This is a genomic window from Pseudomonas sp. WS 5027 (assembly GCF_012985695.1).
Taxonomy (GTDB): Bacteria; Pseudomonadota; Gammaproteobacteria; order Pseudomonadales; family Pseudomonadaceae; genus Aquipseudomonas; species Aquipseudomonas hygromyciniae.
In genome coordinates, this window is the sequence record NZ_JAAQWU010000018.1 from 1 (window position 1) to 112,195 (window position 112,195).

At 60.2% G+C, this 112,195-nt stretch carries 106 protein-coding genes and 7 pseudogenes (1 of these 113 cut by a window edge); 57 read left to right on the forward strand and 56 right to left on the reverse strand.

The window, feature by feature from the left end:
* Window positions 1–184: 184 nt before the first annotated feature.
* From HBO09_RS20620 to arcD (HBO09_RS20640), 5 genes are all read right to left on the reverse strand, one after another.
* Window positions 185–544, reverse strand: a complete 360-nt coding sequence (locus HBO09_RS20620; protein WP_169998888.1) for a DUF5064 family protein — start codon at window positions 542–544, stop codon at window positions 185–187.
* Between the two features lie 61 nt (window positions 545–605).
* A complete protein-coding gene (arcC, locus tag HBO09_RS20625) occupies window positions 606–1,535 on the reverse strand; it encodes a carbamate kinase (RefSeq protein WP_029296314.1) in 930 nt (309 codons plus the stop codon).
* 167 nt (window positions 1,536–1,702) lie between these two features.
* A complete protein-coding gene (locus HBO09_RS20630; RefSeq protein WP_010169901.1) occupies window positions 1,703–2,713 on the reverse strand; it encodes an ornithine carbamoyltransferase in 1,011 nt (336 codons plus the stop codon).
* An 11-nt stretch (window positions 2,714–2,724) separates the two neighbouring features.
* Window positions 2,725–3,981 (reverse strand): arginine deiminase, encoded by a 1,257-nt coding sequence (gene arcA, locus HBO09_RS20635; RefSeq protein ID WP_169998890.1) that lies wholly within the window; start codon window positions 3,979–3,981, stop codon window positions 2,725–2,727.
* A 34-nt stretch (window positions 3,982–4,015) separates the two neighbouring features.
* The gene (gene arcD / locus HBO09_RS20640) at window positions 4,016–5,443 is read right to left on the reverse strand and encodes an arginine-ornithine antiporter (protein ID WP_169998892.1); all 1,428 of its coding nucleotides are present in this window, start codon (window positions 5,441–5,443) and stop codon (window positions 4,016–4,018) included.
* A gap of 447 nt (window positions 5,444–5,890) precedes the next feature.
* Here arcD (HBO09_RS20640) and arcD (HBO09_RS20645) point away from each other — a divergent pair, with 447 nt between their 5' ends.
* A complete protein-coding gene (arcD, locus tag HBO09_RS20645; RefSeq protein ID WP_169998894.1) occupies window positions 5,891–7,318 on the forward strand; it encodes an arginine-ornithine antiporter in 1,428 nt (475 codons plus the stop codon).
* A gap of 160 nt (window positions 7,319–7,478) precedes the next feature.
* Here the strand turns inward: arcD (HBO09_RS20645) and HBO09_RS20650 are convergent, their stop codons facing one another.
* The 7 genes from HBO09_RS20650 to HBO09_RS20680 all read right to left on the reverse strand — a co-directional run bounded on the left by HBO09_RS20650 (window position 7,479) and on the right by HBO09_RS20680 (window position 13,113).
* Window positions 7,479–8,825, reverse strand: a complete 1,347-nt coding sequence (locus HBO09_RS20650; RefSeq protein WP_169998896.1) for a CoA transferase — start codon at window positions 8,823–8,825, stop codon at window positions 7,479–7,481.
* 40 nt (window positions 8,826–8,865) lie between these two features.
* Entirely contained in the window at window positions 8,866–10,209 is a 1,344-nt protein-coding gene (locus HBO09_RS20655; RefSeq protein ID WP_169998898.1) for a HAMP domain-containing sensor histidine kinase, read from the reverse strand.
* 64 nt (window positions 10,210–10,273) lie between these two features.
* Complete coding sequence (locus HBO09_RS20660; RefSeq protein WP_029296329.1) at window positions 10,274–10,735, reverse strand: LTXXQ domain protein; 462 nt, start codon at window positions 10,733–10,735, stop codon at window positions 10,274–10,276.
* A gap of 281 nt (window positions 10,736–11,016) precedes the next feature.
* Window positions 11,017–11,694: a response regulator transcription factor gene (locus HBO09_RS20665; protein ID WP_169998900.1), complete on the reverse strand. Its 678-nt coding sequence runs from the start codon at window positions 11,692–11,694 to the stop codon at window positions 11,017–11,019.
* A gap of 7 nt (window positions 11,695–11,701) precedes the next feature.
* Window positions 11,702–12,109, reverse strand: coding sequence for a translation initiation factor 2 (locus HBO09_RS20670; RefSeq protein WP_070995318.1), 408 nt, complete (start codon window positions 12,107–12,109; stop codon window positions 11,702–11,704).
* A 106-nt stretch (window positions 12,110–12,215) separates the two neighbouring features.
* The gene (locus HBO09_RS20675) at window positions 12,216–12,515 is read right to left on the reverse strand and encodes a YciI family protein (RefSeq protein ID WP_169906744.1); all 300 of its coding nucleotides are present in this window, start codon (window positions 12,513–12,515) and stop codon (window positions 12,216–12,218) included.
* 1 nt (window position 12,516) lies between these two features.
* Window positions 12,517–13,113 carry a septation protein A gene (locus HBO09_RS20680; RefSeq protein WP_169998902.1) on the reverse strand — a complete coding sequence of 199 codons (597 nt, stop codon included), beginning with the start codon at window positions 13,111–13,113 and terminating at the stop codon, window positions 12,517–12,519.
* A gap of 87 nt (window positions 13,114–13,200) precedes the next feature.
* Between HBO09_RS20680 and HBO09_RS20685 the strand changes: the two genes are divergently transcribed.
* The 8 genes from HBO09_RS20685 to arfB all read left to right on the forward strand — a co-directional run bounded on the left by HBO09_RS20685 (window position 13,201) and on the right by arfB (window position 20,593).
* Window positions 13,201–14,064, forward strand: coding sequence for a PHP domain-containing protein (locus HBO09_RS20685; protein ID WP_169998904.1), 864 nt, complete (start codon window positions 13,201–13,203; stop codon window positions 14,062–14,064).
* 13 nt (window positions 14,065–14,077) lie between these two features.
* Window positions 14,078–14,707 (forward strand): L-threonylcarbamoyladenylate synthase, encoded by a 630-nt coding sequence (locus HBO09_RS20690; protein ID WP_169998906.1) that lies wholly within the window; start codon window positions 14,078–14,080, stop codon window positions 14,705–14,707.
* Window positions 14,708–14,827: 120 nt separating this feature from the next.
* Window positions 14,828–15,526, forward strand: a complete 699-nt coding sequence (locus HBO09_RS20695) for a ScpA family protein (protein WP_169851199.1) — start codon at window positions 14,828–14,830, stop codon at window positions 15,524–15,526.
* Between the two features lie 12 nt (window positions 15,527–15,538).
* Window positions 15,539–16,465, forward strand: coding sequence for an SMC-Scp complex subunit ScpB (scpB, locus tag HBO09_RS20700; RefSeq protein ID WP_169998908.1), 927 nt, complete (start codon window positions 15,539–15,541; stop codon window positions 16,463–16,465).
* A gap of 37 nt (window positions 16,466–16,502) precedes the next feature.
* A complete protein-coding gene (locus HBO09_RS20705; protein WP_169998910.1) occupies window positions 16,503–16,694 on the forward strand; it encodes a DUF1289 domain-containing protein in 192 nt (63 codons plus the stop codon).
* A gap of 143 nt (window positions 16,695–16,837) precedes the next feature.
* Window positions 16,838–18,076, forward strand: a complete 1,239-nt coding sequence (gene rluB / locus HBO09_RS20710; RefSeq protein ID WP_169998913.1) for a 23S rRNA pseudouridine(2605) synthase RluB — start codon at window positions 16,838–16,840, stop codon at window positions 18,074–18,076.
* 609 nt (window positions 18,077–18,685) lie between these two features.
* Complete coding sequence (locus HBO09_RS20715) at window positions 18,686–20,107, forward strand: amino acid permease (protein ID WP_169998916.1); 1,422 nt, start codon at window positions 18,686–18,688, stop codon at window positions 20,105–20,107.
* Window positions 20,108–20,179: 72 nt separating this feature from the next.
* On the forward strand, window positions 20,180–20,593 hold the full coding sequence (gene arfB / locus HBO09_RS20720) for an alternative ribosome rescue aminoacyl-tRNA hydrolase ArfB (protein WP_029296355.1): 414 nt from the start codon (window positions 20,180–20,182) through the stop codon (window positions 20,591–20,593).
* Here the strand turns inward: arfB and HBO09_RS20725 are convergent.
* The 5 genes from HBO09_RS20725 to HBO09_RS20740 form a co-directional block, all read right to left on the reverse strand.
* Window positions 20,590–21,789, reverse strand: coding sequence for an MFS transporter (locus HBO09_RS20725; RefSeq protein WP_169998918.1), 1,200 nt, complete (start codon window positions 21,787–21,789; stop codon window positions 20,590–20,592). The two genes, arfB and HBO09_RS20725, sit on opposite strands and share 4 nt — an antisense overlap.
* 119 nt (window positions 21,790–21,908) lie before the next feature.
* Window positions 21,909–22,091 (reverse strand): hypothetical protein, encoded by a 183-nt coding sequence (locus HBO09_RS20730; RefSeq protein ID WP_169998920.1) that lies wholly within the window; start codon window positions 22,089–22,091, stop codon window positions 21,909–21,911.
* Between the two features lie 74 nt (window positions 22,092–22,165).
* Window positions 22,166–22,294: a hypothetical protein gene (locus HBO09_RS29020; RefSeq protein ID WP_262381292.1), complete on the reverse strand. Its 129-nt coding sequence runs from the start codon at window positions 22,292–22,294 to the stop codon at window positions 22,166–22,168.
* 151 nt (window positions 22,295–22,445) lie between these two features.
* Entirely contained in the window at window positions 22,446–23,036 is a 591-nt protein-coding gene (locus HBO09_RS20735; RefSeq protein ID WP_169998922.1) for a phosphohydrolase, read from the reverse strand.
* Window positions 23,037–23,064: 28 nt separating this feature from the next.
* Window positions 23,065–23,376 (reverse strand): DUF962 domain-containing protein, encoded by a 312-nt coding sequence (locus tag HBO09_RS20740; RefSeq protein ID WP_169998924.1) that lies wholly within the window; start codon window positions 23,374–23,376, stop codon window positions 23,065–23,067.
* A 172-nt stretch (window positions 23,377–23,548) separates the two neighbouring features.
* On the opposite strand from HBO09_RS20740, the gene HBO09_RS20745 reads away from it, so the two are divergent.
* On the forward strand, window positions 23,549–24,610 hold the full coding sequence (locus HBO09_RS20745; protein ID WP_169998926.1) for an AraC family transcriptional regulator: 1,062 nt from the start codon (window positions 23,549–23,551) through the stop codon (window positions 24,608–24,610).
* On the opposite strand, the gene HBO09_RS20750 is transcribed toward HBO09_RS20745, so the two are convergent.
* The 6 genes from HBO09_RS20750 to HBO09_RS20775 all read right to left on the reverse strand — a co-directional run bounded on the left by HBO09_RS20750 (window position 24,567) and on the right by HBO09_RS20775 (window position 31,822).
* Window positions 24,567–26,021 carry a TrkH family potassium uptake protein gene (locus HBO09_RS20750; protein WP_169998928.1) on the reverse strand — a complete coding sequence of 485 codons (1,455 nt, stop codon included), beginning with the start codon at window positions 26,019–26,021 and terminating at the stop codon, window positions 24,567–24,569. The two genes, HBO09_RS20745 and HBO09_RS20750, sit on opposite strands and share 44 nt — an antisense overlap.
* Before the next feature lie 185 nt (window positions 26,022–26,206).
* Window positions 26,207–27,541 (reverse strand): imelysin family protein, encoded by a 1,335-nt coding sequence (locus HBO09_RS20755; protein WP_169998930.1) that lies wholly within the window; start codon window positions 27,539–27,541, stop codon window positions 26,207–26,209.
* Window positions 27,542–27,811: 270 nt separating this feature from the next.
* Window positions 27,812–29,863 carry a GGDEF domain-containing phosphodiesterase gene (locus HBO09_RS20760; protein WP_169998932.1) on the reverse strand — a complete coding sequence of 684 codons (2,052 nt, stop codon included), beginning with the start codon at window positions 29,861–29,863 and terminating at the stop codon, window positions 27,812–27,814.
* Window positions 29,864–30,098: 235 nt separating this feature from the next.
* A complete protein-coding gene (locus HBO09_RS20765; RefSeq protein ID WP_262381293.1) occupies window positions 30,099–30,311 on the reverse strand; it encodes a hypothetical protein in 213 nt (70 codons plus the stop codon).
* A 136-nt stretch (window positions 30,312–30,447) separates the two neighbouring features.
* Window positions 30,448–31,044: a Fe-Mn family superoxide dismutase gene (locus HBO09_RS20770; RefSeq protein WP_003212997.1), complete on the reverse strand. Its 597-nt coding sequence runs from the start codon at window positions 31,042–31,044 to the stop codon at window positions 30,448–30,450.
* Window positions 31,045–31,222: 178 nt separating this feature from the next.
* Entirely contained in the window at window positions 31,223–31,822 is a 600-nt protein-coding gene (locus HBO09_RS20775; RefSeq protein ID WP_169998936.1) for a LysE/ArgO family amino acid transporter, read from the reverse strand.
* A gap of 95 nt (window positions 31,823–31,917) precedes the next feature.
* Between HBO09_RS20775 and HBO09_RS20780 the strand changes: the two genes are divergently transcribed.
* From HBO09_RS20780 to HBO09_RS20820, 9 genes are all read left to right on the forward strand, one after another.
* Complete coding sequence (locus HBO09_RS20780; RefSeq protein WP_169998939.1) at window positions 31,918–32,811, forward strand: LysR family transcriptional regulator ArgP; 894 nt, start codon at window positions 31,918–31,920, stop codon at window positions 32,809–32,811.
* Window positions 32,812–32,863: 52 nt separating this feature from the next.
* The gene (locus HBO09_RS20785) at window positions 32,864–33,862 is read left to right on the forward strand and encodes an NAD(P)-dependent oxidoreductase (protein WP_169998941.1); all 999 of its coding nucleotides are present in this window, start codon (window positions 32,864–32,866) and stop codon (window positions 33,860–33,862) included.
* A gap of 112 nt (window positions 33,863–33,974) precedes the next feature.
* A complete protein-coding gene (locus HBO09_RS20790; protein ID WP_169998944.1) occupies window positions 33,975–34,817 on the forward strand; it encodes an ATPase in 843 nt (280 codons plus the stop codon).
* A gap of 289 nt (window positions 34,818–35,106) precedes the next feature.
* Window positions 35,107–36,366 (forward strand): AGE family epimerase/isomerase, encoded by a 1,260-nt coding sequence (locus HBO09_RS20795; RefSeq protein WP_169998947.1) that lies wholly within the window; start codon window positions 35,107–35,109, stop codon window positions 36,364–36,366.
* Between the two features lie 106 nt (window positions 36,367–36,472).
* Window positions 36,473–37,759 carry an ABC transporter substrate-binding protein gene (locus HBO09_RS20800; protein ID WP_169998951.1) on the forward strand — a complete coding sequence of 429 codons (1,287 nt, stop codon included), beginning with the start codon at window positions 36,473–36,475 and terminating at the stop codon, window positions 37,757–37,759.
* Window positions 37,760–37,928: 169 nt separating this feature from the next.
* Window positions 37,929–38,837: a sugar ABC transporter permease gene (locus HBO09_RS20805; protein ID WP_029296391.1), complete on the forward strand. Its 909-nt coding sequence runs from the start codon at window positions 37,929–37,931 to the stop codon at window positions 38,835–38,837.
* Entirely contained in the window at window positions 38,830–39,672 is an 843-nt protein-coding gene (locus HBO09_RS20810) for a carbohydrate ABC transporter permease (protein WP_169998954.1), read from the forward strand. Before HBO09_RS20805 ends, HBO09_RS20810 begins: the two co-directional genes overlap by 8 nt.
* Before the next feature lie 2 nt (window positions 39,673–39,674).
* Entirely contained in the window at window positions 39,675–40,832 is a 1,158-nt protein-coding gene (ugpC, locus tag HBO09_RS20815) for a sn-glycerol-3-phosphate ABC transporter ATP-binding protein UgpC (protein ID WP_169998956.1), read from the forward strand.
* 180 nt (window positions 40,833–41,012) lie between these two features.
* Window positions 41,013–42,359, forward strand: coding sequence for a carbohydrate porin (locus HBO09_RS20820; RefSeq protein WP_169998958.1), 1,347 nt, complete (start codon window positions 41,013–41,015; stop codon window positions 42,357–42,359).
* An 85-nt stretch (window positions 42,360–42,444) separates the two neighbouring features.
* Here the strand turns inward: HBO09_RS20820 and HBO09_RS29025 are convergent.
* Window positions 42,445–42,555, reverse strand: a pseudogene (locus HBO09_RS29025) (outer membrane lipoprotein carrier protein LolA); the annotation flags it as partial.
* A 33-nt stretch (window positions 42,556–42,588) separates the two neighbouring features.
* On the opposite strand from HBO09_RS29025, the gene HBO09_RS20825 reads away from it, so the two are divergent.
* Window positions 42,589–43,434, forward strand: coding sequence for a D-hexose-6-phosphate mutarotase (locus HBO09_RS20825; RefSeq protein ID WP_169998961.1), 846 nt, complete (start codon window positions 42,589–42,591; stop codon window positions 43,432–43,434).
* 123 nt (window positions 43,435–43,557) lie between these two features.
* Here the strand turns inward: HBO09_RS20825 and HBO09_RS20830 are convergent, their stop codons facing one another.
* A complete protein-coding gene (locus HBO09_RS20830; protein WP_169851198.1) occupies window positions 43,558–44,418 on the reverse strand; it encodes a MurR/RpiR family transcriptional regulator in 861 nt (286 codons plus the stop codon).
* Window positions 44,419–44,637: 219 nt separating this feature from the next.
* On the opposite strand from HBO09_RS20830, the gene zwf reads away from it, so the two are divergent.
* From zwf to HBO09_RS20845, 3 genes are read left to right on the forward strand one after another with little or no spacing between them, the layout of a single operon-like run.
* Entirely contained in the window at window positions 44,638–46,104 is a 1,467-nt protein-coding gene (zwf, locus tag HBO09_RS20835; RefSeq protein ID WP_169998964.1) for a glucose-6-phosphate dehydrogenase, read from the forward strand.
* Window positions 46,091–46,804, forward strand: coding sequence for a 6-phosphogluconolactonase (gene pgl, locus HBO09_RS20840; protein WP_169998967.1), 714 nt, complete (start codon window positions 46,091–46,093; stop codon window positions 46,802–46,804). Before zwf ends, pgl begins: the two co-directional genes overlap by 14 nt.
* Before the next feature lie 17 nt (window positions 46,805–46,821).
* A complete protein-coding gene (locus HBO09_RS20845) occupies window positions 46,822–47,487 on the forward strand; it encodes a bifunctional 4-hydroxy-2-oxoglutarate aldolase/2-dehydro-3-deoxy-phosphogluconate aldolase (RefSeq protein ID WP_169998970.1) in 666 nt (221 codons plus the stop codon).
* 204 nt (window positions 47,488–47,691) lie between these two features.
* Here HBO09_RS20845 and HBO09_RS20850 read toward each other — a convergent pair whose 3' ends face one another.
* On the reverse strand, window positions 47,692–48,864 hold the full coding sequence (locus HBO09_RS20850) for an aminotransferase class V-fold PLP-dependent enzyme (RefSeq protein WP_169998972.1): 1,173 nt from the start codon (window positions 48,862–48,864) through the stop codon (window positions 47,692–47,694).
* 12 nt (window positions 48,865–48,876) lie between these two features.
* The gene (locus HBO09_RS20855) at window positions 48,877–49,113 is read right to left on the reverse strand and encodes a DUF3820 family protein (protein WP_008056784.1); all 237 of its coding nucleotides are present in this window, start codon (window positions 49,111–49,113) and stop codon (window positions 48,877–48,879) included.
* 28 nt (window positions 49,114–49,141) lie between these two features.
* Between HBO09_RS20855 and HBO09_RS20860 the strand changes: the two genes are divergently transcribed.
* Window positions 49,142–49,327 carry a hypothetical protein gene (locus tag HBO09_RS20860; protein WP_169998975.1) on the forward strand — a complete coding sequence of 62 codons (186 nt, stop codon included), beginning with the start codon at window positions 49,142–49,144 and terminating at the stop codon, window positions 49,325–49,327.
* The gene (locus HBO09_RS20865) at window positions 49,320–49,787 is read left to right on the forward strand and encodes a PA2169 family four-helix-bundle protein (protein ID WP_169998976.1); all 468 of its coding nucleotides are present in this window, start codon (window positions 49,320–49,322) and stop codon (window positions 49,785–49,787) included. Before HBO09_RS20860 ends, HBO09_RS20865 begins: the two co-directional genes overlap by 8 nt.
* A gap of 137 nt (window positions 49,788–49,924) precedes the next feature.
* On the opposite strand, the gene HBO09_RS20870 is transcribed toward HBO09_RS20865, so the two are convergent.
* Together HBO09_RS20870 and HBO09_RS20875 are read right to left on the reverse strand one after the other, a co-directional pair.
* Window positions 49,925–50,395: a MaoC family dehydratase gene (locus tag HBO09_RS20870; protein WP_169998979.1), complete on the reverse strand. Its 471-nt coding sequence runs from the start codon at window positions 50,393–50,395 to the stop codon at window positions 49,925–49,927.
* Window positions 50,396–50,463: 68 nt separating this feature from the next.
* A complete protein-coding gene (locus HBO09_RS20875; RefSeq protein WP_169998981.1) occupies window positions 50,464–51,408 on the reverse strand; it encodes an alpha/beta hydrolase in 945 nt (314 codons plus the stop codon).
* 210 nt (window positions 51,409–51,618) lie between these two features.
* On the opposite strand from HBO09_RS20875, the gene fadD2 reads away from it, so the two are divergent.
* Both fadD2 and fadD1 read left to right on the forward strand, forming a co-directional pair.
* On the forward strand, window positions 51,619–53,307 hold the full coding sequence (fadD2, locus tag HBO09_RS20880) for a long-chain-fatty-acid--CoA ligase FadD2 (protein ID WP_169998984.1): 1,689 nt from the start codon (window positions 51,619–51,621) through the stop codon (window positions 53,305–53,307).
* 384 nt (window positions 53,308–53,691) lie between these two features.
* Window positions 53,692–55,383 (forward strand): long-chain-fatty-acid--CoA ligase FadD1, encoded by a 1,692-nt coding sequence (gene fadD1, locus HBO09_RS20885; protein WP_169998987.1) that lies wholly within the window; start codon window positions 53,692–53,694, stop codon window positions 55,381–55,383.
* Between the two features lie 102 nt (window positions 55,384–55,485).
* Here fadD1 and HBO09_RS20890 read toward each other — a convergent pair whose 3' ends face one another.
* On the reverse strand, window positions 55,486–55,863 hold the full coding sequence (locus tag HBO09_RS20890) for a hypothetical protein (protein ID WP_169998990.1): 378 nt from the start codon (window positions 55,861–55,863) through the stop codon (window positions 55,486–55,488).
* 199 nt (window positions 55,864–56,062) lie between these two features.
* On the opposite strand from HBO09_RS20890, the gene HBO09_RS20895 reads away from it, so the two are divergent.
* The 3 genes from HBO09_RS20895 to def all read left to right on the forward strand — a co-directional run bounded on the left by HBO09_RS20895 (window position 56,063) and on the right by def (window position 57,926).
* Complete coding sequence (locus HBO09_RS20895; protein ID WP_169998993.1) at window positions 56,063–56,254, forward strand: CsbD family protein; 192 nt, start codon at window positions 56,063–56,065, stop codon at window positions 56,252–56,254.
* Window positions 56,255–56,429: 175 nt separating this feature from the next.
* Window positions 56,430–57,383, forward strand: coding sequence for a YihY/virulence factor BrkB family protein (locus tag HBO09_RS20900; RefSeq protein ID WP_169998995.1), 954 nt, complete (start codon window positions 56,430–56,432; stop codon window positions 57,381–57,383).
* Between the two features lie 3 nt (window positions 57,384–57,386).
* Window positions 57,387–57,926 (forward strand): peptide deformylase, encoded by a 540-nt coding sequence (def, locus tag HBO09_RS20905; RefSeq protein ID WP_169998998.1) that lies wholly within the window; start codon window positions 57,387–57,389, stop codon window positions 57,924–57,926.
* On the opposite strand, the gene HBO09_RS20910 is transcribed toward def, so the two are convergent.
* Window positions 57,923–58,339: a GNAT family N-acetyltransferase gene (locus HBO09_RS20910; protein ID WP_169999001.1), complete on the reverse strand. Its 417-nt coding sequence runs from the start codon at window positions 58,337–58,339 to the stop codon at window positions 57,923–57,925. The two genes, def and HBO09_RS20910, sit on opposite strands and share 4 nt — an antisense overlap.
* 807 nt (window positions 58,340–59,146) lie before the next feature.
* Here HBO09_RS20910 and HBO09_RS20915 point away from each other — a divergent pair.
* Window positions 59,147–60,466 (forward strand): PAS domain-containing methyl-accepting chemotaxis protein, encoded by a 1,320-nt coding sequence (locus HBO09_RS20915; protein ID WP_169999004.1) that lies wholly within the window; start codon window positions 59,147–59,149, stop codon window positions 60,464–60,466.
* A 52-nt stretch (window positions 60,467–60,518) separates the two neighbouring features.
* On the opposite strand, the gene HBO09_RS20920 is transcribed toward HBO09_RS20915, so the two are convergent.
* The 4 genes and pseudogenes from HBO09_RS20920 to HBO09_RS20935 all read right to left on the reverse strand — a co-directional run bounded on the left by HBO09_RS20920 (window position 60,519) and on the right by HBO09_RS20935 (window position 63,114).
* On the reverse strand, window positions 60,519–61,019 hold the full coding sequence (locus HBO09_RS20920) for a hypothetical protein (RefSeq protein ID WP_169999007.1): 501 nt from the start codon (window positions 61,017–61,019) through the stop codon (window positions 60,519–60,521).
* A 204-nt stretch (window positions 61,020–61,223) separates the two neighbouring features.
* Window positions 61,224–61,322, reverse strand: a pseudogene (locus HBO09_RS20925) (NAD(P)-dependent oxidoreductase); the annotation flags it as partial.
* A gap of 10 nt (window positions 61,323–61,332) precedes the next feature.
* Window positions 61,333–61,965 carry a glutathione S-transferase gene (locus HBO09_RS20930; protein WP_169999010.1) on the reverse strand — a complete coding sequence of 211 codons (633 nt, stop codon included), beginning with the start codon at window positions 61,963–61,965 and terminating at the stop codon, window positions 61,333–61,335.
* Window positions 61,966–62,082: 117 nt separating this feature from the next.
* Window positions 62,083–63,114: a LacI family DNA-binding transcriptional regulator gene (locus HBO09_RS20935; RefSeq protein ID WP_169999043.1), complete on the reverse strand. Its 1,032-nt coding sequence runs from the start codon at window positions 63,112–63,114 to the stop codon at window positions 62,083–62,085.
* Between the two features lie 213 nt (window positions 63,115–63,327).
* Between HBO09_RS20935 and HBO09_RS20940 the strand changes: the two genes are divergently transcribed.
* Window positions 63,328–63,861: a gluconokinase gene (locus HBO09_RS20940; protein ID WP_169999013.1), complete on the forward strand. Its 534-nt coding sequence runs from the start codon at window positions 63,328–63,330 to the stop codon at window positions 63,859–63,861.
* A gap of 84 nt (window positions 63,862–63,945) precedes the next feature.
* Window positions 63,946–65,298 carry a GntP family permease gene (locus HBO09_RS20945; RefSeq protein ID WP_169999016.1) on the forward strand — a complete coding sequence of 451 codons (1,353 nt, stop codon included), beginning with the start codon at window positions 63,946–63,948 and terminating at the stop codon, window positions 65,296–65,298.
* 58 nt (window positions 65,299–65,356) lie between these two features.
* Here the strand turns inward: HBO09_RS20945 and alaC are convergent, their stop codons facing one another.
* Window positions 65,357–66,568: an alanine transaminase gene (gene alaC / locus HBO09_RS20950; protein WP_029296464.1), complete on the reverse strand. Its 1,212-nt coding sequence runs from the start codon at window positions 66,566–66,568 to the stop codon at window positions 65,357–65,359.
* A 195-nt stretch (window positions 66,569–66,763) separates the two neighbouring features.
* Here alaC and HBO09_RS20955 point away from each other — a divergent pair, with 195 nt between their 5' ends.
* Window positions 66,764–67,243: a GyrI-like domain-containing protein gene (locus HBO09_RS20955; protein ID WP_169999019.1), complete on the forward strand. Its 480-nt coding sequence runs from the start codon at window positions 66,764–66,766 to the stop codon at window positions 67,241–67,243.
* 40 nt (window positions 67,244–67,283) lie between these two features.
* On the opposite strand, the gene HBO09_RS20960 is transcribed toward HBO09_RS20955, so the two are convergent.
* The 3 genes from HBO09_RS20960 to HBO09_RS20970 all read right to left on the reverse strand — a co-directional run bounded on the left by HBO09_RS20960 (window position 67,284) and on the right by HBO09_RS20970 (window position 69,772).
* Window positions 67,284–68,504 (reverse strand): hypothetical protein, encoded by a 1,221-nt coding sequence (locus HBO09_RS20960; protein WP_169999022.1) that lies wholly within the window; start codon window positions 68,502–68,504, stop codon window positions 67,284–67,286.
* Between the two features lie 156 nt (window positions 68,505–68,660).
* A complete protein-coding gene (locus tag HBO09_RS20965; RefSeq protein ID WP_169999025.1) occupies window positions 68,661–69,266 on the reverse strand; it encodes a pyridoxamine 5'-phosphate oxidase family protein in 606 nt (201 codons plus the stop codon).
* Window positions 69,267–69,286: 20 nt separating this feature from the next.
* Window positions 69,287–69,772, reverse strand: coding sequence for a GNAT family N-acetyltransferase (locus tag HBO09_RS20970; RefSeq protein ID WP_169999027.1), 486 nt, complete (start codon window positions 69,770–69,772; stop codon window positions 69,287–69,289).
* 177 nt (window positions 69,773–69,949) lie between these two features.
* Between HBO09_RS20970 and HBO09_RS20975 the strand changes: the two are divergent.
* From HBO09_RS20975 to HBO09_RS20985, 4 genes and pseudogenes are all read left to right on the forward strand, one after another.
* Window positions 69,950–70,072 (forward strand): annotated as a pseudogene (locus HBO09_RS20975) (DUF4440 domain-containing protein); the annotation flags it as partial.
* Window positions 70,073–70,174: 102 nt separating this feature from the next.
* Window positions 70,175–70,243 (forward strand): annotated as a pseudogene (locus HBO09_RS29030) (YciI family protein); the annotation flags it as partial.
* Window positions 70,244–70,274: 31 nt separating this feature from the next.
* A complete protein-coding gene (locus tag HBO09_RS20980; protein WP_169999030.1) occupies window positions 70,275–70,751 on the forward strand; it encodes an SRPBCC family protein in 477 nt (158 codons plus the stop codon).
* Window positions 70,748–70,963: a hypothetical protein gene (locus tag HBO09_RS20985; protein ID WP_169998886.1), complete on the forward strand. Its 216-nt coding sequence runs from the start codon at window positions 70,748–70,750 to the stop codon at window positions 70,961–70,963. The genes HBO09_RS20980 and HBO09_RS20985 overlap by 4 nt, the downstream gene beginning before the upstream one ends.
* 64 nt (window positions 70,964–71,027) lie before the next feature.
* Here HBO09_RS20985 and HBO09_RS20990 read toward each other — a convergent pair whose 3' ends face one another.
* On the reverse strand, window positions 71,028–71,882 hold the full coding sequence (locus HBO09_RS20990) for a LysR family transcriptional regulator (protein WP_169999033.1): 855 nt from the start codon (window positions 71,880–71,882) through the stop codon (window positions 71,028–71,030).
* 90 nt (window positions 71,883–71,972) lie between these two features.
* On the opposite strand from HBO09_RS20990, the gene HBO09_RS20995 reads away from it, so the two are divergent.
* The gene (locus HBO09_RS20995) at window positions 71,973–72,419 is read left to right on the forward strand and encodes a multidrug/biocide efflux PACE transporter (protein ID WP_169999035.1); all 447 of its coding nucleotides are present in this window, start codon (window positions 71,973–71,975) and stop codon (window positions 72,417–72,419) included.
* Between the two features lie 82 nt (window positions 72,420–72,501).
* Here HBO09_RS20995 and HBO09_RS21000 read toward each other — a convergent pair whose 3' ends face one another.
* Window positions 72,502–73,419 (reverse strand): LysR family transcriptional regulator, encoded by a 918-nt coding sequence (locus HBO09_RS21000; RefSeq protein ID WP_169999038.1) that lies wholly within the window; start codon window positions 73,417–73,419, stop codon window positions 72,502–72,504.
* 118 nt (window positions 73,420–73,537) lie between these two features.
* On the opposite strand from HBO09_RS21000, the pseudogene HBO09_RS21005 reads away from it, so the two are divergent.
* The 3 genes and pseudogenes from HBO09_RS21005 to HBO09_RS21015 all read left to right on the forward strand — a co-directional run.
* Window positions 73,538–74,293: pseudogene (locus HBO09_RS21005) on the forward strand (5-oxoprolinase subunit PxpA); the annotation flags it as partial.
* Window positions 74,294–74,420: 127 nt separating this feature from the next.
* A complete protein-coding gene (locus HBO09_RS21010) occupies window positions 74,421–75,299 on the forward strand; it encodes an allophanate hydrolase subunit 1 (RefSeq protein ID WP_169999504.1) in 879 nt (292 codons plus the stop codon).
* Window positions 75,296–76,267, forward strand: a complete 972-nt coding sequence (locus HBO09_RS21015) for a biotin-dependent carboxyltransferase family protein (RefSeq protein ID WP_169999503.1) — start codon at window positions 75,296–75,298, stop codon at window positions 76,265–76,267. Before HBO09_RS21010 ends, HBO09_RS21015 begins: the two co-directional genes overlap by 4 nt.
* A 317-nt stretch (window positions 76,268–76,584) precedes the next feature.
* On the opposite strand, the gene HBO09_RS21020 is transcribed toward HBO09_RS21015, so the two are convergent.
* Window positions 76,585–78,201, reverse strand: a complete 1,617-nt coding sequence (locus tag HBO09_RS21020) for an inorganic phosphate transporter (protein ID WP_169999502.1) — start codon at window positions 78,199–78,201, stop codon at window positions 76,585–76,587.
* A 230-nt stretch (window positions 78,202–78,431) separates the two neighbouring features.
* The gene (locus HBO09_RS21025) at window positions 78,432–79,454 is read right to left on the reverse strand and encodes a transporter (RefSeq protein WP_169999501.1); all 1,023 of its coding nucleotides are present in this window, start codon (window positions 79,452–79,454) and stop codon (window positions 78,432–78,434) included.
* 235 nt (window positions 79,455–79,689) lie between these two features.
* Here HBO09_RS21025 and HBO09_RS21030 point away from each other — a divergent pair, with 235 nt between their 5' ends.
* Complete coding sequence (locus tag HBO09_RS21030; protein WP_169999500.1) at window positions 79,690–81,318, forward strand: methyl-accepting chemotaxis protein; 1,629 nt, start codon at window positions 79,690–79,692, stop codon at window positions 81,316–81,318.
* 51 nt (window positions 81,319–81,369) lie between these two features.
* Here the strand turns inward: HBO09_RS21030 and HBO09_RS21035 are convergent, their stop codons facing one another.
* Entirely contained in the window at window positions 81,370–81,675 is a 306-nt protein-coding gene (locus HBO09_RS21035) for a PepSY domain-containing protein (protein WP_169999499.1), read from the reverse strand.
* A 151-nt stretch (window positions 81,676–81,826) separates the two neighbouring features.
* On the opposite strand from HBO09_RS21035, the gene HBO09_RS21040 reads away from it, so the two are divergent.
* Window positions 81,827–82,708, forward strand: a complete 882-nt coding sequence (locus HBO09_RS21040; protein ID WP_169999498.1) for a sterol desaturase family protein — start codon at window positions 81,827–81,829, stop codon at window positions 82,706–82,708.
* A gap of 57 nt (window positions 82,709–82,765) precedes the next feature.
* On the opposite strand, the gene HBO09_RS21045 is transcribed toward HBO09_RS21040, so the two are convergent.
* Window positions 82,766–83,443, reverse strand: a complete 678-nt coding sequence (locus tag HBO09_RS21045; RefSeq protein WP_169999497.1) for an AraC family transcriptional regulator — start codon at window positions 83,441–83,443, stop codon at window positions 82,766–82,768.
* The gene (locus tag HBO09_RS21050) at window positions 83,444–84,571 is read right to left on the reverse strand and encodes a glycerophosphodiester phosphodiesterase (RefSeq protein ID WP_169999496.1); all 1,128 of its coding nucleotides are present in this window, start codon (window positions 84,569–84,571) and stop codon (window positions 83,444–83,446) included.
* A 244-nt stretch (window positions 84,572–84,815) separates the two neighbouring features.
* On the opposite strand from HBO09_RS21050, the gene HBO09_RS21055 reads away from it, so the two are divergent.
* Window positions 84,816–85,139 carry a DUF2025 family protein gene (locus HBO09_RS21055; RefSeq protein ID WP_076962912.1) on the forward strand — a complete coding sequence of 108 codons (324 nt, stop codon included), beginning with the start codon at window positions 84,816–84,818 and terminating at the stop codon, window positions 85,137–85,139.
* Between the two features lie 54 nt (window positions 85,140–85,193).
* On the opposite strand, the gene HBO09_RS21060 is transcribed toward HBO09_RS21055, so the two are convergent.
* The 3 genes from HBO09_RS21060 to HBO09_RS21070 all read right to left on the reverse strand — a co-directional run bounded on the left by HBO09_RS21060 (window position 85,194) and on the right by HBO09_RS21070 (window position 88,552).
* The gene (locus HBO09_RS21060) at window positions 85,194–86,513 is read right to left on the reverse strand and encodes a PAS domain-containing methyl-accepting chemotaxis protein (protein ID WP_169999495.1); all 1,320 of its coding nucleotides are present in this window, start codon (window positions 86,511–86,513) and stop codon (window positions 85,194–85,196) included.
* 163 nt (window positions 86,514–86,676) lie between these two features.
* A complete protein-coding gene (locus HBO09_RS21065; RefSeq protein WP_169999494.1) occupies window positions 86,677–87,735 on the reverse strand; it encodes a diguanylate cyclase in 1,059 nt (352 codons plus the stop codon).
* A gap of 193 nt (window positions 87,736–87,928) precedes the next feature.
* Window positions 87,929–88,552, reverse strand: coding sequence for a TetR/AcrR family transcriptional regulator (locus HBO09_RS21070; RefSeq protein WP_169999493.1), 624 nt, complete (start codon window positions 88,550–88,552; stop codon window positions 87,929–87,931).
* Window positions 88,553–88,684: 132 nt separating this feature from the next.
* On the opposite strand from HBO09_RS21070, the gene HBO09_RS21075 reads away from it, so the two are divergent.
* Both HBO09_RS21075 and HBO09_RS21080 read left to right on the forward strand, forming a co-directional pair.
* A complete protein-coding gene (locus HBO09_RS21075; RefSeq protein WP_169999492.1) occupies window positions 88,685–89,740 on the forward strand; it encodes an MBL fold metallo-hydrolase in 1,056 nt (351 codons plus the stop codon).
* 231 nt (window positions 89,741–89,971) lie between these two features.
* Window positions 89,972–90,610, forward strand: coding sequence for an amidase family protein (locus tag HBO09_RS21080; protein ID WP_169999491.1), 639 nt, complete (start codon window positions 89,972–89,974; stop codon window positions 90,608–90,610).
* Between the two features lie 22 nt (window positions 90,611–90,632).
* Here the strand turns inward: HBO09_RS21080 and HBO09_RS21085 are convergent, their stop codons facing one another.
* The 6 genes and pseudogenes from HBO09_RS21085 to HBO09_RS21110 form a co-directional block, all read right to left on the reverse strand.
* On the reverse strand, window positions 90,633–91,007 hold the full coding sequence (locus tag HBO09_RS21085; protein WP_169999490.1) for a helix-turn-helix transcriptional regulator: 375 nt from the start codon (window positions 91,005–91,007) through the stop codon (window positions 90,633–90,635).
* A 124-nt stretch (window positions 91,008–91,131) separates the two neighbouring features.
* Entirely contained in the window at window positions 91,132–92,082 is a 951-nt protein-coding gene (locus HBO09_RS21090; protein WP_169999489.1) for a hypothetical protein, read from the reverse strand.
* A gap of 118 nt (window positions 92,083–92,200) precedes the next feature.
* Window positions 92,201–92,854, reverse strand: a complete 654-nt coding sequence (locus HBO09_RS21095; protein WP_169999488.1) for an HAD-IB family hydrolase — start codon at window positions 92,852–92,854, stop codon at window positions 92,201–92,203.
* Window positions 92,855–92,918: 64 nt separating this feature from the next.
* A pseudogene (locus tag HBO09_RS21100) lies at window positions 92,919–93,017 on the reverse strand (HNH endonuclease); the annotation flags it as partial.
* Window positions 93,018–93,107: 90 nt separating this feature from the next.
* On the reverse strand, window positions 93,108–94,358 hold the full coding sequence (locus tag HBO09_RS21105; RefSeq protein WP_038442666.1) for a ribonucleotide-diphosphate reductase subunit beta: 1,251 nt from the start codon (window positions 94,356–94,358) through the stop codon (window positions 93,108–93,110).
* A gap of 496 nt (window positions 94,359–94,854) precedes the next feature.
* A complete protein-coding gene (locus HBO09_RS21110; RefSeq protein ID WP_092237663.1) occupies window positions 94,855–95,124 on the reverse strand; it encodes a DUF2790 domain-containing protein in 270 nt (89 codons plus the stop codon).
* Between the two features lie 393 nt (window positions 95,125–95,517).
* Between HBO09_RS21110 and acs the strand changes: the two genes are divergently transcribed.
* From acs to HBO09_RS21145, 8 genes and pseudogenes are all read left to right on the forward strand, one after another.
* Window positions 95,518–97,473 carry an acetate--CoA ligase gene (gene acs, locus HBO09_RS21115; RefSeq protein WP_029294430.1) on the forward strand — a complete coding sequence of 652 codons (1,956 nt, stop codon included), beginning with the start codon at window positions 95,518–95,520 and terminating at the stop codon, window positions 97,471–97,473.
* A 606-nt stretch (window positions 97,474–98,079) separates the two neighbouring features.
* Window positions 98,080–98,865 (forward strand): ABC transporter substrate-binding protein, encoded by a 786-nt coding sequence (locus tag HBO09_RS21120; RefSeq protein WP_169999248.1) that lies wholly within the window; start codon window positions 98,080–98,082, stop codon window positions 98,863–98,865.
* Window positions 98,866–98,956: 91 nt separating this feature from the next.
* The gene (locus tag HBO09_RS21125) at window positions 98,957–99,646 is read left to right on the forward strand and encodes an ABC transporter permease (RefSeq protein ID WP_029294434.1); all 690 of its coding nucleotides are present in this window, start codon (window positions 98,957–98,959) and stop codon (window positions 99,644–99,646) included.
* Window positions 99,643–100,341 carry an ABC transporter permease gene (locus tag HBO09_RS21130; RefSeq protein WP_029294436.1) on the forward strand — a complete coding sequence of 233 codons (699 nt, stop codon included), beginning with the start codon at window positions 99,643–99,645 and terminating at the stop codon, window positions 100,339–100,341. Before HBO09_RS21125 ends, HBO09_RS21130 begins: the two co-directional genes overlap by 4 nt.
* Before the next feature lies 1 nt (window position 100,342).
* Complete coding sequence (locus tag HBO09_RS21135; RefSeq protein ID WP_169999247.1) at window positions 100,343–101,455, forward strand: succinylglutamate desuccinylase/aspartoacylase family protein; 1,113 nt, start codon at window positions 100,343–100,345, stop codon at window positions 101,453–101,455.
* A 27-nt stretch (window positions 101,456–101,482) separates the two neighbouring features.
* A complete protein-coding gene (locus HBO09_RS21140; protein WP_169999246.1) occupies window positions 101,483–102,247 on the forward strand; it encodes an ATP-binding cassette domain-containing protein in 765 nt (254 codons plus the stop codon).
* A gap of 9 nt (window positions 102,248–102,256) precedes the next feature.
* Window positions 102,257–102,367, forward strand: a pseudogene (locus tag HBO09_RS29035) (outer membrane lipoprotein carrier protein LolA); the annotation flags it as partial.
* Window positions 102,368–102,464: 97 nt separating this feature from the next.
* Window positions 102,465–103,445 carry a GlxA family transcriptional regulator gene (locus tag HBO09_RS21145; RefSeq protein WP_169999245.1) on the forward strand — a complete coding sequence of 327 codons (981 nt, stop codon included), beginning with the start codon at window positions 102,465–102,467 and terminating at the stop codon, window positions 103,443–103,445.
* 67 nt (window positions 103,446–103,512) lie between these two features.
* Here the strand turns inward: HBO09_RS21145 and HBO09_RS21150 are convergent, their stop codons facing one another.
* Window positions 103,513–109,425, reverse strand: a complete 5,913-nt coding sequence (locus HBO09_RS21150) for a DUF6543 domain-containing protein (protein WP_169999244.1) — start codon at window positions 109,423–109,425, stop codon at window positions 103,513–103,515.
* A gap of 312 nt (window positions 109,426–109,737) precedes the next feature.
* On the opposite strand from HBO09_RS21150, the gene HBO09_RS21155 reads away from it, so the two are divergent.
* Window positions 109,738–110,958: an aspartate aminotransferase family protein gene (locus tag HBO09_RS21155; protein ID WP_169999243.1), complete on the forward strand. Its 1,221-nt coding sequence runs from the start codon at window positions 109,738–109,740 to the stop codon at window positions 110,956–110,958.
* Window positions 110,959–111,186: 228 nt separating this feature from the next.
* A protein-coding gene (gene aruF / locus HBO09_RS21160; RefSeq protein ID WP_169999242.1) for an arginine/ornithine succinyltransferase subunit alpha crosses the window boundary here: on the forward strand, window positions 111,187–112,195 show its 5' portion. It continues 11 nt past the right edge of the window; the window shows 1,009 of its 1,020 coding nt (coding positions 1–1,009); the start codon lies at window positions 111,187–111,189; its stop codon lies off the right edge, out of view.

The following is a 112,195-nucleotide window of genomic DNA, read 5'->3' on the forward strand; positions in this document are numbered from 1 at the left end:
CTGCGGTGTATCTGGTACAACGCATTCGGCTTATTGGGGCTGCTTCGCAGCCCAGCGCGGGGCAAGCCCGCTCGCCACAACTGCGCTATCTGCCTGGATTTAGGCGTTGCGGCAAAGTTGTGTAGATCCCTGTCGCAGGCAAGCCAGCTCCCACATTTGATCGGTTTTGGCCGTGGAGTCGAGGTTATTCCAGATGCTCTGGCTTGATCGGGTCGCCAGGTTTTACATCCAGTTGATCGCGTACATCCTTAAACATTGCGTCGTAGTACTTGTGCATGGTCACAACGCTGGCAGTTGCGGGCAGGCCATGATCGTGGGCAATCCGCGTGGCATGGCGGGCGAAATCGAAGGCTAGGTCCTTGGCTAGGAAAAAGGATTCATTGACGGGCTTGTCTTCAATCGTGCCGTGCATCTTGAAGAGCATTCCCTTGCCTTCCTTTGGGTCCTGGCTGACTTCGTAGTCGATGCACAGGTCGTAGCTGTGATCCTGGGCATTGAGCGCGTGGCGTTCGACATGCAAGTGACCGGGTTCAAAAATGGCCATAGGCGTCTCTCCTTAACAAGGCATTGGAGAAGGGCGGCTGCAACAACCGCCCGGGGTGTATTTATAAGTAGGTGATGCCAGGTTTTGCCGTGCTGATACGGGTGCCGGCGGTGCCCTGGACAATGGCTTCGATGTCCGAGAGTGAACCGATCACTGCGGTTTTGCCAGTGTTGCGGGCGAACTCGCAAGCGGCCTGGACCTTGGGGCCCATGGAGCCGGCAGCGAAGCCGAGTTTTTCCATGTCGTCGGGGTGCGCCTGGCCGATGGCTTTTTGCGTCGGTTTGCCGAAGTCGATAAACGCCGCATTGACGTCGGTGGCGATTACCAGCAAGTCGGCTTCCAGTTGCTGGGCCAGCAGCGAGGAACACAGGTCTTTATCGATCACAGCTTCAATGCCCTTGAGCTTGCCGTTCTCGTCATACATGGTCGGGATACCGCCGCCGCCGGCGCAGATCACGATGCTGCTCTTTTCCAGCAGCCACTTGATCGGGCGGATTTCAAAGATGCGTTTGGGCCGTGGGCTGGCCACTACCCGGCGATATTTGTCGCCATCGGGGGCAATCGCCCAGCCTTTTTCGGCGGCCAGTTTTTCGGCTTCGGCCTTGGAGTAGACCGGGCCGATCGGCTTGGTCGGGTTCTGGAAGGCCGGGTCCTTGGCGTCCACTTCGACCTGGGTCAGCAGGGTGGCGAAAGGCACTTCAAAGTCCAGCAGGTTGCCCAGTTCCTGTTCGATGATGTAGCCGATCATGCCTTCGGTTTCGGCGCCCAGCACGTCCAGCGGGTAGGGGGAAACCTGGGTGTAGGCGGCGGCTTGCAGCGACAGCAGGCCGACTTGCGGCCCATTACCGTGGGCGATCACCAGCTCATTACCGGGATGAATCTTGGCAATCTGTTCGGTGGCGACCCGGATATTGGCGCGTTGGTTGTCCGCAGTCATGGGTTCACCACGGCGGAGCAGGGCGTTACCGCCCAGTGCAACGACGATACGCATAATGCAATCCTTCTAGAATTCGGCCTTGTGAACACAGGACAAAATGTAGGAGCGGTTTTGCTCGCGAAAGCGGTGTATCGGCGAAAGATGCAGCGACTGACGCGCCGCCTTCGCGAGCAAGCCCGCTCCCACATTGACTGTGTTTCGACAGTGGGAGCGGTGTTGGTTTAGATATCCGCCAACGCCGACACCAGAATCGCCTTGATGGTGTGCATACGGTTTTCCGCCTGCTCAAAGGCGATGTTGGCCGGGGACTCAAACACCTCTTCGGTCACTTCCACACCGTTGGCCAGGTTCGGATAACGCGCGGCGATGTCCTTGCCGACCTTGGTTTCACTGTTGTGGAACGCCGGCAGGCAGTGCATGAATTTCACCCGAGGGTTGCCCGAGGCCTTCATCATCTTGGCGTTGACCTGGTACGGCAGCAGTTGCTCGATGCGCTCGTCCCACGCTTCCACCGGCTCGCCCATGGACACCCAGATATCGGTGTGGATGAAGTCGACGCCTTTCACCGCCTCTTTCGGGTCTTCGGTGATGGTGATGCGCGCGCCACTTTCCTCGGCGAACTCCTGGCATTGCTTGATGAAGTCAGCATGTGGCCACAGGGCTTTCGGCGCGCCGATGCGCACGTCCATGCCCAGCTTTGCGCCGATCATCAGCAGTGAGTTGCCCATGTTGTAACGGGCGTCGCCCAGGTAGGCGTAGCTGATGTCATGCAGCGGCTTGTCGCTGTGCTCGCGCATGGTCAGGGTGTCGGCGATCATTTGGGTCGGGTGGAATTCAGCGGTCAGGCCGTTGAACACCGGGACACCGGCGAACTTGGCCAGCTCTTCGACGATTTCCTGTTCAAAGCCACGGTACTCAATGGCATCGAACATGCGGCCCAGGACGCGGGCGGTGTCTTTCATGCTTTCCTTGTGGCCGATCTGCGACGACACCGGGTCGATGTAGGTGACGTGGGCACCCTGATCGTGGGCCGCGACTTCGAACGCGCAACGAGTGCGGGTCGAGGTTTTTTCGAAGATCAGCGCGATATTTTTGCCCTTCAGGTGCGGACGCTCGGTGCCGGTGTATTTGGCGCGCTTGAGATCGCGGGACAGGTCCAGCAGGTAGTGCAGTTCGCGGGTGGTGTGATGCATCAGCGACAGCAGGCTGCGGTTGCGCATGTTGAAAGCCATGATGGATCTCCTTAGTAGTCGATAGGGTCGCGGATGATCGGGCAGGTCATGCAGTGGCCGCCGCCACGCCCGCGCCCAAGTTCGCCGGCGCTGATGGTGATGACTTCCACACCGGCCTTGCGCAGCAGGGTGTTGGTGTAGGTGTTACGGTCATAGCCGATCACCACGCCAGGCTCCACGGCCACCACGTTGTTGCCGTCGTCCCACTGTTCGCGTTCGGCGGCGAAGCTGTTGCCGCCGGTCTCTACTACGCGCAGGGCCTTGAGGTTGAGCGCGGCGGCCACGGTATCGAGGAAGTTGGTTTTCTCCCGTTGGATATCGATGCCGTGGGGCTTGCTTTCATCCGGACGCAGGGTGAAGGGCACGATCTGACTCACCACTTCAGGGAAGATGGTCACCAGGTCGCGGTCGCAGAAGCTGAACACGGTGTCCAGGTGCATCGCCGCGCGGGATTTCGGCAGGCCGGCCACGATCACCTTTTCCACGGCCTTGTTCTTGAACAGGTTGCGCGCCAGTTGGCCGATGGCCTGGTGGGACGAGCGCTCGCCCATGCCGATCAAGACCACGCCGTTGCCAATCGGCATCACGTCGCCGCCTTCCAGGGTGGCAGCACCGTGTTGCAGGTCAGGGTCGCCGTACCAGATCTGGAAGTCGGCGTTGGTGAACTCAGGGTGGAATTTGTAGATGGCGCTCGCCAGCAGGGTTTCCTGACGTCGCGCTGGCCAGTACATCGGGTTGAGCGTCACGCCACCGTAGATCCAGCAGGTGGTGTCGCGGGTGAACTGGGTGTTGGGCAGCGGCGGCAGAATGAAGCTTGAGTGGCCGAGGAAGTCGCGGAACATCTCGATGGTTTTGCCACCAAAGCTGCTCGGCAGGTCATCGGCCGACACGCCACCGATCAGGAACTCGGCGATCTTGCGCGGCTCCAGGCTGCGCAGCCAGGAGCCGACTTCATCGGCCAGGCCCAGGCCAACCGTATCGGCAGTGATCTTGCGCTCCAGGATCCAGTCCAGCGCTTCAGGGATGGCGACAATGTCGGTCAGCAGGTTGTGCATTTCCAGCACATCGATATCGCGCTCGCGCATCTTGGTGACGAAGTCGAAATGGTCACGCTTGGCCTGGGCAACCCAGAGCACGTCATCGAACAGCAGTTCGTCGCAATTATTGGGGGTCAGCCGCTGATGGGCCAGACCTGGGGAACACACCATGACTTTGCGCAGTTTGCCGGCTTCGGAATGTACGCCGTACTTAACTTTTTCCGTGGTCATTACAGATCCTCCAGTGAACAAAAAGATTCAGGTGTTACAGGGTCAGGAAGCCGTCGTAGAGCCCATAGGCCGCCACCAGGGCGCCAATGACCACTGCGGCGAAAATCAGCTTCTCGACGTTGGTAAAAATCGGTTTGCCCAGTTCACGCTTGGCCTTGGCGAACAGGATCGCGCCAGGGGCGTAGAGCAGGGCGGACAACAGCAGGTACTTGGTGCCACCGGCATACAGCAGCCAGACCGCGTAGATCAGGGCGATCGCGCCGATGAACAGGTCTTTCTTGCGCTCGGCCAGGGCCGCCTCGTAGGTCTCACCGCGTACCGCCAGCAACAGTGCGTAGGCCGCCGACCACAGGTAAGGCACCAGGATCATCGAGGTGGCGAGGTAGATCAGCGACAGGTAGGTACTGGCGGAGAACAGGGTGATGACCAGGAAGATCTGCACCATGGCGTTGGTCAGCCACAGGGCGTTGACCGGCACATGGTTGGCGTTTTCCTTACGCAGGAACTCCGGCATGGTGTGGTCTTTGGCAGCGGCGAACATGATCTCTGCACACAGCAGCACCCACGACAGCAGCGCGCCGAGCAGGGAGATGATCAAGCCGACGCTGATCAGCACTGCGCCCCAATGGCCGACCACATGCTCAAGCACGGCCGCCATCGACGGGTTCTGCAGCTTGGCCAGTTCCGGTTGAGTCATGATCCCCAGGGACAGAACGTTCACCAGCATCAGGAACAGCAGCACGGTGATAAAGCCGATGACGGTGGCCTTGCCCACATCCGAGCGCTTTTCGGCACGGGACGAGAAGATGCTCGCGCCTTCAATACCGATAAATACCCAGACGGTGACCAGCATCATGTTGCGCACCTGGTTCATCACGCTGCCCAGGTCGGGGTTTTTCAGGCCCCAGATATCAGCGGTGAAGATGTCCAGCTTGAACGCGAACACTGCGATCAACACAAACAGCACCAGCGGCACGACTTTGGCGACCGTGGTGACCAGGTTGATGAACGCTGCTTCCTTGATCCCGCGCAGCACCAGGAAATGCACGGCCCACAACAGCACCGACGCGCCAATCACCGCTGCCGGGGTGTTGCCTTCGCCGAAGATGGGGAAGAAATAACCGAGGGTGCTGAACAGCAGCACGAAGTAGCCGACGTTGCCCAGCCAGGCACTGATCCAGTAACCCCAGGCCGACGAGAAACCCATGTAGTCGCCAAAACCGGCCTTGGCGTAGGCGTATACACCGCCGTCCAGGTCGGGTTTGCGGTTGGCCAGGGTCTGGAATACAAAGGCCAGGGTCAACATACCGACGGCTGTGATAACCCAACCAATCAATACCGCACCGACATCGGCGCTGGCGGCCATGTTTTGCGGCAACGAGAAGATCCCGCCGCCAATCATTGAGCCCACAACAAGAGCCACAAGGGCGCCTAATCGAAGTTTTCCGGGAGATTCAGACATTGTGTGACTCCAATGCAGGAGAAGAGAGATCACAGAATAAAACTGTGCGCTATTCAAACAACTGACTCAGATCACTTCATTGGCACATTCCATTGTGAATTAAAGACTTATGAGTAAATGCTACGGGCGTATAATTACTCGGATAAGCGCATTCCAGAGCTTCTGTCCGTTTGGATAATGCGATATGCGCAAGATGTGGGTGTTTGAAGCTAGCCCTTTTTCACAGATGTGCAAACTTTTTCAAAAGGCTTTGCCAAATACCCCTAAAAGATAAAAGACAAGTGGTATTTAAATTATAAATTTGCCTAAACTCGACTAATTGAAATGTCATTAAGTTATGAGGCGAGCAGTTTTATTCGCTATAGCTAATAAACGTTGCATCTTTTCGATAAATTAGCCGAGTGCACGGTTGTTAGCTCGAAGACGGTTTTATCTGCAGGAGTTTCTATGTCGCAACCGGCACAAAAGCTGCGCCTCAGTGCCCTGGTGGCGTTGGTGGTGGGCTCGATGATTGGCGGCGGGATCTTCTCGTTGCCACAGAACATGGCGGCGCGGGCTGAGGTGGGAGCGATCCTGATCGGTTGGGGCATCACCGCCATTGGTATGTTGACCCTGGCCTTTGTGTTCCAGACCCTGGCCAACCGCAAGCCCAACCTGGACTCGGGTGTGTATGCCTATGCCAAGGCCGGTTTTGGCGACTACATGGGCTTCTCGTCGGCCTGGGGTTACTGGATCAGCGCCTGGATGGGCAATGTCGGCTACTTCGTGTTGCTGTTCAGCACCCTGGGCTACTTTTTTCCGGTGTTCGGCCAGGGCAACACGCCCGTGGCGATCGGCTGCGCGTCGCTGCTGCTGTGGGCCGTGCATTTTCTGGTGATGCGCGGCATCAAGGAGGCGGCGTTTATCAACCAGGTCACGACCGTGGCCAAGATCGTGCCGCTGCTGATGTTTATCGTGATCGCCGCCGTGGCGTTCAAGGCAGACATCTTTACCCGGGATATCTGGGGCCTGGGCAACCCGCAATTCGGTGGGGTGATGGACCAGGTGCGCAATATGATGCTGGTCACGGTGTTTGTGTTTATTGGCATCGAAGGCGCCAGTGTGTACTCGGCACGTGCAGAAAAACGCTCAGACGTGGGGCGCGCCACGGTGATTGGGTTTGTCGGAGTTTTGGCCCTGCTGGTGCTGGTCAACGTGTTGTCTCTGGGGATCATGAGCCAACCCGACCTGGCCAACTTGCAGAACCCGTCATTGGCGGGCGTGCTAGAGCATATCGTCGGTCCCTGGGGCGCGATGTTGATCAGCATCGGCCTGGCGGTGTCGTTGCTGGGGGCGTTGTTGTCATGGGCCCTGCTGTGCGCCGAGATTCTCTATGCCACCGCCCATGACAAGACCATGCCGGCCTTCCTGAAAAAGGAAAATGCCAACCGTGTGCCGGTCAATGCGTTGTGGCTGACCAATGTGATGATCCAGTTGTTCCTGGTGATCACGCTGTTTTCCGCCAGCACTTACACCACGCTGATCTACTTGGCCTCGTCGATGATTCTCGTGCCGTATTTATGGTCGGCGGCCTATGCGGTGCTGCTGTGCGGGCGCGGGGAAACCTATGAGGGCGCCCAAGGCGAGCGGCTCAAAGACCTGCTGGTGGGCGTGATTGCCCTGGGGTATGCGGTCTGGTTGCTGTACGCCGGTGGCTTGAAATACCTGCTGCTGTCGGCGCTGCTGTATGCGCCGGGGGTGATTCTGTTTGCCCAGGCCAAGCGCGAGCAGGGCCAGCCGCTGTTTACCTTGTTGGAAAAGGGGATTTTCAGTTGCGTGATCGCCGGGGCGAGCTTGGCGGCGTATGGGTTGTATAGCGGCGTGCTGAGCCTGTGAGCATGACGGTTGAATGATTGTGCAGGTGAGGGCCTCATCGCGGCATCGGTATCTACACAATTTAAACCCGGGCAGATAGGGCTGTTGTGGCAAGCCCGCTCGCCACGGGGGACTTCGTCAGTTTCTGAAAGTTGTGTAGATACCTATGCTCATCGCAAGGTCACCACTGTGCCCGATGCGCACCCAATTCCCCAGCCGGCAAGTCCCACTGCAGCGGTGTCCCGGTAATAGTGAGCGGTGCCAGCAAACGATGTGCCGGCCCCCAGGCCGTCTGTTCCACCAGCAACCCCTGATCAGCGGGCTGTTCTTCACGCAATGCGGGCTGCTTGCCTTGTCCCGCTTCGACCAACAATTTCGCCGTACGCGCCAGCGACAGCCGTGCCGACGCGCCGTGCCCGCTGCTTAAGCGCTGGGCGAAGGCCTGTATCGCACTGGCGGCCATCAGGTAGCCGGTGGCATGGTCCAGTGCCTGTACCGGCAGCGGCACGGGTTGATCCATTTGTTTGCACTGCATGCCGGCGTGGGCGATGCCGCTGCTCATCTGCACCAGGCTGTCGAAGCCCCGGCGATTGCGCCACGGGCCGCTCCAGCCGTAGGCGTTGAGGCTGACGTCGATCAGGCCCGGAGCAATCTGCCGCAGTGCGGTTGCGTGGTAACCCAGTTGTTCCAACGCATCTGCCCGATAACCGTGAAGCAGAATGTCGGCATCCCTGAGCAGGTTTTCAAATAACTTCCGGTCGGTGGCGTTTTTTAGGTCAAGGCGTGCGCAGCGCTTACCCAGGGTCATTTCCGGTACGACCCCGGGTTCGTTCCAGTCAGGGGCGTCGATGCGCAATACGTCGGCGCCCAGGCCGGCGAGAAAACGACTGGCCACGGGGCCGGCCAGGACGCGGGTCAGGTCCAGGACCTTGACCCCCGCCAGCGGGCGCGCAACGTTGCCGAGCCAGTGGGTTTTACCGGCCGCGTCGAAGCGCTCCCGCGCAACCAGAGGTTCCTGATTGACCGCCAACCCTTGGGGATGAACCTGCCATTGCTGCCAGGTACGCATCTGCGCCGCACAGCCGGCTTCGTCGACAATCGCTTGCTCAAGCTCGCCAGCGTTCCACCGGGCGACCTTGAGCGCCATCGCCGTTCGCTGTGTCGCCTGTCCGAGGACGCGCTCGGCGGCTGCGCGATGGTGTGGGGCGTTGGTGTGCAGGCGAATCCAGCCATCGGCGCAGGCGTAGTCGCCGGCAATCGGGTCCCACAACGGCGGAACGCTCCAGCCCAGTGGGCGCAGGGAGTTGGAGAACCAGAACGAGGCCAGGCGCCGGTCGACGCTGACGGCGGGCAAGCGCGCGGTCTGTTGTTCAAGCAGGCGGGCCACCGCCTGACTCGCCGCACCCATGCTGGCGCAGGCCAACTCGGTGACGGCGAAGGCCGACGGCAGAGCACCGGCCTCTGTGGTCGCCAGCGGTGCGGGCGGTAGATCGAGTGCAAGTTGGATCGATGTGAGCAGATCAGTCATCAGGGGCCCTCCTTAACAGAAGAGCCATCATAGAAGATCTTCAGGGTTGTCCAGCAATCCCCGGTTGCAAGGGCAAATCCAGGGTGGCGATAAAACCGCCCTCGGGGTGGTTGGCCAGGCTCAGGCTGGCGCCGTGACGCTCGGCGGCGCGTCGGGCGATGGCCAGGCCCAGGCCGTGACCTTGGGTGGTTTGCCCGGGGGCACGGTAAAACGGCTCGCCCAGTTTTTGCAGGCACTCGACATCCACGCCCGGGCCGTGGTCGCGCACGCTGATCACAATGCGCTCACCCTCACGCTGGGCGCGCATTTCAATCGGCTGGGTGGGCGGGTTGAAGCGCTGGGCATTGCGCAACAGGTTATCCAGCGCCCGTTCGATCATATGGGGCCAGCCCTTGAGTGTTAGCGCCGGGTCGGCGTGAAGCTGGACCTGCTGGTCCGGAGCGCTGAGCTGGGCGTCCTTTTGCAGGGTACTGAGCAGTCTATTGAGGTCGATGTCTTCGGCGCTGGCGTTGTCGGCGTCGACCCGCGCCAGTACCAGAATCTCGCTGATCAAGGCTTCGAGGCGATCACATTCCAGGGCCAGGCGCGGCCAGAGCTTTTCCCGTGCTTCGGGGGTGGCCCGTTCCGCCAGGGCCAGGGCGATCCGCAGGCGGGCCAGGGGCGAGCGCAGTTCGTGGGAGACATCGCGCAGCAGTTGTCGCTGGCTGCCGATCAGGCTTTGCAGGCGCGCGCCCATGCGATTGAAGTCGGTGGCCAGCACGCCAAACTCATCGCGTCGGTCGGCCAGGCGCGCCAGGCTGTTTTGCTGGTAGGTGGTTTGCCCCAGATCATGCACGGCACCGCGCAGGCGGCTCAGGGGACGGGTGATCGACAGGGTCACCAGCAGGCTGAACAGGGTCAGCACCACCAACGCAATCGCCAGGGCACTCAATGGCCAGAGCAGGCTGCTGCGGTGCCAGGCATCCAGCTCCGGCAGGGCGATGCGGTAGATCAGTAGGTAGGTATCACCGGTCTTCTCGCTGGTGTATTCGGCCGTCAGGCGACGCCAGGGCAGCCGGCCCTCGTGGCTGTCATGCTGTCGCGCTTCGAAGGCGGCGGCACGGCGCGGGAAGGTGCCACGTACCACCGGGTCACCGCTTTCGTTGAGCACTTGCACATCCACGTGGTACTGGCGCTTGCGCTGTTGCAACAGGTCCTGGGCCGCATCCTCGCCTTGGGTTTCGTAGCGCTGGGTCCATTCCTCGGCCAGGTTGGTGAGGCCGGGGTGACGGCTGAGAATCCAAGCATCCTGGTTGAGCATATGCCCAAGCAGGATCGACAGCCCGGCAACCAGGGCGATGGCCAGCCAAAAACTGGCAAGGATGCGCCAGAAGAGTGAACGCACAGGAAACCCTCAAACAGGAAAAGCCCAGTGGCGCGGGCCACTGGGCTGGGAGATTGCTAACGCATTATTGCGCTTTTTGCGGTTGTTGCGCTTTCCAGGCCTGGAACTGCTGCCACTCGGCCTGACGCTCGGCGCGTTTCTTCGCCATTTCGTCGAATTTCTTCTGCTGGTCAGGCTTGAGCAGGGCGCGGATATCCGCCTGGGTTTTCTGCTTGGCGGCGGCCATCTCGTCGTTCATGGCTTTCTGCTCAGCGGCCGGGAGTTTGTCCAGGTACTTTTTGACCAGTTGTTGGCGGCCTTCACGTTGCTCGCCCATCAACTTGCCGATCTGCTGGCGCTGTTCGCGGGTCAGGTCCAGTTGGCTGAAAGGGCCGCCTTTGCCGCGCATGCCGTGTTCACCGCCGTGGCCCGGGCCGCCCATCATGTGGCCTTCTGGGCCGCCCATCGGGCCTGGGCCTTCTGGCATGGCCATGGCAACGGTAGGCAGGGCAGCAGCGAACATCAGAGCGATAAGGGTCTTGCGCATGGTGTTTCTCCTTGTCTCGGTTCCGGTGAGTCCGGATGTGAGTAGATTACGAGGATCAAGGTCAGCGGCGGTCAGGCGAGGGTAAAGCTTGGGTAAAGACGGGTTGGGCGGGGGCTTACAAAGCTTGGGGGCTGGCTTGTAGGCGCCGGCGTGTCGGGGCGTCGCATCGCTGCGAGGGCGCTAGTTAGAATGCCGCTGGGTGTCAGATACCCAGCATCATCGTTAACGACCATCGCAGGCAAGCCAGCTCCTACAAGGGGCCGCGCGCGGCTCCAGGTTTATCAGGGGGTGTAGTAGTAGCCACGGCTGCGCAGGGCGACGATCCGCGGGCGGCCGTCGGCATGCGGGCCGATTTTCTTGCGCAGGTTGCTGACGTGCATGTCCAGGCTGCGGTCATACAGGGTCAGCTTGCGGCCCAGGGCGATCTGCGCCAGTTCCTGCTTGTCCAGTGGCTCGCCTGGCTGGCGCAGCAAGGCTTCCAGCAGACGGCTTTCGGACAGGGTGAGGGTCAGTTCCTGATTATCGATGATCACCACGCCACGCACCGGGCTGAAGCACAGGTCACCCAATTCCAGTTGGGTCGACACCGCCGTCGGATGGCTGCGGCGCAACACCGCCCGCAGGCGGGCGGTGAGTTCGCGGGGGTCGCAAGGCTTGGCCAGGTAATCATCGGCGCCCAGTTCCAGGCCGAGGATCCGGTCCAGGGGCTCGCCCCGTGCCGAGAGCATCAGTACCGGCAATTCCGGATGGTCGGCGCGCAGTTGCTTGAGCAGTTCCAGGCCGCTGCCATCGGGCAGCATCACGTCCAGCACCACGGCCGCCGGCGCTGCCTCGGCCAGGGCCTTGCGGGCGCTCACGCCGTCATGGCAAGCGCGCACCTGGAAACCTTCCTGGCTCAACCAACTGGTCAGCAGCTCACAGAGCTCCTGGTCATCATCTATCAGTAACAGCTCGCTCATGACTCACTCAATTTAGCCATTGTCGACGGCGCCGATGCCCGCCACTGGCGAAGATACCGCACAGCAGGGCAACCAGCGCAACTCCTGCGCCAATCACGAACCATTGCTGCTGGTCGGTGAGCCAGCGGGGCAGGGTGCTGCCTTGTGCGTCCTTGAGTTGCTGGGCCAGGCGCTGGTTCTCCTGGCGCAAGCGGCTCAATTGCGCACTCTCGCGGGCGGCATCGGCAGTTTGCAATTGTTTGCTCAGTTCTTCGCGCAGGCGTTCGCTTTCTTTCAAGCGTTGCTGCAACTCGGTGATCTGGCTGCCGGCACTCAAGGACAGGGGCGTGGAGCTGCCGGTATTCGAGGTTTCTTCAGCCTGGGCCGTAGCCCCGATCGTTAACACTGCCAACAGACACAACTGACTTAAGCGCATCGGAACTCCTGATTCCACACGAATATTCAGAACGTTGTCGGCAGGTTACCGAGAATAATGAGCGATTAGGCGTTTGCCGAACCCAATAGGTTCAGCACCGCTCGGATCAAGGCAGGACTTGCTTGAATGGTTTGATCACGACATCGGCATACACACCGGCCGCTACATACGGATCGGCCTTGGCCCAGGCCTGGGCATCGGCCAGGGAAGCGAACTCGGCCACAATCAGGCTGCCGGTGAAGCCGGCTTCTCCCGGGTCATTGCTATCGACTGCCGGGTGTGGGCCAGCGAGCACGATGCGCCCTTCGGCCTGCAGCACCTTGAGGCGCTCCACGTGGGCCGGGCGCACGGAAAGGCGTTTTTCCAGGGAGTTGGCGACGTCGGTGGCAATGATGGCGTAGAGCATGTCAGTCCTCGGTTTTTGGCGTGGTGGGGTCGGTGTCATGCAGGTGGCGCGACAGGTAGATGCCCTGGGCTACCAGGAACACTACGGTCATGCCCAGGCTGCCGAACACCTTGAAGTCGACCCAGTAGCTCTGGAAGGTAAAGGCCACGAACAGGTTGGCCGCGCCACAGAACAGGAAAAACAGGATCCAGGCGATGTTCAGGCGGGTCCAGATTGGCTCCGGCAGGCTCAAGGCATGGCCCATGATCCGCTTGATCAACAGGCGATCGCCAATGAAGTGGCTGCCGATAAAGGCCAGGGCGAACAGCCAGTTGACCACCGGGGCTTTCCATTTAAGGAAGGTTTCGCTGTGGAAGGCCAGGGTCAGGCCGCCAAAGACCAGGCAGGCGACCAGGGTCAGCCATTGGCTTTTTTCCAGTTTGCGCTGGGAGATGAAGATTGCGCCGTAGACCACCAGGGAGCTGATGATCAGCACCGCCGTAGCGCTGTAGATACCGCCGAACGACAGCTCATGGCCGCCGATATCGAAGACCCGTGGGTCGGTTTTGAAGACGATGAAAAACAGCAACAGCGGGATGAAGTCGATGAATTGTTTCACAGTAAGAGCCAGAAGCTGGATGTGGCGGCATAATAACAAACATCCTTGGTTGCGATAGCGCCAGCTGACTTGAGGTTACACACTCCCGTGAATGTTGATTTGCACTGCCATAGCACGGCCTCCGACGGCGCCCTGGCGCCTGCGGTACTGGTTGCGCGTGCGTTTGAAAAAGGCGTGCGAGTACTGTCGCTGACCGACCATGACACCCTTGAAGGCCTGGACGAGGCGCGTAGTGCCGCCACGGCGCTGGGGATGCACCTGGTCAATGGCGTCGAACTGTCCTGCACCTGGGGCGGCGCGACCATTCATGTATTGGGCTACGGTTTCGACGTCACGGCCCCGCCATTGGTGGCGGCCATCGCCAGTTTGCACGATGGCCGCTGGCTGCGGTCCGAAGAAATAAGCCGCAAGCTAGCCCTCAAGGGCATGCCCAACGCCCTTGAGGGCGCTCGTGCCATCCAGCAGGAGCTGGGCGACAGCGGCAACGCGCCGGCCCGTCCGCACTTTGCCGACTGGATGGTGCGCGCAGGTTACGTCAAGGATCGCGCCGAAGCGTTCCGCAAATGGCTGGGCGCCGGCAAGCTGGGGGACGTCAAGTTGCACTGGCCGACCCTCGAAGACACCGTGGCCACCCTGCGCGCTTCGGGTGCCTGGGTCAGCCTGGCGCATCCCTGGCACTACGATTTCACCCGCAGTAAACGCCGCAAGCTGATAGGCGACTATATTCAAGCGGGTGGCCACGCCATCGAAGTGGTCAATGGGCATCAACCCGCCGAACAGGTTGGCAGCCTGGCGATTCTTGCCCGTGAATTTGGGCTGCTGGTCAGCGCCGGCAGTGATTTCCATGGCCCAGGCGGCTGGTCGGAGATCGGCGAATACCGCCCGGTCCCGGAAGACTTGCCGCTCCTGTCGGGGCGATTCAAGCATGACCCCATTACCGCCACTGTCTGAACAGGTAGAGAACGTGAGTCAATTTTTCCAGATTCACCCGGAAAATCCGCAAGCACGGCTGATCAAGCAGGCTGTGGAGATCATTCGCGCCGGTGGCGTGGTGATCTACCCAACGGATTCCTCTTACGCTATTGGTTGCCAGATCGGCGACAAGAATGCGGTAGAGCGCGTAAGACGCCTGCGCGAGCTGGATAAAAACCACAACTTTGCGCTGATCTGTAGCGACCTGTCGCAACTGGGTCTGTTCGCCAAGGTCGATACCGGCACCTTCCGCCTGCTCAAGGCCCATACTCCGGGGCCCTACACGTTTATTCTGAATGCTACCCGCGAGGTGCCGCGCCTGCTGCTGCACCCGAAGAAGCGCACCATCGGCCTGCGTGTGCCGGAGCACCCCATTGCCCTGGCGCTGCTGGCCGAGCTGGGTGAGCCGCTGATGAGCGTGTCGCTGATCATGCCCGGCGAGACTGAGCCGCTGGAAGATCCCTATGAAATGCGCCAACTCCTGGAAAAACACGTAGACCTGATCATCGACGGCGGGTACGGCGGCAACAAGGCGTCCACCGTGATCAACCTGGCCGACGGCGAGCCGGAGGTGATCCGCGTAGGCTGTGGCGATCCGGCACCGTTCATGGTCGAGGCCTGAATGTCGGCCGTGGAAACCGTCGACAGCCAGGCCGGCGCCCAGCAGGAGCTGCCCTTTGCCATGGTCTACGGCCAGGCGGTCATGGAAATGCCCCTGGACCTGTATATCCCGCCGGATGCCCTGGAAGTCTTCCTTGAGGCCTTCGAAGGCCCGCTGGACTTGCTGCTGTACCTGATCCGCAAACAGAACATCAATATCCTCGATATCCCGGTGGCGGAAATCACTCGCCAGTACATGGGCTATGTCGAGTTGATGCAGTCGGTGCGCCTGGAACTGGCCGCCGAATACCTGGTGATGGCCGCGATGCTGGCCGAGATCAAGTCACGCATGCTGCTGCCACGCTCGGAGACGATCGAGGCCGAAGAGGACGATCCGCGCGCCGAACTGATCCGCCGCCTGCAGGAGTACGAGCGCTTCAAGGCTGCCGCCGAAGGCATTGACGGTTTGAGCCGCGTGGGCCGTGACGTGGTGGTACCCAAGCTCGATGCGCCGGAAGCCCGGGCGCGCAAATTGTTGCCAGATGTGAGTCTGGAAGAGTTGCTGATGTCCATGGCCGAGGTGCTGCGCCGTGGCGATATGTTTGAAAGCCACCAGGTCAGCCGCGAAGCCTTGTCTACCCGCGAGCGCATGAGTGATGTGCTCGAGCGCCTCAAGGGCGGAGGGTTCGTGCCGTTTGTCGAGCTGTTTACCGCCGAAGAGGGGCGCTTGGGCGTGGTGGTGACCTTTATGGCGATCCTCGAACTGGTCAAGGAGTCTTTGGTCGAGCTGGTGCAGAATGAGCCTTTTGCTGCTATCCACGTGCGGGCGCGAGCCGAATAAAGAGCTGAATCGATGAATCTGACTGAACCTCGCGAACTGGCACCGCTGTTGGAAGCCTTCCTCTTGGCCTCGGGCAAGCCGCAATCACTGGAGCGCCTGTTCGAACTGTTTGAAGAGGCCGAGCGCCCGGAGCCGCCGGTATTCAAGAAGGCCCTGGAAATCCTGCGCAAATCCTGTGAAGGCCGGGCCTTTGAGTTGCGGGAAGTGGCCTCGGGCTACCGCCTGCAAATCCGCGAAAAGTTTTCGCCGTGGGTCGGGCGCCTGTGGGAAGAGCGCCCGCAACGCTACTCCCGGGCGATGCTGGAGACCATGGCGCTGATTGCCTATCGCCAGCCCATCACCCGTGGCGAGATCGAAGACGTGCGCGGCGTGGCGGTCAACAGTCATATCGTCAAGACGCTGCTGGAGCGCGAGTGGATCCGCATCGTCGGTTACCGCGACGTGCCGGGCAAACCGGCGATGTTTGCGACCACCAAGGTGTTTCTCGATCACTTCAACCTAAAGAACCTCGACGACCTGCCGCCACTGGCCGAACTGCGGGAAATCGAGGCAGAACCGGTGCTCGATTTCGACGATGCGCCAGTGCCGGCCGGCTTGCAGGAGCTGGCCGATGCCAGCGCCGAGCCGGAAGAGCCCAAGGATGAGACCAGTTTCCACACGCTGCTGCTGGAGCTGGACGATATGGAACAGGGGATCAAGACCGATTTTGATGATTTGCTGCGTGATGGGGCGGTGGAGCCCGAAACGCCGGTGAGCGTTGAAACGGCGCCTGCGGTCGAACCTGAGCCTGAGGAAGACATCCTGGGCGTGGCTGCGGCCCGTGAAAAACTGCTGGCCGCTGTCGCGGCCCTTGAACAACCCGAATTGAGCGAAGAAGAAGCCGAGGCCCGGGCACTGGCCGAAGCCATCGAAAACGAACGCCGCGAATTCGAAGACTGACAGCTCCCACAGAAAAGCCCTGTGCAGTGAGGTAGTGATGAGTTCCACCAAAGACCCCTGTATCAGCCTCTGCAAATTCAGCGACGATATCTGCGTCGGCTGCGGGCGCAGCAAGCGTGAGATCCGGGCCTGGAAGAAGCTCGACAAGGTCGACAAGCGCGCGGTGCTGGCCGAAGCCGGGCTACGGCTGCTCGCCCTGGGTGCCACCGGTCGGCGGAAAAGCAAATGAGCCGGTATATATCGACTAGTCTCTGATGCGCAATACGCGCCATGAGCGTATGATTCGCGACCCTTTGGCGATGCGTTCGCCCAAGACCCCAGTTTCAATACCTTCAGGCCACGCCTGAATCGACACACCGGGAGGTGCTTAAGATGAAAGACCAAGACCAGAACGACAGCCAGGAAATCGGCCCAGCAGGCGAGAAACTGCAGAAAGTCCTCGCCCGTATCGGCGTTGGCTCGCGCCGCGACGTGGAAGCCTGGATCACCCAGAAGCGCATCAAGGTCAATGGCGTCGAGGCCACCTTGGGCCAGCGCGTCGACCTGCATGACGCGATCACCATTGATGGCAAGGTCATCAAGCGTGAAGAGGCCGCCGAATCGGTGCGCCGCGTGATCATGTACAACAAGCCTGACGGCGAGATCTGCACCCGTGACGATCCGGAAGGCCGTCCAACTGTCTTCGACAAGATGCCCAAGCCTAAAGAAGGCCGTTGGATCAACATCGGTCGCCTGGACATCAACACCACCGGCTTGCTGATGTTCACCACCGACGGTGAATTGGCCAACCGCCTGATGCACCCGTCCTACGAGATGGACCGCGAATACGCCGTGCGTGTACGTGGTGAAGTCGATGACGAGATGATCGAGCGCCTCAAGGCTGGCGTCGTGCTGGAAGACGGCCCGGCCAAGTTCACTGACATCAAGCAGGCTCCAGGTGGCGAAGGCTTCAACCACTGGTACCACTGCGTGGTGATGGAAGGGCGTAACCGTGAAGTACGTCGCCTGTGGGAATCCCAGGGCCTGGTGGTCAGCCGCCTGAAACGCGTACGTTTTGGCCCGGTGTTCCTCAACTCGGACCTGCCGATGGGTCGCTGGCGCGAAATGAGCCAGTACGAAGTCGACATCCTTAGCGCTGAAGTGGGCCTGACGCCTGTGGCCATGCCGCAGATGAACGCCAAGAGCAAAGACAAGCTGGAGCGCATGCAGCGTAAATCGTCGCGCCCTGTGGCACGCACCGAGCGCGTTGCCCGCACTCTGCGCCCGGCGCTGGATGCACCGGCCACTGGCGGTCGCATTTCCCGTCAGCCGCAGATCGAGGGCGATCGTCGCCCATCGGCTCCGGCCCGTCAGGATGGCGAGCGTGCACCGCGCGCGCCGCGTCCAGCCGGTCGTGGCGAAGCGCCAACAGGTGGCCGCAGCAACCGTGGCGAAACGGGCCGTGGTGCGCCGCAGACCGATCGTCCGGCCGAAGGGGCCAAGCGCCCAGCCAAGCCCGCGCCGAAAAAGCGCCCAGGACTCAAACTGGTGGCTGACGAGCCTTCGGGCAAGCGCCGCGGTGCACCGGCCGGTTCCGGCCAGCGCCCGGGCTTCGGTCGCAAGAAGCCTTAAGGGCTGCGACAAGTTTTAAGCTGCGAGCGGTAAGAGAAAGCGCCAACCTGCGGGTTGGCGTTTTTTTTGCGCCGGATTTTGTGTAGGAGCGAGCTTGCTCGCGAAAAAACCAGAGCTGTCACGGTTATCCAGGATGAACGCGGTGCTTGGGCGTTTCTCGCGAGTAAGCTCGCTCCTACAGATGATGCCAAGCCCGGTCGTCAGGAATGTCTTCCGCACTGTAACAATTATTTTACGGATGGCCTGAGCCTACGCCGGTCTTGGTCTCGTGGCTCTTTATCTGTAAAGAAAACTTTCCGATCGGTCAACAATCTCCCTGGTAAGGCTCCCTAACCAATCGAGCGGTGTACAATGCGCCGCGTTTTACTGTGACCCCCCTTGCGTACCCACGCAAAAGGCCTTCAAGGCTGGCTGCCTTGTTAACTCCGCCTGGCCATAAGCCGGACGGGTTCGATTTCGTCACAGATAAAAACAAACAGGTGACGCATGACCGTAAGAAAGACGCTGAACTCCTGGTGCCTGCGCTGGGGTTTGATCGGCGCTGCTTGAGTCGGTTTCAAAGCAGCATCGTGTAATCAACATCATCAAACCTTGCGTGAGACCCTTTTCATGAGTGCAAACAACTCGCCTTCAGGTGAACTGAAGCGCGGCCTGAAAAATCGTCATATCCAATTGATCGCCCTCGGTGGCGCGATCGGTACCGGCCTGTTCCTGGGCTCGGCGGGGGTGCTGAAGTCAGCCGGCCCGTCGATGATCCTCGGCTATGCCATCTGCGGTTTCATTGCCTTTATGATCATGCGCCAGTTGGGCGAAATGATCGTCGAAGAGCCAGTGGCCGGTTCCTTCAGCCATTTTGCCCACAAGTACTGGGGCGGTTTCGCAGGCTTCTTGTCGGGCTGGAACTGCTGGATCCTCTACATTCTGGTGGGCATGTCGGAGCTGACGGCCGTCGGCAAGTACGTGCACTACTGGTGGCCGGAGATTCCGACCTGGGTCTCGGCGGCGGCGTTTTTTGTGCTGATCAATGTGATCAACCTGGCCAACGTCAAAGTGTTTGGCGAGGCCGAGTTCTGGTTTGCAATTATCAAGGTGGTGGCGATTGTCGGCATGATTGCCCTGGGCAGCTACTTGCTGGTCAGCGGCACCGGCGGGCCACAGGCTTCGGTGACCAACCTGTGGGAACACGGCGGGTTCTTCCCCCATGGCGTTGGCGGCCTGGTGATGGCTATGGCGATTATCATGTTCTCGTTTGGCGGCCTGGAAATGCTCGGTTTTACCGCCGCTGAAGCGGACCAGCCACGGACCGTAATCCCCAAGGCGATCAATCAGGTGATCTACCGCATCCTGATTTTCTACATCGGCGCCCTGGTGGTGCTGTTGTCGCTGACGCCATGGGACAGCCTGCTGGTGACCTTGAACGCTTCCGGCGATGCCTATAGCGGCAGCCCGTTCGTGCAGGTGTTCTCGATGCTGGGCAGCAACACTGCCGCGCATATCCTCAACTTTGTGGTGTTGACGGCGGCGCTGTCGGTGTACAACAGCGGCACCTACTGCAACAGCCGCATGCTGCTGGGCATGGCCGAACAAGGCGACGCCCCGGCGGTGTTGGCGAAGATCGACAAGCGCGGCGTGCCCGTGCGTTCGATCCTGGCCTCGGCGGCAGTCACCCTGGTGGCGGTGTTGATGAACTACTGGATCCCGCAGCACGCCCTGGAGCTGCTGATGTCCCTGGTGGTGGCCACGTTGGTGATCAACTGGGCGATGATCAGCTTCTCGCACTTCAAGTTCCGCCAACATATGAACCGCACCGGCCAGGTGCCGCTGTTCAAGGCGCTGTGGTACCCCTACGGCAACTATGTGTGCCTGGCGTTCGTGGTGTTTATCCTGGGGATCATGCTGCTGATTCCGGGGATTCAGATCTCGGTGTACGCGATTCCGGTCTGGGTGGCGTTTATGTGGGTGTGCTACGTGCTCAAGAACAAGCGCAAGGCGCTGGCAGACTTGAGTGCGGTATCCTCGCTGAACAACTAGCCCAAAACTGTAGGATCTGTGGGGACGCTTAGTCCTCGCCAGATCCTGCAAGTGCTCACGGACCCGCTTTCCATGTTGGTGATCTCCAGTAACGTGCACCTGCCCGATGCCGAAATCGAGTTGACGGCCATCCGCGCCCAGGGCGCCGGCGGGCAGAACGTCAATAAGGTCTCCAGCGCCGTGCACTTGCGCTTCGATATCGGCGCTTCGTCGTTGCCGCCGTTCTACAAGGAGCGCTTGCTGGCACTGCGCGACAGCCGCATCACCAGCGAAGGCGTGCTGATCCTCAAGGCCCAGCAATACCGGACCCAGGAACAGAACCGCGCCGACGCCCTCGAGCGCCTGGTGGAGTTGATCCTCAGCGCGACCAAAGTCGAGAAAAAACGCCGCCCGACCAAACCCACCCTGGGCTCGAAAAAGCGTCGCCTGGAATCCAAGACCAAGCGCGGCAGCATCAAGGCCGGGCGTGGCAAAGTGGATTTCTAGCCGGCGTTACGTTCGTTGCGGTATTTGGGGGCCTGGCGATACAGGTACAGGCTCAACAGCAGCCCGGCGAAGGCCGCCAACGCGGCAAACAGAAAGATCGAAGCAAAGCCGAACCCCGCTGCAATCGCCCCGGCCAGTGGCCCGGTGATACCCAATGACAAGTCGATAAACAGCGAATAGGCACCCACCGCCGCGCCACGGCTGGAGGCGGGCACCAGGTTGACTGCCTCGACGCCCAGCGCCGGAAACACCAGGGAAAACCCAAAACCACTCAGGGCCGCGCCCGCCAGGGCCAGTTCGGCATTCGGCGCCAGCCACAACAGCAGCAGGCCAAGGGTTTCCACCGACAGACAGGCGATCGCCACGCGAAACCCGCCGATGCGGTTGATCAGGTTACCGAACAGCAACCGCGCGCCGATAAAGCTGGCCCCGAACAGGCTCAGGCATAGCACCGCGTTATCCCAGTTCTGGGTCGCGTAATACAGGGTAATAAAAGTGGCGATGGTGCCAAAGCCGATGGAGCCCAGGGCCAGCCCGCAGCCGTGGGGCAGTACGCGGCCCAGCACATGCATGAAGGGCAAGCGTTCGCCGACTACGATGGGCGCCGCGACTTTCGGCCAGGCCAGCAGCAGGCCCAGCACCGCCAGGGCAATGATGCTTGCGCCCATGCTCCACAGCCCGAACCGGCTGACCAGCAGCACCCCCAGCGGTGCGCCAATCGCCAGGGCGCCGTAGCTGGCGATACCGTTCCAGGAGATGACCTTGGCGGTGTTCACCGCACCGACCCGACCGATCCCCCAGCCAATGGAACCCGATCCCACCAGGCTTTCGGCACTGCCCAGGACCAGCCGGCCAATCAGCAGGCTGGCCAGGCTCAGGGCCGGCAGATGGGTCAGGGCGGCGGATGCCAGCATGAACACCCCACTCAAGCCGCAGCCGGCCAGGCCATACATCACCGCGCGCTTGCTGCCGCGGTTATCGATGATGCGCCCGGCGTAGGGCCGGCTCAGCAGGGTGGCCAGGTACTGCACGCTGATCACCAGGCCCGCGATCACCGCGCCAAAGCCCAGGTCGCTGTGGACATAGCCCGGTAATACGGCCAGGGGAATGCCGATATTCAGATAGCCGATAAAGGTGAACAGCACGATGGAAACGACTTGCAGCGTGACCGCCATGGGGCGCTGGGTATCTGGCATGGGGAAGGTCCACTGTCGCGGCAGGAAAAGATAGGCTGCTTATGATACCGATGCTTTGCGCTGCGCAGGGCATAAAACCTTTGGCGGCTGAACGACCGCCATCGCCGGCAAGCGGGTTCCTACAGTGGCGCGGGGTTGAGCATGCGTGTGGTCACCAGCGCGGCCAGGGCGTTTTCCTGGGTGCCGAAGCGCTTGAGCAGCAGCGCTTGTTTTTCCGGGCTGAGGCGGCTCCACACATCGACCATTTGCAGGGCGGCGCCGAGTAACGCTTCATCGGGGGAATGCTTGGGAGTGTCGGGCATGTTGCGTGTCTCTTGATTCAGGCGGTGTGGAAAGCGCGCAATGTCACGCTTTCCACACGGTCTGGGTACTGCGGTCAGTCGTCGCTATCGCTGTCGACCGGTGTTGCCTGTGCCGGTGCTGGCTTGTCGCTGCCGGCCTGTTGCGGGGTTGGCTGCTCGGTCTCGTGCAGGCTTGGGAAGGGGAGATTGGGAATCTCGTGCATCGTCGTCGCTCCTCGCAAGGTCTGTTGTGGGATTGCAGATGTACCGCGCTTTTCACAAAGCCTGGGCAGGATACAGCACTGCAAATGACAAAAAGACTTTTATCTCACCCAATGCACGAACCTTTCGCCCCAAGACGCAAGTGACAAGAGGTCACACGCTGGCCTGGCGCTCCATGGCGGCCTTGTAGATCGAGTTTTTGGGTTGGGCAAAGACCCGGGCCAGCATGGGTTCGAAAAAGCTCAGGGGTAGGGTGGCGTAGGCCGGATCGAAGGCGGCCGCGTCGTACAGCGCGCAGAACTCAATGGTTTGCTCATACTGCGGGTGTTCACCAAATTGCTCGCGCAGGTGGCGATCCATGCCCAGGTGATGAAAGAAATAGTAGCCCTGGAAAATCCCGTGTTTTTCCACCATCCACAGGTTCTGCGGGCTGACGAACGGTTTGAGGATGGCGGCAGCAATGTCTGGATGGTTGTAGGAGCCCAGGGTGTCGCCGATGTCATGCAGCAGCGCGCAGACCACATATTCTTCATCGCGGCCATCGTGCCAGGCGCGGCTGGCGGTCTGCAGGGAATGGGTCAGGCGGTCCACCGGGAAACCGCCGAAGTCACCTTCCAGCAGCCGTAGGTGCGCGAGGATCCGCCCGGGCAACTGGCGGGCATAGGCACTGAAGTCGGCGGCGATGATGGCCCAGTCTTCCTGGGTGCCGTCTTGCATATGGGTGAAGCGGGCCTGCTGGCTCATCGGTGTGTCTCTTATTGTTTTGGGGGGATTAGAACGGCACCTTGCCCAGGATCATGTCGCGGTACATCACGAAATCTCCCAGCAGGCTGTAGAACGGATGCTGGAACGTCGCCGGACGGTTCTTTTCAAAGAAAAAGTGCCCGACCCAGGCAAAGCTGTAGCCGGCCACCGGCAGTACCCACAGTAGCCACCAGGCACCCTTGCCGATGGCGAACGCGAGAATAAAAATCACCAGGCTGGTGCCGATAAAGTGCAGGCGCCGGCAGGTGCTGTTGCCGTGTTCATTCAGGTAATACGGATAGAACTCGGCGAAGCTATTGAATTGTCTGACATTTTCCATGTTGGCCGGCCCTCTGGTTTTTGTTGTGCCCGACGGATGTTCGGCGGGGAGCTTATTTGAGTCTAGAGTCATCACTGGCAAGGGCCAGTGACAATAGACGCCACTTTAGTATCCTTGGGTTCCTGGCTGCGGTTTCAGCCGTGCCGTCATAGAACGCGTGCAAGAAAACGCCATGAACGAACGAACGACTTCTGCAAGCTGGGCGATGGGGATAGTCAAGGCGCTGGAGCTTGAGGGCCTGGATTGCCGTGCCCTGTTCAAACAGCTGGGCCTGGATTACAGCGCCCTGGATGACCCCGACGCGCGTTTCCCCCAGGACTCCATGACGCGGCTCTGGCAGCGTGCGGTGGAGGTTTCGGGCAATCCGGCCATCGGCCTGAATATGGGCAAGGTGGTGCGCCCGGCGTCGTTCCATGTGGCCGGCTATGCCTTGATGTCCAGCAGCACCCTGGCCGAAGGCTTTACCCGGCTGGTGCGTTACCAGCGGATCATTGCCGAAAGCGCTGACTTGAGCTTTCGCCTGTTGCCCGAAGGCTATGCGCTGATCCTTACGGTACACGGCGACCATCTGCCGCCTACCCGGCAAAGCGCCGAGGCTTCGCTGGCCTGTGCCCTGGCGCTGTGCGGCTGGCTGACCGGGCGCACGCTGCAACCGCGCAAAGTGTTGGTGCAAGGCGCGCAGCCAGCCGACCTGGAACCCTATCGGCAGGCCTTTCATGCGCCGTTGGTGTTCAACGCGCCGTATGACGCGTTGATCTTCGAGCGGGCGGACATGGAAGCACCGCTGCCCACTGCCAATGAAGCGATGGCGCTGCTGCACGATCGGTTTGCCGGGGAATACCTGGCGCGGTTTTCCGAGAGCCGGGTGACCCACAAGGCTCGCCAGGTGCTCTGCCGGTTGTTGCCCCAGGGCGAGCCCAAGCGTGAGGTGGTCGCGCAGACGTTGCACCTGTCCCAGCGCACGCTGCAGCGGCGCTTGCAGGAGGAGGGCACCAGCTTCCAGACCCTGCTCGACGACACCCGTCGCGAACTGGCCGAGCAGTACCTGGCGCAGCCGAGCATGACCTTGCTGGAAATCGCCTACTTGCTGGGGTTCGCCGATCCGAGCAACTTTTTCCGCGCGTTTCGCCGCTGGTTCGATGTCACGCCCGGCGAATACCGGGCGCGGTTGCTGGAAACTTCGGCCAGTGTCAGTGCCGCCAGAACGCCGGAATACACAGCACAAACACCGTAATGATCTCCAGCCGGCCCAGCAGCATGCCCAGGGACAGGATCCATTTGGCGGCGTCCGGCAGCGTGGCGAAGTTACCGGCCGGGCCGATGGTTTCGCCCAGCCCCGGGCCTACGCCGGAGACGGTGCTGGCGGCGCCGGTCAAGGCGGTCATCCAATCCACGCCCAGCAACGAGAGGGCCAGGGCGATCATGCAGATGGTGATGGCAAAGAAGAACGAGAACGTCAGGATCGACCGCACGATTTCTTCGTCCAGGCGGTGGCCGTTGTATTTCTGTTTGATCACCGCTCTTGGGTGAATCAGTTGGTTCAAGTTGGCCTTGAGCAGGATATAGGCGACCTGGAAGCGGAAGATCTTGATCCCGCCAGCGGTGGAACCCGAGCAACCGCCGACAAATCCCAGGTAGAAGAACAGCATCAGCGAGAAATTGCCCCACAGGCTGTAGTCGCCCAGTGCGAAACCGGTGGTGGTCACCACGGACGTGACGTTCAGCGCCACATGGCGCAGCGCATCCAGCCAGTGCAGGTTGGTGGTCCACCAGTACCAGGTGCCTAGCACGATCCAGGTCACCAACAGCATCCCCAACAGGCCCTGTACCTGCTGGTCCTTGATCAGCGCCTTGCGGTTGCCGCGCAAGGTCGCGACATACAAGGCAAACGGCAGGCTGCCCATGATCATCACGACTATCGCGACCCAATGCACTGCGGGCTGTTTCCAGTGCGCCAACGACTCGTCGGAGGTGGAGAAACCGCCGGTGGAAATGGCCGACATCGCGTGGTTGATCGAGTCGAACAGGCCCATGCCAGCCCACCAGAAGCCCAGGGTGCCGAGGATGGTGATGCCGACATAGGCCGCCACGATCAGGCGCGCCACCATATGCGAGCGCGGCATGACCTTCTCGGAGCGGTCCGAGGATTCGGTCTGGAACAGGCGCATGCCACCGATGCGCAGCAACGGCAGGATCGCCACCGCCATGCCGATAAAACCGATACCGCCGAGCCAGTGCAGCATCGAGCGCCACATCAGGATGCCCGGTGACATGGTGTCCAGCCCACTGAGCACGGTGGCGCCGGTGGCGGTGATGCCGGACATGCTTTCAAAGAACGAGTCGGTATAGCTGATGTGTTGGGTCAGCAAGAACGGCAGCGCGGCAAAGATACACACCACCACCCAACTGCTGACGGTCAGCAGGTACATGTCCCTGGGGCGCAGTTGGACTTGTTCCGGGCGACCGGGAATCACCAGGGCCAGGCCAGCGATAAAGGTGATCATGCTTGCCCAGAGAAAGGACGGCAGGTCGCTGGTACGGTCGAAAAACATCAGGGTGGCCATGGGCACGACCATGGCGACCGCGAGGGTAATCAGGAAGATGCCGATGATGAAACCAATGATTCGCAGGGTCGGCATTGCCATCAATTGCGCTCGGGTGACAGTTGGAGGCGCCATTCTACCTACGGCGCAGGGCTTGTAAACCGGGGGTATGGATCTGATGTGGGGCCTGGCTTGTGTGGGAGCTGGCAAGCCAGCTCCCACATGGGTTTTGTTGGGGTTAATACAAAAAAGGCGACCCGAAGGCCGCCTCATTCAAACCGCGCGGATCAGAACTCGTGATCAGCGGTATCCGGGTTCAGGTCACCGATGCCCAGCTTGCCAGCTGCTTGCTCGATCGAACCAGTCTGCTTGACCAGGGCGGCGATGGCGTCGCGCACGATCTGGTTGCCCGCGGTGTTGCCGGCGGCGATCAGTTGGTCGTAGTGCTCACCCTTGTTGGCGTGGTCGACAATGACCTGGATCTTCGCTTCGGTAGCAGCCAGGTCGGCCTTGAGGGCTTCATCGGCAGCCGGATCAACCTTGGCCACCAGGGACGACAGGCTGGCGCCGGTCAGCTTGGTGCCATCGGTGCGGGTGTACTCGCCCAGGTAGACGTTGCGGATGCCCTTGGCGTCGTAGAAGTGCGAGTAGTGTGTGTTGTCGCTGAAGCAGTCGTGCTCGTCTTCCGGCGAGTTGGCTTCCAGGGACACTTTCATCCGCTCGCCCGCCAGCTCACCCAGGGACAGGCTGCCCATGCCGAACAGCATCTTGCGCAGGCCGTCGGTGCCAGGTTCCGCTTGCAGGGTGGCGCGGTAGTTGTCTTCGACGTTGGGTTTCCAGTTGCCGACCATTTCTTCGAGGTCGCTGACCAGCAGTTGGGTCACGGCACGCAGGTAAGTGCGGCGACGCTCGTTATGGCCGCCGGTGGCGCCTTCGCCTTGCAGGTAGTCCGACGCTGGACGGTTGCCGGCGCCAGGGCCGGTGCCGTTCAAGTCCTGGCCCCACAGCAGGAATTCGATGGCGTGGTAGCCGGTGGCGACGTTGGCTTCGGAGCCGCCCAGCTCATTGAGGCTGGCGAGTTTCTCCGGGGTGATTTCCTTGACGTCGATCTTGTCTTCGCCGACCTGGATCTGGGTGTTGGCGATGATATTGGCGGTGGCGCCCGGGTTACCGAGGGCGTGTTCGTAGGATTTGTCGACATAGTCGATCAGGCCTTCGTCCAGCGGCCAGGCGTTCACCTGACCTTCCCAGTCATCAATGATGGTGTTGCCAAAACGGAACACTTCACTCTGCAGGTACGGTACGCGTGCGGCGATCCAGGCGGTACGTGCAGCCTTCAGGGTTTCGTCGTTGGGGTTGGCAAGGAAGGTATCGATGGCGGTCTGCAGGGTTTTTGCAGTGGACTCGGCGTCGCTGTACACCGCATACACGATGTCTGCGTAGTGCGCGACGACCGCCTTGGCGGCCGCCTCGTCAACCTGGCCGGCAGCCGCTGGAGCGGTAGTGCTGACAGCTGGCGTTGGCGCCTGGGGGGCGGCGGCCTTGTCTTTGCCCTCGCCGCAGCCGGCGAGAGAAATAGCGATGGCCAGCAGACTGGCGGTGGCCAGGGGCATACGAATCATGGCGAACATCCTGCTTCGGTAGTTGATCGGGGCGCAATGCAGCGCGCAAAACTGCGACATAATGCGAAAGATTTGCATTTTCTGTAAAGGGTTAACGCAGTAAAAAATTAACATTCGCGCCCCGGCCGCCCAAGGCTTTGCCCTCGATGCATAGGTATCTACACAACTTTCAGAAATTGACCAACTTCCCTGTGGCGAGCGCTATCTACTTGGATTTATGCGTTGCGGCAAAATTGTGTGATACGGCTGCCCGGGGTGGCCAGCATGGCGCTATAAGATCGCCGCGTTGTTGCGCTCGGCCTGTTTGAGATAGGCCGCCAGCTCACGGGCCGGCAGGGGTTTGCTGTAGTGATAGCCCTGACCCTCGTGGCAGCCTTCGCTGATGATGTAGGCCTCTTGCTCGGGCGTCTCCACGCCTTCGGCGATAACCTGCATGCCCAGGCTTTTGCCCAGTTGGATGATCGCCCGCACGATGGTGGCATCGTCATCGTCGTCCAGCAGATCCTGGACAAAGCTCTTGTCGATCTTGATTTTGTCCAAGGGCAGGCTTTTCAGGTAACTCAGCGACGAGTAGCCGGTACCGAAGTCGTCAATGGCAATCAGCGCGCCGGAGCGGCGCAAGCTCAGCAAGTGCTGGGCGGCGGTGCTGATGTCTTCCATCAGGCCGGTCTCGGTCACTTCCAGCTCGAGGCTGCGCGGCGGCAGGCGATAGATCTGCAACAGGTTGTTGACCACCCGTGGCAGCTCGGCGTGGTGCAGTTGCACCGTGGACAGATTGACCGCCATGCGCAGCTCGGTAAAACCCTGGTCATGCCATTCGCGCAATTGCCGGCAGGCCTGGTCCAGTACCCACTCGCCAATGGGGATGATGGTGCCGTTCTGTTCCGCCAACGGGATAAACAGGTCGGGAGGTACCAGGCCGTGTTCCGGATGTTGCCAGCGAATCAGCGCCTCGACGCCGACCACGCGATGATCCACATAGCTGATCTGCGGTTGGTACACCAAATGAAACTGGTCGCGGCCCAGGGCTTCGCGCAGGTCTTTCTCCAGCTCGCGGCGCCGGCGCATCTCGCTGTCGACGCTGGCGATATAGAACTGGTAGCGATTGCGCGAGCGGCTCTTGGCCAGGGTCATGGTCTGCTCGGCCTTTTGCAGCAGCTTCTCGGTGCTGTCGCCGTCTTCGGGAAACAAGGTGATACCGATGGTGGCGCGCAGGCGGATCTGCTCATGGTCGAGGGCGAACTCCGCTTCCAGGTCATCGAGGATGCTTTGTGCCAGCTCGGCGGCTTCGTAGGGTTGCTCGATATCGGCCTGGACCAGGGCGAACTGGTCGCCACCCAGGCGGGCGAGGGCGCCGAGGCGCCCACTGTGGGCGCGCAGGCGGTCGGCCAGGGCCAGCAGCAATTGGTCGCCGGCCTGGTAGGTGTATTGCTCGTTGACGCTCTTGAAGTCATCCAGCCCCACGCACAACACCGCGACCCGGCGTTGACGGCGGCCGGCGTCGATGAGGATCTTGTCCAGTTGCTCCTGCAGCTTCTGGCGGTTGGGCAGGCCGGTGAGGAAGTCGTACTGGGCCATGCGCAGCAAGCTGTTTTCTGCTTCATGACGCAGGTGAGTGTTGCGCTCGATAGAGGCCAGCAACTGATTGGCGGTGTTGATCCACAGCCCCAGTTCATTTTTCTCGTGGCCCTTGAGCTGGGGGATCTTGTGTTCGCTGGGCCGGTCGGGGTTGATCGAACTGAGGTGGCTGATGATTCGCGACAGGGGCTTGGTCAGCAGCCAGTGATAGACCAGGTACAACACCAGACCCATGGCCAGGGCGCGCAGCACCCCAGAGATAAAGATGATCACCGAATTGACGATAAAACCCTGGCCATAAGTGGCCGTGTCGAGGGTGATGCTCAGGTCGCCGTAATACTCGCTATACGGCCCGCGCCCCACCAATGGCGTAGTAAAGGTGCGTTCCTGGCCGAGAATCACGTCCGTCAGCCAGCGGCTTGGGGAGTGCTGCAGCTCCCGGCTCTTTTCGGCGAGCATCGGTTCGTTGGGATGGCCGATGGAGGCCATACGCACTGCATCATCCTGAAACAGGCCCTCGATGACCTGCATGCCCATCTCCCGGTCCAGGCTGTAGACGGCCTGGGTCGAAGGGTCGCGAAACATGTCGAGGATGCGCTGGGCATCGCCTGCTACGGCCTGGCGCGTCTTGTAGGCATCAAAGACGATCTGCGCCACGCTCAATGCAACGCCCACTATCAGTGCCGATAACAGCACCACCCGGAGCAACTTCACCGACAAGCTGTTTTTGAGTTCCAGCTTCAAAGGGTTATTCCTTGTTCCATTCGGGTAGCCTCAATATGCCATGAGTATTGGCAATCCCGTGGTGGCAGTCAAAGGGACATTGAAGCAGTTGCAGCTTTGAAGCCGCGCGGGGCGTTTCCCGGTGAGGCGAGCATCGCTGGCGCGAGGCGGATTTGTATCCGCCTCGCGCCAGCGGGGGGAGGGCGATGTTTAGCGAAGGGGCGGGTTTGGAGGGTCAGGTGCGCAGGTTCATGGCTTAACTGAACGTGATTGTTACGCTCTGTTCTTTTTTCGCAGTGTCGAAATCTATGGACTTGCTTTGCTCATCGCTGGTGTTTTTCAGGGTGTCGCCCAGGGTTTTTGCGGCAACGTCGGCGAAGGGCTGGATCAGGGGTGCGATCGACTTGGTGATATCGGCAGCTGCTTTGGCCAGTTCACCAATCACGGGAAGTGCTGCGAGTGCTGACATAGACATTGTGAAATCTCCGACAGGGATGAGAGGGATATTCCTCATCCACTACGTGGCATAAGCGACACATCGGGTTCCAGATCGAACGCATGAAAAAGCCCGGCAATCGCCGGGCTCTTTGTACTGCAAGGGTTACTTACGCAGTGAAGGTCTTGCCTTCGAACTGCTCGGCAACGAACTTCCAGTTGACCAGGTTCCAGAACGCTTCCACATACTTTGGACGCACGTTGCGGTAGTCGATGTAGTAGGCGTGTTCCCAGACGTCGCAGGTCAGCAGCGGGGTGTCGCCGCTGGTCAGCGGGTTGCCGGCGCCGATGGTGCTGGCCAGGGCCAGGGAACCGTCAGCCTTTTTCACCAGCCAGCCCCAACCGGAACCGAAGGTGCCGACGGAAGTCTTGGTGAACTCTTCCTTGAACTTGTCGAACGAACCGAACGCCGCGTTGATGGCTTCAGCCAGGGCGCCAGTCGGTTGACCGCCAGCGTTTGGCGCCAGGCAGTTCCAGTAGAAAGTGTGGTTCCAGACCTGGGCGGCGTTGTTGAAGATGCCACCCGAAGAGGACTTGACGATCTCTTCCAGGGTCTTGCCTTCGAACTCGGTGCCTGGCACCAGGTTGTTCAGGTTCACGACATAGGTGTTGTGGTGCTTGTCGTGGTGATACTCCAGGGTTTCCTTGGAGATGTGCGGCTGCAGGGCATCGTGTGCGTACGGCAGCGGCGGCAATTCGAAAGCCATGATAATTCTCCTAATCAGGTCAGTTGCGGTGAGCGCAAGGCCGATCACGGGCGGCCAAACAAGCGCCGGGGAGTTTGTACTCTTTGCGGCGCAGGGGCTGGATCATAGCACCGGGGGTGCGGCAAAACCACGCAACAACTGTGTGGGATAGAGGTTCCAGAGCGTTTTGGAATATTGCTCAGCTGCTGATCAGTTGATAGGCCACGCTGAACATCATCACCGCTACCAGCAGGTCCAGTAGGCGCCAGGTCGCCGGGCGCGCCAGCCACGGGGCCAGCCATGCCGCGCCGAGGGCCAGGGCGGTGAACCACAGGAACGAGGCGCTGGCGGCACCTGCGACATAAGCGCCTGGCTCGGTCTGCTGAGCGCCCAGGGAGCCGATCAGCAAAACCGTGTCCAGATAGACGTGGGGGTTGAGCAGGGTCACGGCCAAGGCACTGAGCATCACTGCACGCAGCGAGCGCACCTTTTGTCCCTCACCTTGCTCCAGGCTTTGACGGGAACAGGCGCGGCGCAAGGCCAGGGCGCCATACCACAACAGGAATGCCGCGCCGCCCCAGCGTGCAATCGCCAGCAACAGCGGGTTATGCGCCAGCACTGTCGCCAGGCCAAACACCCCGGCAGCCACCAGCAATGCATCGCACACCACGCACAGGGCCGCCACGGGCAAGTGATGTTCGCGACGCAGGCTCTGGGCCAGGACAAACGCGTTTTGCGTGCCGATGGCCATGATCAGCCCCAAGGCGACCAGCAGGCCGTTCACATAACTCTGCCACATACGATTCACTCTGCTTGTTAATCAATGCTGGCGATTGTCGGCGTTGAGGCTGTATAAGAAAAACAAATATTGCTGATCGCTCATTAGGAAAACTGATGTTCGACTATAAATTGCTATCGGCCCTGGCGGCAGTGGTGGAACAGGCCGGTTTCGAGCGCGGGGCCCAGGTGCTAGGTGTGTCGCAATCGGCCATTTCCCAGCGCATCAAATTGCTCGAAGCACGCATCGGCCAGCCGGTGCTGGTACGCGCGACTCCGCCGACCCCCACGGAGATCGGCCGGCGCCTGCTCAACCATGTGCAGCAGGTGCGCTTGCTGGAGCGCGACCTGCAAAGTCAGGTGCCAGCGTTGGATGAAGAGGGCATGCCCGAGCGGCTGCGCATCGCCATCAACGCCGACAGCCTGGCGACATGGTGGGCGCAGGCCGTAGGGGATTTTTGCGCCGAGCAGCATTTGCTGCTCGACCTGGTGGTGGAAGACCAGACCGTCGGCCTCAAGCGCATGCGCGCCGGCGAGGTGGCGGCCTGCGTCTGCGCCAGCGAACGCCCGGTGGCCGGTGCGCGTAGCCTGTTGCTGGGGGCTATGCGCTATCGGGCATTGGCGAGCCCGGCGTTTATTGCCCGGCACTTTCCCGGCGGGGTACGGGCCGATCAGTTGGCGCGTACTCCGGCGCTGGTATTTGGCCCGGATGACTTTTTGCAACATCGCTACCTGGCGTCGCTGGGCGTGGACGGCGGTTTCGAACACCATTTATGCCCGTCCTCCGAAGGTTTCATCCGCCTGACCGAGGCCGGCCTGGGTTGGGGATTGGTGCCGGAGTTGCAGGTGCGTGATCAATTGCAAAAGGGCGTGCTGGTGGAGTTATTGCCAGATAAACCCATCGATGTGCCGCTGTACTGGCATCATTGGCGCAGTGGTGGGCAATTGCTCGGTCTGTTGACCGAGCATCTGGCACGGGCTACCGGCCAATTGCTGGTGCCGTTGGAGTGACCGTCGGCGTCAACGCAACTGCGATGAAAAATGAAAGAACACGGGGTAACACATGAAAATTCTGGTCACCGGCGCAAGCGGCTTCATTGGCGGGCGCTTTGCGCGTTTCGCCCTGGAGCAGGGCCTGGACGTGCGGGTCAACGGGCGGCGCGCCGAGGGTGTCGAGCACCTGGTACGGCGCGGCGCCGAGTTTATCCAGGGTGATCTGAATGATCCGGACCTGGTGCGCGACCTGTGCCGCGACGTCGAAGCCGTGGTGCATTGCGCCGGCGCCGTAGGGCTGTGGGGGCGTTACCAGGACTTCTATCAGGGCAATGTGCAGGTCACCGAAAACGTGGTCGAAGCCTGCCTGAAACAACGGGTCGGGCGCCTGGTGCACCTGTCGTCGCCCTCGATCTATTTCGATGGCCGCGATCACCTCGGGCTGACCGAAGAGCAAGTGCCCAAGCGCTTCAAGCATCCCTATGCGGCGACCAAGTACCTGGCTGAGCAAAAAGTCTTTGGTGCCCAGGAATTCGGCCTCGAAGTGCTGGCCCTGCGCCCGCGCTTTGTCACGGGTGCCGGCGATATGAGCATTTTTCCGCGCCTGTTGAAAATGCAGCGCAAGAACCGTCTCGCCATCGTTGGCGATGGCCTGAACAAGGTCGACTTCACCAGCGTGCACAACCTCAACGAGGCCCTGCTCAGCAGCCTGCTGGCCACCGGCTCGGCGCTGGGCAAGGCCTATAACATCAGTAATGGCGCGCCGGTGCCGGTATGGGACGTGGTCAACTATGTGATGCGCCAGATGGAAATGCCCCAGGTCACCCGTTACCGCTCCTACGGCTTGTCCTACAGTATCGCGGCGCTCAACGAGGCCTTTTGCGCGATGTGGCCGGGGCGTCCGGAACCTTCCCTGTCACGCCTGGGGATGCAAGTGATGAACAAGGATTTCAGCCTCGATATCAGCCGTGCGCAGCATTATCTCGACTACCAGCCCAAGGTCAGCCTGTGGACGGCCCTCGATGAGTTCTGCCATTGGTGGAAAGTCCAGGAGCCGGGCTCCAGCTAGGGTCGGCAATAGCGGGAAGCGATTTTTCGGTTGCCGCTCGACCAAGGCGACGGGCCAGGGGTTTATACTCCCGCCGCTCTGTTTTTTTATGTGGCTATTTCAAGGTTGATTCATGCGTAACGATACTAAAGACGACTTCGACAATGTGCCGAGCCTGCGCGCCGACATTGGCGACGACGATGATTTTGTGCCGACCGCTGCCACGTCCATGCGCTCGCGCCCGGCGCCGGTGGTCAAGGTCAAGAGCGCCAGCACCGGGCCGTTGTGGGCCTTGGTTGGCGCGCTGCTGTTCGCCTTTGTGGGCTTGGCGTGGTGGAGTTTCCAGCAGATTTCCCTGATGGGGCAGCAACTGGTGGCGACCCAGGAGAGTTTTGCGCGTATCAGCGAGGAGGCCGCCGGCCGCTTGCAGGACATTTCCGGCAAGGTGGTGGCCAGTGAGGCCAACGTCAATACCGGCAGTGAAGCGCTCAAGCTGCAGATCAAACAGTTGGAAAGCCAATTGCTGGAGCAGGGCAAGCAGCAGTTGGGTGTGGCGGGCCAGGCCACCGACCTGGACAAGCGCCTGGCGCAAATGAGTGCCAGCACCACGGATCTGACCAGCGCCAATACCCAGTTGCAGGCCCAGGTGCAAACCCTGGCAACGGAACTGACGACCCTCAAGGCTGCGCAGGCCGAAGCCGTCAAGTTGAATGCTGACGTCAAGGAGCTGAGCACGGATGTGGCAGCCTTGAAGAAGCAGGGCAATCCGGCCACGGCCATTGCACGCCTGGAACAGGACCTGTTGGTGATCAAGAGCGAACTGGATAACCGTGCCGCTACTGAAGGGCCGTCGAATAAGGAGTTCGACGTGTTCCGCATCCAGACTACCCGCAACATCACGACCTTGCAGACCCAGATGCAAAACCTGCAGCGGGAAGTCAGCGCACCGGCCAGGCTCACGCCCCTGGGCCAATGAGCCCTATTCCTGTAGGAGCCGGCTTGCCGGCGATGGGCATAGGTATCTACACAACTTTCAGAAACTGACGAGCTCGCCACAACGGCGCTATCTGCCTGGATTTAGGCGTTGCGGCAAAGTTGTGTAGATACCTATGCGGCGATGGGGCCGGTAGCCTTGCGCTGATTCCAGGGCCGCCATCCCCGGCAAGTGTCACCGTTCAGTGACATTTGTATTCCCTTTCGTTACATGTCCCTTCTTGGCCCTTGTTTAGACTGCGGTCATCCCACAAAAACAAAAAGGGCCACCCATGACCATCCAACCACTGCCTGCCAGCAGTTGGCTGAACGCACCTGCCCATCACGCCTGGCTTGCCGCCGAGGGCCAGCGCCTGCTGGCGTTTGCCAAGGCTTCCCGGCTGCCTGAAGGCTTCGGCAACCTCGACGTCCAGGGCCGCCTGCCTGCCGACGCCTGCGCCGAAACCATGAACACCGCCCGTATGACCCACAGCTTTGCCATGGCCCACGCCCAGGGCCTGCCAGGGTATGCGGAGTTGGTGGAACACGGTGTGGCCAGTCTCAGTGGCCCGTTGCACGATGCCGAACATGGCGGCTGGTTTGCCGTCGCCGGCGCGCGTGATGGCAATACGGGCAAGGCCGCCTACCTGCACGCTTTTGTCGCCCTGGCCGCCAGTTCTGCGGTAGTGGCGGGCGCCCCTGGGGCACAAGCCCTACTGGCGGATGCCATCCAAAGCATCGACCAGCATTTTTGGTGCGAGGAGGAGGGCGCGATGCTCGAATCGTTCGCCCAGGACTGGAGCGGCGTGGAAGCCTATCGCGGTGCCAACAGTAATATGCACGCCACCGAAGCGTTCCTTGCCCTGGCTGATGTCACCGGCGACAGCCGATGGCTGGGGCGGGCGTTGCGCATTGTCGAGCGGGTGATCCATCAGCACGCCAGCGCCAACGAATTTATGGTGATCGAACATTTCGACCGCTATTGGCAACCCATGCATCGTTACAACGAAAACAACCCGGCCGACGGCTTCCGTCCCTACGGCATCACCCCCGGTCACGGGTTCGAATGGGCGCGCCTGGTCCTGCACCTCGAAGCCGCACGCCAGCAGGCAGGGCTCGTCACGCCGCAGTGGTTGCTGGAGGATGCCAAGGGCTTGTTCGCCAGTGCCTGCGAATATGGCTGGTCGGCGGACGGTGCTCCGGGCCTGGTTTACACCCTGGATTGGCACTTTCGTCCGGTGGTGCGCGAGCGTCTGCATTGGACCCACGCCGAAGCCAGCGCGGCGGCCCAGGCCCTGCTCAAGCGCACGGGGGAGTGGCATTACGAAACCTGGTACCGGCGTTTCTGGGAGTTCTGTGAAACCCACCTGATCGACCGGATCCAGGGCAGTTGGCATCACGAACTCGACCCGCTAAACCAGCCCGCCAGCAAGATCTGGGGTGGCAAGCCGGACCTGTACCATGCCTGGCAAGCGGTATTGCTGCCGGGCCTGCCCTTATCCCCAAGCATGGCCAGTGCGCTGGCGGCGGGCGCTTATGTCACCAAGTGGTGACATTTGCCCGTCCCTTTGTTACGTGCCTGGGAAAAATCCCTGTTTAGAATCCTATGCAGCGCAAGCTCCAGACTTGCATGCATAACAACAAGAAAAAGGTAGTCAGATGAACGCGATTAATCGCCTCGCCATTGCTGTTTCCATTGCCTCGTTGTTTCCCCTCAGTGCATTTGCCGCCGACTCGAAAGGGACGGTTGAAGTTGTGCATTGGTGGACCTCGGGCGGTGAAAAGGCGGCAGTGGATGTCCTGAAGGCCCAAGTTGAGAAAGACGGCTTCACCTGGAAAGACGGAGCCGTCGCAGGTGGCGGTGGCGCCACCGCCATGACCGTGCTGAAAAGCCGCGCGGTCGCCGGCAACCCGCCAGGCGTTGCCCAGATCAAGGGCCCTGACATCCAGGAGTGGGCGTCCACCGGGCTGCTCGACACCGACGCCCTGAAAGACGTGGCCAAGGCTGAGAAGTGGGACGAACTGCTCGACAAGAAAGTCTCCGACACAGTGAAGTACGAAGGCGATTACGTGGCCGTACCGGTGAACATCCACCGCGTCAACTGGCTGTGGATCAACCCGGAAGTCTTCAAGAAAGCCGGCATTACCAAAAACCCTACGACTCTCGAAGAATTCTACGCCGCCGCCGACAAGCTCAAGGCCGCAGGCTTCATCCCGCTCGCCCACGGTGGCCAGCCTTGGCAGGACAGCACAGTATTTGAAGCCGTAGTGCTCTCGGTCATGGGCGTGGATGGCTACAAGAAAGCCCTGGTCGATCTCGACAACGCAGCCCTGACCGGCCCGGACATGGTCAAGGCGCTGACTGAACTGAAGAAAGTCGCGACCTATATGGACGCCGACGGCAAGGGCCAGGACTGGAACCTGGAAGCTGCCAAGGTCATCAATGGCAAGGCCGGCATGCAGATCATGGGTGACTGGGCCAAGAGCGAGTGGACGGCCGCCAACAAAGTCGCCGGCAAGGACTACGAGTGCGTAGCCTTCCCGGGCACTGACAAGGCCTTCACCTACAACATCGACTCCCTGGCAGTGTTCAAGCAGAAAAATGCCGGCACCTCGGCCGGGCAGCAAGACATCGCCAAAGTAGTGCTGGGCGAGAACTTCCAGAAGGTCTTCAGCATCAACAAGGGCTCGATCCCGGTGCGTAACGACATGCTCGGCGATATGGCCAAGTACGGCTTCGACAGCTGCGCCCAGACTGCGGCCAAGGACTTCCTGGTGGATGCCAAGTCCGGCGGCCTGCAGCCAAGCATGGCGCACAACATGGCGACCACGCTGGCGGTGCAGGGTGCGTTCTTTGATGTGGTGACCAACTTCATCAACGACCCGAAAGCCGACCCGGCCGACACCGCCAAGAAGCTGGGTGCGGCGATCAAGTCTGCCAAGTAACCCATAGGGGGAATGGGCTTTAGTGTGGGAGCAGGCTTGCCCGCGATGCAGGCGCCTCGGTGTATCAGTGACACCCAGGTGATCTCATCGCAGGCAAGCCAGCTTCCACCTAAAGCCGGCCCCCACAAGGTTGTCCGTTAGTCCCTTACTCCTTGCCCTGGATTTCCCCATGAGTTCTGTTGCTGTGTTCAGCAAGGCCTCGCCGTTCGATGCATTGCAGCGCTGGCTCCCCAAGCTGGTGCTGGCCCCAAGCATGTTCATCGTTCTGGTGGGCTTCTATGGCTACATCCTGTGGACGTTCGTGCTGTCGTTCACCAACTCGACGTTCCTGCCGACCTACAAGTGGGTAGGCCTGGCGCAATATGCGCGGTTGTTCGACAACGACCGCTGGTGGGTGGCGAGCAAAAACCTGGCGCTGTTTGGCGGCATGTTTATCGGCATCACCCTGGTGATCGGCGTGCTGCTGGCGGTATTCCTCGACCAGCGCATCCGTCGCGAAGGCTTCATTCGCACTATTTACCTGTACCCGATGGCGCTCTCGATGATCGTCACCGGTACGGCCTGGAAATGGCTGCTCAACCCCGGCATGGGCCTGGACAAACTGCTGCGTGACTGGGGCTGGGAAGGCTTTCGCCTGGACTGGCTGATCGATCCGGATCGCGTGGTGTATTGCCTGGTGATCGCGGCGGTATGGCAAGCCTCGGGCTTTATCATGGCGATGTTCCTCGCCGGCCTGCGTGGCGTTGACCAATCGATCATCCGTGCCGCACAGATCGACGGTGCGAGCCTGCCGCGCATCTACTGGAGCGTGGTGCTGCCAAGCCTGCGCCCAGTGTTCTTCAGTGCGGTGATGATCCTGGCGCACATCGCGATCAAGAGCTTCGACCTGGTGGCCGCGATGACCGCCGGTGGCCCTGGCTATTCATCCGACCTGCCGGCGATGTTCATGTACTCCTTCACCTTCAGCCGCGGCCAGATGGGCATGGGCTCGGCCAGTGCGATCCTGATGCTCGGTGCGATTCTCGCGATCATCGTGCCTTACCTGTACTCCGAGCTGAGGACCAAGCGCCATGACTAGTCTCGCCAAACCTTCCATCAGCTTCAGTCGTATCGCGATCCATGGGGTGCTGATCCTGGCCGTGGTGCTGTACCTGGTGCCGCTGGTGGTCATGCTGCTGACCAGCTTCAAGACTCCGGAAGATATCAGCACCGGCAACCTGCTGAGCTGGCCGACGGTGATCACCGGGATCGGCTGGGTCAAGGCCTGGGCCACGGTAAACGGGTACTTCTGGAACTCGTTCATGATCACCATCCCGGCGGTGCTGATCTCCACCACCATTGGCGCGTTGAACGGCTACGTGCTGTCGATGTGGCGTTTTCGCGGTTCGCAGTTGTTCTTCGGCCTGTTGCTGTTCGGCTGCTTCCTGCCGTTCCAGACCGTCTTGCTGCCGGCCTCGTTCACCCTCGGAAAAATGGGCCTGGCCAGCACCACCACCGGCCTGGTGTTTGTGCATGTGGTTTATGGCCTGGCGTTCACCACGTTGTTCTTCCGTAACTACTACGTGAGCATTCCGGATGCGTTGGTCAAGGCCGCACGCTTGGATGGCGCGGGATTCTTCACCATCTTCCGTCGGATCATTCTGCCGATGTCCACACCCATCATCATGGTCTGCCTGATCTGGCAGTTCACCCAGATCTGGAACGACTTCCTGTTTGGCGTGGTGTTCTCCAGCGGTGATTCGCAGCCCATCACAGTGGCGCTGAACAACCTGGTCAACACCAGCACCGGGGCCAAGGAATATAACGTTGATATGGCGGCGGCGATGATCGCCGGGTTGCCGACCCTGCTGGTCTATGTGGTCGCAGGCAAGTATTTCGTGCGCGGCCTCACGGCCGGCGCGGTCAAGGGGTAATCATGGCTACGCTCGAACTTCGCAATGTAAACAAGACCTATGGTGCTGGCCTGCCGGACACCCTGAAAAACATCGAGCTGTCGATCAAGGACGGTGAGTTCCTGATCCTCGTCGGGCCTTCGGGTTGCGGCAAGTCCACCTTGATGAACTGCATCGCCGGCCTGGAAAACATCAGCGGCGGCGCGATCATGATCGGTGACCAGGACGTCAGCGGCATGAGCCCCAAGGACCGGGATATCGCCATGGTGTTCCAGTCCTACGCGCTGTACCCGACCATGAGCGTGCGCGAGAACATCGAGTTCGGCCTGAAAATCCGCAAGATGAGCCAGGCGGCCATCGATGAGGAAGTGGCGCGGGTCGCCAAGTTGCTGCAGATCGAACACTTGCTCAATCGCAAGCCGGGCCAGCTCTCCGGTGGTCAGCAACAGCGCGTGGCCATGGGCCGGGCGCTGGCGCGGCGGCCGAAGATCTACCTGTTCGACGAACCGCTGTCCAACCTCGACGCCAAGCTGCGGGTCGAGATGCGCACCGAAATGAAACTGATGCACCAGCGCTTGAAAACCACCACGGTCTATGTGACCCACGACCAGATCGAAGCCATGACCCTGGGCGACAAAGTGGCGGTGATGAAGGACGGCATCATCCAGCAGTTCGGCACGCCCAAAGAGATCTACAACGATCCGGCCAACCTGTTCGTGGCGAGCTTTATCGGTTCGCCGCCGATGAACTTCATCCCCCTGCGCCTGCAACGCAAGGAGGGCCGCCTGCAGGCCCTGCTCGACAGCGGCCAGGCACGTTGCGAATTGCCATTGGGCATGAATGACGCGGGTCTTGAAGACCGCGACGTGATCCTCGGTCTGCGCCCGGAGCAAATTGTGCTGGCCAGCGGCGAGGGCAATGGTTTGCCGAGCATTCGCGCTGAAGTCCAGGTGACCGAACCCACCGGCCCGGACACCCTGGTGTTTGTCCAGCTCAATGAAACCAAGGTCTGCTGCCGCCTGGCGCCGGACGTGGCACCGCAAGTGGGCGAGAGCCTGACCTTGCAGTTCGATCCGGCCAAGGTGCTGTTGTTCGACGCCAAGACCGGTGAACGCCTGGGCACCGCCGCGTCAGTGCCGGTGCAACACGCTGATAACGTCACCCAATTCAAGGGCCGCTAAAGATCAATAACTGTAGGAGCGAGCTAGCTCGCGAAAAACTCAAGAGCGCCGCGTTTATCCAAGATACCCGCGTCAGCGTTAACGATCTTCGCGAGCAAGCTCGCTCCTACTTCAGATAAAAATAGATGTAAACCGCGTTAGATAAAAACAGTTAATAACAATAAAGACGAGGATGTAGGGATGAAAAAGCAACACAACAACACGCGCTTGATCTGCCAGCTGTCAGCCGTGGCAGCGCTGGTTTTGTCCGCCAATGCGATGGCAGACGAAGCGTTCAGTGCAGACTCCAAGTGGATGACCGGGGATTGGGGCGGCGAGCGGACCAAGCTGATCGAGCAGGGTATCGATATCAAGGCTGACTACGTTGGTGAGGCCGGCTACAACGCTCACGGCGGCTACAACAATGACAAGACTGGTCGTTACGCTGACCAGTTCGGCCTCGGCGTCGCGCTGGACCTGCAAAAGCTTTGGGGCTGGGACAACACCCAGGCCAAGATCCAGATGACCAGCCGTAATGGTCGCAACATCTCCAATGACCGCATTGGCGACCCGCGTGCAGGCACCTTGAGTTCATCTCAAGAAGTGTACGGCCGTGGCCATATGGTGCGCCTGACCCAGTTCTGGATTCAGCACCAGATGTTCGACAACAAGCTGGACGTGAAACTCGGTTACTTCGGTGAAGGCGAAGACTTCAACACCTTCCCGTGCGACTTCCAGAACCTGTCGTTCTGTGGTTCCCAAGTGGGTAACTACGTCAACACCTGGTACAACTGGCCGGTCAGCCAGGCCGCGATCCGCGTGAAGTACCACATCACGCCTGAGTTGTATGCGCAGATCGGTGCGTACAACCAGAACCCATCGCAGTTGGAGCACGGCAACGGCTTCAAACTCAGCGGCAGTGGCACCAAGGGCACTGTGATTCCGGTGGAGTTGGTCTGGTCGCCGAAGGTTAATAACCTGCCGGGCGAATACCGCGTGGGTTACTACAAAAGCGCTGCCGATGCTCCCGATGTACGTGAAGACGTCAACGGCAACAACGCGGCTTCCACTGGCGAGGACTACCGTACCCGCAGCAGCAAAAAGGGCTACTGGTTCGTTGCCCAGCAGCAACTCACCACTCATAACGGCGACGCTTCCCGTGGTCTGAACATCGCGGCCAACGCTACGTTCCACGACAAGGAAACCAACACGGTCGACAACTATCAGTCGATCATGCTGGTGTACAAGGGACCTTTCGACGCCCGTCCAAAAGATGACGTCGGCATTGGCGCCGCTCGTCTGCACGTCAACGATGACGTGCGCAAGAACGCCCAGTTGCTGAACGAAGCTGGCGGGTTCACTGATTACAGCCAGGTAGGTTATGCGCCACTGCGCAGCACCGAGTACAACTACGAAATCAACTACGGCTTCCACGTCACCAACTGGCTGACCGTACGTCCCAACCTGCAATACGTCACCCACCCAGGTGGCGTGGATAAAGTCGACAACGCGCTGGTGGCCGGTCTGAAAATTCAGTCGGTGTTCTAACGCGCTTGCGATAAGCTCCTTCTCTCTGTGCGCATTTGCGGGTAGCCATGGCTATCCGCTTTTTTTTGCGAAGGGCGAACAGCCCTGTAGGAGCGAGCTTGCTCGCGAAAAACTTGAGAGCGCCGCGTCCATCCAAGATGCCCGCGTCAGCGTTAACGATCTTTGCGAGCAAGCTCGCTCCTACAGGTATGTACACATTTGCGCGACATGATTATCAGGACCGTGGCACATGCATGAGCAACCGCTGCAACGCTTTTTCAAATCCCTGCGCGAGCAACCGGTGTTTGCCTGGGAGCGCTTCCAGATGCGCGACGTGCTGGTGATCAATCACCCGCTCTGCCAGGCGGTGTTCAGCCGCCAGGGCGCGCAGTTGCTGCACTTCCAGCCTACGGGCCAGAAGCCATGGCTATGGTGCGCGGCAAAGTGGCCGCAAGTCGGGGCGATTCGTGGCGGCGTGCCGGTGTGCTGGCCGTGGTATGGCCGACATCCTAGCGAAAACGCCTGGCCATCCCATGGCTGGGCGCGCTTGATCGACTGGAAACTGCTGGACAGCAGCACCGGCGACGACGGCGTGCGCTTGCACTGGCAATTGCAGCTGTGCGATTGGCAGGTGGACTTGCATGCGCACCTGGGGGAAAGCCTGGATCTGCGCCTGAGCACCGAACATCAGGACGAACTGCCGTGCCAATTGAGCCACGCTTTGCACGCTTATTGGCGGATCGGCGACGTTGGTGAGGTAGCGCTGTCTGGGCTCGACGGCGCGCAGGGTTATGACCAGTTGAGCCGCCAGGTTTGCCAGCAGGAAGGTGAGTTGCGGGTCGATGGCGGCTGCCAGCGAGTGTTCCAGCATGAAGGCGAATTGCAGCTCAAGGACCACGCTTGGCACCGCGAGTTGTGCATTGATACGGGTGACAGTGCAGACACGGTGGTCTGGCATCCGGGTAGCCGGCCGTTGCTGGGGGTGAGCTTTAATGAGGCGTCGGGCTTTGTGTGTGTCGAGTCGGCCATGGCCGGGGCAAGCCTGGCGCCGGGGGAACGGGCGCATTTGAGTTTGCAGGCCCGGGCTGGGGTTTAGCGGTGTTGCTTATGGCGTCTTCGCGGGCAAGCCCGCTCCTACATTCGAATGTGTTCACCAATCAAAAATGTGGGAGCGGGCTTGCCCGCGATAGGGCCGGCCCTGCTGGCGGAGATTCCAGCTTCAGTTGAACTCATCCCCCACCGGATACCGGCTGTCATTCAAGCTTTCCTTGATCTTGCGCAGATGGGGCTGGAAATCCACCCCGCGACGCAAGGTCATGCCCGTAGCCAGTACATCCAACACCGTCAACTGAATGATCCGCGAGGTCATTGGCATATAGATGTCGGTGTCTTCCGGCAGCGGAATATTCAGGCTGACCGTACTGGCCTTGGCCAGCGGTGAATTCTCGGCCGTCACGCCCAGTACCGAGGCGCCGTTCTCCCGGGCAATGCGCGCCACTTCCACCAGCTCGCGGGTACGGCCGGTGTAGGAAATGATCACAAACAGCTCGCCGGTATGCGCCACCGAGGCAATCATCCGTTGCATCAGCACGTCCGCATGGGCCGTCACCGACAGGTTGAAACGGAAGAACTTGTGCAGGGCATCCATGGCCACCGGCGCCGAAGCCCCCAGGCCAAAGAAGTGGATCTGCCGCGCCTGGATCAGCAGGTCCACGGCCTTGCTGATCAGGTTGGGGTCCAGGGCCTGGCAGGCGCTGTCCAGCGAGGCAATGGCGCTGCCAAAAATCTTCTGTGTGTAGGCCTCGGGGTTATCATCGGCCTCCACGGCGCGGCTGACATAGGCGGCGCCACTGGCCAGGCTTTGCGCCAGTTGCAATTTCAGTTCAGGGTAACCGCTGACGCCGAACGAACGGCAGAAACGGTTGACCGTCGGTTCACTGACCGAGGCGGCTTGGGCGAGGGCAGCGATAGAGAAGCGGGTCGCCTGCTGTGGGTTGAGCAGGATGACCTCGGCGACTTTTTTCTCGGCCTTGTTCAATTCTTCGAGGCGGTTCCGGATCTGTTCCAGAAGATTTCGCACGCGGTCCATTCAGTCTTTCCTTCGGGCGACGATGCAAGTAAGGGCCAGTAATAGGTCGACGAGCGGCCCTTGGCGGTGGCCTATCCTACTGAGGGTAGTTGAACACCACCACTCGCAATGCGTATTTTGGGAAAATGTTGTGGTTATTACTACATTTTTCCTTGAGTGATGCCTTGAAAAAAGGTATTTGTAGCTTAACTTGATAAAAGAACAAACATCATGCCTTCGATAACCGTGGAACCCTGCACCTTTGCCCTGTTTGGCGCCTTGGGTGATCTGGCGCTGCGCAAGTTATTTCCTGCCCTCTATCAACTCGATGGCGCCGGGCTCTTGCACGCCGACACCCGCATCCTGGCCCTGGCCCGCGAAGCCGGTTCCGAGCAGCAGCACCTGGACCACATCGAGCACGAACTGCGCAAATACGTCGGCCAAGAGCTGGATGAAGCTGTGGCCGCGCGCTTCCTCGCACGTTTGGCCTACGTGCACGTCGACTTCATGAACGCCGATGACTACGTGGCCCTGGCTGCCAAGGCCGGCACCGAACAACGCCTGATCGCCTACTTCGCCACTCCGGCGGCGGTGTATGGCGCGATATGCGAGAACCTGTCCAAGGTCGGCCTGGCGGAAAATACCCGTGTCGTCCTGGAAAAACCCATCGGCTCGGACCTGGAATCCTCACGCAAGGTCAACGACGCCGTGGCGCAGTTTTTCCCGGAAAACCGTACCTACCGCATCGACCATTACCTGGGCAAAGAGACGGTCCAGAACCTGATCGCCCTGCGTTTTGCCAATAGCCTGTTTGAAACCCAGTGGAACCAGCACTACATCTCCCACGTGGAAATCACCGTGGCCGAGCAGGTGGGTATCGAAGGCCGCTGGGGTTACTTCGACAAGGCCGGGCAACTGCGGGACATGATCCAGAACCACCTGCTGCAATTGCTCTGCCTGATCGCCATGGACCCGCCGGCCGACCTGTCTGCCGACAGCATCCGCGATGAGAAGGTCAAGGTGCTCAGGGCCCTGGCGCCGATCAGCCCGGAAGGCCTGACCACCCAGGTCGTGCGCGGTCAGTACATTGCGGGCTACAGCGCTGGCAAACCGGTGCCGGGTTACCTCGAAGAAGAGAATTCCAATACCCAGAGCGACACCGAAACCTTCGTCGCCCTGCGTGCCGATATCCGCAACTGGCGTTGGGCCGGGGTGCCGTTCTACCTGCGCACCGGCAAGCGCATGCCGCAAAAGCTGTCGCAGATCGTCATCCACTTCAAGGAACCGTCCCACTATATCTTCGCCCCCGAGCAGCGCCTGCAGATCAGCAACAAGCTGATCATCCGCCTGCAACCGGATGAAGGTATTTCCTTGCGCGTGATGACCAAGGAGCAGGGCCTGGACAAGGGCATGCAACTGCGCAGCGGGCCACTGCAACTGAACTTTTCCGACACCTACCGTAGCGCGCGGATTCCCGATGCCTACGAGCGGTTGCTATTGGAAGTGATGCGCGGCAATCAGAACCTGTTTGTCCGTAAAGATGAAATCGAAGCCGCGTGGAAGTGGTGTGACCAGTTGATCGCCGGGTGGAAAAAGTCCGGTGATGCGCCCAAGCCGTACGCGGCGGGTTCCTGGGGGCCGATGAGCTCCATTGCACTGATCACGCGGGATGGGAGGTCGTGGTATGGCGATATCTGATTTGAAACTGCCCCAGGGCGTAACACCCCACGAGTACCGCACGCCGGTGCTGCTGGCCGAAGGCTTGGCCAATGACGTGGCTGAACAGCTGCGCGCGGCCATCAGTGCCCGTGGCGCAGCGACCTTGGTGGTGTCCGGTGGCCGCAGCCCGGTGGCGTTTTTCCAGAACCTGGCCAAGCAGGGCCTGGACTGGTCCAAGGTGACGATCACCCTGGCTGACGAGCGCTGGGTACCGGTGGAACATGCCGACAGCAACGCCGGCCTGCTGAAAAAATACCTGCTGCAAGGCCCGGCGGCCAAGGCCAGATTCTTGAGCCTCTACAGTGCCGCGGCGAACCTGGACGGCGCTGCCGAACAGGCCGATCGCCTGCTGGCCGAATTGCCGGCAATAGATGTGCTGGTGCTGGGCATGGGCGATGACGGGCATACCGCCTCGCTGTTTCCCAACAGCCCGAATCTGGCCGAAGCCCTGAAAGCGGATGGCACTCGCCGTTGCTGGCCGATGCTGGCGCCGAGCGTGCCCCATCAGCGCCTGACCATGAGTCGTGCCCTGCTGGCCACCGCCAGTTACACCGTGTTGTCGATTGCCGGCGATTCGAAACTCGAAACCCTGAGCGTAGCGCTGGCTGGCGATGATGTTGCCAGCATGCCGATTCGCGCGTTTTTGCAACCTACTCTAGAGATTTACTGGTGCCCATGAGCCAAGGATCAGCCGCTATGAAAAGCCCCCACCCGACCGTGTCCATGGCGGATAAAGTTGCCCTGATCGACAGCCTCTGCGCCAAGGCGCGGATCCTGCCGGTAATCACCATTGCCCGCGAACAGGACATTCTGCCCCTGGCCGATGCCCTGGCGTCGGGTGGCTTGACCGCGCTGGAAGTGACCCTGCGTTCACAGTTCGGCCTCAAGGCCATTCAGGTTCTGCGTGAGCAGCGTCCGGAACTGGTCACCGGTGCGGGCACGGTGCTCGATCGCACCATGCTGGCAGCAGCCGAGGCGGCGGGCTCGCAGTTTATCGTCACCCCCGGCATTACCCGCGACCTGCTTGAAGCCAGTGTCGACAGCCCGATCCCGCTGTTGCCTGGCATCAGCAATGCCTCCGGCATCATGGAAGGCTATGGCCTGGGTTATCGCCGCTTCAAGCTGTTCCCGGCAGAAGTCAGTGGCGGCGTGGCGGCAATCAAGGCCCTGGGTGGCCCGTTTGGCGAAGTGAAATTCTGCCCGACTGGCGGTGTGGGCCCGGCCAACATCAAAAACTACATGGCGTTGCAAAACGTGATGTGCGTGGGCGGTAGCTGGATGCTTGATCCGCAGTGGATCAAGAACGGCGACTGGGCGCGTATCCAGGAAGTCACCGCCGAGGCGCTGGCGCTGCTGGATTGATCTGATTTACCGAATCGTTGTTGCTGTGCTTCACGGCATGTTTGCGGTGCACTTGGTCGGTGCGCCGCTTTTTTTTGCCTACAGAAAACCTTGAAATCACGGCAATCGAACTGTGGGAGCGGGCTTGCTCGCGAATGCGCGGTAACAGTCACTGAATGTGTTGAATGACACACCGCATTCGCGAGCAAGCCCGCTCCCACAGTTTTAATCGGCATTCAGCTTGGTAATCGCGTTGACCAGCACGCCGATGTCTGCCGCCGAGGTCACCAACCCCGGGGTTACCCGTATGCAGGTACCAAAAGCCGCCCCACTGCGCAGGGTGGTAAACAGGTTGTACTCATCAAGCAATCGACCCGCCATTACCTGCTGATCGCGCCCGCTGAACTTGAACGCGGTAATCGCGCAATACAGTCGTGGATCATCCGCGGTCAGCACCTCGATCCCCGGTAATGGCCGCACCTGGCTCACCCACAGGTCACGCAGGTATTTCACCCGCGCGCCCTTGGCCTGCGCGCCGCCCAAGGCCCGATGTTCTTCAAGCACCAGCGGTAAGGTCATCAGCGCCGGAAAATTCGCTGTGCTGTAAGGCGTACGAGCACGCACATCGGTGATCGGGTAATGGAACTCGCCCATGTCCGGATCAATCTGTGCCAGGCGCTCTGGGGCTATGTACAAAAAGCCCAGGGTCAGCGGCGCACCGATCCACTTGTGCAGGTTGAAACCGGCGAACGAGATGCCCAGTTGCACTAGATCGAAGTCGATCTGGCCCAGCGCATGGGCGCCATCGAGGATGATTTCGACGCCATGTTCCCGTGCCGCCCGGGCGATGGCCTCCACCGGCATGACCAGGCCGGTACGGTGGGTGACATAGGTCAGCGCCATCAGCTTCAGGCGCGGGTGGCGGCTGAAGGTATCGCGATAGGTCTGCACCAGGCTGTCGAAACTGGCCGGGTGGGCGTGGGACACTTCGATCACCTCTACACCCCGGCAGCCGGCGAGCCAGCGCATGGCGCCCTTGACCGTGTCGTATTCCAGGTCACTGATCAGCACCTGGTCGCCCGGTTGCAGGCGGTTGTAGTTACGAATCAGCGATTGCAGGGCTTCGGTGGCATTGCGGGTGAAAGCAATGGCTTCTGGGTCGACATTGACCAATTCGGCCAGTTGCCGGCGGATCTCGGCATTCTCTCCTTGCTCGAAGCGCTGGCGCACATGCACCGAGTTGCTGCGATTGATAAAAGCCACATGCTCCTGATACTGCGCCAGCACCGCCCGGCTCATGCGGCCGAAGTAGCCGTTTTCCAGGTTGATGGGGCCGGGTTCCAGCTCATAGCGCTGGGCAATGGCCTGCCAGTAGGCTTCGTCGCGGGAGTGGGGCATGGTCAGGCTCGATTAGTGGCGAGGGGCAGGTTTGCCGTGTTTGGCGCGCAGCGGTTCGAGCAGTTCGGACAGGCCGTTGTGATCGATTTCCTGCATCAACGCCAGCAGGCCGCCTAACTCGCCGTGGGGGAAACCCTCGCGGGCAAACCAGTTCAGGTAAGGACCGGGCAGGTCGGCAATGATCCGGCCCTTGTACTTGCCGAACGGCATTTGGCGGGTGATCAGCAGTTCGAGTTTTTCGGGGTTCATAGGTGCTTCAGGCAATCAGGAGGATGCCTTGGAAAATACAGGCATTCTGCATGAAGGCCAAATGACAGATCATGCAAATAAAGCGGATACAGATTTATCGCGTATTTATAACTTGTTGAAAATTAAGGTTTATTTTTTAATTCGAGACCTGGCACGGGCGCTGCAACTACCTCAGTACGTTTCTAAACCTGTGAAGGAATTGAAAAATGACTGACATCAACAAAGAATCGATCTCCGTACTCAATGACCTGATCGAAACCAGCAAAGACGGCCAGGAAGGCTTCAAGACCTGCGCAGAAGACATCAAGCACCCAGAACTCAAGGCGCTGTTCACCAAGCGTTCAGCTGACTGCGCCTCGGCGGCTACCGAACTGCAGACAGCCGTGCGCGCCTTGGGTGGTGACCCGGAAGATTCCGGCAGCGTTGCCGGCGCACTGCATCGTGGCTGGGTAGACGTGAAGTCGCTAGTGACGGGCAAGGACGAAGAAGCCGTCCTCAACGAAGCCGAACGCGGTGAAGACCATGCGTTGAAGGCTTACAAAGAAGCCATCGAGAAAATCAACAAGCACAACCTGGTGGGTATTCGTGATCTGGTCGAGCGTCAGTACCACGGCGCACAGCGCAATCACGACCAAGTGAAAGCCCTGCGTAACCAGGCACGCGCCCAGTCCTGAGTCGCCTCGCAGTAACAAATGTGGGAGCGGGCTTGCCCGCGATGGCGGTGGATCAGTCAATTAGATGTCGACTGACACACCGCTATCGCGAGCAAGCCCGCTCCCACATTTTTTTGCTGTCACATGACCAGTGATTTTCAGCCGATGCTGATCGCCGGCAACTCGGTCAAGGTCACAACCTGTTGCTTGCGTGGCGCGAGGATCTCCGCCTCGCCATCCACCACCAACTCATCACGCTGGTTGAACACCTGGGTGGCAATCCGCACGCGGAACTTGGGCAGCTTCTCGAGAATTTCCAGACGTACGGTCAGGGTGTCGCCGATTTTCACCGGTTTCTGGAAGCTCATCTGCTGGCCGATATAGATGGTGCCCGGCCCAGGCAACTCACAGGCGACTGCCGCGCTGATCAATGCGCCGCTGAACATGCCGTGGGCGATACGCTCCTTGAACATGGTCGCCTTGGCAAACTCCGCATCCAGGTGCACCGGGTTATGGTCGCCGGACATCGCCGCGAACAGCTGGATGTCGCGCTCTTCCACGGTTTTGCTGTAGTTGGCTTTCTGGCCGACTTCGAGGGCTTCGTAAGGCGTGTTGGTAACCTGGGTCATCTAATCGTGCATCCTGTGGCTAATCGATAGTCTTAATTCGTTGATTTTAAACGAAAATATTTTTCTGTTCATTCGCAGCGTGCCGGCCGGCGATGGTTCACGGCCTGGGCCATCCACGCCAGCACATCGGCGGTGACCGCATCGCGGTTGGTTTCATTGAAGAGTTCGTGCCGTGCCTGCGGGTAAATATTCAATTGCAGATTCTGGCAGCCGGCGTCGCGCAGTGCGTTGGCTAGGCTGGTGAGACGCTTGCCTTCACTGACCGGATCACATTCGCCGCCCATCACCAGGATCGGCAGGCCCGGATCAATCTGTTTGAGATTGGACGCTTTGCTGATTTGCTGCAAGCCACCGAGCAGGTCGATCCACAGCTGGTTGGTGCAGCGAAAGCCGCACAGAGGGTCGTTGATGTACTTGTCCACTTCGTCCGGATCGCGGCTCAACCAGTCGAATGCCGTGCGATTGGGTTTGAAGGCCTTGTTGAACGAGCCAAACGACAGGAACTCGATCAGCGCGCTGCGCCCCCGCAGGCCCTGGCGCAGGCGTTCGGCCCGGGCGATAAGGCGCGCGGCGCGGTACAGAGCCACCGGCTGGAAATTCGAGCCACTGAGAATCGCCCCGTGCAGGCTGGCGCTGTGATGCAGCAGATAGGCCTGGGCGATATAGCTGCCCATGCTGTGGCCCAGCAGGATGATCGGCACACCGGGGGCCTGCTGGCCGATGTGTTGGTTGAGGGCAGCCAGGTCACCCACCACCTTGTTCCAGCCATCGCGCTCGGCGTACAGGCCCAGGGTGCCTTCGTCGGCGGTGCGGCCGTGGCCGCGCAGGTCTGGGGCATACACACCGTAGCCGGCGTCACACAGGGCCTGGGCCAGGCGCGCATAACGGCCGCTGTGCTCAGCCATGCCATGGGCCAGCATCACCAGCGCCGTGGGCGGTTCGTCCGGTAGCCACTGGTTGACGTGCAGGCGGCTGCGGTCATTCGCGGTCAGCCAGAAAGTGGTGTGGTTCATGGCGCTTCCTTTGCTCAGGGTCGTTGCAGTGTATAGCTCATCCGTGGGCGGGCGTTTGATCACCCTTGGCCTCAGGGGCAAGATTCATACAATCAATGACACGTTTTTGTGTATTTGCCTGTTTAGCCATAACTGCTAACGTCCCCGAAGCTCCGCTTCCCATAAACAGCCGGAAGCGGTCGGGCACACTCGGGTAAGAGGACAAGAATAATGCAACCTGATTTCTGGAATGACAAACGCGCGGCCGGTGTGCCCAATGAGCTTGACCTGTCGGCGTACAAGTCAGTAATCGAAGTCTTCGAGCGTTCCTGCAAGGCCTTTGCCGACCGTCCGGCATTCAGCAACATGGGGATCACCCTGACTTACGCTGACCTGGAGCGTCAGAGCGCAGCGTTCGCCGGTTATCTGCAACACCATACCGATCTGAAACCGGGCGACCGTATTGCGGTGCAGATGCCCAACGTCCTCCATTATCCGATTGCCGTCTTCGGCGCCTTGCGCGCCGGGCTGGTAGTGGTCAACACCAACCCGCTGTACACCCCGCGGGAAATGCGACATCAGTTCAAGGACGCAGGCATTCGTGCCCTGGTCTACCTCAACCTGTTCGGCTCCAGGGTCCAGGAAGTGGCGGCCGACACCGAGATCGAATACCTGATCGAAGCCAAGATGGGCGACTTCATGCCCGCCGCCAAGGGTTGGCTGATCAACACTGTGGTCGACAAGGTGAAGAAGATGGTCCCGGCCTACAGCCTGCCTCGGGCGGTGTCGTTCAAGCGCGCCCTGGGCATGGGCGCAGGCTTGGCCGTGACCCGCCATCCGGTGACCCTCGATGACATCGCGGTGCTGCAATACACCGGTGGCACCACTGGCCTGGCCAAGGGCGCGATGCTCACCCACGGTAACCTGGTGGCGAACATGCAGCAGGTGCGGGCGTGCATGTCACAGGTGCGCGAAGACGGGCATCCGCTGGTCAAGGAAGGGCAGGAGGTGATGGTAGCGCCGTTGCCGCTCTACCACATCTATGCCTTCACCGCGAACTGCATGTGCATGATGGTCACCGGCAACCACAACGTGCTGATCACCAATCCCCGGGACATCGGCGGCTTTATCAAGGAATTGAAGAAGTGGCGGTTTACCGGGTTGCTGGGGCTTAACACCCTGTTTGTCGCGCTGATGGAACACCCGGACTTCAAGACCCTGGACTTCTCCCACCTGAAGATCACCAACTCCGGCGGCACTGCCCTGGTCAAGGCCACGGCCGAGCGCTGGAAGCAGATCACTGGTTGTTCCATCGGCGAAGGCTATGGCCTGACCGAGACGTCGCCGGTGGCCAGTACCAACCCCTACGGAGATCAATCGCGCCTGGGCACCGTGGGTATTCCAGTGCCAGGTACGGCGATGAAGGTTATTGATGACGCCGGCGTGGAGTTGCCGCTGGGCGAGCGGGGCGAGTTGTGCATCAAGGGCCCGCAGGTCATGAAGGGCTACTGGCAGCAACCGGCGGCCACCGCCGAGACCCTGGATGCCGAGGGGTGGCTCAAGACGGGCGATATTGCGGTGATCGACCCGGATGGCTTTGTGCGCATTGTCGATCGCAAGAAGGACCTGATTATTGTCTCGGGCTTCAATGTGTACCCCAACGAGATCGAAGACGTGGTGATGGCCCACCCGAACGTCGCCAACTGCGCGGTGATCGGCGTGCCCGACGAGCGCACCGGCGAGGCAGTGAAGCTGTTCGTGGTGGCGCGGGCCCAGGGCGTCAGCCTTGAAGAGTTGAAGACCTACTGCAAGGCCAACTTCACCGGCTATAAGGTGCCCAAACATATTGTGTTGCGGGACTCGTTGCCGATGACGCCGGTAGGCAAGATCCTGCGGCGCGAGCTTCGCGACATCGCCTGATCTCAATGTAGGAGGCTTGTGTAGGAGCTGGCTTGCCAGCGAAGATCGTCAACGGTAACGCGGGGCAACTGTTACCCCGCGGCGGCCTTGAGTTCTTCGCTGGCAAGCCAGCTCCTACATTTACGGTGTAAGTCCGCAAAATAGAGCTGTTCCAGGGGTTATAGAATCTTTGCTCTAAAAATGACTACTGGATATTCTTGAGTCATGTTTATGACTGTAGGGCCCTCTTTTGGCTCTAGGCGGCCCTTTGCAAAGCTGCTACTCTCGGCGCGCTTTGTGACCTCTCGGCCTGCTTGAAACAGCCAGAATCACCTAAAAACACACACAAATAATAATCGCATCAAATGCGGTGAATGAATTCGCGTCGCTGAGGAGTGGGCTTCCATGATCGAAGACTTTTGGAAGGATAAGTACCCCGCCGGGATTGCTGCAGACATCAATCCAGACGAGTATCAAAATATTCAGGCGGTACTGAAACAGTCCTGCCAACGCTTCGCCGACAAACCGGCTTTCAGCAACCTGGGCAAGACCATCACCTACGGTGAGTTGTACGAACTGTCCGGTGCCTTTGCCGCGTACCTGCAACAGCATACCGACTTGCAGCCCGGTGATCGAATCGCCGTGCAATTGCCCAACCTCCTGCAATACCCGGTCGCCGTGTTCGGCGCCATCCGTGCCGGCCTGATCGTGGTCAATACCAACCCGCTGTACACCGCGCGGGAAATGGAACACCAGTTCAACGACTCCGGGGCCAAAGCCCTTATCTGCCTAGCTAACATGGCCCACCTGGCGGAAAAAGTCGTACCCAAGACTGGCGTCAAGCATGTGATCGTCACCGAAGTGGCTGACCTGTTGCCGCCGCTCAAGCGGCTGCTGATCAACAGCGTCATCAAGTACGTGAAAAAAATGGTCCCGGCGTATCACTTGCCTCAGGCGATCAAGTTCAACGATGTCCTGGCCAAGGGCCATGGCCAGCCGGTCAACGAAGTCAGTCCCGCCAGCGAAGACGTGGCCGTGCTGCAATACACCGGCGGCACCACCGGCGTAGCCAAGGGCGCGATGCTCACCCATCGCAACCTGGTAGCCAACATGTTGCAGTGCAAGGCGCTGATGGGCTCCAACCTCCATGAAGGTTGCGAGATCCTGATCACACCGCTGCCGCTTTACCATATCTATGCCTTCACCTTTCATTGCATGGCGATGATGCTGATCGGCAACCACAACATCCTGATCAGCAACCCGCGCGACTTGCCGGCGATGGTCAAGGAGCTGTCGAAGTGGAAGTTCAGCGGCTTTGTCGGCCTGAACACCCTGTTCGTTGCGCTGTGCAACAACGAAGGCTTTCGCAAGCTGGACTTCTCGGCGCTCAAGGTCACCCTGTCGGGCGGTATGGCCCTGCAACTGGCGGCGGCCGAGCGTTGGAAAGCCGTGACCGGCTGCAGCATCTGTGAAGGTTACGGCATGACCGAAACCAGCCCGGTGGCCACGGTCAATCCGATCCAGAATATCCAGATCGGCACCATCGGCATTCCGGTGCCTTCGACCCTGTGCAAGGTCATCTCGGATGAGGGCGTCGAGTTGCCCCTGGGCGAAATCGGCGAGCTGTGCGTCAAGGGCCCGCAAGTGATGAAAGGCTACTGGCAGCGGGAAGACGCCACCGCCGAAGTCCTCGACAGCCAAGGCTGGTTGAAGACCGGTGATATCGCAATCATCCAGCCAGACGGCTACATGCGTATCGTTGATCGCAAGAAGGACATGATTCTGGTCTCCGGTTTCAACGTCTACCCCAACGAGCTCGAAGACGTGCTGGCAAGCCTGCCAGGCGTGCTGCAATGCGCGGCCATTGGTGTACCGGACGAGAAGTCGGGCGAGCACATCAAGCTGTTCATCGTGGTCAAGCCGGGCGCGACGCTGACCAAGGAGCAGGTGATGGAGCATATGCGCGCCAACGTCACCGGCTACAAAGTGCCGAAGGCTGTTGAATTCCGCGAGGCGCTGCCGACCACCAACGTGGGCAAGATCCTGCGCCGTGAATTGCGTGATGAAGAGCTGAAGAAGTTGGGCCTGAAGAAGTAAACAAAAAGCCCCGCGAATGCGGGGCTTTTTATTGGGCGCTGATTGGACTGCAATCCAAATGTGGGAGCAGGCAAGTCAGCTCCCATATTTTTGAGCGCCTGCCTACAGGGCGAACTGCGCAAAGCTCACGCCAGCGCCCGTCGGGCGTACATCCTTGAGGAACGAATCCTTATCCGCGCTCAGCTCCAGGGTAATCTCCGGCTTGCGCTTGCCCGCATTGCGCACTACCAGCCCTTCAAGCTTTTCACGCAGGAACGCGGTCGGCACTTTCAGGTGCAACAACTGGTCGGTCTCGGCGTTGTGCATCAACAAGTGAATCCACTCGTACTGGCCGATGGCAATGCGGGCCACTGGCAGGTCGAACCACCAGATGTTGCGCTTGCGGTCCAGGTCGGTGAAGTGGCAGTTGTTGACGCCGAGCACGGCACCGCCCAGTTCCAGGTTTCTGCGGGCGATGGCCTGTGTTTTATTGAGTTTCATAACCTTCCTACGGGATCTGTTATTCAGCGATTGAGCCTGAATCTGCCGGGCATTCTCGGGGGTTGGCGGCAAAACATAAAGCCAAACCTGTACGGGGTGATGAAATGCCTCACGCAAATAATTGAAACTCTGCTCAGAGGCCCAGGGTCAATCCTTAGGTAATGACCAAAACCCTTGATTGTTCTTACGGAGAAATACCATGGGCAGCACAGCGGATAAGGCAAAAGGTTTAGCGAACGAAGCCATCGGCAATATCAAGCAAGGTGTCGGCAAAGCCACTGACAACCCCAAGCTTGAGGTCGAAGGCAAGATTCAAGAGAAGAAGGGCGAAGCCCAGCAAGCGGTCGGCAAGGTCAAGGATGCGGTAAAGAATACGGTCGACAAGGCCTGATTCCACCGTGTGCAACACGCAATATAACGGCCATCCACGGATGGCCGTTTTTATGTCACGCCCGATGTTTAAAGTTTCGAAATTGTTTCAAGGTCGCCAAATAGGCTACCTTGATGTAGAAAACGGCCCCTGAGTCGCCCACGAACTCAACCTTTTTGCGGCGAAAGGAGACGCTATGATTTTTCCGGTATTAAAAGATCTGCCGCTGCACCGCGTATTGATGCGCACCGTCACAGAATTCATTGATGACGAGATGCCCACCTACGCCTCGGCACTGGCCTACCAGATGCTGTTTTCACTGTTCCCCTTCCTGCTGTTCCTGATTGCCCTGATCGGTTTCCTGCACCTGCCGGACTTCTTCAGTTGGCTGCGCCTGCAATCGGAACTGGTGCTGCCGCCCCAGGCTCTGGAGCAGGTCAACCCAGTGATCGACCAATTGCAGCAATCCAAGGGTGGGCTGTTGTCGGTGGGTATCGTCATCGCGCTGTGGACCGCCTCGGCGGGCGTGCGCCTGATGATGAGCGCGATGAATGCCGCCTACGACGTGGTGGAAGGCCGGCCGATCTGGAAGCGTTTCCCGCTGTCGATTCTCTACACCGTGGGCATCGCCGGCATGTTGCTGGCCGCCGCCGCGCTGATGGTCCTGGGGCCGCAAGTGATGGAGTGGCTGGCCGGGCAGATCGGCATGCAGGAATTTGTCGTTACCTTGTGGACCATCCTGCGTTGGCCTTTGATTGTGATCCTGCTGATGTTCGCCGTGGCTTTGATGTACTACGTGATGCCGGATGTGAAGCAGAAATTTCGCTTTATCACGCCAGGCTCGGTGCTGGCGGTGGTGGTCTGGATCGTGGCTTCACTGGGCTTTGGCTACTACGTCAAGACCTTCGCCGACTACAACGCGATGTATGGCAGCATCGGTGCGATCATTGTGCTGCTGTTGTACTTCTACATTTCCGCCGCGGTATTGCTGCTGGGTGCGGAAATGAACGCGGTGATCGAGCACATGTCTGCCGAAGGCAAGGACCCGGGTGAAAAGGACTTTGGCGAACATCACCCCGATCAAAAACAGCATGTCTCGGGCCTTGGCCGGGACCATTCGATTCCCAAACCCACCCTTGATGAAACCTGACCGATGATTCGTGAAATCCTGAAAATGGGCGACGAGCGCCTGCTGCGTATCGCGCCACCGGTACCACCGGAAATGTTCGATAGCCCCGAACTGTGGCAACTGATCGATGACATGTTCCAGACCATGGAACACGTGGGTGGCGTCGGTCTGGCCGCGCCGCAGATTGGTGTCGACCTGCAACTGGTGATCTTCGGCTTCGAAAGCAGCGAGCGCTACCCGGATGCCCCGGCGGTGCCCCAGACCATCCTGATCAACCCGCTGATTACACCGCTGAGCCCGGTGTTGGAGGAGGGCTATGAAGGCTGTCTGTCGGTGCCAGGGTTGCGTGGTGCGGTGGATCGCTATCAGCAGATTCGCTACGAGGGGTTTGACCCCAAGGGCGAGCCGATTGTGCGGATTGCCGACGGCTTCCATGCGCGGGTGGTGCAGCACGAATGCGACCACTTGATCGGCCGCCTGTACCCCTCGCGCATCACCGACTTCAGCAAGTTCGGGTTTATCGAGGTGATGTTCCCCGACCTGGATCCCGCCGCCGACGCTTAGACCTGACGGCACACGCCCATGGCGATCATCGGCTTGTTGCGTTTATAGCGCACCAGGCGCTCGGCCAGCGATTGTGGCAACACCGTCTGCTGGCTGAAGCCCTGGGCTGTATAAAACCCTTCCAGGTCCGGGTGGCACAGCAGCCATACCGTGCCTTCGACCGGCGCTATCGCTTGCGCGATCAGCCGCGCCGCCAGCCCTTGCCCACGTAATGCCGGATCGACAAACAGCCCGGTCAGCCACTGGCCACCGACCACGGGGCTCAGGCACAGCCCGGCCACAATCTCGCTGTTGCGCGCGACCCACAATTGGCCGCCCTTGAGGGCTTTCATCGATGAGTTGTGGCTGCGGTAGAACTTGTTCAGCAGCGGCCACAGGGGCTCTGCCAGTCGATCAATGTGCAACTCGGGCATGGTGGTTTAACAAACGTGATCAAGGACCGGGGATTATAAGTCGGGCAAAGCGCCTTCTGGTGGGCAATAGGTGTTATACCCCTTGTTACTTCCTCTGTTAGTGGAGCATGCATCATGGCCAAAGGTATGGATTCAAAGAAAGCCGCGAAGAAAAAACCGGCAAAGACCGCCGATGAAAAACGCGCGGACAAAAAAGCCAAGAAGACTGAGACCGGTCTGTTCGGTCACTGAGGAATTCACTGTAGGAGCGAGCTTGCTCGCGAAGAGCGTTAACGAAAACGCGTGTTCGCAGGAAAAACACGGCGCTCTCGAGCTTTTCGCGAGCAAGCTCGCTCCTACAGAGTCATAAATACATTCTGCTCCCTGCACCCCCCCTCCAATACCTGCTCACCATGCTGGCTGATTAATGGCCTTGCATAGCGCCAAGCCCTGTCTATGCTCATCCATAACCACTTATGTCGCATGCCATATGAAGCGTTTCGGGTGGGCGCTTGAATAGTGATTGATGAGCACTATTGAGGCTGTGAATAGATAAGTGTGTATGTCAAAGCGCCGGAAAAAAAGGAGCCTCAGGTTAAATGGATTTACGTGTGTCGGTTAAAGCGGGCCCCGCACGGGGTCGTCAAGAAAAGGATGCCTTGAAACGGGTGTTGCCCCATGGACTCTCCGATTAGCCATCATTTATCTATCGCCTGACACTTGTCCTGCCTTATGGACAGCTGCGTTTGCCTGTTTTGTGGAAAGTTGTACTGGGTCAAATCCAAGAACTAACCGTCATTCAAAGACAGCGCTGAAGGTGATCCGATCATGTTTAACCTGCACCACAAATCCGACCTGCTGGAAATCGAGCGTTTTTCCTGTGCACTGACCCAGGCCCAAGCCAAGTTGGCCGCCATCAGTCGTTCCATGGCGATGATCGAGTTTGATCGCGACGGCGTAGTACTGGATGCCAACGAAAACTTCTGCAAGGTCATGGGTTACAGCGCCGAGGAAGTACGCGGCAAACACCATCGAATTTTCTGTGAAGAGTCCTTTTACCGTAGCGATGCCTACGCCAAATTGTGGCACGACCTGGGCCAGGGCGAACCCATCAGCGGCACGTTCATGCGCTTGACCAAAAGTGGCCAGGAAGTATGGCTGGAGGCCAGTTACATGCCGGTCTATGGCCCGGATAACCAGGTGCAGAGTGTGATCAAAGTGGCTGCGGATATTTCCGAGCGGGTTCACCGCGAGCATGAAAACCAAAGCCTGATCGATGCCATCGGGCGCTCCATGGCGGTCATCGAGTTCACGCCCCAGGGGCAGATCCTCAATGCCAACCAGAACTTCCTGAAGACGGTGCAGTATTCCCTCGGTGAAATCGTTGGCCAGCACCACAGCATGTTCTGTCATCACGCCGAGGTGGAATCACCGGCCTACAAAGCCTTCTGGGCTTCACTGAACCGCGGTGAGTTCCACTCCCATCGTTTTGAGCGGCGCAATAAACATGGTCAGACGCTGTTTCTGGAAGCCTCCTACAACCCAATCTTCGATGCCAACGGGCGTCTGTACAAAGTGGTGAAGTTCGCCAGCGATATCACCGACCAGGTCACCACGTTGCGTACCGCTGCCGATTCGGCCCACGCCACCTCGGTGCAGAATGATGCCTGTGCCCGCAAGGGCTCGGAAGTGGTACAGCAGACGGTGCAGATCATCGAGGAAATCTCCCGCGACCTGAATCAAGCGGCGTTGAGCATCGATGCGGTGAACAAGCAGTCAGACATCATCGGCACCATCGTCCAGACCATTCGCGGGATTGCCGATCAGACCAACCTGTTGGCGCTTAACGCGGCCATTGAGGCGGCGCGGGCCGGTGAGCATGGCCGTGGGTTTGCGGTGGTGGCAGACGAGGTGCGCAGTCTGGCGGCGCGTACCAGCCAGGCGACGCTTGAGATTGTCGACGTGGTGCGCAAGAACCACGACTTGTCCCTGAGCGCGGTGTCGAGCATGCAGTCGAGCCTGAGCCGTACCGGGCTGGGGGTGGAGTTGGCCAATGAGGCAGGGCAGGTGATCCTGGAGATCCAGGAAGGCTCGCGGCATGTGGTGGACGCCATTGGCCAGTTCAACTCGACCCTGCAACTGCAATAGTGCCTCTGTGTAGGAGCGAGCAAGCTCGCTCCTACAAAGGGCGTGGGCTGAGTCAGATTGCGGCGAGGGCGTCTTTGACGGCCTTGATCTGCGGATCAGCAGTCTTCTCGGCGAACTGTTCCGCTACCTGCATCTTTAGGCGATCAGCCACTTCCTGGGCAATAGCGTCTTGTTGTTCGACAGGCATCGCTTTTACATCTTCTTCGGTCAGGCCTTTTTCCAGCAGGATCTGATCGCGGATGCGCTCGGCCGGGGTCTTGGTCATATAGTCGGTGAAATCTGCGCGGGCCTGGCTGCTGGTCGCAGTGGTCGGCGTGGCGCTGGTCGGCGGTGTCGCTTGCAACTGCAGGCGGGTCTTGGCAAACGCGGCATCCACGTTGCTGGCCGTGGTGTCAGTGGCCTTTTGCGTGGTCTGCACCTGGGTTGCGGCAGCAGCGTTCTGCACGTTCTGCATCACGCCGCTGTACAGCGCACTGGCGGCGGCGTTGGCGGGGTCCAGGTCGGGGCGTTTGGACTGTTGGATCACGGACGAGACTTGGGTATTGACCAACATGATCGGGCACCTATGGGTTTGAACGATACAGAGGGTTTAGCAATTAGCGTGCCGAGGGCCAATGCCCCGAATTCATTGGCTTTGAGAGCATTGCTTCGTCATGAGGTGTGCCGCCAGCGGCGAATGTTTGCCGCCAGCGGCCATGGGCGATCAGGTGCTTGACCCCCTCGGCCTGCACGAAGCGATGGCCGTCGAGGGCGAAGGGTCAGTGAGGGTGAAGCGGTAACGATCTTTCGAGGCCTCGAAGAAGGTCTTGCCGATCCTGCCGCAGGCACCGGTGAGCAGTACGTTGAGTCCTTTCATCGTGTAATCCTTAGTTGTGACCGTCGAGGGCAAAAGCCTGGAAACCTGGGCGCTGGCTGAGTAGGGCGTAGTACGCGTCCACCGCCGGGTAGGCAGGGCGCCCCATGGGCGTCATCCGCCAGCGGTGCACTGACAGGCCGATCAGGATATCGGCCAGGGTGAAGTCGTCCCCGGCCACATAGGCGCCGGTTTTGATCAATTGCTGTTCCAGCAGTCCCATCTTGTCGTTCCAGCCGCGCACGCCGGCGGCAATGCGCTGCGGGTCCTGAAAGTCCGGGTTCTTGCGCACCAGGGCATGGAAGGCGTAGCCCCAGGATGGGTTGAGCTCGGTGGCTTGCCAATCCATCCATTGCTCGACCCTGGCCCGTGGCGCGGGGGCGGCGGGCAGCAGGTCGTGGCGTTGGTGCAGGCCCACCAGATAGCGGCAGATGGTGTTGGACTCCCATAGCACGCCGTTGTCATCGACAATCACCGGCACTTGGGCGTTGGGGTTCAGGGCGAGGAATTCGGGTGACTGGGTAGGCGTGAAGCCGATGCCCCAATCTTCACGCTCGTAGGGGATAGCCAGTTCCTGGCAGGTCCACAGGACTTTTCGTACGTTGATGGACGAAGTGCGACCCAAGATTTTCAGCGCGTGTCCCATGGTGCTTCCCTGGCTGGTATGAGCTGGGCAATTTAGCAGGGGCGCGCAAGGACAGCGATAGGGTTAAGTGGGCACGCTCAAAAATGTGGGAGCGGGCAAGCCCGCTCCCACATCGGTTCAGGTACTCTCGCGCACCTTCAACTCAAACCCCATATCCACCACCGGCCGGGCGATCTTGTTGCCTGCCATCACCGTCAGCAAATGCTCTGCTGCGCGTCGGCCGATGGCCTCGCGTGGGGTGCTGATGCTGCTCAGGCGCGGCACCATGAAGCTGGAGGCGGGCAGGTCGTTGAAGCCCAGCACTGCGATTTGCTCCGGCACCTTGATCCCGTGGCGCAAGGCTTCGAGCAGGGCGCCGTGGGCCAAGTCATCGTTGCCGAAAAAAATCGCATCCACGTCCGGATGGCTGGCCAGCAGTTGCAGGAACAATTCGCCACCCAGGCCCACCGACGAGGGGCGTGGGGTCAGCAGTTCCAATGCCGGGTCATACAAACCGGCCTTCTGCAGGCCCTGGCGGAAGCCTTCGCCGCGCAGCAGCGTGCGCTGGTCCAACTGTGCGCCAACATAAGCCAGGCGCTTGCGACCCCGGGAGATCAGGTGCGCTGCCGCGGTTTGGCCGGCACTGATCTGCGAGAAGCCCACGCAGTTGAGGCCGGCGGTGGGGTCCAGATCCATCATGTACACGCAGGGCACATTGCTCGACTCCACCATGCGCCGGGCGCTTTCGGTGCGATCAAAACCGGTCAGCAGCAAGCCCCGTGGCTGATAGGCCATGTAGTTGCGCAGCAGGTTTTCTTCTTCGTCCCGGCAATAGTGGGTGTTGCCGATCAGCACTTCGAAGCCCTTGGGCCGCAACACCTGGTGAATGGCCTCCAGGGTTTCGATAAACAGCAGGTTGGACAACGAAGGCACCAGCACCACCACCGACTGGCTGCGTGCCGAGGCCAGGGCGCGGGCGGCCGGGTTGACCACGTAGCTCAGCTCGGCGGCGGCTTTCTGCACTTTTTCCACCAGTTCGGGGGCCACGGTGCTGATGCCGCGCAAGGCGCGGGAGGCCGTGATCGGACTGACGCCCGCCAGGCGGGCAACTTCATTGAGGGTAGGGCGCCCCGTCGTGCGGGTATTTTTATCGTTCTTGGAGGTCATCAGGCGGCTTGCCAAACAAAAATCGAGGCACTAAGGTAGCGCTGTCTCCAAAGGCCTGCAAATACTTGCGCAACGGGTTGCCTGATCCTTGCTCAAACGGTTGGAGCGGATGCACGCGTCACTCCATAAAAATGACAATTAGGCGCGGGAAAAGCCTGTTTTTGCACTAGCCTTAGGGCGTGCAAAGGTAGCGCTATCTGCGTCCTGAGGTGTTTCATGAGTCAACCTGTTACCGCCCTGGTCATCATGGGTGTTTCCGGCTGTGGCAAGTCCAGTGTCAGCGAGGCCCTGTGCCTGTTGAACGGCGCCACCGCCATTGAAGGCGACAGCTTTCACCCGGCTGCCAATATCGAAAAGATGAGCGCAGGCCATCCTCTCAACGACGACGACCGTGCCGGCTGGCTGGATATCCTCTGCGATGAGCTGCGCCGTGCGCTCAAGGCCGGCGAGCATCCGGTGCTGACCTGTTCGGCGCTGAAGAAAAAATACCGCGATCACCTGCGCGAAGCCGCGCCGGGCCTGGGGTTTGTCTTCCTGGAACTGACCCGCGAGGTGGCCGCCGACCGCGTATCCCATCGCCCTGGTCATTTCATGCCGGCCAGCCTGATCGACAGCCAGTTCGCCACCCTCGAATCGCCCATCGGCGAGCCGCTGACCCTGGCCCTCAATGCCAGTGAAGACAGCATCGAGGCGTTGGCCAAGCAGACCCACGCCTGGTGGCTCAAGCACGGCTTTGAACCTTCCCGATGATTTTTTGCCCGAAAGATAGCGCTATCCGACGGCATAGAATTCAACACCCGCTTTAATAACAACAACAAACAGGAGACGACCCCCATGTTTGGCATGTCCCACGAGTCTTACCTGCTGCTCGATGCAGTAGTCACCATCATCGGGCTGATCGTGTTGATCACCCGGTTCAAGGTTCACCCCTTTATTGCCCTGATCATCGCCGCAGGCTTTTTGGGCCTGACTTCGGGCATGCCCGTGGACAAGATCATCAAGGCCTTCCAGGACGGTTTCGGCGGGGTGCTCGGGTTTGTCGGGATTATCCTGGCGCTGGGTACGATGCTCGGCAAGATGATGGCCGAATCGGGTGGTGCCGATCAGATCGCGCAAACCCTGATCCGTGCTTTCGGCAAGGACAAGGTGCAGTGGGCGATGATGTTCGCCGCCTTCCTGGTGGGCATCCCGCTGTTCTTCGAGATCGGCTTTGTGCTGCTGATCCCGCTGGTGTTTATCGTCGCGCGTCGCACCGGCGTGTCGCTGATCAAGATCGGCATCCCGCTGCTCGCCGGCCTGTCGGCGGTCCACGGCCTGGTGCCGCCGCATCCGGGGCCGCTGTTGGCCATCGGCGTGTTTGGTGCAGACATCGGCAAGACCATTCTCTACGGTCTGATCGTTGCCTTGCCGACCGCCATCATTGCCGGGCCGATCTTCGGTACGTTCATCGCCAAGCACATCCCGGGCAACCCGTCCCAGGAGCTGGTGGATCAACTGGCCCGCGAGAACGACTCGAAAAACCTGCCGAGCTTCAGCATCACCCTGATCACCGTGCTGCTGCCGGTGTTCCTGATGCTGCTCAAAACCTTTGCTGACATCGCCTTTGCCGAAGGCAATGTGGTGCGCAACTGGATGGACATGATCGGCCACCCGATCAGTGCCTTGCTCCTGGCGTTGCTGCTGTCGCTGTACACCTTTGGCCATCGCCAGGGCATCCACTCCAAGCAGATCCTCAAGCTGCTCGACGCCAGCCTTGCGCCGACCGCCGCGATCATCCTGATCATCGGTGCCGGCGGTGGTTTCAAGCAGATGCTGGTGACTAGCGGCGTGGGTGACGTGATCGGCCATATGGCGGTGACGGCGCAGATCAACCCGATCCTGCTGGCTTGGCTGGTGGCGGCGGTGATTCGCATTGCCACAGGTTCGGCGACCGTGGCCACCATTACCGGTGCGGGCATTGTGGTGCCGGTGGTGGGGATGGTGCCGGGGGTCAACCTGGAGTTGCTGGTGCTGGCGACAGGGGCGGGATCGTTGATTCTGTCGCACGTCAACGATGCGGGGTTCTGGCTGGTGAAGCAGTACTTCAACATGACCGTGGCCGAGACGTTCAAGACGTGGACGGCGATGGAGACCATCCTGTCCATCGTGGCACTGGGCTTTATCATGCTGCTGTCGTTGGTGGTGTAAACCCCATCAAAATGTGGGAGCGGGCTTTCCCGCTCCCACATTCGTTATCGGGTGGTTATCAGGCTTTGGTGACCAGCCCATCAGCCCGGAACATGGCCCGAATCCCGCGCACCGCCTGGCGAATGCGGTCCTGGTTCTCGATCAGCGCAAAGCGCACATGGTCATCGCCATACTCACCAAAGCCGATCCCCGGCGATACACACACCTTGGCTTCGAGCAGCAACTTCTTGGCAAATTCCAGCGAGCCCATGGCGGCATACGCCTCGGGAATCTTCGCCCAGACGTACATCGACGCCTTCGGGTTCTCCACCATCCAGCCCAGCTCATGCAGGCCCTTGACCAGCACGTTGCGGCGTTGGCGGTACTGCTCGGCAATGTCTTTCACACATTGCTGGTCACCTTCCAGCGCGGCAATGGCCGCCACTTGCAGCGGGGTGAAGGTGCCGTAGTCGTGGTAGCTCTTGATGCGCGCCAGGGCGTTGACCAGTTCTGCGTTGCCGACCATAAAGCCAATGCGCCACCCGGCCATGTTGTAGCTCTTGGACAGGGTGAAAAACTCCACCGCAATGTCCTTGGCGCCCGGTACCTGCATGATCGACGGGGCTTTCCAGCCGTCGTAGACGATATCGGCATAGGCCAGGTCGTGGATCACCAACACGTCGTACTGCTTGGCCAGGGCGATCACCCGTTCGAAGAAATCCAGCTCCACGCACTGCGCCGTGGGGTTGGACGGGAAGCCGAGGATCATCATCTTCGGCTTGGGGATCGAACCGCGAATCGCCCGCTCCAGCTCGGCAAAAAAATCCACGCCGGGAATCAGCGGTACCGAGCGCACCTGGGCACCGGCAATCACCGCGCCGTAGATGTGGATCGGGTAGCTGGGGTTGGGCACCAGGACCGTGTCGCCCTGGTCCAGGGTGGCCAGCATCAAGTGCGCCAGGCCTTCCTTGGAACCGATGGTGACGATGGCTTCGGTTTCCGGGTCGATATCCACTTCGTAGCGATCCTTGTACCAGCGCGAAATAGCGCGGCGCAGGCGCGGGATGCCTTTGGAGGTGGAGTAGCCGTGGGTGTCTTCACGCTGGGCGACGGTCACCAGTTTTTCCACGATATGCGGTGGAGTCGGGCCGTCGGGGTTACCCATGCTCAAGTCGATGATGTCTTCGCCGCGCCGACGCGCAGCCATCTTCAGCTCGGCAGTGATATTGAAAACGTAAGGGGGGAGTCGATCTATGCGCGCAAAGCGGCGCGGCGAACCTTGGTCTGCCATTGTTGCCTCGGAGTACGTAAGCGCCCGGAACCGTCCGAGCGACGTCGGCCACTGCGGTGGCCTGCGGGGCAGACAATACGGGCGATGACAGCCGGTTGTCCAGATGGCGTAGGAAATTTTTCGATCTGGAGTGTGAAGTGGGTATGCCCCTATACTCGGTATGGTTTTGGTCACTCACCCATGGAGATTGTGCAGATGAACCAACAGGCAACGCTACCCTTGGAACCCCGCATGGAAGAGGGCAAGGCCATGGTGATCGCCGGGGTCGGCGGTCATTACGGCAAGGCTACGCTGGGGGATATTCCGAAATTGTGGGAGTTGTTCGACACCTGCATCAAGGACATCAAGAAGCGCATTGGCGGCGTGACCTACGGCGTTTGCTACAACGCCACAGAGGAAGAATTCGATTACATCGCTGGGGTCGAAGTCCCGGCCAAGGGCGATGTGCCAAGCAACTTTGAGTCCATAGACGTGCCGGCCAATCGTTATGCGGTCTTTGCACACTACGGGCCGGTGTATGCGCTGTCGCAGACCTATGAGCGGATCAAGTACGAGTGGTTGCCGACTTCGGGTTACAAGGTGGCGGGACCGGATTTGGAGCGCTACAGCGCCGACTTCGATGTGGATAAGGGTACCGGCACCGTGGAAATCTGGCTGCCTGTCGAGAAGTCTTGAGGCACAAGGCTGAGCTGCCTCGGCAGCTCAGCCGGTAGCATTACTGGCTGAGTAGTCGCCCGATAAAAGACTCGCTGTAAATGCGTAGCACACCACTGCTTTGCAGTTTTTCGCCCGGTTGTACCAACTCCAGTGTGTCGATATAGGAACGCTCGGGCCGTCCTTGCGGATCCTGCCAAGCCGTTGCCCTACCTTGCTCGCCAAAACTGGGGTCCAACTGACCGGTCAACGTGTGCCTGAACAGTAGAACCCGGTTGCCATTATCGGTACGTGCCAAAGCAACAATTTTCCCATCGTTCTGGGTCACGACATCGGTATAGGAGTTAATAATGTCGTCAGTCTCCAGCGGTTTTCCTCCATGGAACTGCGGGTTGGCTTGACCGTTGGCGAGTAAGCTGGCGACGAAGTTCATCTTTGAAGGCAAGTTAGAGTCCCCCCCCACGACAGCTATTTGACCATCCGGGCCCTTCGCGAGCGCTGAGATTTGTTTATTTTCATTATTTGAAAACTGCAGTTCAACAAACCCTCCATTACCGAAACTGGAGTCCAGCTCAGCATCGTGCAGGAACCCCATCATGAATGTCTTCCTGATGGGGGCTTTGGCATTAGCTTTGGTTTCGGCTTCGGTTCTGGCACCGGCAATCACAAACCCCCTGCTGGTGATCAGTAAAGTGTTCAAAAGGGTACTTTTTGAATCAATTGGGCCGATACGCCCAAAGTTGATCAGTTCGCCGCTGGCGCTGAGCTGAAAGATAAAACTGTGGGTGCCATCATGGAATACAGAAACGATCTTGTTATCGGCTTGCACCGCCAACCCCCCTCTGGGAAGGAAGCCGGTGTAGATTTTTTTCCCGAGATCTCTGGTTCCCGCAACGCCAAACAATTTATCCGTGTCGCCGTTGTGTGCATTGAAGCGAGTAATAAATGCTGTGGACTCGAGTCCACGCGCAGTCAATAACAGGGGTTTGCCGTCGGGTTGAATGGTCAGGCGAACGAGGATGGTGCGCTTGTCGGTGTCCTGAGGAAAAGTTACAAAGTTTAAATCCTGTTCTCCAGCAGGTGTATGTTTGGTGACGACGATACGGGTTTTAGTTTCGACTGACTCCAAGCCTACCGTAATGGTTGAGCCATCGCTGAGAGTGCGCGAAAGTCCCCCGGAGTGTCGGGCGATAACAGTGCCGTTTTTAGTGGGAGAGTTGCCAAACGAAAGGTCTGGGGCTCCAGCGCTATTGATCGGGTGGTTGTTGGACGAAATGCTCATGGTCACTCTCCATGGGGAAGTTTGGAATTCCCATTCCTGCTCGCTGTAGACGTTGAGCGACAACCTTGGTAGTTCAGTAAAAACCCAGGGCGAAAGCCTGTATAGCTGTGAAAGCTGACAGTAGACAGCTCAGGTTTTGTATGGAGTTGCAGTCGTTCAATAGAGACTGTTCTTTACCCGCTCCGGCATCTCCCGGTCATAGGCCTCTGCATCAAATTGCCCATCATTCAAACGCTTGTGAATGGCGCCCGCTGACGGCAACGTCGAGCGCTCCACATGCTTGTCCGGGTTCCAGCAGTCGGAGCGCACAAAGGCTTTGGAGCAGTGGAAATACGCAGCGTCCACCTGCACCACAATCACCGACCGCGCTGGCTTGCCATTCACCGCAAAGCTTTCCAGCAACTGAGGCTCGATGGAGATCTGCGCCCGCCCATTGACCCGCAACGTCTCACCGATCCCCGGGATGATAAACAGCAAGGCGATGCGCGGGTCCACCAGCAGATTGCGCAAGGTATCGAGCCGGTTATTGCCCGGCCGATCCGGAATCGCCAAGGTGCGCTCATCGATGATGCGCACAAACCCCGGTACATCGCCCCGAGGCGAGCCGTCGAGGCCATCAGGGCCGCAAGAACTGACAATCACCAGCGGCGAGGCTTTCACCATCGCCTGGTAATCCTCATTGAGAAACCCGATTTCCTTGTGTACGGCGCGCTCGTGGGGTTTGCCGTAAAGGGTTTCGAGCTGTTCGAGGCTGGTTAGCATGGGCGTCTCCTTGTGCGTAATCAAAACAGTAGCGCCAACCGCCGCTCATAGCCAACCCGCCCCTTATACGCCTCGCCCCGATCTACCCAGCCTTGCTGCAAGTACAAGCCCATCGCCGCCACATTGTCGCTGTCCACTGACAGCTCCAATGCGGTGATCTGCGGCCAGGCCAGGCGGGCGGCGGCAGGCAGGGCTTGCAGGCAGGCTTTGCCAAAGCCTCGGCCCTGTTGGTGGCGATCGACTTGCAGGGCATGCAGGGTGGCGCTGTGTTCGTCGGCCCAATGGGGCTGGCAGGGCGCTCGTTTGAGCAGGAGGAACGCCACCGGAACCTCATCGGCCAACAGCGCAAGGCCTTTGACGCCAGGGCTTGGATTGACCAGCAGGGTGTTGAGTGCGCAATACATGTCGCCGCAAAACGGCAACTGCTGCGGGTGAACTTCGATGGCGCCGACTTGCTGTTTTTGCACAGCATTCAGCGCCTCGTAGGCGACGAGACGGGTTTGCATCGGAGTGACCGAACGGCTGCAAAGAAGCGCGCAGTCTATCGGATTTGTGCCATGTGCAATTTTTTTTCAGCAAGCTGTCGATTGGCCGGCGGGGTAGTCGACCAAGGGTGTCTTGCGTGATTTTCCACCCCCAGGAGTATCGCCATGAGCACCGCAATCACCACTCTGATCGAACAATGGAAACAAGCTGTCGTCGCCGGTTACCAGCGGATCAATGGCCAATGGAAGGTGGTGCATGGGCATTGGTCCACGCCTTTTGATAGGCAAAGCGGCGCCGGTCTGTTCGACCTGAAACCTTGATCACAGCCAACTATAGTCAGTAGTCCGAAAACGGAGAACGCCATGAAATGCCTGTGCCAGGTCTACAGCGCCGAAGCCTTACGGTAGTGGCCGCATACTCGCGGCGCAGGCATCCCGGCGACGCGGGTCGGCAGTGTGGAAGTGCGTCCCGTGCGTGAATTGAATCTCTGACCCCAACAATCATGACTCAGGAGGTTTATCCATGAACACTCAACCCGCTGCATTCGAACTGTCCATCAGCCGCGTCATCGACGCACCACCGAGCCGGGTGTTTCGCGCCTGGACCGAGCCTGCCTTGTTGCAGCAATGGTGGGGCCCCCACGGCATGACCACGCCGGAGTGTGAAATGAACCTGTGGGTCGGTGGCCTGTTTCGTACCTTGATGCGCGCGCCGGATGGCAGCGAGTACCCGACCCAAGGTGTATTCCTGGAGATCGACGCGCCGCGCCGCCTAGTGTTTACCGATGCGTTCCTGCCTGGCTGGATTCCATCAGGCAAGCCGTTCATGAGCGCCGAAGTGACGTTCGAGGAGGTCGAGGGCAAGACCCGCTACACCGCCCGCGCCATGCATTGGAGTGAAGCCGACAAACAGGCCCACGAAGCCATGGGCTTTCATCAGGGGTGGGGCGAGAGCCTGGATCGGCTGGTGAGCCTGGTGACCCAGAGCCTGCCGGATTGACGGTCAAGGCCCGGGGCGAGGCGGTCTGCCGCAGTGACTCGCGGCGCATCCTGGCGACCTTGATTCGCCTGCTGGGGGCGTTCTGTCGGCAATTGGGGCGTATGAAAGAGGCGCGCCAGGCCTACGAAAAAAACCTGGTCCTGCCCCAGCAAATGTCGGAAAAACGCTTTATCGAACGCCGCCTTGCAACCTGTACCGACTCCCCCGTGTAGGAGCCGGTTTGCCGGCGATGGCGATTTCACGGTCGCCATCGTCGGCAAGCCGCTCCCTCAGGCGCTATTCGAGCATCTTTTCCAGTAGCCAACTGCCCGCCGGGCCGGGCGGGTGTTGCCGTGACCACAAGGCATCCACCGCCACCGAGCGTGGCCAGCCGCGAGCCTTGAGCTCCACCAGTTGACCATTGGCAAAGCGCTCCACCAACCAGCGCGGCAACGGAGCCCAGCCAAAACCGAGGATGGCCATTTCCATCAGCATCAAAAAGCTGGGGGCGGACCACACTCGGCCGGTCAGCCGGTTTTCATTGGGGTTGATGATGCTTGCCAGGCGCAGCTCGCGATGTTGTTGCAGGGTTTGTTGATCGATGCCATCGAGGCTGGCCAGCGCATGCAGCGGGGAAACAAACAGCGCAAGTTGCGAGCCCTCCTCGAGGGTGGCGTGGGTCAGGTCTGGCGGGTAGACCTCCTGCGCCTCGATAAATGCGAGCTGCGCCCGCCCGCTTTGTACCAGGGCGATGAGGTCTTCATATTCGGCAATCAGCCACTCCAGTTCCAGGTCCGGATAGCGCTGTTCCAGGGCACTGAGCAGCGTTTCGAAGCGCCCCGACTGATAGGTGTCGGACATGGCAATACTGAGCTTGGGCTCCAGCCCCTGGGACAACTGGCTGGCGGCAAGCTCCAGGCGGCTGCTGGCCTCCAGCACCTGCTCGGCTCGTTGTAGCAGGACATGCCCGGCCGGGGTCAGGGTGGGTTTGCGGCTGCTGCGGTCGAACAGCACCACGTCCAGATCAATCTCCAGGCTGGCCACGGCGGCGCTGACCGTCGATTGGCTCTTGCCCAGTTTGCGCGCCGCCGCAGAAAACGAGCCTTGGGTCGCCGCCTGCACAAACGCTTGCAACACTTCATGAGAAGCCATGATCTATCGCCTTGATCGATGGTTATTGATTATTAAGTATCGGTTTTGCGGGCGATGATGGCAACCCAAGACATTCGCAGAGCAACACTTATGAACATCACCAAGTCCGTCACCGAACGCGTTTGCCAGGCCCTTGGCTTCGAAGGCCTGGCCTTGCTGATCTGTACCCCGTTGCTCGTCTGGATCACCGGTCGGCCGGCCCTGGAAATGGGCGCGGTGACCCTGGCCATCAGCGTGTTGGCGCTGACCTGGAACATGATTTTCAACAGCGTGTTCGACCGCCTCAAGGTGCGCCTGCAACTGTCCAACAGCGTCAAGACCCGAATCATGCACGCCCTGCTGTTCGAGGGCGGGCTGATTCTGTTCGCCGTGCCACTGATTGCCGCGTGGCTGAACATCAGCTTGATGCAGGCGTTTGTCCTGGATATCGGCGTGCTGCTGTTCTTCCTGCCGTACACCTATGTGTACCACTGGGGCTACGACGTGCTGCGGGAAAAACTCCTGTGTAGGAGCGAGCTCGCTCGCGAAGGACGCTAACGATGATGCGGGCATCCTGAACGTACGCGGCGCTCTCGGGTTCTGCGCGAGCTTGGCTGTCGACCACCTTGAGGGGGCAACGTTAACGACGTGTCGACAACTGCTGAGGGGCGAGGAAGGCGTCGTGGAAGTAGTCGCGGAACGCCTGCATCGCCGGGGTGAACGCGCGTTCGCGGTGCCAGGCCAGGCCGACGCTCATGGGCGTGACCTTGTCGGTCACACTCACGGTCTCGATGCGCTTGCCTTCCAGTGACCAAGGGCGGTGTACCAGGTCGGATAGAATCGCAACGCCACTGCCATTGGCCACCATACTGCGCACGGCTTCTACCGAACTGGTGCGCAGCCGCACCTTGGGCGCTTGCCCGGCCTGTTCCCAGTAGCGCATGGCACTTTGTTCAGCCTCATCCACAGTCAGCAGGATGTAGGGCTCCTGCGCCACATCGGCCAGGCTCACTGCACGGCGTTCGCACAGCGGGTGGTGGCTGGGCAGCCACAGGCGGCGTTCGGAATTGAACAGGATCTGCGAGACGATATCCGGGTGGGTAAGGTTGGCGGTGAGCACCACCGCCATATCGAACTGGCCATCCAGCAGCCCCTGTTCGATGGCCTGGCGCTCCTGCTCGAAGACCTCGATGGTCACGTCCGGATGCCAGTGCTCCATGCGTTGCAGGTGGTGCGGCAGGAAGTAACCCAACACCGTGTAACTGGCCGCGACCCGCAGCACGCCACTGGCGCGGTAGTCCGGCAGCGGGCTGTTCAGGGCATCGTCGACACTGCGCACAATCACGTAGGCGCGGTTGAGAAAATGCCGACCGGCATCGGTCAGGTTCATGCCCTGGGCCGAGCGCACAAACAGCTGGGCGCCGAGTAGGGCTTCCAGCTCCTTGATCGCAGTGGTCACCGCCGACTGGGAGATGTTCAGGTGAAGCGCCGCCTGGGAAATCTGGCCGATTTCGGCGGTGGCGACAAAGTAACGAACCTGGCGCAACGTCAGGGACATACAGATTTCTCGTGGTGGTATCTGATTTTCAGAAGATGGCCCATCTGATAATAGATCTTCCCAAGGGGTCAAGGGCCAGCCTATTTTCGATGGCACGAACTCTTGCGGAGCAGGCCCGATGCAAACAGTGGATTTCAATTCGGACATGGGCGAAAGCTTTGGTCCCTGGACCATCGGCGACGGTGTGGATCACGAGCTGATGGCGTTTATCAGCTCCGCCAACGTAGCCACCGGCTTCCATGCTGGCGACCCCGGCACCATGCGCCGCACCATCGAGCGCGCCAAGCAGTTGGGCGTGGCTATCGGCGCCCATCCGGGGTTCCGCGACCTGGTGGGTTTCGGCCGCCGCCACATCAACGCCCCGGCCCAGGAATTGGTGGACGACATGCTCTACCAACTGGGTGCCCTGCGTGAATTGGCGCGGGTGCAGGGCGTGACCTTGCAACACATCAAGCCCCATGGCGCGTTGTATATGCACCTGGCCCGTGACGAAGAAGCCGCGCGCCTGCTGGTGGAAAACCTGCAGCGCCTGGAGCCTGAACTGCTGCTGTATTGCATGCCAGGCTCGGTGATCTGGCGCATCGCCAAGGAACTGGGGCAGCCGGTGGTACGCGAGTTTTATGCCGACCGTGAGTACGATCTGTCCGGCTCCATCGTGTTTACCCGCAACGTACGCGCCCTGGACCCGGCAACGGTGGCAGCGCGGGTGCTGCGTGCCTGCCAGACCGGCCTGGTGCGCACCGTCGAAGGCGAAGACCTGTTTATCGAATTTGATTCCATCTGCTTGCACAGCGATACACCGGGCGCCCTGGATCTGGTGGAAGCTACCCGCAGGGCCCTGGACCAGGCGGGGATCGCTGTGGCATCTGGCAGACCTGATGTGGCGAGCCCGCTCGCCACAACAAGCGCGCAGGCCACAAGAAGCCTGCCAACCACAACAAGCTCCACCGTCACATGGTTTTTTTGCCTGCCTTTCTACAATGATTCCAAGAGGAACAGACATGGCTGAAACATCCCCGATTCGCTACAGCTTTGGCGCTGATGAGCATTTGTTCGCCGAGGTCAGCGAAAGCATGTCCCTGGAGGCGTTCTTCAAGGGTATGGCGGTCACCCGTGCGGTGCAGCGCCTGGAACTGCCCGGCGTGCTGGATATCTGCCTGGCCAATGCCTCGTTCCAGATCCGCTTCGACCCGGACCTGATCGCCCCCCATGTGCTGCTCGACGCGGTGCAAACCGCCGAGGCCCAAGCGGTGGCCGAACGTACCTTGCATACACGCATCATCGAGATTCCGGTGCTCTACAACGACCCCTGGACCCATGAAACCCTGATGCGTTTTCGCGACCGTCACCAAGACCCCACCGCCACTGACCTGGAGTACGCCGCGCGGATCAATGGCCTGGCGGATGTCGAGGCGTTTATCGCTGCCCACAGTGGTGCGCCGTGGTTTGTGTCGATGGTCGGCTTTGTGGCCGGCCTGCCGTTCATGTTCCAGATGGTCGAGCGCGAGCGGCAGTTGCAGGTGCCCAAATACCTGCGTCCACGCACCGACACGCCGAAGCTGACCCTGGGCCACGGCGGCTGTTTTGGTTGTATCTACTCCGTGCGCGGCGCCGGTGGCTATCAGATGTTTGGCGTGACCCCGGCGCCGATCTACGACCCGGCCCAGCAATTGGCCTACCTCAAGGAACATATGGTGTTCTTCCGCCCCGGCGATATCGTGCAGTTCAAGCCCATCGACCGGGATGCCTACGACCTGGCCGTGGCCGAAGTAGAAGCAGGGCGTTTCGATTTGCGCATTCGCCCGGTGGAGTTTTCCCTGGATGCTTTTTTTGCCGACCCGATCGGCTACCCGAAAACCCTGCAGGAGGCGCTTCTATGATCAAGGTGCTCAAGCCTGGCCTGGCGACCTCCGTGCAGGACCTGGGGCGCGAAGGCTATTACCACTTGGGAATCCCGCCGTCCGGCGCCCTGGACCAGTACGCCTTGAGTGCGGCCAACCACCTGGTGGGCAACCCGGCGGGCGCGGCAGGGTTGGAGTGCACGCTGATCGGCCCGGAGCTGGAGTTTCAACAGGATGGGTTGGTGGCGTTGAGCGGCGCGCTGATGTCGCCGCGCCTGGACGGTGAAGTGGTGCACCAGGACACGGCGTTCCAGGTGCGTGCCGGGCAGGTGCTGCGGTTTGAGTTTCCCGTGGCCGGTGCGCGGACCTATCTGGCGGTGGCCGGGGGGATTGACGTACCGCTGGTGCTGGGTAGCCGCTCCACTTACACCCTCGGTGCGCTGGGCGGGTTTCACGGGCGACGCTTGCAGGAGGGGGATGTGTTGCCTATCGGCCAGACCCGCGGGCAAGGCCGGGCCGGCAACAGTTTGCCGATGGCCCTGCGCCGCTCGGTGGGCGGCGATGTGACCTTGCGCGTGGTGCCGGGCTTGTATTACGAGCGTCTGACGCCCGAGGCCAAAAGCAGCTTTTTCGCCGAGCCCTGGACCGTCGGCTCCGAGGCCGACCGGATCGGCTACCGCTTCAAAGGCGGCAGTGCCTTGAGCTTCCAGCCCCGGCAGCAACCGTTTGGCGCCGGCTCTGATCCATCGAACATCGTCGACAGCTGCTACCCCATCGGCTCGATCCAGGTCCCAGCCGGCCTGGAGCCAATCGTGCTGCACCGCGATGCCGTATCCGGCGGCGGCTACGCGATGATCGGCACGGTGATCAGCGCCGACCTGGATCTGATAGGGCAGATGCAGCCCAACCAGCGCGCGGGGTTTGTCGCGGTGACGTTGGAAGAAGCGCTGCAAGCGCGGCGGGTCTACAAGAAGCGGCTCAAAGCAATGGCCGGGTTGTTCGTCTGACTCCCCCAATCGAACCTGTAGGAACCGGCTTGCCGGCGATAGCAGAGGTGTTGAATGTTATGCCCTAATCGCTGTACAGGTCTCTACACAACTTTCAGACACTGACGACCTCCCCTGTGGCGAGCGGGCTTGCCCCGCGCTGGGCTGCGAAGCAGCCCCAAAGCCGGCCCCTACGGTTTACCTGATACACCGCATTCGGCTTACTGGGGCTGCTTCGCAGCCCAACGCGGGCGATGCGGCGTTCCGACAAGCCCGCTCGCCACAACAGCCCTCTCTGCCAGGATCTCAGCTCCTACAGAGTTTGGGGGGGGCCAGGGTCAGAAGAGTTGGGTGAACAACCAGTACAAGCTACCCGACAACACAATCGCCGCCGGCAACGTCAGCACCCAGGCCATCAACAAGTTGCGGATGGTCTTCATCTGCAAGCCGCCGCCATTGGCGACCATGGTCCCGGCCACGCCCGAAGACAGCACATGGGTGGTGGAGACCGGCAAGCCGAACATGTCGGCAGCGCCAATGGTCAGCATGGCCACGGTTTCTGCCGAGGCGCCTTGGGCGTAGGTCAGGTGGGTCTTGCCGATTTTCTCGCCGACGGTCACCACAATGCGCTTCCAGCCGACCATGGTGCCCAGGCCCAGGGCGATGGCCACGGCGATCTTCACCCACAGCGGGATAAAGCGCGTGGCGTTGTCGATCTGTTGCTTGAACAGTTGCAGCTTGCCCTGGGTGTCGGCATCGAAGTTGCCGACCTTGCCCTTGTCCATCAGGCGAATGGTTTCGCTGGTCAGGTACATGTCGTTACGCACGTTGCCCATGGCCTCGGCGGGCACCTTGGCCAGGGAGCCGTAGCCTTTCACTTGTTCGCCGATATGCCCGGTCAGGGCGGCGAGGGCGGGGATCAACTCGGGCGTGACGTCCTTGGTGCGCACATAGGTCGACAGCGTCGGTCGCGGATCGGCGGGGGCTGCTTGCGGCGCGCTCTTGACCAGGGCTTGCTGGGTGACTTCTGCCACGGCGGCAAATTGCAGGGATTGATCGGCCGGCATGGTGCGGTTCAGGGCGTAGGCCATGGGCAGGGTGCCCACCAGGATCAACATGATCAGGCCCATGCCTTTCTGGCCATCGTTGGAGCCGTGGGCAAAGGATACGCCGGTGCAGGTCACGATCAGCATGCCGCGAATCCACCACGGCGGCGGGGTGTTGCCCTTGGGTGCCTTGTACAGCGAGCGGTTTTTCACAAAGGCCCGCAGCGCCAGCAACAGCAGGGCGGCAAAGCCGAAACCGATCAGTGGTGACAGCAGCAGTGCATAGCCGATCTTGATCGCCTGCGCCCAGTCCACGCCGCTGGTGCCGTCACGGCCATGCATCAGGGCATTGGCCACGCCAACACCGATGATCGACCCGATCAGCGTATGGGAAGACGACGCCGGCAGGCCCAGCCACCAGGTGCCCAGATTCCACAGGATCGCCGCGATCAGCAGGGCAAAGATCATCGCAAAACCCGCGGAAGAGCCGACCTGCAGGATCAGCTCCACCGGCAGCAAGGCAATGATGGCAAAGGCCACCGCCCCACTGGACAGCAGCACCCCGAGGAAATTGAAGAACCCCGACCAGACCACGGCGAATTGCGGCGGCAGCGAGTTGGTGTAAATCACCGTGGCTACGGCGTTGGCGGTGTCATGGAAACCGTTGACGAACTCGAACCCCAAGGCAATCAGCAACGCCACGCCCAGCAGCAGGAACGGTGTCCAGGTGGTGACCACCGTGCCCAGTTCGTGCATGTCGTGCATCAGGCTGTAGGCGGTGAACAACAGGCCCATGGCGAGTACGGAAAAGAACATGATCACCGTGAGCAGGCTGGGTTTGCTGTCCAGTTGCGGTTTTGCGTCAGTGGTGGCTGCCTGGTGGGAGGCAGTCAGGGAAGGGGTGGCCATGCCGGTGCATCCAGTGTTGGGAGGATGTCGCCCATGATCGTTGCAGAATGTTACGGAGGTGCTGCGTCAAATCAGTGTTTGGTGCAGTCAGCCCGCCGCTGGTCCAAAAAAACCTCGGAACCTATGTGGGCGCGGCGGGGCGAGGATTTGTATCTAACCTGGAGCACTGCTATCGCGGGCAAGCCCGCTCCCACACAAGCCCGCTTTCACAGGTTGATAGCATTTCGGGCTTAGTAATCCTGGCGCTTGCGAAATGCCCACCTGCCGGCAATCAAGGTGAATGTCGCCACCAACGCCACCAGGATCCAGAACCCTTCGGGGTCCTGGGAGAGCGGCACGCCACCGACGTTCATGCCAAAGAAGCCGGCGATGATATTGATCGGCAGTGCCAGTACCGTCACCACCGTCAGGGTAAACAGCGTGCGGTTGCTTTGTTCGTTGAGGTTGGCGGCGATTTCTTCCTGCAACAACTTGATCCGTTCGCCCAGGGCCGTGAGGTCGTCGATGATCAGGGCAAACTCTTCGGTGGATTTGCGCAGCTCCTTCACGTCTTCCTTTTGCAGCCACTGCGGCGGGCGGTTGAGCAGGCGCAGCAGCGAGCCCGGCTCCAGCGCCAACAGGCGTTGCAGGCGCACCAGCACGCGGCGCATGGCCCCCAGTTCGGCGCGGTTGGTGGACAGGCGCGAGGACAACAACTGGTCTTCGATCTGGTCGACGCTGAGGCTGGTCTTGCGCACGATCTGTGTCAGCACCTCGCCTTGATCGCGCAGCAGATGCACCAGCAATTCCAGGGGCGAGCGGAAATGCTCGCCGGCCTTTACCGATGAGCGCAGCTTGTCCACCGAGTGCAGAGGTTGCAGGCGCGCACTGATCAGCAGGCGGCTGCGGGCGCAGACCCATAAGGTAGAAATGTCCGAGGACATCATGCTGCTGAAGTTGAACACCACGTCGTTGACCACCGCCAGCAAGGCTGAGTCCACATGCTCGATACGGGTGGAGCGCGAGCCTTCGTGCAAGGCCTCGAAGAACTCTGGCGGCAGCTCCAGGTGCGCCTGCATCCAGCGCTGGCAGGCCGCGTGTGCCAGGTTCAGGTGCAGCCACAAAAATTGCTCGGGATCGGCCGGGGCTTGCAAGGCCTTGAGCACGGTCGCCGAGTCGATCTGCTCGGCCTTCTCGCCGGGCCGGAAACGGAAACCGTAAAGCAGGCCAAACAGGTCCGAATCCTGATGGCCGTGATCGATGCTGTGGTTCATGGCGGCTCGCAGAGGAAGGCGACAGGTGCGCGTCGCGCAATCATTGCAGGGGGATTTGACAGTTTTGTGTCAGTCAGCACCGACCCTCAGCCAAGTAAGCTTTTGTCCGTATGACCGTCCATCCACCAGGCTCAAGAAGCGTCTAGCTCGGCCGATTTAGGGTGCAAGCATTGTGTTTGCCAACAGGGATGTTGCGGTGCAGGTCCCCATTTCCCTGTTGCGAGGCTTTTCCCCGATGAGTTTTTTGCGAAAGTCCTTGAGAGCACAGATCCTGTCGCTACTCGGTGGCAGCCTGTTGGCAATGTTGTTGATTGCCCTGGCGTGTTTTCATTTTCTCTCCAGCGGTGTGCAGAGTTATCGCAGTTTGCTCGAGGGGCCGTTGCAGACCTCGCAACTGATCGATGAAGCCAACCTGCAATTCAAAGTCCAGGTCCAGGAATGGAAAAACGTCCTGCTGCGTGGCAAGCAACCCCAGGATTTGGACAAATATTGGGGGCAGTTCCAGGATCGGCAACGAGAAGTGCAGGGTATCCTGGCGCGCCTGGTGGCCAGCACCGCAGACGATCAAGGCTTGAACCGTCGCCTGGAAACTTTGCGCCAGGAGCACCAGTTGCTGGGCACCGCCTACCAGAAAGGGCGTGACGCTTACGTGGCCGCCGGGGCCGATGCCGCTGCCGGGGATAACGCGGTCAAAGGTGTGGATCGCGCGGTGAGCGAGCAGATGAGTGCGTTGGTCACGCAACTGCACGAGCAGGGCAAGCAGCAATCCCTGGCGATCAGCGCCTATGCCGAACGTACGGTGATGTTGGGTTTGGCGGTGATGGTGTTGTCCGGGATGCTGATCGGTCTGTTCAGCCTGTGGTTGATCAACCGCAACCTGATTTTGCCGATCCGTGGCTTGATCGACTATGTGGCCCAATTGAGCCATGGCCGTTTTGCCGAGCGCGTTGCCAGCCATCGCCAGGATGAACTGGGCCACTTGGCCCAAGCCGCCAACACCTTGCGCGACTTTCTCGCTGAAACCTTCGGCCGCCTGCAACGCAGTGCCAAGGATCTGGTAAGCGCCAGTGGCGAGCTGAATTCGATTGCCGGACAGATGGCGACGGGCACCCAGGACCAGTTCAGCCGTACCGATCAGGTGGCGACGGCGATGACTGAGATGTCCGCTACCGCCCAGGAAGTCGCACGCCACGCCGCCAGTGCTTCGCGGGCGGCGGACGAGGCCGATCATTCGGCCCGTGAAGGCGGCCAGGTGATGCAAGTGACCATCGCCACCATCGGCCAGATGCGCAACGAGATCCTCAACACCGGTGGCATCATCCGCCGCCTGGAGGCAGACAGCGTGCGCATCGGCACGGTACTGGAAGTGATTCGCGGCATCGCCGAACAGACTAACCTGTTGGCCCTCAATGCGGCGATCGAAGCTGCGCGGGCGGGTGAGGCCGGGCGTGGGTTTGCGGTGGTGGCCGATGAAGTGCGCAGCCTGGCGCAACGCACGGCGGCGTCGATCATCGAGATCAACCAGATTATCCAGGCGGTGCAGACGGGCGCGGGGGATGCCGCTGAGGCGATCATCAGCGGCCAGTCATGCAGTGATGAGAGTGTCGAAAAGGTCACTCAGGCCGGGGCGATGCTCAGTCATATCACCCAGGCGGTGGAGGCGATCCGCGACATGAACCGGCAGATTGCCACGGCGGCCGAAGAGCAAACGTCGGTGGCCGAGGATATCTCGCGCAACATCACGCAAATCACCACGGTGGCTACCGCCAACCTGGACAATGTGCAGCGCACCGAAGCAGCCAGTCATAACCTGCGGGGCCTGTCTACCGAGCTCAATGAAGTGACGGCGCGCCTGAGCGCCTGAGCAGACACAACTGCGCCGCCCGAAGGCGGCGCGTTGTGTTGCCGGGGTAAATTAAGTGTCTTGCTTGTTTTCCAGCACTTCGCCGGTCTTGGCGTCGAGCTTCACGTCCCATTTCTTGCCAGTGGTGTCGGTCAGGTCGACTTCGTAGACCAGGCGCCCGGCTTCGTTGTCCAGCTCGGTGTCGTTGATGGTCGCGTTGGCGTGTTTGGCCAGGGCGGCGGCATTCAGTTGTTCAAATGCCTTCACGGCACCCGATTGCAGCAGGCTTGGAATCTGGTCCGGGCGAACATCGGCCTGGGCCAAACCGGCAGTCAGGGTCAGGGCGGCAGCGGCAAACAGAGCGGTCAGATTTTTCATGGTGTAGTCCTTTGGGGTGAGCTGTTTAAGTGGGATCAGATTACCCCGCGCAACTTAATTCACCCTTAATTGTGTAGGAAGTTTGCGTTGTTTGTTCAATCGCCCCGCGCCGGGAAATTTCATGCTGGTGTCTCAACTTCAGGAGGCACACATGAAACAGATGCTGGCTTGGCTGTATGCACCCGTGTTCTGGGCGGGATTTATTGGTGGGGGGCTTTGGTTGGTCGCAATTGGGGCGTCGCAGTGGTTGCTGGCGGTGTTTGCGCTGGCCATCGGCGTGTCGTTCATTGCTGAGCTGTGCTTGCCCTACGAGCCACAGTGGAACCGCCCAATGGACGACCGCCGCCGGGATATCCTCCATGCATTGGTCAATGAAAGCCTGAATGCCCTGGGGTTGCTGGCATTGCCGCTGCTCACGGCGTGGCTGGCGATCGAGGGCGCCTGGCCCCGGGCCTGGTCGCTGTGGGCGCAATTGCTGCTGGCAATCGTGATTGCCGATGCGGGCATCACGCTGATGCATTACGCCAGTCACCGCATCGCCGCACTCTGGCGTTTGCACGCGGTGCACCACAGCGTGCAGCGGCTCTATGGGTTCAATGGCCTGATGAAGCATCCCTTGCACCAGATGCTCGAGGCCACGGCGGGTTTGCTGCCGCTGATTCTGTTGGGCATTCCAGTGGAGGTGGCGATGTTGCTGGCGTTGGCCATTGCCGTACAACTGCTGTTGCAGCATTCCAATGTCGATATGCGCCTGGGGCCGCTGCGCTGGGTGTTTGCCTGGGCGCCGGTGCATCGCTTTCACCACATGAAGTACGGGCGCGCGGGGGATGTGAATTTCGGTTTGTTTTTCAACCTGTGGGACTGGCTGCTGGGGACCGCGTTTTACACCCAGGACTATCGAATGGGCGAGGGCGACCTGGGCATCGGTAGCCGGCCGGATTTTCCGGTGGATTATCTTGGGCAACTGCGTGACCCCTTTACGCCGACACAGTTGAGTAAAGAACCGCCTGTCCCAAGCACTCTCCAAATGTAGGCGTGAGCTGTCTGGTTTGATGCGGTGCTCTCGAGTTCTTCGCGAGTAAGCTCGCTCCTACAGGGGGAGGAGGTGTACCCGCAGATGGCGCAACGAGGCCCCGGCGGTCACGCCAAACAGTTGTTTCATGGTCCGGGAAAAATGCGCCGAGTCGGCAAACCCCGCGCTGTGGGCAGCTTGCGTCAACGTGTGGCCGCTCAGGGCCAGGTCCAGAGCCAGGCGCAGGCGTCGCCACATCACCAGGCGCCGCACCGGCACGCCGAGCTGGCTGACGAACAGGCGTTCCAACTGGCTCAAGGACAGATGGGCCGCCTGTGCCAAGGCTTGCGCCGAGACCTTGCCGTTCAACTGTTGATCAAGGGTGTGCAGTGCGCGTTGCACCCGTTCATCGTCAGCCTGGCGACGTGGAAGTCGGCGCAACGTCTGCTCAAGGCGTTCGGGGGAAAACTCGGCCGTCTCCAGGGCTTTTTGCAACGAATCGACTTCAAATGCGCCGGGCTCCACATAGGCCATCAACACATGGCCGGGGGTGTGGACGATGGCATGGGGCTGGCGAGAAGGGATGAACAGGCGATGCGCCGTTTGCAGGTGCCCATCAAGGCTGACGGTGATGGGGCTGTCCGAGGACAGGATAAATTGATGGGCGTAATGAGCGTGGGGCGCGGTGCGCCCCGTCTCACCGAGGATCAGGCCGTAGTCACGGCCCAGCCACAGTTGCCCTGACCATTCGTTCACTCAGTAACCGTTGTCCTGCAGCAGGTCTTGCACGCTGGACGACGGCCAGCGCTTGTAGAACTTCAGCAGTTCGGCGGCGCGGTTGGTAAAGATGCCATCGACCCCGGCGCTCATGACCTTCTCGAAATCCTCCGGCTCGTCGACGGTATAGACGTGCACCAGCAGACCTTTGTCGTGGGTCAGTTGGTTCATCTCGGGCTTGACCAGGTCCGAATAGCTCTGGTCGCCGAGGTTCGTCAGCTGTGCGGACGGGCCGGTACCAATCGCACCGAGGCTCTTGGCTTCATCGACCCACTTCTCGAACTCGGCAGCGTCCTTGGGTTCCTGCTTGGCATAGTAGGCCGCCTTGGTCGGTTCGCCGGATTCGGCGAAGGTCACCTTGGACTTGGGCTCGATGCTGCCTTCACCCACCCACAGCAGCAGGATTTTCGGGGTGTTGGGCATTTCTTTCTGCAGTTCCTTGAGGCTGGCGGTCTCGAAGGTCTGCAATACCACACGGCCCTTGCCCTGGCCGACGCCCGTGTTGCTCTTGCCCAGCTTGGAACCCACGGAACTGAGCCAACCCTTGTCCAGCAGCTTGTCTTTCAGATCGGCTTCGATCCCCGGGAACTGCTTGGGCTCTTTGGTTTCGATGTACAGGCCGGGTTTGTGCTGGGGGTTGCCTTCGGCGATCTTGATGATGTCGTCCAGGCTGAGGATTTTCAAACCGACAAAGCCCGGGCGTGCACGATCCGGGTAGGCGGCGTTGAACCAACTGCCGGCATCCAGGGTTTGCAGTTCTTTCCAGGTGAACTCGTTGGCCGGGCTGTCCTTGCGCTCAGGGAACTTGGTGGCCACGTCGGTGGTGCGTTGCAGATTGTTGTCATGCAAGGCGAACAGTACGCCGTCCTTGCTGCGTTGCAGATCCAGTTCCAGGTAGTCGGCACCCAGGTCGCGGGCAACCTTGTAGGCGGCGGCGGTGGACTCCGGGGCATCGAAGGACGCACCTCGGTGGGCGATTACGGCAGGGTGGGGAATGCCCTCCTTGGTCGCCAGTTCAGCCGGGCTGATGGGGCTTGCAGCCTGTGCGTGGCCAAGGCCCATCATCAGGGCGAGCAGCAGGGCACTCTTGGTAAACGTAGCAGGCATGTGCGAGGTCCTTTCGTGGAGGTAGCTTCAAGAAGGGTTCCTTTTTAACAATTGCCTGCAAATCGCGCCATCACCAAACCGACATTAACGTGCGCATGCGCTATTTTTCTGCGCTTTTGTGCCGTGCTTTGCAGTACTCTTGGCCTCAGCTTCCCCGCCAGAGGGAAGTCCATTGCCTTATTTACCTGCCTCGCGTGTAAACCATCGTTCACTTCCCCTGTGGGATTTTTCAGTGAGGTTTAGCATGCGCATCACTTCAGAACTCATCTGCCAGGCCGCCGACCAACTCAACGGTTTTGTCGGCCTGAACCGCAAGACCGGCCAGTACATCGTACGTTTCAGCGAAGACTCGTTCGGCATGGACGTCGCCGACGACGGCATCATTCCCACCAGCGAGTTCGTCTGGCAGCCCGCAGCCGACCAGGCCATGACCCTGTCCCGCGAGCACATCCAACTGCTGCTGGACCAGAACATCGATGACCGGATCAACATCACTGAACCGCTACGGGTGTACATGCGCCGGGTTGAAATCCCGCAGATCAGCGCAGTGCGTAGCCTGGTTGGTTGACCCCTTGTGGGAGCTGGCTTGCCAGCGATGGCGTCAGTAAGAACGCCCCGGTGCCTACAACCCCACCCGGTCATTGGCAAACATACTCACCGCCCGTACGGCATCATTGGTTCCTTCGCGAATCTGCAGGATCACCGTGCCCGCCTGGTTGGCCAGGTCCACGCCTTGGGCGGCGCGCTCGCGGGTGTTGTCCATGCTGTCGATGGCTTGGCGGGTTTCGCTCTGGATCATCTCGATCATGCTCGAAATCTCCGCCGTGGAGCCGCTGGTACGGGCGGCCAGTTGCCTGACTTCATCGGCGACCACCGCAAACCCGCGGCCCTGGTCACCTGCACGTGCGGCTTCAATGGCGGCATTCAAGGCCAATAAGTTGGTCTGGTCGGCAATTGCGCGAATGGTGTTGACGATGGCGGTGATCTGCTGCGAGCGCTCGCCCAGCTTGGCGATCAGACTGGATGAGCTTTCAATGTCGGCGGCAATGTCATGGATACCGCTGGCGGTCTGCTGAATCACCTCGGCGCCTTTTTCGGCGATCTCCCGGGTCTGCAGGGAGATGTGATAGGCCTGGGTGGCGCTTTGGGCGTCTTCGGCGTGTTTTTCCACCATGGCGGTGACGTCGGACGCGAACTTCACAATCTTGCACAAGCGGCCGCTGGCGTCGTACACCGGGTTGTAGTTGGCTTCCAGCCACAGCGTCTGACCGGCGTGGGTGATGCGCTCGAACTGGCCGCTGAACAACTCACCCTGGTTCAGCCGGTGCCAGAAGTCGATGTATTCCTGGCTGTTGGCCAGCTCCGGTTTGCAGAACAGGCGATGATGCTTGCCCTGGATCTGCGCCAGGCTGTAACCCAGGCGCTGGAGGAAGTTCTGGTTGGCAGTAATGATGCTGCCGTCGAGGTTGAACTCGATCACCGCCATGGCCCGGTCAATCGCCTCGAGCTTGGCATTGGCTTCGCTTTCGGCCTGCATCCTGGCGCTAACGTCCAGGGCATACTTGACGATTTTCACCACTCGGCCGGCCTGGTCGCGCACCGGGTTGTAGCTGGCCTCCAGCCACACCGAATGGCCATCGGCGGCGACGCGCTCGAACGTGCCTGACTGGAACTGGCCATTGCGCAGTTGCGTCCATAATTGGCCGTAATCGGCACTGCGGGCAAACGCCTGGGTGCAGAACAGGCGATGGGATTGGCCGACGACTTGATCCGCGCGGTAGCCCATGGTCTTGAGGAAGTTGTCATTGGCGCGCAAAACGCTGCCTTGTAGATCGAACTCGATCACGGCCATGGAGCGCTCGATGGCATCCAGCAGGCCGGCTTGTTGGCTGATCGTTTCTTGCAGGGTGGCGATGGTCTTTTTATGGGCAGTAAATAGCATGGTCGCGGGCTCAATGATGCACAGTGCAAGGATGTATCCATGGTTGCGCTTGCCCACCGTGTAGCCCCAGGCCCACGGCGGACGTGCTCATTGCCGGCTTCCTTTCTACCGGCAGACAGTACAGGTGAGAGCTCTGAGTCATGGGCCCCAGGGGAAGTTCTATTCAGGCGGAACGGGCGACCAGTGATTCAGCGACCGTCACCCGGTTGCGTCCAGTGCCCTTGGCGGCGTACAGCGCCTTGTCCGCTGCATTGAGCCACATATGTGCCTGGGTGAATTGCACTTGGTACGCCGCCAGGCCAATGCTCAGGCTGACCCGCAGTTCCGGCGCCTGCGGGTCGCGGTAGCGGCTGAACATTTCCCGCAGACGCTCCATCACATAGCTGGCCTGTTCCAGCGGGACGTCTGGGAGGATCACGCAGAATTCATCGCCGCCATATCGGCCAGTCAGGTCATTTTCCCGCACGTTGCGCTGCAATTCCTTGCTCAGTTGTCGCAGCACGCGGTCACCGACGATGTGGCCATAGGCGTCGTTGATCTGCTTGAAGTGGTCTATATCGATCAGCGCAATGGTGGCCTGGGATTGTTGCTGCTGACACTTGTGGAACTTCAGTTGCAGCAGGTCTTTCCAGGAACCGTGATTGAGCAGGCCGGTGAGGCTGTCGGTACGGCTCAAGGCGCTCAGGGCGCGCTTGTGTTCCGAAAGCTTGATGGCCAGGCGATAACTGGCCATGCCGATGGCGACGGGATAGAGGATCAACATCGGCAGGCAGGCATACACCTGGATCAGGCCGACGTTAGGGTTGAATGAAGGGCCGAATATCAGCCAGGCCAGTGCTACGCCCACCAGTTGCGCGAGCATGCCCTGGATCATCAAACGCTTGCCGCCCGCCGCGACGTTATGCATGGTCATCATCGCAAGGATGGTCACTGCGGTCAGTGGTGTGAATTGTGTGGCAGCGGCCCAGAACCCGCCGGACAGTGAGTCATAGAGCAGGTTGCGGCGCTCGGCCTGGTAGGGAAATGCCGAATGGCTCGATAGCTGGTACGCCAGGTGCGGCCAGATAAATGCGTTGAGCAGCCACAACGCCCAGATCCATCCGGGCATGGCCAACGGGTAAAGGGCGGCCAGCACGCAAATGCTGCCAATGCCCAGCCCGATAATACGCGGCCGATAAATGCGCCGGGCAAACGACAGCCCTTTGCCTCGAAGGTTTTCCATAGATCCCTGCGTCAGGTTTTCTTTTTTTAAGTGGCGAAGGCGTACGTTATGAAAAGGTCATTTACGCCAGATGACAGGCGAATATTGTCAGTTATTTGCGTAGGAATAATCAGTGTCCTTCCAAGCCATTTGCGTGGAGAACCAGAGGGATTGCGGCAAAAACGACCTGCATCGCCGTATTGCGACACGGGGCTTATCGGGGGCGGGGAGCAATCTCATAGCCGGCCAGGAACAGATCCATCGCCGATTCGATCACGTGGGCCTGGGTGGCCGCGTCCAGGGTGGGCTGGCCGAGGGTGATTTGCGGCCAGAAGGCGAACGCCTTGAGCATGCTTTGCACCTGATGGGCGGCAAAGCACGGGTCGACGGGCTTGAGTCGCCCGTCTTCCTGGGCTGCACGCACCCAGAGAGTGAACCCCTGTTCGCGCGCGCTCAGGCGATTGACGATGTCCTGTGCGCGTTCCGGGCAATGGATGGTCGCGGCAATCGCCACTCGGGCCAGGTCGAGGAAGTTGGCGTCCGACATCATTTTCATCTTCGCTTCCAGCAATACCCGCAACTGGTCGCGCAGGGGTTGTTGGCTGCAGTAGCTGACATCCAGTTGCGCCACGCTGCTGGCCCACAGCTTATTCAGGATCTCGGTGAACAACTCCTCTTTGCTGGGGAAGTGGTTGTACACCGTACGCTTGGATACGCCGGCGGTGGCGGCGATCTTGTCCATGCTGGTGACCTCGAAGCCGTTGTCGCGAAACTCGGCAATGGCCGCTGCCAAGATGGCTTCGCGTTTACGGTCGGTGAGGCGTTGAGGTGCAGTCATGGGGGGATCGGCTCTGGGAAGAAAATTACACTCGGTAGTTTACTTGGTCCGGGTTTTGTTGCAATCTTGAAACTACACTGTGCAGTGTAGTTGTTGATCTGCATCAGCAGAACGTACTGGAGTCACTCTGTAATGGCCACGATTTCTAACCGTCTCGACACCACCTCGGCAGCGCTCAAACCCTCCGAGCAGCAGCTAGGTCAATTCAACAATCATGCGCCGGTCAACCGCGCAGGCTTTGGCAAGACCCTGCAGATTTTCTGGAAAATGCTTTTTCAAAAGCCTCGCAGTACGCGGCCAGTAGGGGAGATTCCGGTACAGCGCCTGACGTGCGAACAACTGCTCAGCGCCCCGGATCACAGTGTCTACCGCCTGGGGCACTCCACTGTACTGCTGAAAATGCGCGGCAAGTTCTGGCTGACCGATCCGGTGTTCGCCGAGCGTGCTTCGCCTTTCAGTTGGGCGGGCCCCAAGCGCTTTCACCAGCCGCCTATAAGCCTTGACGATCTACCGCCGATTGAGGCGGTGATTCTGTCGCACAACCATTACGACCACCTGGACCGCCAGGCCGTCGTGCAACTGGCCGCCAAGACCCGCTATTTTCTCGCGCCGCTGGGCGTCGGTGACACCTTGATCAAATGGGGCGTAGCGCCTGACAAGGTGCGGCAGTTGGATTGGTGGCAGGGCACTGAAGTGGATGGCATCCGTTTTGTCGCCACCCCAGCCCAGCACTTTTCCGGGCGTGGCCTGTTTGATGGCAACCAGACGCTGTGGGCGTCGTGGGTGATGATCGATGGTTCCCGGCGCATCTTTTTCAGTGGCGACACCGGCTATTTCGATGGCTTCAAGCGCATTGGCGAGCAGTACGGGCCATTTGACCTGACGCTGATGGAGACGGGTGCCTACAACGTCGATTGGCCCCATGTGCATATGCAGCCCGAACAAACCTTGCAGGCCCATATCGATCTCAAGGGGCGTTGGTTGCTGCCGATCCACAACGGCACCTTTGATCTGGCATTCCATGCCTGGCATGAGCCGTTCGACCGCATCATGGCCCTTGCTTGGGAGCGCAATGTGTCGATTACCACGCCAGCCATGGGTCAGGCTTTCATGCTGGCTGCACCTGAGCGCGGGCACGCCTGGTGGCTGGATGTCGAGGCCCAGGTGGCTGAACCGCTGGTGAGTTGAAGGTGCTTGTAACGTCCTGTCGGTATAAGGGCTTTTCAAGGTGTTTCCGCCTTGAGATCTGACTGGAAAAGGATGCGATGATCCCGGGAAAATTATTTCCTGGGAGTGGGGTTGATGGAGGAAAAATGTAGGACCACGTTGTCGCCAGGTACTCCATGTTCCGTGGAGCTACCTTCGGCGCTCAACGCCTTTACTACAATGTCCTGTGCACCGGCTGGGGCGATGGAGCATGTGCCAGGTTCTCGCGGCGGTATTGAGTACCAGCCTGCTACAGCGTCTGCTGCCCAGGGGCCCAGGTTCGATATCCCGGGGCCGATGATGAAGACCGTGCGTGATCCGTCGTTATCCCTCATTGCCCTAAGCGGCCTGGATCCCGTGGGACCGGTCATGGTCGAAGTCCCGCCCGTCATGGATAACAGCGCCACGAAATCCACTCCTGCCCTGGCCGATTGGCGTATTGGTTTTGCCGACGAATACCTGCACAACGATGTACGTGAAGTGGTGGAGCACTCCAATGGATTTCTCCAGGCCTTGGAAGTGTTGAAGGCCGCCGGCGCTGAAGTAGTGCCCGTGTTGGCGCTGCTACCGGACTCCACTGCGCATTTCACCCTGGCGTCCAGTAACGAGATCGATCAGCGAGTGAGCGAATATCGCCTCGACGCGCTGGTCTCCGACGGCCAAAGCCCAGCTTTCCACGGCTACTGCAAAACCGGATACCCGGGCGTATGCCAGATATTCAATGACGATCTCCATGGCACCAAGGTCGTGCTCTGGTTCTACGGTGCCCGCTGGGCACGGGAATCACTGTCGGCCTTGATAAGGGTCTATCAACAGGCGATGCAGGCCCGCGCCGACATGCCCGAGAGGTGAACCTGCTGCGTGGCCAGTGGGCTTATGCGCCGTTGGGATGAGGCGTGTTCGACGATGTCACGCCCAGCAGCCGTGCGATAAGGCTACGGCGACCCGGTTCGGCATCAGCCTGTGGCGCTTGGGAGCGGCGTCCACTCATACCCCACCCCGGCGCGAACCCCGGGAAAAACACCAGGCCTTCGTGCTCCAGGCGAAACGCCAGGGCGATACGGATGGCGTCATCCACCTCATGATGGCTTTCAAACCGCTGTATGGCGTCCACCCCCACCCCGGCGTGCCGGGCCAGGTCTTCCCGGCTCCAGCCCAGTAGAGCGCGTGCCTGCACACTGTGCCGTGGGGTGAACTGATGAAGGACGATTTGCTGATCTACGGTGGTGCTCACTGCCAGAGAGGACATGGGGTTTCTCCAGGATGTCGACGGGGGAGGACAAACTATACTGTGTTTTTGTACAGTTGTTTTGACCGTTCATCAACTGGATCACTTCCCGAATGGCCGACCCGTGTTTGGCGGGCGCTTCAGGTCATTTCTCCTCCAGCCCCGGCGCTTCGCGGATCAGCAGGTGGTCCAGGTTCTGGATATCGGCACTGAACACCCCGAATGTCTGCTCGGGGTTTTTCTTGCTCGGCACCTGTTTCAACTCCGGCGTCACGCCATAAAAGAAGCAATACAACGGGCGCTCACTGTCTACGGCGGCCTTGATCTGCTCCAGGAATGCCTTGCGCTTGCGGTAGTTCTCGATCAGCTTCTTGTTCAGGTACACGTTGACGGAGTAGGGCTTCTTTTCCAGCCACACCTTCTTTTCGAAGTCGATGCGAAAGCTGCTGGTGTAGTCCTTGATCGCCTTGATCCGGCCCCAATAGATCAAGCCTTTGTTGTCTTGCAGGTATTCGATCTTCTTGAAAAACGCCCAATAGGTCGCGGTCTGCTCACCGATCTTCAACGGCATGCCCTTGAGCTTGTCCCTGTCGTCAATGTTGGACACGTAGCATTCGACTGGGTGCGCGAAGACGCTGGTCTTGTCCGGTGTGGTTTCGCTGGCACTATGGGAAGCATTGGAGGTTATCGAAGGTTCTTTCGTCGGACCCTGTGGGATAACGTCTGTGGAACCTTGGATGGCTGCCTTGCGTTCGTACTGACGCCGAGTCAGCACAAACTCCGATGGGAAGTTCTCCTCGCGCCCATCCTCGGTTTCTCCTGCCAAGACCTTGCGACTGGCATAGCGGCAGCCGTCGACATGCCGGGTACTGGGCAGGTTCTTGAAATGCGGGGTGCGCAGGTAGTTGACGTTCTTCCCATTGAACGTACCCAGCACATTGCCCGGCGCAAACGCCGCACGGCAGTCGTCGTCGGGGCACAGGAAGCTGTCCTTGTCGGAATCGAAGGCGGCGGTTTCGTCGAAATTCAGGTCGCGCACGTCATAGATCGACAGCTTTTCGTCCAGGCTCAGGCAATAGGCGGTGTCGAATTTCATCGCAGGCGGATCCGTGGGAAGGTGCGCTATTAATAGCGGGATCGCGGAGGTACTTCAAACATCCATCGGCACTCCACTTTGTAGGAGCCTGCTTACCCCTACAAGAGAGCGCCTACTATTACCGGGCTTTCAGCTTCGGCTTGCCACGGCGCTTGGCCGAATGAAAATGCCGCCAATGGGCATCCTGCGCCGCCGCCAGCAACTCGCGATCCCCGCGCGTGTCGCCCCAGGCCCTGAGCCGATAATCAGCCAAGTCGCCATAAATCGCCTCAAGGCGCAGCACCTTGTTCTCACAGCGGCAGTTGTTGCCCGTCAGGCGTCCACTCAACACCCCATCGACCACCTCGAGCTCGGTGCCGATCAGTTTGATCCCCAGTCGATCAGCAAAAGGCTGCAACACGATTGCCGGCGACGCCGAGCACAGCGTCACCTCGGCGCCGGAGCCAATCTCATCGGCCACCGACTGCAGGCCGGCAGGGCGCATCAGCTTGTTCCAGGAGGCCTTGCAGTATTCCTCGGCTTTCTGCTGGACCCAAGCCTTGTCCACGCCGGTCATAAAGGTGCGAATCAACTGGGCCTTGAGCTCATCCCGGCTCATCTGGCGCAACAAGAAGCGCAAGCCAGGCAATGCCAGCTTGAGCATCCTGCGGTTGAATTCCTGCTTGCCGAAAGCAAACTTGAGGAATGGTACAAAACTGTCGTGGCGGGTCAGAGTGCCGTCGAAGTCGAACACTGAGAGTACCTTGGCGCCCACGGGGCCGGCTTCTAGCATGTCTGGGTTCACGGGGTGGCCTCGGTCCTGTCTACTGTTTTTTTGAATGCATACGTTGCGGCCATCGCTGATGGCAATTGGGGTACAAGGCTACAGCATTGGGGATGCGATCCGAACCCTTCCGCGCCAGGTGCTTGAGGTGATGTACTTCAAGAAATGGCAAATCACCCATTGCGGGTGTGCTTTGACAGGCCCATAAAAAAAAGCCCTGGATGCGACTCCAGGGCTTTTTTATGTCGCAACTATGAGCTGATCAATCCCAGCTCAACGCCCCGCCAGTCTGATACTCGATCACGCGGGTCTCGAAGAAGTTCTTCTCTTTCTTCAAGTCCATGATCTCGCTCATCCACGGGAACGGGTTAGTCGTCCCTGGGTATTCTTCCTTCAAGCCGATCTGCGACAGGCGACGGTTGGCGATGAACTTGAGGTAGTCCTCCATCATCGCCGCGTTCATGCCCAGCACGCCGCGCGGCATGGTGTCGCGTGCGTATTCGATCTCCAGTTGGGTCCCTTGCAGGATCATCTGGGTCGCTTCTTCCTTCATTTCGGCATCCCACAGGTGTGGGTTTTCGATTTTGATCTGGTTGATTACGTCGATGCCGAAGTTCAGGTGCATCGACTCATCGCGCAGGATGTACTGGAACTGCTCGGCCACGCCGGTCATTTTGTTGCGACGGCCCATGGACAGGATCTGGGTGAAGCCGCAGTAGAAGAAGATACCTTCCAGCACGCAGTAGTAGGCGACCAGGTTGCGCAGCAGTTCCTTGTCGGTGTCGACGGTGCCGGTTTCGAACTTCGGATCGGAGATCGAACGGGTGTACTTCAGGCCCCACGCGGCTTTTTTAGCGACCGATGGGATCTCGTGGTACATGTTGAAGATCTCGCCTTCATCCATGGCCAGCGATTCGATGCAGTACTGGTAGGCGTGGGTGTGGATCGCCTCTTCGAAGGCCTGGCGCAGGATGTACTGGCGGCACTCCGGGTTGGTGATCAGGCGGTACACCGCCAGGACCAGGTTGTTGGCGACCAGGGAGTCGGCGGTGGAGAAGAAGCCCAGGTTGCGCATGACGATGCGACGTTCGTCGTCGGTCAGGCCTTCGGGGTTTTTCCACAGGGCGATGTCGGCGGTCATGTTGACCTCTTGCGGCATCCAGTGGTTGGCGCAGCCGTCGAGGTATTTCTGCCAGGCCCAGTCGTACTTGAAAGGCACGAGTTGGTTGAGGTCGGCGCGGCAGTTGATCATGCGCTTTTCGTCAACGGCGACACGGGCGGAAGCGCCTTCAAGCTCGGCCAGGCCTTCGGCGATGTCGAGTTTGTCCAGGGCGGCCTTGGCCCGCACGATGGCGGCGGAGTCATTGGCGGTCACGGCGCGGGCTTCGATGGCAGCGGCAGCGCCGGCACCGTCGAGGCGGTCCATGTTGGCTTCGGTGGCGTGGCCGGCGTTGGCGCCTTTAGCGGCTACTTCGCCTTCTTCTTCTTTGTCGAATTCGTCCCAGCTCAGCATGACGTGTCGTCTCCTGCGTGAGGGCCAATGGTGCCCGTGTGAAACCGGATGGTTGGGTGTTCACACGGCCCAAGGGCCGCGGTGGATCTTTAAGGAATCGTTTGTTGCAACAGCTCGCGCAGGCATTAAACGGAATAGGGCTACGGGTACTCTGCATGAGGTCTGAGGGGCGGAGCGACTGTGTCGTACTCCTGCGGGGCCTCAGGTCTGGCTCGTTACCCCGTGTAAAGGGATATTGCAGGCCCGATTTACCCGCGCATTATAGGGAAAAATTTGGCTTTGTGTTGCGGCGGATAGCCTCAGCCGAGGGCCAAAATGAGGGTATTTACGGCCGGGGTACGGGTTTACAAGGGTTTGCCGGGGTAGGATTTTTTTGACGGGCGGTGAGGTATTTTTGGAGCGGGGGGCAAGGCGAGGATTTTGCGGGTGATTCTTTGCCGCAAGGACAATTCCTTGCGGCGAACATTGTCAGGATAGGTTTCAACTAACTAAGTAATTATCCGTTAGAGCAACCATTGCCCATGACTTTGTAATTAAGGATATGACGCTGGCCCTGGTGATCTTCATATTCCATGCGCGCTGGAACAACTTCGCAGACATTCGGAATGGAACTCATGGATACCACCTTGGCAATATCCAGATCAGTGGAGTAGGTGTATTCCTCAACAACGGCGGTGCTCTGGCTGGCTACGTCAGTCGGGATCTCGTCGGCCAGGGCGGCGGTTGCGCACAAGCTGGCAAGGGCCATAACTAATAAAGCTTTCATTTCCAATTTACCTTTTTACAGTCGAAGGGGGTCACGGGGCCCTTGTGAGGCCACGTGTGTAACTTGAGTAGTGAGTTCGGATTAACGTGCCTTCGTGGGGGCTGCAACTTGGTTAATCACGGTGCCTTGTTGGCGAGGCTGATTTTAGGCGCCTGGGTTGCATTCATATACCCGTGCTTTTGATAAACACTATTGGTGGTTTTCGTAACAATCCACGACAGAGGTTTTTTCCCGTGTTGAAAAATGCGCTGCAGGCGCCGGGCCAGAGCGCTGCAAGGGGATATCAGGGTAATTTGTAGGGGCTTGTTACTACCATCGTCGAATGGTTCTATAGGCCTACCCCGGCTAAAACAGGGGCATACAACAACAACTATTGTCACCGAGGTAAGAAAGATGAGTGCGGCTTCCCTGTACCCCGTTCGCCCCGAAGTAGCAGCCAACACGCTGACCGACGAGGCGACCTACAAGGCCATGTACCAGCAGTCGGTGGTCAACCCCGACGGCTTCTGGCGCGAGCAAGCCAAGCGTCTTGACTGGATCAAGCCTTTCACCACGGTCAAGCAGACCTCGTTCGACGATCACCATGTCGATATCAAATGGTTCGCTGACGGCACCCTCAACGTTTCCTACAACTGCCTGGACCGTCACCTCGCCGAGCGTGGCGACCAGGCAGCGATTATCTGGGAGGGCGACGATCCTTCCGAGAGCCGCACCATCACCTACCGCGAACTGCATGAACAAGTCTGCAAGTTCGCCAACGCCCTGCGTGGCCAGGATGTGCACCGCGGCGACGTGGTGACCATCTATATGCCGATGATCCCCGAAGCCGTGGTCGCCATGCTGGCCTGCACCCGCATCGGTGCGATCCACTCGGTAGTGTTTGGCGGCTTCTCCCCTGAGGCCCTGGCCGGTCGCATCATCGACTGCAAGTCCAAAGTGGTGATCACCGCCGACGAGGGCATTCGTGCTGGCAAGAAGGTACCGCTCAAGGCCAACGTCGACGACGCCCTGACCAACCCGGAAACCAGCAGCATCCAGAAAGTCATCGTGTGCAAGCGCACCAATGGCCAGATCAAGTGGAACCAGCATCGCGACATCTGGTACGAAGACCTGATGAAAGTGGCGGGCACCGTCTGCGCGCCAAAAGAGATGGGCGCCGAAGAAGCGCTGTTCATCCTTTACACCTCCGGCTCCACCGGCAAGCCCAAGGGCGTGCAGCACACCACCGGCGGCTACCTGTTGTACGCGGCCCTGACCCACGAGCGCGTGTTCGACTACCGTCCGGGCGAAGTCTACTGGTGCACCGCCGACGTCGGCTGGGTCACTGGCCATACCTATATTGTCTACGGCCCGCTGGCCAATGGCGCGACCACCTTGCTGTTCGAAGGCGTGCCGAACTACCCGGACATTACCCGGGTGGGCAAGATCGTCGACAAGCACAAGGTCAATATCCTCTACACCGCGCCGACCGCGATCCGCGCGATGATGGCCTCTGGCACCGCCGCCTGCGAAGGCACCGATGGCAGCAGCCTGCGCCTGTTGGGTTCGGTGGGTGAGCCGATCAACCCGGAAGCATGGGACTGGTACTACAAGAACGTCGGCCAATCCCGTTGCCCGATTGTCGATACCTGGTGGCAGACCGAAACCGGTGCGACCCTGATGAGCCCATTGCCGGGCGCTCACGCGCTCAAGCCGGGTTCGGCGGCGCGTCCATTCTTTGGCGTGGTGCCAGCGTTGGTGGACAACCTGGGCAACATCATCGAGGGCGCCGCCGAAGGCAACCTGGTAATCCTCGATTCGTGGCCGGGCCAGGCGCGTACGCTCTATGGCGACCATGACCGTTTCGTCGACACCTACTTCAAGACCTTCCGTGGCATGTACTTCACCGGCGACGGCGCCCGTCGCGATGAAGATGGCTACTGGTGGATCACGGGTCGCGTGGATGACGTACTCAACGTTTCCGGGCACCGCATGGGCACCGCCGAAATTGAAAGCGCCATGGTTGCCCACCCGAAAGTCACCGAAGCGGCCGTGGTCGGCGTACCGCACGACATCAAGGGCCAGGGCATCTATGTGTATGTCACCCTGAAAAACGGTGAGGAGCCGACCGAAGCCCTGCGCCTGGAGCTGAAGAACTGGGTGCGCAAGGAGATCGGCCCGATTGCGTCGCCGGACGTGATCCAGTGGGCACCTGGTTTGCCGAAGACCCGTTCGGGGAAAATCATGCGCCGTATCCTGCGCAAGATTGCCACGGCCGAGTATGACGGGCTGGGAGATATCTCCACCCTGGCCGATCCAAGCGTGGTGCAGCATTTGATTGATACCCACAAGACCATGAACGTCGCGTAAGCGGGTTCATGGGACCAAGCCCCATTCGGCGTAGGCCGGGTGGGGCTTTTTTGTGGGATCTCACTATGAAATACCATTAATGTGGGAGCCGGCAAGCCAGCTCCTACAGTGGGGGTAGCTGACAGACCGTTCTCTGCACCAAGCCAATAAATATCGGTTTATCGCGTAGGGCGTTTCTGAATGTTACCCAGCAGTGCAAATGTGTAACCTTGTGCCCAAACATGGGGCAAAGTGCTACATCAGTGCGGCGAAAACGCCCGTTTTAGACGCCCGGCAAAATAAGATCAAACGCTACACTTGCCGGAATAGAAGGGTTTGCGAATAATAGGCCCGCAATTTGCAGAGTTAATAGGTTTTATATCTTTTGTCTCTGCATAAAAATCAGAGGCTGTCAATGTGTTGGGGTCGCTTTCTCGGTGCTTCTGTAAATTGTTGTCGCATTGAGGAAATATCGGCTTCCGGCCTGTCGTTAGAATGCCGATCACTCGCTCGTCGTCGCCGTGTTCAACTGGTGTAGGACGCAGCACCGCTATTCGGTTTCACTCAGTCGCATCGTGGGCTATGGCTCATACTGCTGTTTTTGTCCTATACCGATGGAGTCCCAAGATGAAGAAACTCGTGCTGTTGGGCGCCCTGGCGCTGTCCGTGCTGTCCATGCAGGCCTTCGCTGAAGAGAAACCGCTGAAAATTGGTATCGAAGCAGCCTACCCTCCGTTTGCCTCGAAGGCGCCGGATGGCAGCATCGTCGGTTTTGACTACGACATCGGCAACGCCCTGTGCGAAGAGATGAAGGTCAAGTGCACCTGGGTCGAGCAAGAATTCGACGGCCTGATCCCAGCGCTGAAAGTGCGCAAGATCGATGCAATCCTCTCGTCCATGTCCATCACTGACGATCGCAAGAAGTCCGTGGACTTCACCAACCGCTACTACCTGACCCCGGCGCGCCTGGTGATGAAGGATAGCGTCACGGTCAGCGACAGCCTGGATGAGCTCAAAGGCAAGAAGATCGGCGTACAGCGCGGTTCGATCCATGACCGTTTCGCCAAGGAAGTCCTGGCGCCTAAAGGTGCGACCATCGTTCCTTACAGCACCCAGAACGAAATCTACCTGGATGTGGCTGCCGGTCGCCTTGATGGCACCGTGGCTGATGCGACCCTGCTCGAAGACGGTTTCCTGAAGACCGACTCTGGCAAAGGCTACGCGTTTGTAGGTCCTGCGTTCACCGACGCCAAATACTTCGGTGATGGCATCGGTATCGCAGTACGTAAAGGCGACAAGGTCAACCTGGACCGCATCAATACGGCCATCGCCGCGATCCGCGCCAATGGCAAGTACAAAGAAATCGAGAAAAAGTATTTCAACTTCGATATTTACGGCGCTGACGCCAAGTAAACCTTCGCAGTTATCTGTCCAGAATGGCGCAAGCACCAGGGTCTCTGAAGTTTGCGCCATTTTTTCATCCGCCTTTTCGAGGACCTGAATCATGTTGAAAGGCTACGGGGCCGTTATCCTCGATGGCGCATGGTTGACGCTTCAGCTCGCCTTGTCGTCCATGGCCTTGGCCATTGTTCTGGGTCTGATCGGGGTTGCATTGCGCCTGTCGCCGGTACGCTGGCTGGCTTGGCTGGGCGACCTGTACTCCACGGTGATCCGCGGGATCCCCGACCTGGTGCTGATCCTGCTGATTTTCTACGGCGGTCAGGACCTGCTCAACCGCGTCGCGCCGCTACTGGGCTACGACGACTATATTGACTTGAACCCCTTGGCCGCCGGTATCGGCACCCTGGGTTTCATCTTTGGCGCGTACCTCTCGGAAACCTTCCGTGGTGCGTTCATGGCCATCCCCAAGGGGCAGGCCGAAGCGGGCATGGCCTATGGCATGAGCCCGTTCCAGGTATTTTTCCGGGTGATGGTGCCGCAGATGATCCGGCTGGCAATCCCCGGCTTTACCAACAACTGGCTGGTATTGACCAAGGCCACTGCGCTGATTTCGGTGGTGGGCCTACAAGACATGATGTTCAAGGCCAAGCAGGCGGCAGATGCCACCCGCGAACCTTTTACCTTCTTCCTCGCAGTGGCGGCGATGTACCTGGTGATCACCAGCGTCTCGTTGCTGGCCCTGCGTTATCTTGAGAAGCGCTACTCGGTAGGCGTAAAGGCGGCTGATCTATGATCTTCGACTACAACGTCATCTGGGAGGCCATGCCGCTGTACCTTGGCGGCCTGTTGACCACCCTCAAGCTGCTGTTGATTTCGCTGTTCTTCGGCTTGCTCGCTGCCGTCCCCCTGGGGCTGATGCGGGTGTCCAAGCAGCCGCTGGTCAATGGCGCGGCCTGGCTCTACACCTACGTGATCCGCGGTACGCCGATGCTGGTGCAGCTGTTTTTGATCTATTACGGCCTGGCCCAGTTCGAAGCTGTACGCGAGAGTTTCCTCTGGCCGTGGCTGTCCAGCGCAACGTTCTGTGCGTGCCTGGCCTTTGCCATCAATACCAGTGCCTATACCGCCGAGATCATTGCCGGCAGCCTCAAGGCCACGCCCCATGGCGAGATCGAAGCGGCCAAGGCCATGGGCATGTCACGCTACAAGCTGTACCGCCGCATCCTGCTGCCATCGGCCCTGCGCCGGGCGCTGCCGCAGTACAGCAACGAAGTGATCATGATGCTGCAGACCACCAGCCTGGCCTCCATTGTCACCCTGATCGATATCACCGGTGCCGCACGCACGGTCAACGCCCAGTACTATCTGCCGTTTGAAGCCTATATCACCGCTGGCCTGTTCTACCTGTGCCTGACGTTCATCCTGGTGCGCCTGTTCAAGTTGGCCGAGCGTCGCTGGTTGAGCTACCTGGCTCCTCGGAAGCACTGATATGGAACGCATCGATCACGTATTGCCCTGGGGCCACTTGGGCTGCGAGCGCCAACTGACGGTGTTCCGTTTCGGCCACGGCGAGCGCAAGGCGTATATCCAGGCCAGCCTGCACGCCGATGAATTGCCGGGGATGCGCGCGGCCTGGGAGCTGAAAAAGCGCCTGGTCGAACTGGAGCAGCAGGGCGCCCTCAACGGGGTGATCGAGCTGGTGCCGGTGGCCAACCCGATGGGCCTCGGCCAACTGCTGCAAGGCAGCCACCAGGGGCGTTTCGAGATTGGCAGCGGCAAGAACTTCAACCGTGATTTCGTGGAGTTGAGCGAGCCGGTTGCGGCCTTGCTGGAGGGCAAGCTGGGGGATGATCCCCACGCCAACGTGCGCATGATCCGCCAGGCGATGAGCGACACGCTCAACGCGCTGCCTGAGCCGAGCTGCCAGTTGCAAGGCATGCAACGAGTATTGCTGGGCCACGCCTGCACCGCCGATGTGGTCCTCGACCTGCACTGCGACGCTGAAGCCGCGCTGCATATGTACGCGCTGCCCCAGCACTGGCCGCAGTGGCGTTCGTTGTCGGCGCATTTGAATGTGAAAGTCGGCCTATTGGCGGAAGACTCCGGCGGCAGTTCCTTCGATGAAGCCTGCTCGCTGCCTTGGCTGCGTTTGTCGCGGGCGTTTCCCGAAGCGCAGATTCCCCTGGCATGCCTGGCGACAACCCTGGAGCTGGGCGGTCAGGCTGACACCGGACGCGACGAGGCCATCTTCCATGCCGAAGGCATCCTCGCGTTCCTCGCTGAACAGGGCCTGATCAAGGGCCAATGGCCGGCGCCGCAATATGAACCGTGCGAAGGCGTGCCCTTTGAAGGCACTGAATTGCTGTTTGCACCCCACGCCGGAGTGATCAGTTACCTGCGTAAAGCTGGTGACTGGGTGGAAAGCGGTGAACCGATTTTTGAAGTGATTGACCCTTTGGCCGACCGCGTCAGCATTGTCTGTGCCGGCACCTCGGGGGTGTTGTTTGCCGTTGAACGGCTGCGTTATGCCCAAGCGGGTTTCTGGCTGGCCAAGGTGGCGGGGCGCGAAGCGCTGCGTCACGGGCGCTTGCTCAACGACTGACCAACTGTTTTTGTGAGAACCGACCGCATGTACAAACTTGAAGTCCAAGACCTGCATAAACGCTATGGCAGTCATGAAGTGCTCAAAGGGGTGTCCCTGGCCGCCGCGGCCGGCGATGTGATCAGCATCATCGGTTCCAGTGGCTCAGGCAAAAGTACCTTTTTGCGCTGCATCAACCTGCTGGAGCAGCCCCACGCCGGCAAGATCCTGCTCAATAACGAAGAGCTGAAGCTGATGGCCAGCAAGGACGGCGCGATGAAAGCCGCCGACCCCAAGCAGTTGCAGCGCATGCGTTCGCGCCTGTCGATGGTGTTCCAGCATTTCAACTTGTGGTCGCACATGACCGCCCTGGAAAACGTCATGGAAGCCCCGGTGCACGTATTGGGCATGTCGAAAAAAGATGCCCGTGAAAAGGCCGAGCACTACCTGGCCAAAGTTGGCGTGGCCCATCGCAAGGATGCCTTCCCCGGCCATATGTCCGGTGGCGAGCAGCAGCGCGTGGCGATTGCCCGAGCGCTGGCGATGGAGCCTGAGGTGATGCTGTTTGACGAGCCGACCTCGGCCCTCGACCCGGAGCTGGTCGGCGAAGTACTGAAAGTCATGCAGGACCTGGCCCTGGAAGGCCGCACCATGGTGGTGGTGACCCACGAAATGGGCTTTGCCCGTGAAGTGTCCAACCAGTTGGTGTTCCTGCACAAAGGCATTGTCGAGGAGCGTGGCAACCCGCGTGAAGTGCTGGTCAACCCGCAGTCCGAGCGGTTGCAGCAGTTCCTCTCCGGCAGCTTGAAATAACCAAGGCCGCTGCTCCCCCTTGTAGGAGCGAGCTTGCTCGCGAAGATCGTCAACGAAAACGCGGGAAGCCTGATACCCCGTGGTGTTCTCAGGTTTTTCGCGAGCAGGCTCGCTCCTACAGGAAAGCAGGTCTTTATCGTTTTTAAGCTTTGTGTTGGTTTACGGGCTAGCATTGGCCTTTGTCTTCATTACCGTTACTCGCTTCGGATAGCACTCCATGACCGCCCATAAAATTGGTTTCCTGATTTGGCCCAGCACAAAAGCACTCACGCTTGCGCTGGCTGAGGAGGCCTTGCGCGTTGCTCAGCGTGTGCATCCGGATGTGGTGTATGAACTGTCGTTCCTGCAGGCCGAGCCGCAAGCCGAAGGCGCCTGGCAACTGCCGGGCGAGCCTTGGGCCGGCAAGCTCGAAGGCTTCCAGAAACTGTTCCTGCTGGCGGACGAACCGCCGACCGTGATCGCCTCGCAACTAAGCGCCGCGCTCAAGCAGCTCGTTCGTTCCGGTTGCGTGATCGGCGGCCTGTCGGCAGGTGTGTATCCGCTGGCGCAACTGGGGTTGCTCGATGGCTATCGCGCCGCCGTGCACTGGCGTTGGCAGGACGATTTCGCCGAGCGCTTTCCCAAGGTCATCGCCACCAGCCATTTGTTCGACTGGGACCGTGATCGCCTGACGGCCTGCGGTGGCATGTCGGTGCTCGACCTGCTGCTGGCGGTACTGGCCCGTGACCACGGCGCCGAACTGGCTGGCGCGGTCTCCGAAGAACTGGTGGTGGAGCGCATCCGCGAAGGCGGCGAGCGCCAACGAATCCCCCTGCAAAACCGCCTGGGTTCCAGCCACCCGAAGCTGACCCAGGCCGTGTTGCTGATGGAAGCCAATATCGAAGAGCCGCTGACCACCGACGAAATTGCCCAGCATGTGTGCGTGTCGCGACGACAACTGGAACGGATCTTCAAGCAGTACCTCAATCGCGTTCCCAGCCAGTACTACCTGGAGCTGCGCCTGAACAAGGCACGGCAGATGTTGATGCAGACCAGCAAGTCGATCATCCAGATCGGCCTGTCTTGCGGCTTCTCCTCGGGGCCGCACTTCTCCAGCGCCTACCGCAACTTCTTTGGCGCAACCCCCCGTGAAGATCGCAACCAACGGCGCAGCAGCAGCCCGTTCGAGTTGTCGTCGGTGCCCTCCGAGCGCGGCTGACAAGGCGACGCTGTGGGAGAGGGGCTTGTTCTGGAAAGGATGGTTAAGCCCCCTTGCCACAACAGCATCACTCCTCCATGGGCTCCGGCGTACTGGGCGGTGTCAGCGCGATCCCCTCTTCGTCAAACATCGCTTGTTGCACACCCAACTCATAACCCGTCTGCTGGTAATACCTGCGCAATATCGCAATGCTTGCGATGGACAAGGGATTGCCGCTCAGGTCCGAGTCGTCGTTGAGTGGCAGCGGCATTTCCAGCAAGTCTGTCGACAAGTGCTGGATCAGGTTGTCGCTCAAGTCCAGGACCCGCAAGCGTGGCAGGCTGAATGTCCCTGGCGGCACCTCATTGAGTTCGCAGTTGTGCAGGTACACCATGATCAGGCGTGTGCAATTGCTCAGGTCCGGGCTGTGGCCAAGCGGGTTGTCGCTCAAGTCCAGGACGTTGAGGTCGGTCAGGCTCGACAATTGCTCGACGCTGTCCGGCCTGATGCGAATCAAATTGTCGTTGAGCTTGAGCTGCCGCAAACGCTGGAGATTGAACACACTGTCGGGAATGCTCGGCAGGGCATGGCTCTCCATCGTCAGGCTGGTCAAGTTGGGGAATGCGCGCAGGAAATCGTCTGCGCGTCTGCGCCTGCCGTCACCGATCAGTTCCAGTTGCGAGACATGCTCCAGGCGCGCATTGAGCGCCGGCAGATCCCCGAGAAACTGGCCGTTGAACATCAGCTTGTAGCTGCGGCTGGCTGGCCATTCGTTCTCGTCGTATTCCGTCTCTCTGCGCCAGCAGCGCAGCAGCAATTCCTTGAAGCCCAGGCGGCGAATCTGTTCCTCGGCGCGGGCGTTTTCGTTGAAGGCCGGGTCGCGTACCTCGGCCATGGCGGGGACATCCAGGGCCCAGACTTGCAGGCCGTTGTTGAGTTGTTCGTATTCGGCACTCAGGCGGCTGATCTGTGTGTCAGCGTCCTCCAGTTCGCCCGGCAGCTCAAAGAAGATGCGCTTGCTGTCGCGCGCCGAGAGCGTGGGGTAAAGGTCATTGAGGCGCTGCAGCTGGTGGGCGGGGATATCGGCGTTCCAGTGTTCTCCCTTGGCCCGGCAATAGCTCTTCACTCGCCGCAAGGTCGAGGGCGACAAGGGGTTGGCCGACAGGTCAAAGGCGCCGCTGACGGTGGGCGGCAAGAGGAAGGCTTCGTCTGTCAGTTCATGTAGGGTGTTTTGGCTCAAATCCACGCGCACACGTATTGTGGGCGGGTGAATCAGCGAGGGCGGCAGCTCGGTCAAGCCGGTATTGCGCAGTGACAGGCTGACCAGCTGTGGCATTTGGCTGAAGTCCGGCAGCGTCGCCAAGGGGTTGTTGTCCAGGTTCAGATGCCTGAGTTCAGTCATACGCTGCAGGGTTTGCGCGGTGGTGGGCGACAAACCTATGGCGCAGCGGTCCAGCACCAGGTAAGCGAGTCGAGGCAGATGGCTGATCTGTGGCAGTTCACCCAGTGTGTAGTTCTCGATGTGCAGCGCGGTGAGCGCCGGAAAACTCTGCAGGAACGCATCCAGCCCCAGGTTCGAGCCCGATCCTTTGAGGGCGAGCACCGACACGTGATTGAACGAGGTGCGCAGGGCGGGCAACTCGCCGCTCACTGGAATGAACAGGCTGAATTCGTAGCTGGGCATGGCTTGCCCATGGGCGGCGTCGCCTGCGGTTGTGTCACGACGCCAGCATGCCTCCAGGGCGTTGATGAAGCGCTGGCGCAGGTCGTGTTCCACGGTGTCGACTGTGCTGTCATTGGCCCAGGCCAGGCTGTCGAGGCGGATTTTCGGGAGCTCGCCTTCCAGTCGGGTCATCTCGGTTCGGCCAGCCGCCAGGTCACCAGGCAGGCTATAGATGAACCGGTTGATCTGATCGGCGCTGAGTGAGGGGAACAGCCGTCTGGCTTGCTCCCGATCAGCGTATTGAGGGGTGGCTTCCAGATAGTAATGGTTGCGCTGGAAGTAGGTTTTGACACGTTCAAGCGCTTCGGTTGACAGCGGATTATCGGACAGATCGAAATGCCGTGTGATGTCAGTGGGCAAGTCGAACAGTGCGTGGGGCAGTGTGCTGATCCGGTTATTGGACAGCATCACCAACGTCAGGTGAGTCCGGCTCAATAGGCCGCGGGGGACCTGCTCGATGCCGGTGCTGGCCAGGTCCACGTATTGCAGCTGCGGCATCTGCTCAAGGTTTGGAATCAGGCTCAGGGGGTTGTTGTACAGGTCCAGGGTCAACAGGTTCGTCATCGCGCTGATGGTGGCCTGGCTGTGTTCGGTCAAGCGGATATTGCAATTGTTCAGGATCAGTTCGTTGAGGCTGTTGACTGAAGCAAGGCAGGGCGGCAGCTCGCCCAGGTCAATATTGCGCAGGCTCAAGTGCCGCAGTCTTGGAAACAACTGCAGGAAGCCATCGACTTCGATGTGTTGATGGGCACCTTGCAGTTCCAGATGGGATATGTGCTCGAAGCGGGCAGTCAGTGGCGGCAATTCGCCGAGCAGAGGGGCGGATAGACGCAGCGTATAGCCGTTGGTGGCCGGTGATTCGTAAAAGTGGTCGATTGCGGTTTCCTGGCGCCAGGCCCGTCGTATCTGGTGGGAAAACAGGCTGCGATCACGGCGCAGGTACTCATGGTCAGTCGCGCTCAACGGGGCGCCGGTGTTGAGGTGGGTACGCGGCGTTTGCGATTCCCAGACCACCAGGGCCAGGTCCAGTTGGATGTATTCGTTGCGCAGCCGCGTCAGCTCCGCCTGTGCACCGCCGGGGGTGTTTTGCAGGGTGGCTATTACTTCGCGGATTCTCGCCGGCGTCAGTTGCGGGCGCAGGCTCTGAAGTTGTTGCTCAAGCGACGGGCCGCGGCGGGGCCCCGGCTGTTCGGGAGCGGCGGGCAGGTAGCCGTCCATACCGCCGCGTAAGCGCATGACATTGGGGTCGTAGGCGGGCTTGTGCAGCGGGTCGGTATCGAGCAGTGTGCGCAGGGTCGGACGGTCCACCGGGGATTGGCCGATCGCCTGCTTGAGACGCGGGCCTTGGCCGATATGGATTTTTAGGGCATCGCGCGCACTGTCGGGCAGGGCTTGCAGGATGGCGGTGTAAAAGTCGGTGCTGCCGAACAGCGCACCCTGGCCGTTTTCCGGGATGTACTGGCCGTCCGGCGTGACCACCAGGGTCCTTTGGGTTAACGCATGGGTGGGGCCGATCGCATCCAGCAGCGGGCCGTCGGCGCGATACTGGCGGACCTCCAGGCGTATCCACGTCGGCCAGCCGCTGAGGTTTTCCAGGGAGTGCAGGGCGAGCCGGCACGTGTCCGGGTTCTCTACGGTGTCCAGGTACAGCCCCTCATAGGCGCGGGTGGTGCGCACTTCATGCAGCGACCACTCGGCCAGTTCCACCAGGCGCGGGGGGACTGTGCCGGCGTCGATGGCCTTGAGTTCCTCGCCACTGGCGCTGGCCAGCAGTTCTTCGGCCACCGGCGCGGGCAGGCCGGGGCGTGGGACGCTGTCGATGATTTTCTGGGCCCGGGCATCGGAGGTGCGGTCCAGGCCCCGGTAGCGTGAATCGAATAACGAGAAACGCTTGTTTTCGGCAAGCCGCGCCAGGGTCTTGCGCAAGGCGCTGGCGCGGGTGCGGCTGGAGGAGGGCGGCAGGCCGAACTCTTCGTCCAGCAGCTGTTTGCGCTCCGGTTCGCTCAAACCTTCGATCAGGGTCGGCAGCAAATCGCCGTTGTGCAGTTGCGCCTCCAGCACCTGCACGGTGCTGGCTCCGTCTTCACCGGGGAACTCCCAGAGGGTTCTGCCGCTGGCATCGAGTACCCGCAGGGTCTTGCTCGAAGGCCACAGTCCGTAGCTGATGAGTAACTGCAACTGGGTCTGTGGATCGGCATTGGCGTAGACCGCTGGATCGTCGCTGTTCAGTTGCGCCAGGAAGTCCTGCAGCTGCTGGTCGATGCCAAAGCGCTTGAGACTGTCCGCCAACAGTGGAGGGGGCGTCTGCTGGGTGGCATGCATTTTACGCAGGGTGTTGTCGTGGGTGGCGCTGCTGTCACGGGCCTGTGCCAGTTGCTCATCGCTGAAGGTGTCGGTCTGATAACCGAGGCGGCGCATCAGGGTGGTGCGGTCCCAACTCAGCGGGTTTTCCAGTTCAGTGACCCAGGCCCCCTGGCCATTGGTCATGACCTGTGGGCGATAGGCTTCAGGGCGTGTGGGGTGGTGGATGAAGTAGCGCCCGGCGTCTTCTTGCACGTGGTAATGCGCGCCGTCGAGGGCAAGGATGGGTTTGTCGTTGTGCAAGTGCAGGCCTTGCGCGTCAGGGCGGGCACCGGCTGGCAGCGTCATATCCTGGCGGTAGGGGCTCAGGTCCGGTTGCCACAGGCGGGGTTGGCCATCGGGGCGCTTGACGGGGTGCAGGCTTTCGAAAAACTCCAGCATCTGCTGGGGCAAAGCCTTGCGCAGCAGTGCGGTGGCGATGGGAATGCCGGTGGCAAACAGGCCCAGTTGCACCAGTTGCTCCGTCAGGCCCAAGGCGTGCTCCAGGGCTTTGCGTTGCAGGCCTTCGGCCCAGTCGACAATCCCTTCGAAGGCTTCGTCGAGGACCTGATAGGCGGTGTACGCCAACATCAGCGCGCCCAGGGGCGGGATGAATGGCAGGGCCACAAAGGCGATGACCTGTAACACACTTTCGGCGATTTTCTGAATGAACGCCCAGCGTCGCCAGCGTGCGTTCTGGTCGACACGAGCGGTGGAGACAGCGCGGCTCTGGCTGTCGGCTTGCAGCTTGCTCAGTTTCATCTGGAACAGATGGGCGAACAGGTCGCCTTTGATTTCCAGGCCGCGAAATTGCAGGTTGGGCCGTTGGGTTGGGGTGTCGCGCCAACTGGGCAGCGGATCGCCTGCGGTGTGCGGATGCCACGAGACTTGGCCGAGGCGTTGGTTGAGGTCGGCAAAAAACACTGCGGCGTCTTCATGGCGGACAAACCGGCTGAAAAACTGTTGATAGTCCGTGGCCCGCAGCCTGGCGGCCAGGCTCTGCATGAACGCCGTGCTGCTGGGGTAGTGTTTGACCGGGTGCAGCGGGTCGTCGGGAATATAGGCGATCAGCGGCACCACTTCGGTGCTGCGCTCAAGGTTCGGCGCAAACAGTACGATGCCGGTCAGGTTGCAGTCCATGATCCGCAGGTCATGGGCCACTAGCGTCGGGCAGTCGTTGTGTGCGGTATGGCCATTGTTGAGCAGGTTGAGTACCGCGTCATGGCTGGCGGCAGGCAGGTCGTTCTTGAGCAGGGCCATGTACAGCGCCAATTGCAGCGCCCCCAGATGGCTCTGTTTGAGCCAGTATTCCAGGCTGGTGCGGGCCACGGGGTTGTCGAGGTCCAGATACTCATCCAGATAGCGTTGATAGGCCGCGCCGATATCCAGGCGTCGGCACAGTTGGGTGAATTGCGCGATGCTGATCTTTGCGTCCAGATCCGGCAGTTGGGTGAATTGGCCCGTCGGCGTTGGCTGGGTGCTGAATCCTGAGTGCTGCTCGTAGGGCTCGTCGGTTTCGAAATTATGCAGGGCCGCGTCAAGCAACGAGACCGACCATGTCCTCGCCGCCCCCGGCCTGACCGTGAACCCGGCGAGGCTCAGGGGCACATACAGTTGCAGGTAGGTCGTGCGCACGTCGGTGTCGATGCCGAACTCATCCTTGAGCGCCGCCTGCAGGCGTGCGGCGCCAAAGGTCTCGGGGCTCTGCAGGGCGACTAGGGCTTTGTCCAGGCGATTTTGTGCGGTCCAGGCGGCGCCGTTCAGGTGCTTGAGGTGCGCGTGCTGCTGCTCGGTGGCGCGTAGGTACCAGTCGGCAATGACCGGTGTGTCGATGGCCAGTACCGCACGCTTGGCGGGTGACGCGGTGCCCAGCCAGGGCGGGATGGCATTGGTGAGGATGTCGAGGTGTGGGGATTGGGTTGCAAGCGGTTGCGCCATGATGCCTGTCCTTGATGGCTCTTGAAGTGCCTTCAGCAAACCAGTGCGCAAGGTTGTGCAGGCGGTAGACAGTTAGCGCGGGTGCGTCATGGGGATTTGCGAAGATCCTGTCATCCCCTGCCCACAAAGCCGTTGCACGGTTTAAACTGCGCCTTTGCGACGCTATTTGTCGCATTGGCGTAAACCCGCGAAAAACGCGGGTTGGCGCTATAAGAAGTTGTCGCTTGGCGGCAAGGCCGCTCTGAAAACTGTCCTTACAATCCCTGCATCGCCCGCCAGTTCCAGGCAGGCGTTCCTCTTCAGGAGACTCCGATGTCCGTTGAGCAAGCCCCGGTGCAACGTGCCGATTTCGACCAGGTCATGGTGCCTAACTACGCACCTGCCGCTTTCATCCCTGTGCGTGGCGAAGGCTCCCGCGTTTGGGACCAGGCCGGTCGCGAGCTGATCGACTTTGCCGGCGGCATCGCAGTGAACGTGCTGGGTCACGCCCACCCGGCGCTGGTCGGTGCATTGACCGAACAGGCCAACAAGCTGTGGCACGTCTCCAACGTCTTCACCAATGAGCCGGCCCTGCGCCTGGCCCACAAGCTGATCGATGCGACCTTTGCCGAGCGCGTGTTCTTCTGCAACTCCGGCGCCGAAGCCAACGAGGCCGCGTTCAAGCTGGCCCGTCGCGTGGCGTTCGACCGTTTCGGCAGCGAGAAATACGAGATCATCGCCGCGCTCAACAGCTTCCACGGCCGCACCCTGTTTACCGTCAACGTCGGCGGCCAGTCGAAGTACTCCGACGGCTTCGGTCCTAAAATCACCGGCATCACCCACGTTCCGTTCAACGACCTGGACGCGCTGAAGGCCGCCGTGTCGGACAAGACCTGCGCGGTGGTACTGGAGCCGGTCCAGGGCGAAGGCGGTGTATTGCCGGCCGAACTTGCCTACCTGCAAGGCGCCCGTGACCTGTGCGACGCCAACAATGCGCTGCTGGTGTTCGACGAAGTGCAGACTGGCATGGGCCGCAGCGGCCACCTGTTTGCCTACCAGCATTACGGCGTGGTGCCCGACATCCTGACCAGCGCCAAGAGCCTGGGCGGTGGTTTCCCGATTGCCGCGATGCTGACCCGTGAAGACCTGGCCAAGCACCTGGTGGTCGGTACCCACGGCACCACCTACGGCGGCAACCCGCTGGCGTGCGCGGTCGCCGAAGCGGTGATCGACGTGATCAACACCCCCGAGGTGCTGGCCGGTGTCAACGCCAAGCACGACCTGTTCAAGGCGCGTCTTGAGCAGATCGGCAAGCAATACGGGATCTTCACCCAAGTACGCGGCATGGGCCTGCTGCTCGGTTGCGTATTGAGCGACGCGTTCAAAGGCAAGGCCAAGGACGTGTTCAACGCGGCCGAGAAAGAAAACCTGATGATCCTGCAAGCCGGCCCGGACGTGGTGCGTTTTGCCCCGAGCCTGGTGGTGGAAGAAGCGGATATCACTGAAGGTCTGGACCGTTTCGAACGTGCTGTAAAAACGCTGACGCAAGCCTGATGGACCGTCCCATGCTCAAGCGATTGAGCATGGGATAAAAAATTTTGTGCCGGGCTCGGTCAATGTGGGAGCGGGCTTGCTCGCGATAGCGGTGGATCAGTCACCTGACTCATCAACTGACACACTGCTATCGCGAGCAAGCCCGCTCCCACATTGGATCTGTGTGAATCCAGATCCCGTGTCCGGCATTTTTTCCTCTGTGAGTTTTTCGAGTTAAGGAGTGACACCATGCTGGTGATGCGCCCCGCGCAAATGGCTGATCTGGGCGAGGTACAGCGTCTGGCTGCGGATAGCCCGATTGGTGTCACTTCCCTGCCGGATGACGTTGAACGCCTGAGCGACAAGATCGCCGCCAGCGAAGCGTCCTTCGCTGCCGAAGTGAGTTTCAATGGTGAAGAAAGCTATTTCTTTGTCCTCGAAGACACCGCCGCCGGCAAGTTGGTGGGCTGTTCGGCCATCGTCGCTTCGGCTGGGTATTCCGAACCGTTCTACAGCTTTCGCAACGAGACTTTCGTCCACGCGTCCCGCGAGCTGAAGATCCACAACAAGATCCACGTCCTGTCCCAGTGCCACGACCTGACCGGCAACAGCTTGCTGACCAGCTTCTACGTGGTGCCGGAACTGGTGGGCTCGGCGTGGTCGGAACTCAATTCCCGTGGCCGCCTGCTGTTTGTCGCCAGCCACCCCGAGCGCTTTGCGGACTCGGTGGTGACCGAGATTGTCGGCTACAGCGACGAGAACGGTGATTCGCCGTTCTGGGATGCCATCGGCCGCAACTTCTTCGACCTCAACTACGCCGCCGCCGAGCGCTTGTGCGGGTTGAAGAGCCGCACGTTCCTCGCCGAACTGATGCCCCATTACCCGATCTACGTGCCGCTGTTGCCTGACGAAGCCCAGGAAGCCATGGGCCAGGTGCACCCGCGTGCGCAGATCACCTTCGACATCCTGATGCGCGAAGGCTTTGAAACCGACCATTACATCGACATCTTCGACGGTGGCCCGACCCTGCATGCGCGGGTTTCGGGCATCCGTTCGATTGCCCAGAGCCGCGTGGTGCCGGTGAAGATCGGCGAGATGGTCAAGGGCGTTGGCCGCCAGTACCTGGTGAGCAACGCGCAGTTGCAGGACTACCGTGCGGTGATGCTGGAGCTGGACTACGCGCCAGGCAAGCCGGTGACCCTGGACCTGGAAGCAGCCGAAGCCCTGGGCGTCGGCGAAGGCGCCAGTGTGCGTCTGG

Bases quoted from the DNA above. Each gene is read 5' to 3' on its own strand.
- HBO09_RS20620 (WP_169998888.1), bottom strand. From the start codon at position 544: ATGGCCATTTTTGAACCCGGTCACTTGCATGTCGAACGCCACGCGCTC.
- arcC (WP_029296314.1), bottom strand. From the start codon at position 1,535: ATGCGTATCGTCGTTGCACTGGGCGGTAACGCCCTGCTCCGCCGTGGT.
- HBO09_RS20630 (WP_010169901.1), bottom strand. From the start codon at position 2,713: ATGGCTTTCAACATGCGCAACCGCAGCCTGCTGTCGCTGATGCATCAC.
- arcA (WP_169998890.1), bottom strand. From the start codon at position 3,981: ATGACCACGGAAAAAGTTAAGTACGGCGTACATTCCGAAGCCGGCAAA.
- arcD (WP_169998892.1), bottom strand. From the start codon at position 5,443: ATGTCTGAATCTCCCGGAAAACTTCGATTAGGCGCCCTTGTGGCTCTT.
- arcD (WP_169998894.1), top strand. From the start codon at position 5,891: ATGTCGCAACCGGCACAAAAGCTGCGCCTCAGTGCCCTGGTGGCGTTG.
- HBO09_RS20650 (WP_169998896.1), bottom strand. From the start codon at position 8,825: ATGACTGATCTGCTCACATCGATCCAACTTGCACTCGATCTACCGCCC.
- HBO09_RS20660 (WP_029296329.1), bottom strand. From the start codon at position 10,735: ATGCGCAAGACCCTTATCGCTCTGATGTTCGCTGCTGCCCTGCCTACC.
- HBO09_RS20665 (WP_169998900.1), bottom strand. From the start codon at position 11,694: ATGAGCGAGCTGTTACTGATAGATGATGACCAGGAGCTCTGTGAGCTG.
- HBO09_RS20670 (WP_070995318.1), bottom strand. From the start codon at position 12,109: ATGCGCTTAAGTCAGTTGTGTCTGTTGGCAGTGTTAACGATCGGGGCT.
- HBO09_RS20675 (WP_169906744.1), bottom strand. From the start codon at position 12,515: ATGCTCTACGCCATCATTGCCACCGACGTCGCCAACTCCCTGGAAAAA.
- scpB (WP_169998908.1), top strand. From the start codon at position 15,539: ATGAATCTGACTGAACCTCGCGAACTGGCACCGCTGTTGGAAGCCTTC.
- HBO09_RS20705 (WP_169998910.1), top strand. From the start codon at position 16,503: ATGAGTTCCACCAAAGACCCCTGTATCAGCCTCTGCAAATTCAGCGAC.
- rluB (WP_169998913.1), top strand. From the start codon at position 16,838: ATGAAAGACCAAGACCAGAACGACAGCCAGGAAATCGGCCCAGCAGGC.
- HBO09_RS20715 (WP_169998916.1), top strand. From the start codon at position 18,686: ATGAGTGCAAACAACTCGCCTTCAGGTGAACTGAAGCGCGGCCTGAAA.
- arfB (WP_029296355.1), top strand. From the start codon at position 20,180: ATGTTGGTGATCTCCAGTAACGTGCACCTGCCCGATGCCGAAATCGAG.
- HBO09_RS20725 (WP_169998918.1), bottom strand. From the start codon at position 21,789: ATGCCAGATACCCAGCGCCCCATGGCGGTCACGCTGCAAGTCGTTTCC.
- HBO09_RS20730 (WP_169998920.1), bottom strand. From the start codon at position 22,091: ATGCCCGACACTCCCAAGCATTCCCCCGATGAAGCGTTACTCGGCGCC.
- HBO09_RS29020 (WP_262381292.1), bottom strand. From the start codon at position 22,294: ATGCACGAGATTCCCAATCTCCCCTTCCCAAGCCTGCACGAGACCGAG.
- HBO09_RS20735 (WP_169998922.1), bottom strand. From the start codon at position 23,036: ATGAGCCAGCAGGCCCGCTTCACCCATATGCAAGACGGCACCCAGGAA.
- HBO09_RS20740 (WP_169998924.1), bottom strand. From the start codon at position 23,376: ATGGAAAATGTCAGACAATTCAATAGCTTCGCCGAGTTCTATCCGTAT.
- HBO09_RS20745 (WP_169998926.1), top strand. From the start codon at position 23,549: ATGAACGAACGAACGACTTCTGCAAGCTGGGCGATGGGGATAGTCAAG.
- HBO09_RS20750 (WP_169998928.1), bottom strand. From the start codon at position 26,021: ATGGCAATGCCGACCCTGCGAATCATTGGTTTCATCATCGGCATCTTC.
- HBO09_RS20755 (WP_169998930.1), bottom strand. From the start codon at position 27,541: ATGATTCGTATGCCCCTGGCCACCGCCAGTCTGCTGGCCATCGCTATT.
- HBO09_RS20765 (WP_262381293.1), bottom strand. From the start codon at position 30,311: ATGTCAGCACTCGCAGCACTTCCCGTGATTGGTGAACTGGCCAAAGCA.
- HBO09_RS20770 (WP_003212997.1), bottom strand. From the start codon at position 31,044: ATGGCTTTCGAATTGCCGCCGCTGCCGTACGCACACGATGCCCTGCAG.
- HBO09_RS20775 (WP_169998936.1), bottom strand. From the start codon at position 31,822: ATGTGGCAGAGTTATGTGAACGGCCTGCTGGTCGCCTTGGGGCTGATC.
- HBO09_RS20780 (WP_169998939.1), top strand. From the start codon at position 31,918: ATGTTCGACTATAAATTGCTATCGGCCCTGGCGGCAGTGGTGGAACAG.
- HBO09_RS20785 (WP_169998941.1), top strand. From the start codon at position 32,864: ATGAAAATTCTGGTCACCGGCGCAAGCGGCTTCATTGGCGGGCGCTTT.
- HBO09_RS20790 (WP_169998944.1), top strand. From the start codon at position 33,975: ATGCGTAACGATACTAAAGACGACTTCGACAATGTGCCGAGCCTGCGC.
- HBO09_RS20795 (WP_169998947.1), top strand. From the start codon at position 35,107: ATGACCATCCAACCACTGCCTGCCAGCAGTTGGCTGAACGCACCTGCC.
- HBO09_RS20800 (WP_169998951.1), top strand. From the start codon at position 36,473: ATGAACGCGATTAATCGCCTCGCCATTGCTGTTTCCATTGCCTCGTTG.
- HBO09_RS20805 (WP_029296391.1), top strand. From the start codon at position 37,929: ATGAGTTCTGTTGCTGTGTTCAGCAAGGCCTCGCCGTTCGATGCATTG.
- HBO09_RS20810 (WP_169998954.1), top strand. From the start codon at position 38,830: ATGACTAGTCTCGCCAAACCTTCCATCAGCTTCAGTCGTATCGCGATC.
- ugpC (WP_169998956.1), top strand. From the start codon at position 39,675: ATGGCTACGCTCGAACTTCGCAATGTAAACAAGACCTATGGTGCTGGC.
- HBO09_RS20820 (WP_169998958.1), top strand. From the start codon at position 41,013: ATGAAAAAGCAACACAACAACACGCGCTTGATCTGCCAGCTGTCAGCC.
- HBO09_RS20825 (WP_169998961.1), top strand. From the start codon at position 42,589: ATGCATGAGCAACCGCTGCAACGCTTTTTCAAATCCCTGCGCGAGCAA.
- zwf (WP_169998964.1), top strand. From the start codon at position 44,638: ATGCCTTCGATAACCGTGGAACCCTGCACCTTTGCCCTGTTTGGCGCC.
- pgl (WP_169998967.1), top strand. From the start codon at position 46,091: ATGGCGATATCTGATTTGAAACTGCCCCAGGGCGTAACACCCCACGAG.
- HBO09_RS20845 (WP_169998970.1), top strand. From the start codon at position 46,822: ATGAAAAGCCCCCACCCGACCGTGTCCATGGCGGATAAAGTTGCCCTG.
- HBO09_RS20850 (WP_169998972.1), bottom strand. From the start codon at position 48,864: ATGCCCCACTCCCGCGACGAAGCCTACTGGCAGGCCATTGCCCAGCGC.
- HBO09_RS20855 (WP_008056784.1), bottom strand. From the start codon at position 49,113: ATGAACCCCGAAAAACTCGAACTGCTGATCACCCGCCAAATGCCGTTC.
- HBO09_RS20865 (WP_169998976.1), top strand. From the start codon at position 49,320: ATGACTGACATCAACAAAGAATCGATCTCCGTACTCAATGACCTGATC.
- HBO09_RS20870 (WP_169998979.1), bottom strand. From the start codon at position 50,395: ATGACCCAGGTTACCAACACGCCTTACGAAGCCCTCGAAGTCGGCCAG.
- HBO09_RS20875 (WP_169998981.1), bottom strand. From the start codon at position 51,408: ATGAACCACACCACTTTCTGGCTGACCGCGAATGACCGCAGCCGCCTG.
- fadD2 (WP_169998984.1), top strand. From the start codon at position 51,619: ATGCAACCTGATTTCTGGAATGACAAACGCGCGGCCGGTGTGCCCAAT.
- fadD1 (WP_169998987.1), top strand. From the start codon at position 53,692: ATGATCGAAGACTTTTGGAAGGATAAGTACCCCGCCGGGATTGCTGCA.
- HBO09_RS20890 (WP_169998990.1), bottom strand. From the start codon at position 55,863: ATGAAACTCAATAAAACACAGGCCATCGCCCGCAGAAACCTGGAACTG.
- HBO09_RS20895 (WP_169998993.1), top strand. From the start codon at position 56,063: ATGGGCAGCACAGCGGATAAGGCAAAAGGTTTAGCGAACGAAGCCATC.
- HBO09_RS20900 (WP_169998995.1), top strand. From the start codon at position 56,430: ATGATTTTTCCGGTATTAAAAGATCTGCCGCTGCACCGCGTATTGATG.
- def (WP_169998998.1), top strand. From the start codon at position 57,387: ATGATTCGTGAAATCCTGAAAATGGGCGACGAGCGCCTGCTGCGTATC.
- HBO09_RS20910 (WP_169999001.1), bottom strand. From the start codon at position 58,339: ATGCCCGAGTTGCACATTGATCGACTGGCAGAGCCCCTGTGGCCGCTG.
- HBO09_RS20915 (WP_169999004.1), top strand. From the start codon at position 59,147: ATGTTTAACCTGCACCACAAATCCGACCTGCTGGAAATCGAGCGTTTT.
- HBO09_RS20920 (WP_169999007.1), bottom strand. From the start codon at position 61,019: ATGTTGGTCAATACCCAAGTCTCGTCCGTGATCCAACAGTCCAAACGC.
- HBO09_RS20930 (WP_169999010.1), bottom strand. From the start codon at position 61,965: ATGGGACACGCGCTGAAAATCTTGGGTCGCACTTCGTCCATCAACGTA.
- HBO09_RS20940 (WP_169999013.1), top strand. From the start codon at position 63,328: ATGAGTCAACCTGTTACCGCCCTGGTCATCATGGGTGTTTCCGGCTGT.
- HBO09_RS20945 (WP_169999016.1), top strand. From the start codon at position 63,946: ATGTTTGGCATGTCCCACGAGTCTTACCTGCTGCTCGATGCAGTAGTC.
- alaC (WP_029296464.1), bottom strand. From the start codon at position 66,568: ATGGCAGACCAAGGTTCGCCGCGCCGCTTTGCGCGCATAGATCGACTC.
- HBO09_RS20955 (WP_169999019.1), top strand. From the start codon at position 66,764: ATGAACCAACAGGCAACGCTACCCTTGGAACCCCGCATGGAAGAGGGC.
- HBO09_RS20960 (WP_169999022.1), bottom strand. From the start codon at position 68,504: ATGAGCATTTCGTCCAACAACCACCCGATCAATAGCGCTGGAGCCCCA.
- HBO09_RS20965 (WP_169999025.1), bottom strand. From the start codon at position 69,266: ATGCTAACCAGCCTCGAACAGCTCGAAACCCTTTACGGCAAACCCCAC.
- HBO09_RS20970 (WP_169999027.1), bottom strand. From the start codon at position 69,772: ATGCAAACCCGTCTCGTCGCCTACGAGGCGCTGAATGCTGTGCAAAAA.
- HBO09_RS20980 (WP_169999030.1), top strand. From the start codon at position 70,275: ATGAACACTCAACCCGCTGCATTCGAACTGTCCATCAGCCGCGTCATC.
- HBO09_RS20990 (WP_169999033.1), bottom strand. From the start codon at position 71,882: ATGGCTTCTCATGAAGTGTTGCAAGCGTTTGTGCAGGCGGCGACCCAA.
- HBO09_RS20995 (WP_169999035.1), top strand. From the start codon at position 71,973: ATGAACATCACCAAGTCCGTCACCGAACGCGTTTGCCAGGCCCTTGGC.
- HBO09_RS21000 (WP_169999038.1), bottom strand. From the start codon at position 73,419: ATGTCCCTGACGTTGCGCCAGGTTCGTTACTTTGTCGCCACCGCCGAA.
- HBO09_RS21010 (WP_169999504.1), top strand. From the start codon at position 74,421: ATGGCTGAAACATCCCCGATTCGCTACAGCTTTGGCGCTGATGAGCAT.
- HBO09_RS21015 (WP_169999503.1), top strand. From the start codon at position 75,296: ATGATCAAGGTGCTCAAGCCTGGCCTGGCGACCTCCGTGCAGGACCTG.
- HBO09_RS21020 (WP_169999502.1), bottom strand. From the start codon at position 78,201: ATGGCCACCCCTTCCCTGACTGCCTCCCACCAGGCAGCCACCACTGAC.
- HBO09_RS21025 (WP_169999501.1), bottom strand. From the start codon at position 79,454: ATGAACCACAGCATCGATCACGGCCATCAGGATTCGGACCTGTTTGGC.
- HBO09_RS21030 (WP_169999500.1), top strand. From the start codon at position 79,690: ATGAGTTTTTTGCGAAAGTCCTTGAGAGCACAGATCCTGTCGCTACTC.
- HBO09_RS21035 (WP_169999499.1), bottom strand. From the start codon at position 81,675: ATGAAAAATCTGACCGCTCTGTTTGCCGCTGCCGCCCTGACCCTGACT.
- HBO09_RS21040 (WP_169999498.1), top strand. From the start codon at position 81,827: ATGAAACAGATGCTGGCTTGGCTGTATGCACCCGTGTTCTGGGCGGGA.
- HBO09_RS21050 (WP_169999496.1), bottom strand. From the start codon at position 84,571: ATGCCTGCTACGTTTACCAAGAGTGCCCTGCTGCTCGCCCTGATGATG.
- HBO09_RS21055 (WP_076962912.1), top strand. From the start codon at position 84,816: ATGCGCATCACTTCAGAACTCATCTGCCAGGCCGCCGACCAACTCAAC.
- HBO09_RS21060 (WP_169999495.1), bottom strand. From the start codon at position 86,513: ATGCTATTTACTGCCCATAAAAAGACCATCGCCACCCTGCAAGAAACG.
- HBO09_RS21065 (WP_169999494.1), bottom strand. From the start codon at position 87,735: ATGGAAAACCTTCGAGGCAAAGGGCTGTCGTTTGCCCGGCGCATTTAT.
- HBO09_RS21070 (WP_169999493.1), bottom strand. From the start codon at position 88,552: ATGACTGCACCTCAACGCCTCACCGACCGTAAACGCGAAGCCATCTTG.
- HBO09_RS21075 (WP_169999492.1), top strand. From the start codon at position 88,685: ATGGCCACGATTTCTAACCGTCTCGACACCACCTCGGCAGCGCTCAAA.
- HBO09_RS21085 (WP_169999490.1), bottom strand. From the start codon at position 91,007: ATGTCCTCTCTGGCAGTGAGCACCACCGTAGATCAGCAAATCGTCCTT.
- HBO09_RS21090 (WP_169999489.1), bottom strand. From the start codon at position 92,082: ATGAAATTCGACACCGCCTATTGCCTGAGCCTGGACGAAAAGCTGTCG.
- HBO09_RS21095 (WP_169999488.1), bottom strand. From the start codon at position 92,854: ATGCTAGAAGCCGGCCCCGTGGGCGCCAAGGTACTCTCAGTGTTCGAC.
- HBO09_RS21105 (WP_038442666.1), bottom strand. From the start codon at position 94,358: ATGCTGAGCTGGGACGAATTCGACAAAGAAGAAGAAGGCGAAGTAGCC.
- HBO09_RS21110 (WP_092237663.1), bottom strand. From the start codon at position 95,124: ATGAAAGCTTTATTAGTTATGGCCCTTGCCAGCTTGTGCGCAACCGCC.
- acs (WP_029294430.1), top strand. From the start codon at position 95,518: ATGAGTGCGGCTTCCCTGTACCCCGTTCGCCCCGAAGTAGCAGCCAAC.
- HBO09_RS21120 (WP_169999248.1), top strand. From the start codon at position 98,080: ATGAAGAAACTCGTGCTGTTGGGCGCCCTGGCGCTGTCCGTGCTGTCC.
- HBO09_RS21125 (WP_029294434.1), top strand. From the start codon at position 98,957: ATGTTGAAAGGCTACGGGGCCGTTATCCTCGATGGCGCATGGTTGACG.
- HBO09_RS21130 (WP_029294436.1), top strand. From the start codon at position 99,643: ATGATCTTCGACTACAACGTCATCTGGGAGGCCATGCCGCTGTACCTT.
- HBO09_RS21135 (WP_169999247.1), top strand. From the start codon at position 100,343: ATGGAACGCATCGATCACGTATTGCCCTGGGGCCACTTGGGCTGCGAG.
- HBO09_RS21140 (WP_169999246.1), top strand. From the start codon at position 101,483: ATGTACAAACTTGAAGTCCAAGACCTGCATAAACGCTATGGCAGTCAT.
- HBO09_RS21145 (WP_169999245.1), top strand. From the start codon at position 102,465: ATGACCGCCCATAAAATTGGTTTCCTGATTTGGCCCAGCACAAAAGCA.
- HBO09_RS21150 (WP_169999244.1), bottom strand. From the start codon at position 109,425: ATGGCGCAACCGCTTGCAACCCAATCCCCACACCTCGACATCCTCACC.
- HBO09_RS21155 (WP_169999243.1), top strand. From the start codon at position 109,738: ATGTCCGTTGAGCAAGCCCCGGTGCAACGTGCCGATTTCGACCAGGTC.